General features: G+C 46.8%; 106 protein-coding genes, 4 tRNA genes, 1 pseudogene and 2 other annotated features (2 of these 113 only partly in view). Of the genes and pseudogenes, 82 read left to right on the top strand and 29 right to left on the bottom strand.

The window, feature by feature from the left end:
* A protein-coding gene (locus tag MJB10_RS23065) for an MgtC/SapB family protein (RefSeq protein WP_314799008.1) crosses the window boundary here: on the top strand, positions 1 to 474 show its 3' portion. The gene continues 213 nt to the left of window position 1, outside the view; only the last 474 of its 687 coding nucleotides appear in the window; the start codon falls outside the window, past its left edge; it ends in the stop codon at positions 472 to 474.
* 223 nt (positions 475 to 697) lie between these two features.
* Here the strand turns inward: MJB10_RS23065 and MJB10_RS26770 are convergent, their stop codons facing one another.
* Positions 698 to 865: an NADPH-dependent FMN reductase family protein gene (locus MJB10_RS26770; protein WP_397386556.1), complete on the bottom strand. Its 168-nt coding sequence runs from the start codon at positions 863 to 865 to the stop codon at positions 698 to 700.
* Positions 866 to 1,066: 201 nt separating this feature from the next.
* Between MJB10_RS26770 and MJB10_RS23055 the strand changes: the two genes are divergently transcribed.
* The 6 genes from MJB10_RS23055 to MJB10_RS23030 all read left to right on the top strand — a co-directional run bounded on the left by MJB10_RS23055 (position 1,067) and on the right by MJB10_RS23030 (position 6,818).
* Positions 1,067 to 2,068, top strand: coding sequence for a TrmB family transcriptional regulator (locus MJB10_RS23055; RefSeq protein WP_314799007.1), 1,002 nt, complete (start codon positions 1,067 to 1,069; stop codon positions 2,066 to 2,068).
* On the top strand, positions 2,065 to 2,736 hold the full coding sequence (locus tag MJB10_RS23050) for an HD domain-containing protein (protein WP_314799004.1): 672 nt from the start codon (positions 2,065 to 2,067) through the stop codon (positions 2,734 to 2,736). The genes MJB10_RS23055 and MJB10_RS23050 overlap by 4 nt, the downstream gene beginning before the upstream one ends.
* Positions 2,737 to 2,941: 205 nt before the next feature.
* Complete coding sequence (locus tag MJB10_RS23045; protein WP_314799002.1) at positions 2,942 to 4,195, top strand: DUF445 domain-containing protein; 1,254 nt, start codon at positions 2,942 to 2,944, stop codon at positions 4,193 to 4,195.
* Positions 4,196 to 4,236: 41 nt separating this feature from the next.
* On the top strand, positions 4,237 to 5,076 hold the full coding sequence (locus tag MJB10_RS23040; protein ID WP_314799000.1) for an ABC transporter ATP-binding protein: 840 nt from the start codon (positions 4,237 to 4,239) through the stop codon (positions 5,074 to 5,076).
* A complete protein-coding gene (locus tag MJB10_RS23035) occupies positions 5,009 to 5,773 on the top strand; it encodes an ABC transporter permease (protein ID WP_314798997.1) in 765 nt (254 codons plus the stop codon). Before MJB10_RS23040 ends, MJB10_RS23035 begins: the two co-directional genes overlap by 68 nt.
* Before the next feature lie 13 nt (positions 5,774 to 5,786).
* On the top strand, positions 5,787 to 6,818 hold the full coding sequence (locus MJB10_RS23030; RefSeq protein WP_314798994.1) for an ABC transporter substrate-binding protein: 1,032 nt from the start codon (positions 5,787 to 5,789) through the stop codon (positions 6,816 to 6,818).
* Between the two features lie 62 nt (positions 6,819 to 6,880).
* On the opposite strand, the gene MJB10_RS23025 is transcribed toward MJB10_RS23030, so the two are convergent.
* The gene (locus MJB10_RS23025; protein ID WP_314798991.1) at positions 6,881 to 7,327 is read right to left on the bottom strand and encodes a bactofilin family protein; all 447 of its coding nucleotides are present in this window, start codon (positions 7,325 to 7,327) and stop codon (positions 6,881 to 6,883) included.
* On the bottom strand, positions 7,324 to 8,331 hold the full coding sequence (locus tag MJB10_RS23020; protein ID WP_314798988.1) for a M23 family metallopeptidase: 1,008 nt from the start codon (positions 8,329 to 8,331) through the stop codon (positions 7,324 to 7,326). The genes MJB10_RS23025 and MJB10_RS23020 overlap by 4 nt, the downstream gene beginning before the upstream one ends.
* A 185-nt stretch (positions 8,332 to 8,516) precedes the next feature.
* Here MJB10_RS23020 and MJB10_RS23015 point away from each other — a divergent pair, with 185 nt between their 5' ends.
* Positions 8,517 to 9,704, top strand: coding sequence for a WD40/YVTN/BNR-like repeat-containing protein (locus MJB10_RS23015; protein ID WP_314798984.1), 1,188 nt, complete (start codon positions 8,517 to 8,519; stop codon positions 9,702 to 9,704).
* A 72-nt stretch (positions 9,705 to 9,776) separates the two neighbouring features.
* Here MJB10_RS23015 and MJB10_RS23010 read toward each other — a convergent pair whose 3' ends face one another.
* From MJB10_RS23010 to MJB10_RS22995, 4 genes are read right to left on the bottom strand one after another with little or no spacing between them, the layout of a single operon-like run.
* A complete protein-coding gene (locus MJB10_RS23010) occupies positions 9,777 to 10,277 on the bottom strand; it encodes a hypothetical protein (RefSeq protein ID WP_314798979.1) in 501 nt (166 codons plus the stop codon).
* 29 nt (positions 10,278 to 10,306) lie between these two features.
* Complete coding sequence (locus tag MJB10_RS23005) at positions 10,307 to 11,485, bottom strand: MGDG synthase family glycosyltransferase (RefSeq protein WP_314798976.1); 1,179 nt, start codon at positions 11,483 to 11,485, stop codon at positions 10,307 to 10,309.
* A gap of 53 nt (positions 11,486 to 11,538) precedes the next feature.
* On the bottom strand, positions 11,539 to 12,111 hold the full coding sequence (locus MJB10_RS23000) for a thymidine kinase (protein WP_314798973.1): 573 nt from the start codon (positions 12,109 to 12,111) through the stop codon (positions 11,539 to 11,541).
* A gap of 54 nt (positions 12,112 to 12,165) precedes the next feature.
* Positions 12,166 to 13,143 carry an HD domain-containing protein gene (locus MJB10_RS22995; RefSeq protein WP_314798970.1) on the bottom strand — a complete coding sequence of 326 codons (978 nt, stop codon included), beginning with the start codon at positions 13,141 to 13,143 and terminating at the stop codon, positions 12,166 to 12,168.
* A gap of 292 nt (positions 13,144 to 13,435) precedes the next feature.
* On the opposite strand from MJB10_RS22995, the gene gltB reads away from it, so the two are divergent.
* Positions 13,436 to 18,028 (top strand): glutamate synthase large subunit, encoded by a 4,593-nt coding sequence (gltB, locus tag MJB10_RS22990; RefSeq protein WP_314798967.1) that lies wholly within the window; start codon positions 13,436 to 13,438, stop codon positions 18,026 to 18,028.
* A gap of 21 nt (positions 18,029 to 18,049) precedes the next feature.
* Positions 18,050 to 19,534: a glutamate synthase subunit beta gene (locus MJB10_RS22985; protein ID WP_314798965.1), complete on the top strand. Its 1,485-nt coding sequence runs from the start codon at positions 18,050 to 18,052 to the stop codon at positions 19,532 to 19,534.
* Between the two features lie 102 nt (positions 19,535 to 19,636).
* Here MJB10_RS22985 and MJB10_RS22980 read toward each other — a convergent pair whose 3' ends face one another.
* Positions 19,637 to 19,852 carry a hypothetical protein gene (locus MJB10_RS22980; protein WP_314798962.1) on the bottom strand — a complete coding sequence of 72 codons (216 nt, stop codon included), beginning with the start codon at positions 19,850 to 19,852 and terminating at the stop codon, positions 19,637 to 19,639.
* Positions 19,853 to 20,040: 188 nt separating this feature from the next.
* Here MJB10_RS22980 and MJB10_RS22975 point away from each other — a divergent pair, with 188 nt between their 5' ends.
* Entirely contained in the window at positions 20,041 to 20,502 is a 462-nt protein-coding gene (locus MJB10_RS22975; RefSeq protein WP_314798959.1) for a hypothetical protein, read from the top strand.
* 55 nt (positions 20,503 to 20,557) lie between these two features.
* Here the strand turns inward: MJB10_RS22975 and MJB10_RS22970 are convergent, their stop codons facing one another.
* Positions 20,558 to 21,241 carry a response regulator transcription factor gene (locus MJB10_RS22970; protein ID WP_314798957.1) on the bottom strand — a complete coding sequence of 228 codons (684 nt, stop codon included), beginning with the start codon at positions 21,239 to 21,241 and terminating at the stop codon, positions 20,558 to 20,560.
* A 26-nt stretch (positions 21,242 to 21,267) separates the two neighbouring features.
* Positions 21,268 to 22,470 (bottom strand): sensor histidine kinase, encoded by a 1,203-nt coding sequence (locus MJB10_RS22965; RefSeq protein WP_314798953.1) that lies wholly within the window; start codon positions 22,468 to 22,470, stop codon positions 21,268 to 21,270.
* Positions 22,471 to 22,632: 162 nt separating this feature from the next.
* Here MJB10_RS22965 and MJB10_RS22960 point away from each other — a divergent pair, with 162 nt between their 5' ends.
* Entirely contained in the window at positions 22,633 to 23,568 is a 936-nt protein-coding gene (locus MJB10_RS22960) for an ABC transporter ATP-binding protein (protein WP_314798950.1), read from the top strand.
* Positions 23,552 to 24,496 (top strand): ABC transporter permease, encoded by a 945-nt coding sequence (locus MJB10_RS22955; protein ID WP_314798947.1) that lies wholly within the window; start codon positions 23,552 to 23,554, stop codon positions 24,494 to 24,496. The genes MJB10_RS22960 and MJB10_RS22955 overlap by 17 nt, the downstream gene beginning before the upstream one ends.
* Before the next feature lie 51 nt (positions 24,497 to 24,547).
* On the opposite strand, the gene MJB10_RS22950 is transcribed toward MJB10_RS22955, so the two are convergent.
* The 3 genes from MJB10_RS22950 to MJB10_RS22940 all read right to left on the bottom strand — a co-directional run bounded on the left by MJB10_RS22950 (position 24,548) and on the right by MJB10_RS22940 (position 26,859).
* Entirely contained in the window at positions 24,548 to 25,288 is a 741-nt protein-coding gene (locus MJB10_RS22950) for an HAD family hydrolase (protein WP_314798944.1), read from the bottom strand.
* A 94-nt stretch (positions 25,289 to 25,382) separates the two neighbouring features.
* Positions 25,383 to 25,832 carry a bactofilin family protein gene (locus tag MJB10_RS22945; protein WP_314798941.1) on the bottom strand — a complete coding sequence of 150 codons (450 nt, stop codon included), beginning with the start codon at positions 25,830 to 25,832 and terminating at the stop codon, positions 25,383 to 25,385.
* Between the two features lies 1 nt (position 25,833).
* Entirely contained in the window at positions 25,834 to 26,859 is a 1,026-nt protein-coding gene (locus MJB10_RS22940; protein WP_314798938.1) for a M23 family metallopeptidase, read from the bottom strand.
* Positions 26,860 to 27,054: 195 nt separating this feature from the next.
* Here MJB10_RS22940 and MJB10_RS22935 point away from each other — a divergent pair, with 195 nt between their 5' ends.
* Positions 27,055 to 28,146 carry a ParM/StbA family protein gene (locus MJB10_RS22935; RefSeq protein ID WP_314798935.1) on the top strand — a complete coding sequence of 364 codons (1,092 nt, stop codon included), beginning with the start codon at positions 27,055 to 27,057 and terminating at the stop codon, positions 28,144 to 28,146.
* Positions 28,147 to 28,225: 79 nt separating this feature from the next.
* On the opposite strand, the gene MJB10_RS22930 is transcribed toward MJB10_RS22935, so the two are convergent.
* Genes MJB10_RS22930 through MJB10_RS22915 form a run of 4 tightly spaced genes read right to left on the bottom strand, consistent with a single transcriptional unit; the run spans position 28,226 to position 32,734 of the window.
* A complete protein-coding gene (locus tag MJB10_RS22930; protein ID WP_314798932.1) occupies positions 28,226 to 29,620 on the bottom strand; it encodes a GerAB/ArcD/ProY family transporter in 1,395 nt (464 codons plus the stop codon).
* A gap of 44 nt (positions 29,621 to 29,664) precedes the next feature.
* Positions 29,665 to 29,895 (bottom strand): hypothetical protein, encoded by a 231-nt coding sequence (locus MJB10_RS22925; protein ID WP_314798929.1) that lies wholly within the window; start codon positions 29,893 to 29,895, stop codon positions 29,665 to 29,667.
* Positions 29,896 to 29,898: 3 nt separating this feature from the next.
* On the bottom strand, positions 29,899 to 31,071 hold the full coding sequence (locus tag MJB10_RS22920; RefSeq protein ID WP_314798927.1) for a Ger(x)C family spore germination protein: 1,173 nt from the start codon (positions 31,069 to 31,071) through the stop codon (positions 29,899 to 29,901).
* Positions 31,058 to 32,734 carry a spore germination protein gene (locus MJB10_RS22915; RefSeq protein ID WP_314798924.1) on the bottom strand — a complete coding sequence of 559 codons (1,677 nt, stop codon included), beginning with the start codon at positions 32,732 to 32,734 and terminating at the stop codon, positions 31,058 to 31,060. The genes MJB10_RS22920 and MJB10_RS22915 overlap by 14 nt, the downstream gene beginning before the upstream one ends.
* A gap of 204 nt (positions 32,735 to 32,938) precedes the next feature.
* On the opposite strand from MJB10_RS22915, the gene cls reads away from it, so the two are divergent.
* The gene (gene cls / locus MJB10_RS22910; RefSeq protein WP_314798921.1) at positions 32,939 to 34,351 is read left to right on the top strand and encodes a cardiolipin synthase; all 1,413 of its coding nucleotides are present in this window, start codon (positions 32,939 to 32,941) and stop codon (positions 34,349 to 34,351) included.
* A 23-nt stretch (positions 34,352 to 34,374) separates the two neighbouring features.
* On the opposite strand, the gene ligD is transcribed toward cls, so the two are convergent.
* Positions 34,375 to 35,259: a non-homologous end-joining DNA ligase gene (ligD, locus tag MJB10_RS22905; RefSeq protein ID WP_314798918.1), complete on the bottom strand. Its 885-nt coding sequence runs from the start codon at positions 35,257 to 35,259 to the stop codon at positions 34,375 to 34,377.
* A 262-nt stretch (positions 35,260 to 35,521) separates the two neighbouring features.
* Between ligD and MJB10_RS22900 the strand changes: the two genes are divergently transcribed.
* Positions 35,522 to 35,980: a hypothetical protein gene (locus MJB10_RS22900; protein ID WP_314798916.1), complete on the top strand. Its 459-nt coding sequence runs from the start codon at positions 35,522 to 35,524 to the stop codon at positions 35,978 to 35,980.
* Positions 35,981 to 36,164: 184 nt separating this feature from the next.
* Positions 36,165 to 36,812 (top strand): hypothetical protein, encoded by a 648-nt coding sequence (locus MJB10_RS22895; RefSeq protein ID WP_314798913.1) that lies wholly within the window; start codon positions 36,165 to 36,167, stop codon positions 36,810 to 36,812.
* Between the two features lie 75 nt (positions 36,813 to 36,887).
* Here MJB10_RS22895 and MJB10_RS22890 read toward each other — a convergent pair whose 3' ends face one another.
* Complete coding sequence (locus MJB10_RS22890) at positions 36,888 to 37,127, bottom strand: hypothetical protein (RefSeq protein ID WP_314798910.1); 240 nt, start codon at positions 37,125 to 37,127, stop codon at positions 36,888 to 36,890.
* A 177-nt stretch (positions 37,128 to 37,304) separates the two neighbouring features.
* Between MJB10_RS22890 and MJB10_RS22885 the strand changes: the two genes are divergently transcribed.
* Entirely contained in the window at positions 37,305 to 37,754 is a 450-nt protein-coding gene (locus MJB10_RS22885; protein ID WP_314798906.1) for a hypothetical protein, read from the top strand.
* A gap of 143 nt (positions 37,755 to 37,897) precedes the next feature.
* Positions 37,898 to 38,845 (top strand): ATP-dependent DNA ligase, encoded by a 948-nt coding sequence (locus tag MJB10_RS22880; RefSeq protein ID WP_314798903.1) that lies wholly within the window; start codon positions 37,898 to 37,900, stop codon positions 38,843 to 38,845.
* An 84-nt stretch (positions 38,846 to 38,929) separates the two neighbouring features.
* Here the strand turns inward: MJB10_RS22880 and ku are convergent, their stop codons facing one another.
* Positions 38,930 to 39,811 (bottom strand): non-homologous end joining protein Ku, encoded by an 882-nt coding sequence (ku, locus tag MJB10_RS22875; protein WP_314798900.1) that lies wholly within the window; start codon positions 39,809 to 39,811, stop codon positions 38,930 to 38,932.
* Positions 39,812 to 39,978: 167 nt separating this feature from the next.
* On the opposite strand from ku, the gene MJB10_RS22870 reads away from it, so the two are divergent.
* The 7 genes from MJB10_RS22870 (at position 39,979) to MJB10_RS22840 (ending at position 45,974) form a co-directional block, all read left to right on the top strand.
* Positions 39,979 to 40,164 (top strand): hypothetical protein, encoded by a 186-nt coding sequence (locus MJB10_RS22870; protein ID WP_314798898.1) that lies wholly within the window; start codon positions 39,979 to 39,981, stop codon positions 40,162 to 40,164.
* On the top strand, positions 40,161 to 40,343 hold the full coding sequence (locus MJB10_RS22865; RefSeq protein ID WP_314798896.1) for an H-type small acid-soluble spore protein: 183 nt from the start codon (positions 40,161 to 40,163) through the stop codon (positions 40,341 to 40,343). The genes MJB10_RS22870 and MJB10_RS22865 overlap by 4 nt, the downstream gene beginning before the upstream one ends.
* A 157-nt stretch (positions 40,344 to 40,500) precedes the next feature.
* Positions 40,501 to 40,992, top strand: coding sequence for a tRNA (adenosine(37)-N6)-threonylcarbamoyltransferase complex ATPase subunit type 1 TsaE (gene tsaE, locus MJB10_RS22860; protein ID WP_314798893.1), 492 nt, complete (start codon positions 40,501 to 40,503; stop codon positions 40,990 to 40,992).
* Entirely contained in the window at positions 40,989 to 41,807 is an 819-nt protein-coding gene (gene tsaB / locus MJB10_RS22855; protein ID WP_314798890.1) for a tRNA (adenosine(37)-N6)-threonylcarbamoyltransferase complex dimerization subunit type 1 TsaB, read from the top strand. The genes tsaE and tsaB overlap by 4 nt, the downstream gene beginning before the upstream one ends.
* A 2-nt stretch (positions 41,808 to 41,809) precedes the next feature.
* Positions 41,810 to 42,316 carry a ribosomal protein S18-alanine N-acetyltransferase gene (gene rimI, locus MJB10_RS22850; RefSeq protein ID WP_314798888.1) on the top strand — a complete coding sequence of 169 codons (507 nt, stop codon included), beginning with the start codon at positions 41,810 to 41,812 and terminating at the stop codon, positions 42,314 to 42,316.
* Between the two features lie 22 nt (positions 42,317 to 42,338).
* A complete protein-coding gene (tsaD, locus tag MJB10_RS22845) occupies positions 42,339 to 43,394 on the top strand; it encodes a tRNA (adenosine(37)-N6)-threonylcarbamoyltransferase complex transferase subunit TsaD (protein ID WP_314798886.1) in 1,056 nt (351 codons plus the stop codon).
* An 87-nt stretch (positions 43,395 to 43,481) separates the two neighbouring features.
* Positions 43,482 to 43,733 (top strand) — a binding site (T-box leader).
* 154 nt (positions 43,734 to 43,887) lie between these two features.
* Positions 43,888 to 44,148 (top strand) — a binding site (T-box leader).
* A gap of 254 nt (positions 44,149 to 44,402) precedes the next feature.
* Complete coding sequence (locus MJB10_RS22840; RefSeq protein ID WP_314798885.1) at positions 44,403 to 45,974, top strand: 2-isopropylmalate synthase; 1,572 nt, start codon at positions 44,403 to 44,405, stop codon at positions 45,972 to 45,974.
* Between the two features lie 462 nt (positions 45,975 to 46,436).
* Here the strand turns inward: MJB10_RS22840 and MJB10_RS22835 are convergent, their stop codons facing one another.
* Complete coding sequence (locus MJB10_RS22835) at positions 46,437 to 48,398, bottom strand: ABC-F family ATP-binding cassette domain-containing protein (protein WP_314798882.1); 1,962 nt, start codon at positions 48,396 to 48,398, stop codon at positions 46,437 to 46,439.
* A 188-nt stretch (positions 48,399 to 48,586) separates the two neighbouring features.
* Between MJB10_RS22835 and MJB10_RS22830 the strand changes: the two genes are divergently transcribed.
* The 8 genes from MJB10_RS22830 (at position 48,587) to groL (ending at position 54,898) form a co-directional block, all read left to right on the top strand.
* A complete protein-coding gene (locus MJB10_RS22830; protein ID WP_314798879.1) occupies positions 48,587 to 49,219 on the top strand; it encodes a 5-formyltetrahydrofolate cyclo-ligase in 633 nt (210 codons plus the stop codon).
* A gap of 34 nt (positions 49,220 to 49,253) precedes the next feature.
* Positions 49,254 to 49,730 carry a cyclic pyranopterin monophosphate synthase MoaC gene (gene moaC / locus MJB10_RS22825; RefSeq protein WP_314798876.1) on the top strand — a complete coding sequence of 159 codons (477 nt, stop codon included), beginning with the start codon at positions 49,254 to 49,256 and terminating at the stop codon, positions 49,728 to 49,730.
* 57 nt (positions 49,731 to 49,787) lie between these two features.
* Complete coding sequence (locus MJB10_RS22820) at positions 49,788 to 50,279, top strand: MogA/MoaB family molybdenum cofactor biosynthesis protein (protein ID WP_056608535.1); 492 nt, start codon at positions 49,788 to 49,790, stop codon at positions 50,277 to 50,279.
* 20 nt (positions 50,280 to 50,299) lie between these two features.
* Positions 50,300 to 51,295 carry a molybdopterin-binding protein gene (locus MJB10_RS22815; protein WP_314798866.1) on the top strand — a complete coding sequence of 332 codons (996 nt, stop codon included), beginning with the start codon at positions 50,300 to 50,302 and terminating at the stop codon, positions 51,293 to 51,295.
* An 88-nt stretch (positions 51,296 to 51,383) separates the two neighbouring features.
* Complete coding sequence (gene tatA, locus MJB10_RS22810; protein WP_314798861.1) at positions 51,384 to 51,902, top strand: twin-arginine translocase TatA/TatE family subunit; 519 nt, start codon at positions 51,384 to 51,386, stop codon at positions 51,900 to 51,902.
* A gap of 34 nt (positions 51,903 to 51,936) precedes the next feature.
* Positions 51,937 to 52,692 carry a twin-arginine translocase subunit TatC gene (gene tatC, locus MJB10_RS22805; RefSeq protein ID WP_314798860.1) on the top strand — a complete coding sequence of 252 codons (756 nt, stop codon included), beginning with the start codon at positions 51,937 to 51,939 and terminating at the stop codon, positions 52,690 to 52,692.
* 226 nt (positions 52,693 to 52,918) lie between these two features.
* Entirely contained in the window at positions 52,919 to 53,200 is a 282-nt protein-coding gene (groES, locus tag MJB10_RS22800; RefSeq protein WP_314798858.1) for a co-chaperone GroES, read from the top strand.
* 69 nt (positions 53,201 to 53,269) lie between these two features.
* Positions 53,270 to 54,898, top strand: a complete 1,629-nt coding sequence (gene groL, locus MJB10_RS22795; protein WP_314798854.1) for a chaperonin GroEL — start codon at positions 53,270 to 53,272, stop codon at positions 54,896 to 54,898.
* A gap of 291 nt (positions 54,899 to 55,189) precedes the next feature.
* On the opposite strand, the gene MJB10_RS22790 is transcribed toward groL, so the two are convergent.
* Positions 55,190 to 58,057 carry an S-layer homology domain-containing protein gene (locus MJB10_RS22790; RefSeq protein WP_314805831.1) on the bottom strand — a complete coding sequence of 956 codons (2,868 nt, stop codon included), beginning with the start codon at positions 58,055 to 58,057 and terminating at the stop codon, positions 55,190 to 55,192.
* A 232-nt stretch (positions 58,058 to 58,289) separates the two neighbouring features.
* On the opposite strand from MJB10_RS22790, the gene MJB10_RS22785 reads away from it, so the two are divergent.
* Entirely contained in the window at positions 58,290 to 60,410 is a 2,121-nt protein-coding gene (locus MJB10_RS22785) for a stalk domain-containing protein (protein ID WP_314798851.1), read from the top strand.
* Positions 60,411 to 60,644: 234 nt separating this feature from the next.
* On the opposite strand, the gene MJB10_RS22780 is transcribed toward MJB10_RS22785, so the two are convergent.
* Positions 60,645 to 60,971, bottom strand: a complete 327-nt coding sequence (locus MJB10_RS22780) for a hypothetical protein (RefSeq protein WP_314798848.1) — start codon at positions 60,969 to 60,971, stop codon at positions 60,645 to 60,647.
* 252 nt (positions 60,972 to 61,223) lie between these two features.
* Between MJB10_RS22780 and MJB10_RS22775 the strand changes: the two genes are divergently transcribed.
* From MJB10_RS22775 to MJB10_RS22760, 4 genes are all read left to right on the top strand, one after another.
* Positions 61,224 to 61,472 carry a hypothetical protein gene (locus MJB10_RS22775; protein WP_314798845.1) on the top strand — a complete coding sequence of 83 codons (249 nt, stop codon included), beginning with the start codon at positions 61,224 to 61,226 and terminating at the stop codon, positions 61,470 to 61,472.
* A 117-nt stretch (positions 61,473 to 61,589) separates the two neighbouring features.
* On the top strand, positions 61,590 to 62,870 hold the full coding sequence (locus MJB10_RS22770) for a hypothetical protein (protein ID WP_314798843.1): 1,281 nt from the start codon (positions 61,590 to 61,592) through the stop codon (positions 62,868 to 62,870).
* A gap of 1 nt (position 62,871) precedes the next feature.
* Complete coding sequence (locus MJB10_RS22765) at positions 62,872 to 65,847, top strand: DEAD/DEAH box helicase (RefSeq protein ID WP_314798841.1); 2,976 nt, start codon at positions 62,872 to 62,874, stop codon at positions 65,845 to 65,847.
* 109 nt (positions 65,848 to 65,956) lie between these two features.
* Positions 65,957 to 66,715: a C1 family peptidase gene (locus MJB10_RS22760; RefSeq protein WP_314798838.1), complete on the top strand. Its 759-nt coding sequence runs from the start codon at positions 65,957 to 65,959 to the stop codon at positions 66,713 to 66,715.
* 43 nt (positions 66,716 to 66,758) lie between these two features.
* Here MJB10_RS22760 and MJB10_RS22755 read toward each other — a convergent pair whose 3' ends face one another.
* Entirely contained in the window at positions 66,759 to 69,287 is a 2,529-nt protein-coding gene (locus MJB10_RS22755) for an O-antigen ligase family protein (RefSeq protein ID WP_314798835.1), read from the bottom strand.
* Positions 69,288 to 69,454: 167 nt separating this feature from the next.
* Between MJB10_RS22755 and MJB10_RS22750 the strand changes: the two genes are divergently transcribed.
* The 22 genes and pseudogenes from MJB10_RS22750 (at position 69,455) to MJB10_RS22650 (ending at position 91,444) form a co-directional block, all read left to right on the top strand.
* The gene (locus tag MJB10_RS22750) at positions 69,455 to 70,270 is read left to right on the top strand and encodes a glycosyltransferase family 2 protein (protein ID WP_314798832.1); all 816 of its coding nucleotides are present in this window, start codon (positions 69,455 to 69,457) and stop codon (positions 70,268 to 70,270) included.
* The gene (locus tag MJB10_RS22745) at positions 70,267 to 71,277 is read left to right on the top strand and encodes a glycosyltransferase (protein WP_314798830.1); all 1,011 of its coding nucleotides are present in this window, start codon (positions 70,267 to 70,269) and stop codon (positions 71,275 to 71,277) included. Before MJB10_RS22750 ends, MJB10_RS22745 begins: the two co-directional genes overlap by 4 nt.
* A gap of 100 nt (positions 71,278 to 71,377) precedes the next feature.
* Positions 71,378 to 72,409 (top strand): polysaccharide biosynthesis protein, encoded by a 1,032-nt coding sequence (locus tag MJB10_RS22740; RefSeq protein ID WP_314798827.1) that lies wholly within the window; start codon positions 71,378 to 71,380, stop codon positions 72,407 to 72,409.
* Complete coding sequence (wecB, locus tag MJB10_RS22735) at positions 72,410 to 73,531, top strand: non-hydrolyzing UDP-N-acetylglucosamine 2-epimerase (protein ID WP_314798825.1); 1,122 nt, start codon at positions 72,410 to 72,412, stop codon at positions 73,529 to 73,531.
* A 19-nt stretch (positions 73,532 to 73,550) separates the two neighbouring features.
* On the top strand, positions 73,551 to 74,033 hold the full coding sequence (locus MJB10_RS22730; protein ID WP_314798822.1) for a sugar nucleotide-binding protein: 483 nt from the start codon (positions 73,551 to 73,553) through the stop codon (positions 74,031 to 74,033).
* A gap of 26 nt (positions 74,034 to 74,059) precedes the next feature.
* Complete coding sequence (locus tag MJB10_RS22725; protein ID WP_314798819.1) at positions 74,060 to 74,404, top strand: hypothetical protein; 345 nt, start codon at positions 74,060 to 74,062, stop codon at positions 74,402 to 74,404.
* A complete protein-coding gene (locus tag MJB10_RS26765) occupies positions 74,397 to 75,182 on the top strand; it encodes an ABC transporter permease (protein ID WP_397386555.1) in 786 nt (261 codons plus the stop codon). The genes MJB10_RS22725 and MJB10_RS26765 overlap by 8 nt, the downstream gene beginning before the upstream one ends.
* A 27-nt stretch (positions 75,183 to 75,209) precedes the next feature.
* The gene (locus MJB10_RS22720) at positions 75,210 to 75,947 is read left to right on the top strand and encodes an ABC transporter ATP-binding protein (protein WP_314798817.1); all 738 of its coding nucleotides are present in this window, start codon (positions 75,210 to 75,212) and stop codon (positions 75,945 to 75,947) included.
* A 15-nt stretch (positions 75,948 to 75,962) separates the two neighbouring features.
* Entirely contained in the window at positions 75,963 to 77,045 is a 1,083-nt protein-coding gene (locus MJB10_RS22715; protein WP_314798815.1) for a glycosyltransferase, read from the top strand.
* A 266-nt stretch (positions 77,046 to 77,311) separates the two neighbouring features.
* Positions 77,312 to 79,558 (top strand): glycosyltransferase, encoded by a 2,247-nt coding sequence (locus tag MJB10_RS22710; protein ID WP_314798812.1) that lies wholly within the window; start codon positions 77,312 to 77,314, stop codon positions 79,556 to 79,558.
* 65 nt (positions 79,559 to 79,623) lie between these two features.
* Positions 79,624 to 80,793: a methyltransferase domain-containing protein gene (locus tag MJB10_RS22705; protein ID WP_314798809.1), complete on the top strand. Its 1,170-nt coding sequence runs from the start codon at positions 79,624 to 79,626 to the stop codon at positions 80,791 to 80,793.
* A 192-nt stretch (positions 80,794 to 80,985) separates the two neighbouring features.
* A pseudogene (locus MJB10_RS22700) lies at positions 80,986 to 81,447 on the top strand (glycosyltransferase family 2 protein); the annotation flags it as partial.
* Positions 81,448 to 81,453: 6 nt separating this feature from the next.
* Positions 81,454 to 82,860, top strand: a complete 1,407-nt coding sequence (locus MJB10_RS22695) for an undecaprenyl-phosphate glucose phosphotransferase (RefSeq protein ID WP_314798807.1) — start codon at positions 81,454 to 81,456, stop codon at positions 82,858 to 82,860.
* Positions 82,861 to 82,958: 98 nt separating this feature from the next.
* Positions 82,959 to 83,084: a hypothetical protein gene (locus tag MJB10_RS22690; protein WP_314798804.1), complete on the top strand. Its 126-nt coding sequence runs from the start codon at positions 82,959 to 82,961 to the stop codon at positions 83,082 to 83,084.
* A gap of 165 nt (positions 83,085 to 83,249) precedes the next feature.
* The gene (rfbC, locus tag MJB10_RS22685) at positions 83,250 to 83,795 is read left to right on the top strand and encodes a dTDP-4-dehydrorhamnose 3,5-epimerase (protein WP_314798801.1); all 546 of its coding nucleotides are present in this window, start codon (positions 83,250 to 83,252) and stop codon (positions 83,793 to 83,795) included.
* 100 nt (positions 83,796 to 83,895) lie between these two features.
* Entirely contained in the window at positions 83,896 to 84,180 is a 285-nt protein-coding gene (locus tag MJB10_RS22680; protein ID WP_314798798.1) for a hypothetical protein, read from the top strand.
* A gap of 222 nt (positions 84,181 to 84,402) precedes the next feature.
* The gene (locus MJB10_RS22675) at positions 84,403 to 85,524 is read left to right on the top strand and encodes a LolA family protein (protein WP_397386554.1); all 1,122 of its coding nucleotides are present in this window, start codon (positions 84,403 to 84,405) and stop codon (positions 85,522 to 85,524) included.
* A 158-nt stretch (positions 85,525 to 85,682) separates the two neighbouring features.
* Positions 85,683 to 87,011, top strand: a complete 1,329-nt coding sequence (locus MJB10_RS22670) for a YecA family protein (RefSeq protein WP_314798792.1) — start codon at positions 85,683 to 85,685, stop codon at positions 87,009 to 87,011.
* Positions 87,012 to 87,042: 31 nt separating this feature from the next.
* Positions 87,043 to 88,233 carry an alanine racemase gene (gene alr / locus MJB10_RS22665; RefSeq protein WP_314798789.1) on the top strand — a complete coding sequence of 397 codons (1,191 nt, stop codon included), beginning with the start codon at positions 87,043 to 87,045 and terminating at the stop codon, positions 88,231 to 88,233.
* A gap of 213 nt (positions 88,234 to 88,446) precedes the next feature.
* Positions 88,447 to 88,728, top strand: a complete 282-nt coding sequence (locus MJB10_RS22660; RefSeq protein WP_028553892.1) for a CopG family ribbon-helix-helix protein — start codon at positions 88,447 to 88,449, stop codon at positions 88,726 to 88,728.
* A gap of 3 nt (positions 88,729 to 88,731) precedes the next feature.
* Positions 88,732 to 89,082, top strand: a complete 351-nt coding sequence (locus tag MJB10_RS22655) for a type II toxin-antitoxin system PemK/MazF family toxin (RefSeq protein WP_028553893.1) — start codon at positions 88,732 to 88,734, stop codon at positions 89,080 to 89,082.
* 91 nt (positions 89,083 to 89,173) lie between these two features.
* The gene (locus MJB10_RS22650; RefSeq protein ID WP_314798774.1) at positions 89,174 to 91,444 is read left to right on the top strand and encodes a Tex family protein; all 2,271 of its coding nucleotides are present in this window, start codon (positions 89,174 to 89,176) and stop codon (positions 91,442 to 91,444) included.
* 314 nt (positions 91,445 to 91,758) lie between these two features.
* Here the strand turns inward: MJB10_RS22650 and MJB10_RS22645 are convergent, their stop codons facing one another.
* The 3 genes from MJB10_RS22645 to MJB10_RS22635 form a co-directional block, all read right to left on the bottom strand.
* Positions 91,759 to 92,385: a hypothetical protein gene (locus tag MJB10_RS22645; RefSeq protein WP_314798772.1), complete on the bottom strand. Its 627-nt coding sequence runs from the start codon at positions 92,383 to 92,385 to the stop codon at positions 91,759 to 91,761.
* 275 nt (positions 92,386 to 92,660) lie between these two features.
* Positions 92,661 to 92,825: a cortex morphogenetic protein CmpA gene (gene cmpA / locus MJB10_RS22640; RefSeq protein WP_314798769.1), complete on the bottom strand. Its 165-nt coding sequence runs from the start codon at positions 92,823 to 92,825 to the stop codon at positions 92,661 to 92,663.
* A gap of 73 nt (positions 92,826 to 92,898) precedes the next feature.
* A complete protein-coding gene (locus MJB10_RS22635; protein ID WP_314798766.1) occupies positions 92,899 to 93,252 on the bottom strand; it encodes a hydrolase/acyltransferase in 354 nt (117 codons plus the stop codon).
* Between the two features lie 139 nt (positions 93,253 to 93,391).
* Here MJB10_RS22635 and MJB10_RS22630 point away from each other — a divergent pair, with 139 nt between their 5' ends.
* From MJB10_RS22630 to MJB10_RS22595, 8 genes are all read left to right on the top strand, one after another.
* The gene (locus MJB10_RS22630; RefSeq protein ID WP_314798763.1) at positions 93,392 to 93,865 is read left to right on the top strand and encodes a SprT family protein; all 474 of its coding nucleotides are present in this window, start codon (positions 93,392 to 93,394) and stop codon (positions 93,863 to 93,865) included.
* 19 nt (positions 93,866 to 93,884) lie between these two features.
* Positions 93,885 to 93,960: transfer RNA gene (locus MJB10_RS22625), tRNA-Asn, on the top strand.
* 3 nt (positions 93,961 to 93,963) lie between these two features.
* Positions 93,964 to 94,052 (top strand) — tRNA-Ser (locus MJB10_RS22620).
* A 140-nt stretch (positions 94,053 to 94,192) separates the two neighbouring features.
* Positions 94,193 to 95,935 (top strand): methyl-accepting chemotaxis protein, encoded by a 1,743-nt coding sequence (locus MJB10_RS22615; RefSeq protein ID WP_314798760.1) that lies wholly within the window; start codon positions 94,193 to 94,195, stop codon positions 95,933 to 95,935.
* Between the two features lie 146 nt (positions 95,936 to 96,081).
* Positions 96,082 to 96,153, top strand: a tRNA-Glu gene (locus MJB10_RS22610).
* A gap of 15 nt (positions 96,154 to 96,168) precedes the next feature.
* Positions 96,169 to 96,250, top strand: a tRNA-Leu gene (locus MJB10_RS22605).
* 143 nt (positions 96,251 to 96,393) lie between these two features.
* Positions 96,394 to 97,134: a Fic family protein gene (locus MJB10_RS22600; RefSeq protein WP_314798757.1), complete on the top strand. Its 741-nt coding sequence runs from the start codon at positions 96,394 to 96,396 to the stop codon at positions 97,132 to 97,134.
* A 296-nt stretch (positions 97,135 to 97,430) separates the two neighbouring features.
* Positions 97,431 to 97,625, top strand: a complete 195-nt coding sequence (locus MJB10_RS22595) for a hypothetical protein (protein WP_314798754.1) — start codon at positions 97,431 to 97,433, stop codon at positions 97,623 to 97,625.
* Between the two features lie 98 nt (positions 97,626 to 97,723).
* On the opposite strand, the gene MJB10_RS22590 is transcribed toward MJB10_RS22595, so the two are convergent.
* Complete coding sequence (locus tag MJB10_RS22590) at positions 97,724 to 98,590, bottom strand: phytanoyl-CoA dioxygenase family protein (protein WP_314798752.1); 867 nt, start codon at positions 98,588 to 98,590, stop codon at positions 97,724 to 97,726.
* A gap of 127 nt (positions 98,591 to 98,717) precedes the next feature.
* Here MJB10_RS22590 and MJB10_RS22585 point away from each other — a divergent pair, with 127 nt between their 5' ends.
* From MJB10_RS22585 to MJB10_RS22545, 9 genes are all read left to right on the top strand, one after another.
* Entirely contained in the window at positions 98,718 to 99,572 is an 855-nt protein-coding gene (locus tag MJB10_RS22585) for an AraC family transcriptional regulator (RefSeq protein WP_314798750.1), read from the top strand.
* Between the two features lie 102 nt (positions 99,573 to 99,674).
* The gene (locus MJB10_RS22580) at positions 99,675 to 100,445 is read left to right on the top strand and encodes an NUDIX domain-containing protein (RefSeq protein ID WP_314798748.1); all 771 of its coding nucleotides are present in this window, start codon (positions 99,675 to 99,677) and stop codon (positions 100,443 to 100,445) included.
* A gap of 220 nt (positions 100,446 to 100,665) precedes the next feature.
* On the top strand, positions 100,666 to 102,951 hold the full coding sequence (locus MJB10_RS22575; protein WP_314798745.1) for a helix-turn-helix domain-containing protein: 2,286 nt from the start codon (positions 100,666 to 100,668) through the stop codon (positions 102,949 to 102,951).
* A 245-nt stretch (positions 102,952 to 103,196) separates the two neighbouring features.
* Positions 103,197 to 104,165 carry an ABC transporter permease gene (locus MJB10_RS22570; protein WP_314798743.1) on the top strand — a complete coding sequence of 323 codons (969 nt, stop codon included), beginning with the start codon at positions 103,197 to 103,199 and terminating at the stop codon, positions 104,163 to 104,165.
* Positions 104,166 to 104,177: 12 nt separating this feature from the next.
* Complete coding sequence (locus MJB10_RS22565; RefSeq protein WP_314798740.1) at positions 104,178 to 105,065, top strand: carbohydrate ABC transporter permease; 888 nt, start codon at positions 104,178 to 104,180, stop codon at positions 105,063 to 105,065.
* Positions 105,066 to 105,121: 56 nt separating this feature from the next.
* On the top strand, positions 105,122 to 106,756 hold the full coding sequence (locus tag MJB10_RS22560; protein ID WP_314798738.1) for a type 2 periplasmic-binding domain-containing protein: 1,635 nt from the start codon (positions 105,122 to 105,124) through the stop codon (positions 106,754 to 106,756).
* Between the two features lie 90 nt (positions 106,757 to 106,846).
* Complete coding sequence (locus tag MJB10_RS22555) at positions 106,847 to 108,730, top strand: heparinase II/III domain-containing protein (RefSeq protein ID WP_314798737.1); 1,884 nt, start codon at positions 106,847 to 106,849, stop codon at positions 108,728 to 108,730.
* Between the two features lie 44 nt (positions 108,731 to 108,774).
* Positions 108,775 to 109,452 carry a hypothetical protein gene (locus tag MJB10_RS22550; protein ID WP_314798735.1) on the top strand — a complete coding sequence of 226 codons (678 nt, stop codon included), beginning with the start codon at positions 108,775 to 108,777 and terminating at the stop codon, positions 109,450 to 109,452.
* A gap of 60 nt (positions 109,453 to 109,512) precedes the next feature.
* A complete protein-coding gene (locus tag MJB10_RS22545) occupies positions 109,513 to 111,564 on the top strand; it encodes a CBM96 family carbohydrate-binding protein (protein WP_314798733.1) in 2,052 nt (683 codons plus the stop codon).
* Positions 111,565 to 111,698: 134 nt separating this feature from the next.
* On the opposite strand, the gene MJB10_RS22540 is transcribed toward MJB10_RS22545, so the two are convergent.
* Positions 111,699 to 112,586: a LysR family transcriptional regulator gene (locus MJB10_RS22540; RefSeq protein ID WP_314798730.1), complete on the bottom strand. Its 888-nt coding sequence runs from the start codon at positions 112,584 to 112,586 to the stop codon at positions 111,699 to 111,701.
* A 117-nt stretch (positions 112,587 to 112,703) separates the two neighbouring features.
* On the opposite strand from MJB10_RS22540, the gene MJB10_RS22535 reads away from it, so the two are divergent.
* The 4 genes from MJB10_RS22535 to MJB10_RS22520 all read left to right on the top strand — a co-directional run.
* Entirely contained in the window at positions 112,704 to 114,026 is a 1,323-nt protein-coding gene (locus MJB10_RS22535; RefSeq protein ID WP_314798727.1) for an adenylosuccinate synthase, read from the top strand.
* On the top strand, positions 113,999 to 114,454 hold the full coding sequence (locus MJB10_RS22530; RefSeq protein WP_314798724.1) for a RidA family protein: 456 nt from the start codon (positions 113,999 to 114,001) through the stop codon (positions 114,452 to 114,454). The genes MJB10_RS22535 and MJB10_RS22530 overlap by 28 nt, the downstream gene beginning before the upstream one ends.
* A 51-nt stretch (positions 114,455 to 114,505) precedes the next feature.
* Positions 114,506 to 114,709 (top strand): S-layer homology domain-containing protein, encoded by a 204-nt coding sequence (locus MJB10_RS22525; RefSeq protein ID WP_314798722.1) that lies wholly within the window; start codon positions 114,506 to 114,508, stop codon positions 114,707 to 114,709.
* A gap of 218 nt (positions 114,710 to 114,927) precedes the next feature.
* Positions 114,928 to 115,343 carry the 5' portion of an IS110 family RNA-guided transposase gene (locus tag MJB10_RS22520; protein WP_314798719.1) on the top strand. The gene runs 700 nt beyond the window's last position, so only the first 416 of its 1,116 coding nucleotides appear in the window; the start codon lies at positions 114,928 to 114,930; the stop codon falls past the right edge of the window.

Genomic DNA, 115,343 nt, shown 5'->3' with positions numbered 1-115,343 from the left:
AGGCTGGCTGCCCAAGTGGTGAGCGGAATCGGCTTTCTCGGTGCAGGCGCCATTCTGCGTAAACACAATGATGTCATCATCGGGTTAACGACGGCAGCGATGATCTGGGGCGCAGCAGGCCTCGGGATCGCGGTCGGAGCTGGCTTCATTGTGGAAGCTTTCTTCGGTCTATTGCTCATCCTCGTCAGCGTTATTGGTTTGCCTTTTGTCATTAAGAAAATGGGACCGAGACCGCTCATCATGAAGGATTTGCGCGTTCGGCTCGTCGTGTCGCATGACGGGAATCTCACGAGCATCATTAAGGCGATCATCGCCAAAGGCTACAAAATGAAAAGCGTCCATATCAAAGAGCTGAACCAAGAGCAGCAGGAACTGAATTTCATTGTCTTCATCGATCGCAAGTATGCGTCTGAGGTCTATGACGACTTGAAGAGCATGACGTATATCGAGATCGCGGAAGTGGAGACGTTGTAGGAACCAGAGGGACTCCGAGCAAAACCTTTGGCTTCACCAAACCCAAATGTGCTCGGTAACTCTCACCGTGAAGCGGAACGTGGGTACGCTATTCGTGCGAAAATAGCTGAATTGGCTAAGTGGCGGAACGTGATTCCGCTATTTGGACCCAATCAGCTGTGAATTGCTGCAAATCAGCAAAATAGCGCACTGACGTTCCGTCAAAGCCCAAAATCGGCTGATTTCAAGCCAATAACGCACCTACGTTCCGCCTGGCAGACGAATGACCGCCGAACAGAAAACTCCCGTTTTGCGCCCAGCCAAAATTCAGATCATCCAACTCTTCGTAGAAATCTTCGAATTCGTCAGGCAAGTCGCCGTCTCCCCATGTATAGGCCTCGAGCAGAATCATGCACTGCAAATGGGTTAAGCCATGACCACTTTGAGTTCATTCAAGAGGTATTAACTTCCATCACACTAGTTGATAATGATTATCGTTTTTAACATTTAATGGTCAATTAGATCTCCACAAGTAACGAATTCACGGTGTGATCATGGTACAATAGGGATACGAACGAATGCGAGTATCACTTGAAAAAAGGGGAGCTGCGCTATGGAGAATGTTCATCAGCATTTGAAAAACCTGGGCTTCACAGATTTGGAAGCCAAATGTCTGCTCGAGCTTGCGGTCAACGGTACACAAACTGGCTATGAAATCGCCAAGGGTCTCGGCGTTTCACGCTCCAATGTGTACGCCGCGCTGCAAAAGCTCGCGGACAAAGGCGCTGTGCTCACCAGCCACGGCGAGCCGACGGTGTATCAAAGTGTGCCGATTGAGGAGATCGGCGAGCGGATGGAAGCGGAGCTGCATGCCTCGGTCCGCTACGTGAGCGAGCATTTGCCGAAGGGCGATGCGCAGCGGTTGGATTATTTTAGCTTGATTGGCGACGCCAAGGTGCTGGATCGGATTCGCACCGAGCTGCGCAAAGCGAAGGAGGAAGTGCTCTGCGACCTCGCGCCAGAAGAAGCGAAGCTGCTGAAGGAAGAGCTGAAGCAAGCGCCATCCCATGGCGTACGGGTCGTAGCTGCGCCGACAAGTGATTCGGGGCTGGCGCAAGCCTTTTCCCCTTTTCCAAAGCGGCGGGGTGAAAGTGCAAAAGAACTCTCTCAGCGTAAATTTACACTGCTCATCGACCGGAAATTAGCGATCGTCGGCACCCGTGGCGGGGGTGAGTCGACCCTTGCGATGTTGACGGAGCAGACGGCGATGGTGGAGCTGCTGTATCATCAGTTTTGCAGTGCTATCGTGTTCCATGAACTGGGGCAGGATATGGGTGCGAAGCTGGAGGATAAGTATGGGAAGTATTTTAAGAAAATGATTCAGAAGTACATAGAGCCCAAACGAGCGGAGGAAGTGAAAATCCCCGTTACGAAGCTGATTGTGGAACCCGAAGTAGCGGATGAGTTGGGAAGGTTGGAGGTTGCCGCTGATCCGAGGCTGAGCGATGAGAGCAGCGATGAGCTGACCACGGGCAGTAAGCGGAATGAGCTACTTGCCAGCGAGGGTAAGCTAGGTGAGGGCAAGTCGACAGGAAAGAGGAAAAAGAAGAAATGATAAAGCGAGACGAAGCTAATCTGGATAAAGAACAAATCCTTCACGCAGCGGAAGCGCTCGTGAAGGAGAAGCTGGAGCGCGATAGCAGCGGCCACGATTGGTGGCACATCTATCGCGTCGTGCAGACGACGAAGCGGATCGCCGCCCAAGAAGGCGCCGATGCCTTCGTCTGCGAGCTTGCGGCGCTGCTTCACGACGTTGTCGACGAGAAGCTGAACGCCGATCCAGCGGCGGCGCAGCGCGAGCTGGAAGCTTGGCTCGCCGCCAGCGGCACGCCGGCGGCGCAGATCGCACACGTGCTGGAGATCATCAGCACGATGTCGTTCAAGGGCGGCGCGCGACCGCCCATGCGCACGCTGGAAGGCCAGGTCGTGCAGGATGCCGACCGGTTGGATGCGATTGGCGCGGTGGGCATCTCGCGCGTGTTTGCTTATTCGGGCTGGAAGGGCCGCCCGATTCATGATTCTGCCGTCACCGTGCGCGAGCACATGACGGAGGCGGAGTATCGCGGGGGGAACGACACCGCGATTAATCACTTTTACGAGAAGCTGCTCAAGCTGAAGGAGCTGATGAACACGGCCTACGCGAGGCAGCTCGCGGAGGAGCGGCATCGCTTCATGGAGCTGTACCTGCAGCAGTTTTATGCGGAGTGGGAAGGCGAGCGATAGCACAGGGGATAGCGCTGCCGGGAGGCGGCGCTTTTTCTTTTTCCACTTAGTGGGGAGTGTCATGTTGTACGTAGTGCATCATTTTTGCGTCAAGATGGCTGATTAGTGCCTCTAGACGTTCAGACACACTTCTACGTTTTTTTCCAAAATGTGATAAACTAATAAGCATGAATCATTACCACACGCAGAAAGAGATGTTATGACGATGAAAAGAGAAGCAAAGTATATAGCCACGGTATCCTTAGGTGTCATGGGTGCGGGGTTCCTCGCGACGCTGCCAACAGCGGTTTCCTCACAAGTATGGGGAAGCTTCCTGCAAGGAGGGTTTGAAGCAGGCGTTGTCGGCGGCTTGGCCGACTGGTTCGCGGTGAGTGCGTTATTCCGACATCCGCTCGGTATTCCGATTCCGCACACGGCCTTGCTGCCGAACAATCGGGAGAAAATCACGAAGGCACTCGTTAACACGGTGCAAAATGAATTGCTCTCTAAGGAGACGATCCGTGCGCGCCTCGAAAAAATCCACTTCCTAGAGCGCGGCCTGGAGCTCGCGGATAAGCAACTGGACAATGCGTCCTTGCACACTGGACTCACAGCCCTTGCCAAGCATGCACTTGGAGCGATCGACATCGAGAAGCTAACCCCCCTGCTCGCAGAGGAGATACACAAAGCCATTCAAGACGTCGACACCAGCCGCCTCGTTCGAACGCTGATCGATAGCATCACCGATAACGATTATGATGGCAAAACGCTAGATTTTGTCCTCGATAAAGCGGCCGCTTGGGTCATCAAAGCCGACACTCGCGACCAATTGGGTGCGATGGCGATTAAGGCATTTGAAGGTTTGGCGTCCAATGGGTTCATGGCTTTTGCCGTGAACGCGTTCATGGGCATGGTCAACGAAGAAAAGCTCGGCGGCATCATCCAGAATTTCGTGCTGTCGTACATTGATCAGTTGCGCATGAATCACCATCCGCGTCGTCAAGCGGTCCTTACGTTCATTCGTAATGAGCTGCACAAATTGGATCGCAACCCGCAGCTTCTAGCAGAGCTGGAAAAGTTCAAAACGAAGCTTCCAGAGCTGTTCGACCTGGATGCAAAGCTGACTCATATGCTCACGAAGCTGAAAGAGAGAGGGGAAGCTTTCATTGATCAGCCTGAATTTGTCCCTGTTCATGTCGTGCCGATACTTCGCAACATGCTGCTCTCTATCCGCGAGAACCAAGACATGCTGCATCGCGGCGAAGACTGGATTCAAGAGCAAATCGCCTCCTACTTAGAACAAAATCACAGTAAAATCGGGCAACTCGTCAAAGAGAACCTGGATAAGCTGGATAATGCGAAGCTGACGGAATTGATGGAAGAGAAGGTCGGCAGTGATTTACAATGGATTCGGGTGAACGGAGCAATCTGCGGATTCATCATTGGCTTAGGCCTGGCAGGCTTGAAAATGCTATTCTAGTCGTTTGACCTGGGACACGACAACGTGGGGGATGAGAGACCTTGATCGAGATAAAAGGAGTCAGTAAAACGTTTGTTCAACGCATCGGCGGCAACTACAAGGCGCTTGATGATATTACTTTAACGATAAATAAAGGGGAGTTCGTCTCCCTGCTCGGCCCTTCCGGCTGCGGAAAATCGACAGTTCTGAACCTCGTGGCGGGCTTCGATACCCAATCCCAAGGCACCATTCAGGTGAATGGGAAAAAAGTAACAGGCGCCGGCGCCGACCGCGTCGTCGTGTTTCAGGAGCACGGCCTGTTCCCTTGGCTGACGGTGCTCGATAATGTCGCCTTCGGCCTGAAGCAGAAGGGGATCGCCAAAAAAGAGCGCCATGAGATGGCGATGGAGCAGATCAAAGCGGTGCATCTCAGCCGCTTCGCAGATCGCTATCCGCATGAGCTGTCAGGCGGGATGAAGCAGCGGGCAGCGATTGCTCGTGCTTTGGCGATGGATCCGGAGATTTTACTCATGGACGAGCCATTCGCCGCATTAGACGAGCAAACACGCCTTATTTTACATAAAGAACTGGAAGAAATCTGGATGCGTACACGCAAAACCATCCTCTTCATCACCCACAATATTCGCGAAGCGGTCATCCTGTCGGATCGAGTTCTAGTCATGTCCACACGTCCGGGCACGATCAAGAAGGAGTTTAGTGTGAAAGCAGCAAGACCCCGCGATAGCGCAGATTCCTTGCTTCATCATATGGAGGCGCTCATTATGGACGCCCTGGCGGATGAGCTGGAGAAAGTTGTGAGAGAGGAGACTGGCGATGAGTACAGCATTAAGAAGAACGATTTTTCTGGTACTGCTTGGGATAGCTTGGGAGGCGGGATATAGAATTTTCGGCTGGGGGTGGAAATTCCCATCTGTTTCGCAGACACTGCAAGCTTTCTATGACGGCATTGTGCACGGGGAGCTGCTGCAAGCAACGGGAGCGAGTATGATGCGATTGCTGCTCTCCTTCGCTTTGTCGCTCGCGATCGGCACGACGTTAGGCTTTCTCTTTGCGCGTTATCGCTTTCTGGACGATACGATCGGCTTCCTCGTCGTGTCCTTGCAGACGATTCCGAGTATCGCTTGGTTGCCTTTTGCCATTATCTGGTTCGGTCTTAACGAAACCTCGGTTATTTTCATTACAACGCTTGGCGCTACATGGACGATGGCTCTAGCAAGCCGCACGGGCATCAAAAATATCCCGCCGATTTATTTGCGCGCTGCGCAGACCATGGGCACGGGCAATGGGTTCAATTTGTTCCTTCAAGTGATGATTCCTGCTGCATTTCCGCATCTCATCAACGGAGTGCGTACCGCTTGGGCGTTCGCATGGCGTGCCCTTGTTGCGGGTGAGTTGATCGCAAAAGGCGCAGGGCTAGGCCAGCTTCTCCAAGACGGACGGAACCTCGGCGACACCTCGCTGATGCTGTGTATCGTGATTATTATCGCCGTGCTCGGCACGGTGTCAGACCATTTCTGCTTCAAAAAACTAGAAGATAAAGTGCTAGAGCGCTACGGCCTCGCTGGCTCCAAATCGTAGAGGAGTGAGGGGCATGAGGTTAGGCAAACGCATAGCTGTTCTACTACTGCTTGTCTTCGCGATGACACTACTGAGCGCCTGTGAGGAGAAGTTGACCGCATCGGGTAAGCCGCAGGTGGTCAGGGTCGGTGTTTTTAAAAATGTCACCCACGCCGCCGCATACATCGCGCTGGAGAAAGGGTATTTTGCCCGTGAATGGGGCGACGACGTGAAGATCGAGGTCACCCCATTTGACAATGGGTCTGATCTATCTATCGCGATGGCGACAGGCGACATCGACGTTGGCTTCGTAGGTCCGGGACCTGCGACCACTTTTTTCCTGAAAAGCGGTAATTTCCGCGTCGTGTCTGGCTCAAATAACGGTGGTGCCGTGCTGGTCGCAAGATCGGATGCTGGGATCAAGTCCGTGACCGATTTAAAAGATAAAACGATCGCCGTTCCCGCCAAAGGGAACACGAATGAAATCTCGCTGCGCCTGCTGCTGCAGCAAGCAGGCATCAGTCTCGGGCGTGATGCCGAGAACGCGCATCTCATCGTGCGGTCCCCCGCAGATACGCTGATTTCGTTCCGTCAGAAGGAAGTCGATGCAGCGCTCGTACCTGAGCCGTGGGGTACGCAGATCGAGAAGGCGGGAGTCGGTAAGGTCGTAGCCGATTGGAAGGACATACCGCCGAACCATGGCGACTATCCAACGGTGATTATGGTGGCGAGCGACAAGTTTATCCAGCGCCATCGAGATATCGTCAAGGGCGCGATTAAAGCGAATATGGACGGGATCGCATTCATTCAGAACAGCCCTGACCAAGCGTACGATCTCATTAACAACCAGTTGAAAAAGTACAGTGGCAAGGGGATGGACAAAAGCCTGATCAAAGCCTCACTTAGCCGTCTGAAGCTGACGACGGACGTGGACGTCAAGGTCATGGAAGAAATGGCGAAAGTATCGATAGGCGCCAGATACATCAAAGGGATTAAGCCCGAAGAGCTGAATCTAAGCTCCTTCGTCGATCTCTCTATGCTCGCCGAGGTGAAATCCGGCAAATAAATGAGAAGAGCTCGCCTCTATCCGATGGGATGGAGACGAGCTCTTTTGCATCTTAAAGCGCCCTAATTACCGCCCGAAGCGGCTTGCTGCTCGTTCTTGTGCTGCTTGTGGGCTTTGGCATCGATGACTTTGCCGTTGCCATTCTTATCCTGCATAGCATTGTTCATGGCGCTGCTGCCTTGGAAAATCCCGCCTTCCTCAATAATGACGGAACGGACATCGATATTACCGATCAGCACCCCGGAGCTGGTTACAATCAGCTTGCCTTTGGTATGAATATTGCCTTTCACTTTACCGGCCACGATCACATCGCGCGCGTGAATGTTGGATTGCACGACTGCATTTTCGCCGATCGTAATGTCGCCTGCGCATTCAATGTCACCATTCCATTGGCCTTCAATACGAAGGCTGGCTTCGGTCATAATTTTGCCCTCACATATCGTACTGGCGCCAATCAGCGTATCCGTCGTTTTCGCATCGATTCGTTTGACTTTAGAGCTTCCGATCATTTGCGTTCATCCTTTCGATCTGTAATGAGATAAGGTTTCGGGTCAATCGGAATACCGCTTTTATGTACTTCATAATGAAGATGGGAGCCCGTGCTGCGTCCAGTGGAACCAACGAGGCCGATCAGCTGACCTTTTGTTACTGATTCTCCGCGTTTCACGGTAATTTTATTCAAATGCATGTACTCGGTTTCAATGCCACGTGAATGATCAACGATAATATGATTGCCGTGTTCCTCATCATAGCCGACCGTAATGACTTTCCCTGCAGCTGTGACATATACGGGATCACCCAATTCACCATCAAGATCATAGCCTGTATGCATCGTCGGTTTGAGCGAAAAAGGATCGATGCGAATGCCGAATCCAGATGTGATGCTGTGTGAAGCGATTGGCCATAGCGTAGGGGTAATTGTCCGCACGTACTCGGTTTCCTTAATTTTTGCTTCCGATTCCGTCAAGTTGCCCAGGAGCACATTAATGTCCGTAACTAGGGAGTTCAGCCCATTCTTGGTTGAACTGACGAGCGCTGACACGTCTTCTGGTTTTACGGGTTGTTCACTTCCGCCTATGTCTCGTTTGGTGCTAGTGGAGAGTGGAGTGCTCGTTCCTTTTTTGCTTGTCCCGTTTGTGGTTTCTGGCTGACTCATGAGCTCGAGCACATGATCCAGCTTCTTAATTTCTTCCAGTTTGGCCTTGAATTCATCGGCCTGTTGAGAGAGCGCAATCAAATCAATTTGCAATTGTTCGAGCTCATCGGATTGATTTGATATTTGCTGGGTCAACTGCTGTTCTTGTCCATCGAAAGCCTGCTGCATGCTCGTTTTCGTTTGTTCAGAATGAATGTTCATGACATAAATGGTCACCAGAAAACCCATCAGGACGAGCACAAGCACACTGGGCACGATGTACAGACTGCTGTGCGGAAGCTTGAATCTTACGGTACGGCGGTTGGCACCCGGAATGATCATGAAGGTGAGTTCTTTTTTACCCCAAATGAATTTCAACCGTCCTCCTCCCCTCCCGTGAGAATGTCCCCCTTCTTGTTTACGATTGTATTCCTCGGTAAAGGGAGTCATGCCTATTTTATTTTGAAAAAATGGGGATGATGGTAAGAGAAATGGTTCAACTTTTTAGCAAATGATCACGTCTATGGGGTAGATACGGTTGAAGAATATAAGGAGGTAATACGATGTTGCGCAAAACAATGATCTTGCTAGCGATGACAAGCCTCGTGTTAGCGGGGTGTAAATCTACAGATCTAACGCGTGGGAATATAACGGTCTCTGAATCACCGCAATCTACGGCTGTGAGCTCACCAGGTCAGTCAACGACCGTACCCACAACGCCTGCAGCGAGCGCTACAAGCAGTCCAGTTGGGCGGGGAAATGACGCCGTCATGACCAATGTGACCGCATTGCGACTGGCAGATGCGAAGCAGGGATGGATTGGGGGCGCAGGCTGGATCGCCCATACCGACAATGGAGGCGCGAAATGGCAGGTGCAATACAAGGGGGCCGGTGAGATTGCGCAGATTTTTGCCTTAAATGATCGCGAAGCATGGGCGAGTGTGAAGGAAACGAGTCAGTTACTGCATACGACGGATCGTGGTGAGCATTGGGCTGCTGTAGGGAAGGTACCGAATCACGCGTTCTTTCACTCCGTCTCGGGGCAAGAGGCGTTTAGCGGAAATGCACAGACGGTGAATGGCGGGACTTCCTGGGTAGAACTTCCTATTCCTACAGGGCTCACTGGGGATGCGTATTTTCATGATAAAAAAAATGGCTGGGGGGCTAGGCAAAAGCAAAACGCTGTTGAGGTGCTCCGGACGCAGGACGGTGGACGCACTTGGCAAACCGTTATGTCGCGCAACTCTGCTGCGACTTTGACGGATGTCGTCATCCGCTCCGCAAGTGCGGATGATGCATGGATCGAGTTAGTCGGCGGATCGGGGATGAGCCAAACGTCGTATTCGTTGTTCCACACGAAGGACGGCGGCAAGACCTGGCAGACCGTACTGGTGAACAGTACGGCTGGCGGAGGCCCAGCCCCTGGCTTACCGATGGGAGAGACCGCAGGGGCGAAAAACAAGGGCTCGAAGCCGGGGCCGCTCTACGTCGTGAATCCCGACGTGGCCTTCATGGGCGGCAGCTGCCCGGCCTGCGACAAACCGAACTCCGTCGGCTGGACGACGGACGGCGGTAAAACCTGGGTGAACGGCACGGAGTCGTTCACTGGTTATGGCGAGCTGCAGCTGGGCATGGCAGACGCGAGCGGGGGCTGGCTCATTACGAATGGTAATGAGCAGCCCAGTGTGATGTACACCACCAGCAACGGTGGTGTGAACTGGACCAAGGTGCATACGTTCGATGCACCATGAAGAGGACACCGCGAGGCGCTTCGCCCGCGGTGTCCTTTGTTTGTGCGGCGGCCGGTGGGACGCCGCACGCCCTCACTTCGGCGTATCCCCGCCACTCCCGCCGCCGCCGTTCCCGTTCGTACCGTTCGTGTTCTTCCCGTTGAAGAACGTCGTGGTGAGATCCCTCAGCTTCTCCATGAACTTGCCGTAACCGTAGCCTGTAAGAAATGCGATGCTGATTCGCGCCGACATCGAGTCTGCGACTTGCAGCAGCATGATCCCGCTCTCGAATAGAATGATCGTGATGATCGCGGAGCCGAAGCAGAGAACCGGCCGCATGAGATACCAATAGATCCACTGTGTGGTCAGCTCTTGGTAATGCTCGTGAAACATGCGAAGCCCATATAGCGCGCCGCCCAGCGCACCGGCGAATCCGAAGCTTGCGTATTCATGATAGAGCGCAAAGTCGACCCCCATCACTTTCTGCTGATACGAGCCGCTTCCGAGCACCGCCATCATCCACAAGCTGCCGACGAACCAGATCACAAGGTAGCTGAAGATCGCTTGTTTACCGAACTTGTGTAGGGGATTCATAAGAAAAACACCGCCTCACCCAATGGATATTACCATTGTATGAGTGGTGTTTTTGATGATGCCTGAATATAGGAACGCTTGTCTGATTGCGCCAGGTAATCTAGAATCGCAAACGTACAGCTCTGTTCATCCTCATTATGCCCTTCCCGAATATCCGTTCTGCGCTTCGCCAGTTCGGGATAGTTCTCCAGCAGCAGCTTGAACCAATGGTCAATCATGTCGAGGGACGTGATCCGCTGTCCGTAGCCATGTTCTTGGAAGTAGGTGCAGTTGTGTTCTTCCTGCCCAGGAATCGGACTGTAAAACAGCATCGGAATGCCCTTAGCCATAGCCTCGGTACATGTCATACCGCCTGGCTTCGTGATCAGCAGATCGGAAATATCCATTAACTTGCTTATCTCGCGCGTATAGCCGATGAGATGAATGTTTGGATGCTGGAAAGCTTCCTCTTCCAATAGCTGGCGGCGCGCTTTCTCATTGGTGCCTAAACAAATCAGCAGTTGAATGTCTTTGCTCCAACTTGCCAAATAGGTCAGTAGTTCTTCTTTTTCTTCCTTTTTAAAAACGCCCCATCCGCCGCCCATCACCATCACCGTTGGCATTGCCTTTAGGCCGAATTCTTGGCGAATGAGCTCTTTGCTGTGCGCTTTACGGAAATTAGGATGAACAGGAATACCCGTGACTTCAATCCGTTTCTCAGGCACTCCGCACGTCAGCAGGCGATCCTTGACAAGAGGAGTAGAGACGAGATATTTATCTACGGCCGATTCTAGCCAAGTCCCATGCACATCGTAATCCGTAATGACCGTGAACAGCGGCACATTGAGTCCCGCACGTTTTAGCCTAGAAACAATGATACTCGGAAAAGGGTGCGTACACACGATCAAATCTGGCTTCAATTGCTTAATGATGGCTTTCGTCTGCGAGTAAAAAATACGATGCAGCACAAGGCTCGCTACGCGTCCCGGCCGTTTATCGTACTGATTGCGGTAGAGCATACCATAGAGTCTAGGTTGTGAAGTCACCGTGCGGCGGTATGCCGAGAAGACCCAAGGCGCTAGGGTAGGGTGCAAAAAAGCACCAAGCTCAATCACGCGTGTAATAATGCCAGCGGACGATTGCCTGAGCTGGGTGGACAGCGCATGCGCGGCTTGTGTATGACCTTTCCCGAAGCCCTCAGATAAGAGCAAAATCCGTTTTTTACGCAAGGAACTCACCTTTCTTTAAGACCACTCTTTTTTAAATGTGTATATCCGCTTCTCTATAGGGCGGCTTTTTTATTGGATGCATAACATTTGCGACACACTGGAACGTAGCTTTCATTCCCGCCAATTTGAATCTGCTCACCGTGGAAAATCGGCGTGCCATCTTTGCAGCGCATGTTCATGATGGCTTTTTTCGTACAATACCAGCAAACGGTTTTAATTTCCTCAATCGTATCCGCGACAGCCAGAAGTGCATTGCTGCCCTCGAACAATTGTCCCATGAAATCCGCGCGAAGCCCGTAGGCAATGACGGGAATGTCCAACTCATCGACCACTTCTATTAATTGAGCGATTTGAGCTTTATTTAAGAACTGTGCTTCATCGACCAAAATACAATGCGGCCGCTCCGCCTCAGCGAGAGCTATCATATTCAGGTGCTCATCGACGACGATGGCCCCTTTTTGCATGCCAATGCGTGAAGCGACTTTGCCAACGCCGAAGCGATCGTCCATGACGGAAGTGAGGAGAAGCACTTTTTTGCCTTGCTCCTCATAGTTATGAGCAACGCGTAAAACCTCAATGGATTTACCGCTGTTCATCGTGCCATAACGGAAATACAATTTTGCCAAGCTGGGCCAGTCCCTTCTGCCGATGTATGATGAGTTAATTTAATAAATGGATGATTATATGGTGAAAAAATAAGTAGCAGCCATACTATCCAGCTCTGCCAGCTTAACGGCTGCCTGGAAGTTCACCTCTGTGGCGGGTTTGTCGCCGATCAGCGGTTGTTTTTTGTACACCTTGCCAATCTTGACCTCAATGCTGCCTGGCACAGGCTCTTGCTTGATCTGAATCCGATGCGGCTCATACATGAGCACCTGTATCGTTTCTCTGGCAACCGCATTTTGGCTCTGGAGCAGCTCTTGAATCAATTCGTGATCCATTAGAGAAGGGATACGCTCTTTCATCCCAGGTGTGGACTCACAATGATGGGCTGTGGCTTTCGCCAGCAGTGCATCCATCGCAAGGAAATGCGGATCAAGGATAAGTCGGTGCTCTTCGACGATCGTATCGATCAACGCGAGGGCCGTAGTTTCATCGCCTTCCAAGTACGGTCCGCGCAGACGCAATCCTTTGACAAGTTCAGCGGGCGGTAACAGCTGTTTGCCTGCATAATACGTATCTCTCAGGAAGCTGTCTAGATGATCGAGGCCTAGAATGGCCGTAGGGTTCGTGAGCGGTGTTTCTTGTTTCAACAGCTCCACGATGGACCGCGGCGAAATACCATGCTCCATGAGGATATCGGCGATAACGCCCTCTCCGATTAATTGCTCCGTCTGGCGGTGATGATTGTATCCCAGTGTGCGCTCAACTGCATGGGAGAAAGGCAGATGGCCGATATCATGGAGTAATGCCGCGATGCGCAGATGAAGATCCTCTGGGCAAAAGTGGGCCATGAGTGACCAAACGCCTACCGTATGTTCAAATCGTGAATGTGTAAGTGGTGAGAACAGCGCTGAAGCGCCAAAATGATGTAAAAACTTCAAGCGGCGCACCGGCTTAGAGCGGAATAGCTCAATTTCGACCGGATGGGCTTCAAGGTGCCATTGATAAAGAGGCTCCGTGATCCTGCCGCCCCCAAAAGTATGCTGTATACTCAAACAGAGATCCTCCTAAGATGTGGAATCTGGATGTTAGTTCTTGCAGCGGTATTAGCTATCATAGCATGAAACATGGAAAGTTCGCTATCACATGCGTACGGAGTATGCCTTATATAGGAAATGATATCATATAAGGTGCCTTTACAATATGCGTTTAACCGCGATTCTATTAAAATGAAACCCTTTTCAATATAAATATTTTTAAATTGAACATTAGATAACCAAGTGTTAATATAATATAAAAAATATTGAGAATATTTCCTCTACTTAATTGGAAGAAAGGTTGCACAACATGACTATTAAAGGATTACCTCCCAAACAGGGATTGTACGATCCGAGGAATGAGCATGATGCTTGTGGGATTGGCTTTGTGGCCAACATCAAGGGTGTCAAATCACATGCCATCGTCAAGCAAGCGCTTCGTGTACTTTGCAATTTGGATCATCGCGGCGGCCAAGGCTGTGAGCAGAATACGGGGGATGGCGCAGGTATTTTGATGCAAATTCCGGATACGTATTTCCAATCTGCTTGTGAGCAAGAGAACATTAAGCTTCCAAGTTCAGGCAGCTATGGTGTAGGTATGGTGTATTTGCCTCAGGATTTGGAAGCGCGTCAAGCCTGCGAAAGCACGATTGAGCGAATTGTCAGACAAGAAGGACAACAGTTCCTTGGATGGAGAACCGTACCAACGGACAATAGTTCACTGGGAGAATCTGCGAAATCCGCAGAGCCTTATGTACGTCAGGTATTTATTGGCCAAAGCGCAGATATTTCGTCCAATTTGGATTTTGAGCGCAAGTTGTATATCATTCGCAAGCTCTCTGAAAACGCTATCAAATTATCCCATGCGGAATCGCAATTTTACTATTCTAGCTTGTCTAGCAGAACGATCGTTTATAAAGGCATGTTGACGCCTGAGCAAGTAGATAACTATTACGTGGAGCTTCAAGACGAGAAGGTCGATTCGGCGCTTGCGCTTGTTCACTCCCGTTTCAGTACGAACACCTTCCCGAGCTGGGAACGTGCGCACCCGTACCGTTATTTGATTCACAATGGTGAAATTAATACCCTCCGCGGGAATGTAAACTGGATGCACGCGCGCCAAGCGATGTGTGAGACCGATGTATTTGGCGACGATTTCAAACGCATTCTTCCTGTCATTGATACCGATGGTTCCGACTCCCAAATGTTTGACAATACACTTGAGTTCCTGATGCTCTCTGGCCGTTCGCTGCCGCATGCCGCGATGATGATGGTACCTGAGCCTTGGTCTAAGCACGAAGGCATGGATGATGAGAAGAAGGCGTTCTACGAGTATCACAGTACACTGATGGAGCCGTGGGATGGACCTGCAGCGATCGCTTTCACAGATGGCAGTCAAATTGGCGCGATTCTGGATCGCAACGGGCTTCGTCCTTCGCGTTACTATGTGACAACGGACGATTTGATCGTCCTTGCATCAGAAGTCGGCGTGCTTGATATCGAGCCTGAGCGTATTTTGTATAAAGACCGTTTAAGACCAGGACGTATGCTGCTTGTAGATACCGTAGAAGGCCGCATCGTGACCGATGAAGAGATCAAAAGCAGTATTGCGAGCGAACAGCCGTATCGGGATTGGTTGAATGAGCACCTCATTTCCTTAGAGGATCTGGAGGATGCGCCTCTCGTGCTTGGTTCTGATCATGACACGATTCTTCAGCGTCAGCAAGCGTTTGGTTACACGTTCGAGCAACTGCGCAAGACCCTTGAGCCTATGGGCAAAACAGGTGTAGATCCGATCGGTTCCATGGGTACGGATGCTCCGCTTGCGGTGCTTTCAGACCGTCCGCAGCTGCTCTATAACTATTTCAAACAACTATTCGCACAAGTAACGAACCCGCCAATTGATGCGAACTTTGAAGAAATTATTACGGCGCAAGGCACCACGATTGGGCCTGAGCGCAACTTGATTAAGCCGGAACCAGAAAGTTGCCGCCAAATCCGCTTGAAATCGCCATTCCTCTCGAATGAAGAGCTGGCGAAGCTGCGACATATTCAGCGCGATGGCTTCAAGACGGTAACGTTGCCAACATTGTTCGAAGCAGCACAAGGGACGGCAGGGTTAGAGAGCGCGATGCAAACGCTGTATGCGGCTGCCGATCAGGCTATCGTGGATGGCGCTACGCTGCTGATTCTGTCCGACCGTGGCGTAGACAGTGTCAAGGCACCGATTCCAGCGCTGCTGGCTACGTCTGGCTTGCACCATCATTTGATTCGCGAAGGCACACGTACGAAAGTCAGCTTGCTTGTGGAGTCGGGTGAACCGCGTGAAGTGCATCACTTTGCTTTATTGCTCGGTTATGGAGCAGGCGCTATCAACCCGTACTTAGCTTTGGAAACGCTAGACGATATGATTCAGCGCAAGCAGCTTGTTGGCGTCGATCATGAGAAAGCGACCTATAACTACATCAAGGCAGTAACAAAGGGTGTAGTAAAAGTATTAGCGAAAATGGGGATTTCGACCATTCAGAGTTATCGCGGAGCGCAAATTTTTGAAGCTATCGGGTTAAACCAGGAGCTTGTTGACAAGTACTTCACTTGGACGTACACGCCAGTTGGCGGTATTGGTCTTGATGTCGTTGCACAGGAAGCGGTTATTCGTCACAGCCGTGCGTTCTCCGAGCAAGAAGGACGCGATCGCGTGCTGGATACAGGCGGCGACTTGCAATGGCGCAGAGATGGTGAGGATCACCTCTACACGCCGGAAACGGTGCATGCGCTTCAGACTGCTGTTCGTACGAATAACTATGCGATGTATAAGAACTTTAGTAAGCTCATCAAACGTGAAGATGAGAAATATATGGCATTGCGCGGCTTGCTGAGCTTCAAAGCAGGGCGCACCCCAATTCCGATCGAAGAAGTCGAGCCGATCGAATCGATCTTCAAGCGCTTCAAGACGGGAGCCATGTCCTACGGCTCCATCTCCAAAGAAGCGCACGAAACCATCGCGATCGCGATGAATCGCATCGGCGGCAAGAGCAATACTGGCGAAGGCGGCGAGCATGCGGAGCGTTTCACGCCTGACGCGAACGGCGATCTTCGCCGCAGCGCGATCAAGCAGGTGGCGTCCGGCCGCTTCGGCGTCACAAGCCACTATCTCGTCAACGCGGACGAGATTCAGATCAAGATGGCGCAGGGCGCGAAGCCAGGCGAGGGCGGTCAGCTCCCAGGCACCAAGGTGTACCCTTGGGTGGCTGAGGTTCGCGGCGTAACGCCAGGCGTAGGCTTGATTTCGCCGCCGCCGCATCATGATATTTATTCGATCGAGGATCTCGCAGAGCTGATCCACGATCTCAAGAATGCCAACCCGCGCGCACGGATCTCTGTGAAGCTGGTATCCGAGGTCGGCGTAGGTACGATCGCTGCCGGCGTAGCGAAAGGGAAAGCGGACGTCGTCCTCATCTCCGGCTACGACGGAGGAACAGGCGCGTCGCCGCAGACGAGTATTCGTCACGCGGGACTGCCGTGGGAGCTCGGTCTGGCGGAGACGCATCAGACACTCGTGCTCAACAACCTGCGCAGCCGTATTGTCGTCGAGACGGACGGCAAGCTGATGACAGGGCGCGACGTTGTCGTAGCTGCCTTGCTCGGTGCCGAAGAGTTTGGCTTCGCCACGACTCCATTGATCACCATTGGCTGCGTGATGATGCGCGTCTGCCATCTGGACACGTGTCCGGTTGGGGTCGCTACACAAAATCCAGAGCTGCGCAAGAAATTTGCTGGAGATCCGCAGCATGTTGTGAACTTCATGACCTTCATCGCGAACGATGTGCGTGAAATGATGGCAGAGCTTGGCTTCCGCACGATCGAGGAAATGGTTGGACGTACCGATATTCTCGAGTCCAAACAAGCGGTTGCGCATTGGAAAGCCAAAGGCGTCGATCTTTCGCCGCTTCTGCATCAACCAGAGGTGGGCGAGGACGTTGGCCGTTTCTGCCAAATGGAGCAGGATCACGGCTTGGATCGCTCCCTGGATGTGACGAAGCTGCTCACGATTTGTGAGCCAGCGATTGAACGCAAAGCGCACGTTCACGCGTTTCTGCCAATTACGAACGTGAACCGTGTTGTCGGAACGATCGTAGGCAGTGAAGTGACACGCCGTCATGGCGTGGAAGGATTGCCGCACGATACGATCCGCCTTCATTTTGAAGGCTCCGCTGGTCAGAGCTTTGGCGCTTTCATACCGAAAGGGATGACGCTTTCCCTCGAAGGCGATGCCAATGACTATGTAGGCAAAGGATTATCCGGCGGTAAGCTGGTCATTTTCCCGTCGACGAAGTCCTCTTTTGTTCCAGAAGAGAACGTAATTATCGGGAATACAGCCTTCTATGGCGCAACGGACGGGGATGCTTACATCCGCGGGATTGCGGGCGAACGCTTCTGCGTAAGAAACAGCGGTGTGCGCGCAGTCGTTGAGGGTGTAGGTGACCATGGCTGTGAATACATGACAGGAGGCCGCGTTGTTGTTCTTGGTTCGACAGGGCGCAATTTCGCGGCAGGGATGTCTGGCGGTATTGCCTACGTCCTGGATGAGAAGGGCGATTTCCAGAACAAAGTGAACAAAGAAATGGTTTACCTAGAGCAGCTGGAAGAAACGTATGAAATGAATGAAGTGAAAACGATGATCCAGCATCATGCCACATTTACGGATAGCGGCGTTGCCCACCGAGTTATTCAGCACTGGGATGAGTACGTTTGGAAGTTCGTGAAAGTTATTCCGAAGGACTACAAACGGATGTTTGATGCCATCGAGAAGGTGAAACGCTCAGGACTTAGCCAGCAAGAAGCGATCATGGTTGCTTTCGAGGCGAATATGAGAGATGTTTCCCGCGTTGGCGGAAACTAATTCAGGAGGGATTAAACGTAGATGGGTAAACCGACCGGTTTTATAGAACATGCTCGTGAAGTGGCATCCGAAGCTTCTCCGCTGGTCCGTATCGGCCATTGGAAAGAGTTCGCGACACCGCTGACTGATGATAAATTACAAACGCAAGGTTCGCGTTGTATGGATTGCGGGATTCCTTTCTGTCACACTGGGGCGTTAATCAGCGGCATGGCCGCTGGCTGCCCAGTCAATAATCTGATTCCCGAGTGGAATGATCTTGTATATCGCGGTCAATGGCGCGAAGCACTCGATCGTCTTCACAAGACGAATAACTTCCCGGAATTCACAGGCCGTGTCTGTCCGGCGCCTTGTGAGGGTTCTTGTACCGTGGGTCTGAAGGACACACCGGTTACGATCAAAAGCATTGAGAAAGCGATCATCGACAAAGGCTTCAGCGAAGGCTGGATCAAACCAGAACCGCCGGAGACGCGTACAGGCAAGAAAGTCGCGGTTGTCGGGTCGGGTCCATCCGGACTTGCGGCAGCGGCACAGTTGAATAAAGCTGGGCATTGGGTGACCGTGTTTGAACGTGCAGATCGCGTAGGCGGCTTGCTAATGTACGGGATCCCGAACATGAAGCTTGATAAGAAGTATGTACAGCGTCGTGTAGATTTGTTGGAAGCGGAAGGCGTAGCTTTCGTCACTGGCGCTCATGTTGGCGTGAACTACCCGATTGAGAAGCTGCAAGAGGAGTTCGATGCGATCGTACTGTGCGGCGGAGCTACGAAGGGTCGCGACTTGCCGATTGAAGGACGCGAGCTAGGCGGCGTGCATCTGGCGATGGAGTTCCTGAGCAAGAACACGAAGAGCCTCCTTGACTCTGAACATGCAGACGGGGAGTTCATCTCCGCTGAAGGCAAGGATGTTATCGTCATCGGCGGCGGTGATACGGGAACGGACTGCGTAGGCACCTCCTTGCGCCATAAGTGCAAGAGCGTGACGCAGTTCGAGATCATGCCGAAGTCGCCGGAGACGCGTCCAGCGAACAACCCATGGCCGGAATGGCCGAAGGTACTGAAGGTGGACTACGGACAGCAAGAGGCGGCAGCTGTGCAAGGTGAGGATCCGCGCACATACTTGATCAACACGAAGAAATTCGTGGGCGATGAGAACGGCAACTTGAAAGAACTGCATACCGTTCTGATCGAGTGGCAAAAGAATGACAAAGGCGCATTCGTGCCTGTTGAAGTGCCAGGCAGCGAGAAGGTGTATCCTGCCCAGCTAGTGCTGATTGCGATGGGCTTCACAGGACCGGAGAACACCGTGCTGGATCAGCTAGGCGTCGTGAAAGACGAGCGCTCCAACGCGAAGGCGGAGTACGGCAAGTTCGCGACGAACGTGGAAGGCGTGTTCGCTGCTGGCGACATGCGCCGCGGCCAAAGTCTCGTCGTGTGGGCGATCAACGAAGGCCGCGCGGTTGCGCGTGAAGTGGATCGTTTCTTGATGGGATCATCGAATTTACCATAGGTTTGTATGGACTGCTTGCAGGTAGAGGTTACCTGCAGGCAGTTTTTTTCTTTTTACGGTACTACTCAGGCATCAATATCCCTTGAAGGATATCGTGTGTGATTACATGAGATTATCTTCATCAGTGCTGCCAGATTGTGTCGTCCGTGCTTCAGCTAATTGTGCATGGGCTTGATCTAATTGTTCCTGCGCATTCTGAATGGCCTGTCTTCTGTTCGTACTCACAGATTGTGCTTGATTTAAATTACTTAATGCATCAGCAACGGCATTATGGGCTTCTACTTCTGCTTCTTGTTGTGGGGATTGTTGGTCAGACATCGTTACACCTCCCAGATTATGACTTTAAGGACAAAGATAAGATTCCCAGCAGCGGTCAGAATGATACATAAATGGTTCTCCATACAGCAAGCCGTAGATAAACGTGAACATTTCCCAATTCTCATGTACAATAAGAGAAACGGGTGTCCAAGTATGGACATCAAGATGTACGGGATGGAGGAAAGCGCATGAAGAAGGAAGAATTCTTGACACCAGCGGAAATGCAGGTATTGCTAGCGGTGAATGAGGAGTTTTCAGACGAACTTGGACGCAATGAGCGGCCTGGGGAGCAGGATCTGGATGCTTTGCGTGAGGCTGTTCTGCTTCTAACGAAGCAGGTCGAGGAGCTACAGTCACAACTTCATGAGCAATTTGAATATCAGAATCGGCAGCAGGAACAGTTTCTTCGTCTATGCAGGCACCAACTTGAGAATAAACTGCATGAGCAACTCGTGAACACGATTATTGTGCATCAACAAGCAAGTCATCAAGAGATCGGCACGGAGCCTGAGAAAACGCCAGGTACCGTCACAATGCAGGCGGACACTCCCATCAAGGAAGAAGAACCGCAGCTGCCATTCTCTAGGGTAAAGAGCTACGGCAAAATCCGCAAAAGAAAAAAAGGCTTCCTGGAGAGGCTTTTCGAATAGCAAACAAGAACAAAGACCGCATCTTCCTCGCAGAAGTGCGGTCTTTGTTCTTGCCCTACAACATACCTTCCTCATGCGCTTTCTTCGACGCTTGAACCCGATCGCGCACATCCATCTTCGAGTAGATGTTAGAGATGTAGTTCTTCACCGTTCCCTCGGAGAGGAACAGTTTCTCCGCGATTTCGCGATTGTTAAGCCCATCCGCGATACAATGCAGCACCTGCAGCTCGCGCTCGCTAAGCCCATAAGCGTCGGCTCGCACAGCCTCTTCCGCTCCAGGTGCTGCTCCCTTCTCAGCCGCGCCGCCGCGCGCCTGCGCCACGAGCATTTTGGCGATGTCGTGCGGGATCAGCGTGCCGCCTTGATGAACCCATTTGACCCCTGCGGCGAGGTCCTTGGGGTGAATCGCCTTCAGCAAGTAGCCTTCGGCTCCTGCGCTGAGAGCGTCGAGCACATAGCTGATCTCCTGGAAGGTGGTCAGGATAATGACGCGAATTTGCGGCCACTTGGCCTTAATTCGGCGCGTAGCCTCAACGCCGTCCATGATCGGCATATGGATGTCCATTAGCACCACATCAGGGTGCTGATCTTCACACAGCTGGACGGCGATGTGGCCGTTCTCGGCCAACCCGACGACCTCGATGTCAGGGTCCATGCCGAGTACGATATGGAGACTTTCACGAATTAAATCCTGATCATCGACCAGGAGCAGTTTAAGCGGAGCTTGGTTAACAGACACGGCGGGTCCTCCTTAAAGCGATTGGATTAGAATGATGGTAATCTTTTGACTGGAATCGTGCAATGAACGACCGTGCCTTGCTCAGACAAGGAATGGACAGACAGCATGCCTTGCAGCGCAGAAATCCGTTCCTGCATGGCATTAATGCCGAAGCCGACTTTGAGATCAGAGGTTCCAACGCCATCATCTTCAACGCGAAGACTGACTTGATCGTCCGCATAGGTTAGCACGATTTGAATGGAAGACGCTTTGCCATGGCGCTTGGCATTCGTCAAGGACTCCTGCAGGCAGCGAATGAGCGAAAGCTTCGTCAGTTTCGGAATGTCGAATTCTTCGCTGACGGTCGTGAATTCAATGTGTGTTCCTGTGTGCAGGGCGAACTCATTGGCGAGGTGGGACAGCTGATGGGAGAGCAGCACGTCGCCCTCTTGCGGAACCATTTGGTGAATACTGCGACGTACTTCCTCTAGACCAGCTCGGGTCACGCCACGCAGCACATCGAGCTTCTCCTTCGCCTTCTCTGGTGACACTTCGATGAGATACGACACCGCATCCATCCCCATGATAACGGAAGTAAAGGTATGCCCCACCGTATCGTGCAGCTCGCGCGCCATACGATTTCGTTCTTCCACCAATGTCAGCTGTTCGATCTGATTGGCGTATTGCTCGAGGACGTTATTTTGCTCATGAATCAGATGGTATTGTCGTTGGTTCTCTTCCAGCAGTTTCTCGGTGTGCTCGTTCGAGGTGACGACCCGCTGCAAGCTAAGACCGATCGCGAAGAAGAGGACGGCATTCAAAATGAAACTAAATAATTGCCCGACCCCCATCCCGCTATGCAGGAGGAAAAAATAAGCCACAGGCATCCCCAGCATGAAGATGGGAGCGGTCCACCAGGCATTTTTTCGATCGGTGAGGAATCCGATGACCATAATTGGGCAATTAATGGTAAGTAGCGCGTCTTGCTCCATCCAAGCCAAGTAAATTTGCAAGGGAATGCCCGTGAGCAGGACTGCGATCGGATAGCACGTTGTGTTGACATAGTAAGGTCGCCAGAATAAAAAGGGAACCCCGTAAGAAAGTAAAATCGCCAATATCGTTAACAGGATGTGGGAGAAGGGTTGTTCAGCGACATGCAGGCAGCCATATAGTAAACCAAGCAGCGCAGCGCCTGTCAGAACGATAAACAAGGACCATTCAACCCCGTGCCACGGTCTTCGTTGGATCATGTTGCAGCTCCTTTGGATAACAGATCTTAGTTCCCATTGTACATAATATTGGCAAAAAGCTATAGTGAGCGCAGTCATATGATTGAAGTAATACTAGTCATGGCTTAGGAGTTAAGTTAAAATTGGATGATACTGGATAAAAATGAGAGGGGACTACGACGCATGTCAGCGTTACCAGATAAGCACGCTCCCATTGTAGAGGTTGACTCGATTTCGAAACGCATCGGTTCCAAAACGATTATTGATAAGCTCAGCTTCCAAGTCCCGCGCGGCGAAGTATTTGGTTTTCTCGGGCCGAACGGTGCAGGCAAAACGACAACCATCCGCATGATGGTTGGACTTATGTCGATTTCGGTAGGAGATATCCGTATTGGCGGATACTCCATTCGAACGCATTTTGAGCAGGCGATTCGCCATGTCGGCGCGATTGTTGAGAACCCCGAAATGTACAAATTTCTAAGTGGATATAACAATTTGGTTCATTATGCCCGAATGCTGCCAGGCATTGGCGAAGAGCGGATTCAAGAAGTGATCGATCTTGTCGGGATGAGCAATCGCATTCACGATAAGGTGAAAACGTATTCGCTTGGGATGCGCCAACGATTAGGCATCGCACAAGCACTTTTACATAAGCCTTCGGTTCTTATTCTAGACGAGCCCACGAATGGACTGGATCCAGCGGGCATCCGTGAGCTGCGGGATCATTTGCGCAAGTTGACGCGGGATGAAGGGATATCCGTCATCGTCTCGTCGCATCTGTTAGCAGAGATGGAGCTGATGTGTGACCGCGTAGCGATCATTCAGAACGGCCGTCTCGTCGACGTCCGACTCATCAAGGAATACACGCAGGAGGGCGCTAAGCAGCGGGTGCTGTTTGAAGTGGATGCGCCTGTACAAGCGCAGCAATTGGCACAACAACAAGGCCTCTCTGTTGAAATCATTGAAGACAGCCTTGTGATGAGCGTGGACAAGCAGGAAATCGCAGCATGGAACCGCCGCTTCGTTGAAGCGGGAATTGCGGTGTACGGGATTCGCAAGTCGACGAAAACGTTGGAAGATCAATTTTTAGAGGTGACGGGAAGTGAATCGATTGTTTAATCTCATTCGCAATGAGCATATGAAAATATATCGCAGACTGCGCACCCTGATTCTCGCTCTCCTCTTAGTTGTTATTACCGTTCTGACAGGGATCCTGTCCCACTCGAACGATCATGTGAACGATAACTGGAAAACGAGAGCGGCCGAAACGATCGCCCATAATAAAACGGAGCTGACGAATCCAGACATTCCCGAAAAGTTCAAAAAGCAGATGCGTGAAGACAACGCGATGCAGCAGTACATGCTGGATCATGACTATCCGCCGATGGATAACACGTTATGGGGCGGGATGCTCACAGCGGCAGGCTTGGTTGTCGTTTTGACTTTATTTACGGTTATTATTGCAGGTGATATGGTGGCCAGTGAGTTCACTTGGGGAACGATCAAGCTGCTGCTCATTCGTCCCGCCAGCCGGTCGAAAATCCTTTTGTCGAAGTATGTGACAACCCTGATGTTCTCAGCAGCGTTTCTGGTGCTCCTGTTTATTACGGCCTTGATCGTCAATGGGATTCTGTATGGGTTCGGACGTTTGGGTCTGCCGCATCTGACTGTGAACGCAGCGGGTGAGGTGAAGGAAGCCTCCATGTTGTTCCATGTACTTGCAACCTATGGTTTAAAATTAGTCGAGCTTGTGATGATCGTCACACTGGCTTTTATGATTTCAACTGTGTTCCGCAGTGCTTCACTGGCGATTGGATTGAGTATTTTCATCATGTTTGCAGGGAATGTCATTACGCTATTGTTCCTGCGCTATTCGTGGGGCAAGTACTTCCTATTCGCCAATACGGATCTCACCCAATATCTCGAAGATCAACCGCTGGCTGAAGGCATGACCATGGGCTTCTCGATCACGGTGCTCCTGTTCTACTTCCTGTTGTTCAATGTACTTTCCTGGGAAATATTCCGAAGACGCGATATTGCCGCTTAAAATAAAAAGACGATCCTGCCAGCTCCAGTGAGCGGTAGGATCGTTTTTCAATTACATGGATTTCTGTAGATATCCCTCAATAGCTTCAGGCACTTCCTGCAATGAAGGCAGCTGATAAAAGGCGCCTTTCGGCGCAATATCGATGGTCCCTTGGTTGAATATCCAATCTTCTGCAACGGGAATGTGGATGGCATGGATACCCGCATGCAAGGCTGGCAGCACATCCGTGGTGATCGAGTTCCCGATCATCCAGGTATGCTCACGTTGAAATTGCTGCTCATGCATCAGCGTGTTCATGAACGCCTTGGTCTTGTGAACGGTCACGAAGATCCGATCCTGGAAGAATAGATCAAGACCAACATCCTTGATTTTCTTCTTCTGAATCGAGACATCGCCGCCCGTGTACAGGAATAGTCGATGCCCAGCATCTTTCAATTCCTGCAAGGTTTCATTCATGAGCGGATAAGGCTCAACCGTGTAGGAATAAACCGTATGGCCGAGCTGCATGAGCCAGTCCTGTTCTTTGTGGCTGACAGGCCGGTTATAGTGCTGCGCGAACCATTGGTACGTTTCCACGAACGACTGTGGGAACCGCTCTGGCTTGAAGCCATGAATATGAATGCCAGCCAAGTCGATTTGCTGCTGCTTCTGCCGAATATCTTCCTGTTTGAGGTTGTGGCCCGCATACCAAGTCAACATCAAGTCAACGAATTGGTCGATGACAAAGTCAAAATATTTATTGCAATGCACTAATGTATCATCAAGATCGAATAGGATAGTTTGTTCTCTCATGGTTACCTGTCTCCTGCATCTGTAAGAAATGAAATGAGTGTCATTTTCCAACAGTATACCACGAGGCTGAATGTGAAGCCTAGATGTACCCTCATTACATCGCGATGGTCGTACCCTTGTAGATCGGTTCAGGCGCGGCAACAGGTTGATTCGTCTCTGGTTCTTTGTTAGGCACAGGAACGGCCACTGGACCATTCGTTTCCATTTTGCTGCTGCCTTGGAACACGCCGCCTTCTTCGATGATGAAGGAAGCTGCGCTAATATTGCCGTGAAGGGAACCCGTGGACGTGATTGTCAGCTTGCCTTTGGTGGTGATGTTGCCATGCACGCTGCCAGCTAGAACGACATCGCGAGCGGCAATGTTCGATTTGACCACACCGTGCTCGCCGATGATAACGTCACCTGCGCAATCGATATCCCCCGTAATGCCGCCTTCAATGCGGATGCTGGCTTCGGATTTGATTCGACCCTCGAAGATCGTTCCCTCCCCAATCAACGTATCGGTCGTATTCGGATTCATGAGATTTCTGCCTTTTTTGAACATGCTAGTTGTCATCCTTTCGAAGCGATTTTAGATAAGGTTTGGGATCCACGCTTTCTCCGTTTTTGAGAACCTCGTAATGAAGATGTGCACCCGTACTGCGTCCTGTGGATCCGACTAAGCCGATGGTATTGCCTTTTTCAACGGAATCGCCTTTGTTCACAAGAATTTTATTTAAATGCATGTACCAGGTGCGCAAGCCCTTGGAATGCTCAATCACAATGTTGTTGCCGTGGTATATGTCTTTGCCTGTTGAGACGACTTTGCCATCTGCCGTGGCGTAGACGGGATCGTTCTCGTGGGCGCCGAAATCAATGCCAGAATGATAGCTGGGAATCTTGGTAAAAGGGTCCGAGCGATAGCCGAAAGGGGAGGTAACCACCTTCGTGCTCGTTGGCCACAGCGTTGGTGTAATCCGCAGTTGCTGCTGCTTCGTGGCGACTTTCTCTTTCGTTGCTGTCAAATTCGTCTGAAGCTCCTGGACTTGACCGTCCAGCTCGTTAAGGGAAGCCAACGTTTGCTGGCCCAGCTTCAGAATCATTTCATCCGAAAGGGGATTAGGACTTCCCCCCATTCCGGTAGAAGCTTCATTTGCATCGGTCGGCTGTTGGTCATCCTTTCTAGCGGATGAGCTCGCTACAGCCGTGTTACTTGGCTCAGGATCGATGCCTGCGATCGATTTGAGGTCGCTTTCGAGCTTTTTAACTTCTTCGACTTTCGATTTCATCTGTTCAGCTTGTTGGGAGAGCTGAATCACTTCGTTCTGCAGCTTCTGGATGGCTGCATCTTTGGACGTTAATGTTGCGCTCCATTGTTCATTAGCGCCGCTTAGCTTGGAGGCTAAGTCATTCGCCTGTTTCAACGAGTGGGCGTGCATCATATAAATCGTTATAGAAATCAGCAACAGCATGGATAAGCACGCTGCAGCGAGATAGGCAAATAGATGGGGAATGCGAAACCTGACGACCGCTTGATTAGCATCAGGAATGATAACCAGTGTCAGTTTCTTGGGTTTCCACTTAAACTTCATAACGGCTAGTTAATCTCCTGTCGTGGTTGATTTTGGTAAAGGTCTGTACATTATTCGTCATTTTGTGATAAAAACCTGCCTTCCTGACTACTAGTCCTAGGAAAATGAGTCTAAAGTAGGAAGGAATCCTGTCGGATCAAATCGAATCTACTTACACAATTACAGAAACGCTGTAGATTTGGAGTGGAGGCACACATGATTAAGCTTGCAGGAATTGATATAGGGAACGATAGTATTAAATTGGTAATGGATGGGTCTAGAGAACCGCTCGTGATTCCGAATATTATTGCGCCTGGCTACGAAAGACATATTTTGCAAGAAGAAGATTCTCCATTGAAAGCATTGGATGTCGTCATCTACAGTCCGAGTCTTTCTCAACGGAATCAGAGATATTTCGTCGGGCAGCTTGCGCTGGAGCACGAAGATAATCTGGAGCTGGAAGACACGGACAATAAAGCGCTATCGGATCAATCTCTTGTTGTTGCTTTAACTGCACTTGCTTATCAGGGCCTTACGAATCAAGCGGCTAACCCTGGCTACGGCAACGTGGATGAAGTGGAATACACACTTGGAACTGGCTTGCCTGTGCGTTCCTTCCCCAAATACAGTCAAACCTTCGAGCACAGACTGCTCGGTGAGCACGAAGTAACGTTTCTATCTACACCGCAATTCCATAATCGCAAAATAAAAGTATCGATCCGCAAGGTTGCCGTCTCCATTGAAGGTGCGGCGGCGGTATTCCATCTGGCTACGCATGACAGCCTGCAGGTGAAAGACGAAGAAATCTACAACGGCTGTATTGGTGTATGCGAAATCGGCGCGTTGACGACAGATTTCCCTGTGATTAAGCGCATGGCGATCGATAACCATTTCAGCCATGGCGAGCAAATCGGGATGGCGATGTATCTGGATGCCATCATCCGTGATGTGGAAGATGCCTACGGCCATCTGTTCCCAAGCCGAGCGAAGCTCGCGCAACGCGTGAAGAATCGTCAATTCACGATTCAATTGCCTGGTGAAGGCCAAGTCGATATTCGGCCGATCGTGGATCAGCATTTCCGCCGCGCAGCAGTGCGCATGGTCGAGATGATCAAGAAACGCTGGCGCAAATGCCCAGACATCCAATGCTTCTATGTGATTGGCGGCGGGGCTTCCGCGCTGAAACCGTACATACAGGATGCAGCGGGTGCGATGAAACTGCGGTTTACGAACGACAGCGAATACTTGAATGTGAATGGCTACTTGAAAGTAGCAAAAAGCCGATTAAACCAGTCAGTACCTGTTTAGTGTTGAGAAGCACCTGCACAAGCGGGTGCTTTTTTTCAGTTTTATAAGCATTCCTCCAATACAAAATTAATCAAATATACTATTCATTTCCAGATTTAACTTGCTTCAGCTTTGTCAATTCCATGTACGTCGTGGCGGTGCTTAAGAGTAGACACACGCAAAAGCACATCGCACAAAGCTTGCCCATCCATGGTAATGACATGCCAAACATCAGCCCAGTGAGCACACAGACTACGCAGAGAATGAGCAGTACATTTCCCGACCATAACCATTGGGTAAACGATAAGCGGCTAGATAGCTGTCCCGTCTTATGCTGATTGTTTGCAGTTCCTGAAGTCCCTTGGCTTCCTGTAATCCCTAGCCCTCCATTGTCTGTTGGCGCAGAAGTCGCATCGGATGCATTGTTAGCTGCAGCCTTGCGTTGTTTCAATAGCCCTGCGATGACAAGAACCAGCATGAGCAGAGGTTGATAGGCAAGGACAATGACGGGAGAAGCGAAGTTAGAGAAAGCGAGCAGCTCTGTGGTGCTTTTAAATGAAAGAATTGCACTTAATGTGATCAACAACGCGATTGGTTTATTAATAACAGGATAGTTGCGATCATTAACCAGGGAGCTTATGCCGATTAAGAAAGCAAGATATATCGCGATGTGTTTACAAGTAATCGTTGGAAACCAAATCATCAGCATAATGAGATCTACGCGATCGAGAAAGTCAGTTACGTGAATCATTTGAACCAGATTATAAGTCGGATAAGAAAAATTGGCAGGCATCATTGGACCGAGAACTGCGATAATTAAGAATAAAATGAGTGTAAGCAGGAAAAATCCAAGCAACGAGCCGTGCCGAATCGCAGATCGCACATGTTTAGCATTACTAAGCAGATGAAGAAACGCACCCAGAATGAAGATATCGCCTGCGCTTCCGATCGTCAGGATGGAGCTGGCAAACCAATGCTGAATGGGCATCGTCATGGCTGGCGTAAGAAGCCGCAGTTGGATTTCGTTAGAAAGAAGTAATGGCATGATCATAACAGTACAAACAAAGAGCGGATAAAATAAGTCGTTCACACGTGCGATGACCTCAACACTCGATTTGCCAAAATACATCAGCAGGACACAGGTAAGTAAAATGAGTATTTCGAGTGGTGTTACGCGCAGCAAGAGCGTTGTATTAAACCTTGATATAGAGGAAATATCTCGAATTTTTATTTGCCAGAAGTGAAAAAGAATCAATAAATTGACAGCGGTACCCGCCCATTTCCCCAGCAGTAACTTGGTAATTTCGAATATATGGTGTCCAGGAAACAGTTTGACCAGATAGCCAAAAAAGGCGGCGATCAAAAACACATAGAAAATCGAAAGCAAGTAGGAGAACCAGGCATCCATTTGATTAATTCGAACTAATACATTCTGTAACGTGAGGATACCTCCGCTCGTGACAACGGATGAGGTCAACCAGGAGAGCTGACGCATGTTTATGACTTGCTTCGTATCGATGAAGATCACCGCCTTTCTAATTAAATGCCAAGAACACGCGCGAACCAAGGAGTCACTACTCGGATGAAAAAATAAGTTGGCATGGGTATATGTACTTGAAAATATTCACAGAAAAATATAACAAGGATCAAACAAACGGTCAGCCCATAGATGAACTTGTTGCCCGCTCTTGCCATTCGCAGCATGCTGCGATCGATGAGGCAGGTGCCTGCAACGATGAGGAGAAATAAGATCATGAAAATAGGATTCATGGGCTACATCCCTTCTGTCGTCACATTGCGATTAATGACGCCTGTGTTGGGAATGGAAGCTTTGACGACAATATGGAACTCCGCTTCTTTAAAATAATGCTCCCAATCACCTTCGAACTTTTCTTTCCACTTTTTCGGATACGAGCGCCAGACTTTAAGTCCGAGTTGTGCTGAATCCGTACCTTCCTTTTGCATCTGTTTAATCGAAGCTACTATGGCATTTTTAACTTGCTCTGCGAACTTATCTTCGATCGTACGAAGAATTTCGGCGCGGTATAGATCCTCATTCGAGTGGTCTTCTACAACAATGCCTTGTGCTTCTGCGTCTACATTGAAAGTAATTTTATCGTCATGTAGTTTTGGCGTGATCTTTGATCTTCCGCCATGGACAGCAATCGTAATCAATTTATCGTCCGAAGCTGGAAAAGTGAACTGCTGCTGTTTCACTTGATTGAGCAGCCACATCAGTCCATTCGCTTCTTGTTTCTTATAGAGCCCCACCATGCGGTCGCTTTTGAATTGTACATAGCCAGTCAGCTGCATTTCTTTCGATGGGTTCGTAGCTGCTTGTCCCTCTGCTGGTTCAATATAACTCATAATCGGATCACTTTTGAAACTTAACGTAAGACCAATTTCTTTCGTAGATGTTGGCAGGGATTGTCTGGATTTAGCCAACTCGCGAATCACTTCTGCAGGAAATCGTTCGAACCTTGGTTCTGTATTTAGAAGGTCATATCCCTTGCCTTTCGTAGCGACTAGAAAGGTAGTCATCCGATTCTCTGGCGAACGTGGGAGGGCATCGAAGATGGAGTTAATCCCTGATTTAGCTAGTTTCTCACCAATAACGATCGTTCTTCGATGGGCTAGAAAGATACGCCTCGCCGTCCGCTTTTGAAGTTTACCTACCGCATCGCGAAAAGTCATTCCTACCTCCGAATCGATGTAATAGCTCTTGCTGCCTCCCGTACCGCCGCCTCCGCCGCTGGCGCCGCCCATACTGCCTGGAAGAGGAAACATATAGGCTACGCGGTACCTGCCGTCATCTTCCAAGTCGGCCGAAGAGGTAAGAACAAAGGCAACATCGTTGGTTTCTGTACGATCCCAACAACCTGTAAGCAGCGTTGCTGTGAGTAGTAGGGTCAAAGGAAGTGAGAGACGTCGTCTAAGAAGACCCATTCGATTGCTCCTCCTGACTGGCTTTGTGTTCATGCTCAATGGTACTGCCGTTAAGGCCCCCTTCTTTCAGGATTTGATCTGGAAGTTTATTGTCCAAGGAGATCCCATCTTGAATCGCCATAAATTCGGGCCGTTTCCGATTGAGCCAGAGAGGCGCACGTACAAGGACATCTTTCATATCGCTGGAGGATAATGGGCCGACAGGTGATAAATAAGGGACCCCGAACGAGCGCAGATTCGCCATGTGCCCCATCAAGACCATGAGCGAGAATAAGATACCGAAGAATCCGAAGAGGGATCCCGCGATTAAAAAAGGGAAACGCAGCATGCGAATCGCGATCGCTCCGTTAAACCGAGGAATCGTAAACGATGCGATACCTGTAATGGAAACGACGATAACCATCGGTGCAGAGACAATCCCTGCTTGAACAGCTGCTTGTCCAACCACAAGCGCGCCAAGAATGGAGACGGCAGATCCGACGGCTTTCGGCAGTCGGATCCCTGCTTCGCGCAAGGCTTCGAACGTTATTTCCATGATGAAAGCTTCCACAACGGAAGGGAATGGAATCGCTTCGCGCGATGCGGCAACACTGAGCATCAACGTCGTTGGCAGCAAGTCTTGATGATAGGTCGTAATCGCCACATAGAGCGCCGGCGTTGTTAACGAGAGAAACATGAAGACGTAGCGGAGCAGGCGTAAGAACGAGCTAATCTGAAAGCGTTCGTAGTAGTCTTCGCTCGTTTGCATAATTTGAACGAAGACGAAAGGCGCGATCAGCACAAATGGTGTTCCATCCGTCAAAATAGCAACACGTCCTTGCAGGAGCGCAGCCGCAATGACATCAGGACGTTCCGTATATTGCATCTGTGGAAACGGTGAGTACGCGTCGTCTTGAATGAGCTCTTCGAGCATTCCCGATTCCAAAATGGCATCGATCTTGATGAGCTCAATACGCTTCACCACTTCCTCGACAAGGGACGGCATCGCCAAGTCTTCCATATAGCAGACAACTAGATTCGTATTGCTCTCTTTGCCGACGCACATCGATTTCATCTTGAGCCTCGGCGTCTTCAACTTGCGGCGGATCATGGACGTATTCGTTCGAATGCTTTCAACGAAGCCTTCTTTAGGTCCGCGCACGACTGTTTCAGTCTCAGGCTCACCGACGGAACGTTTCTCTGTTCCACGAATTCCGAGCAGTACAGCTTTCGCATTGCCTTCGACAAGCAAGGCAACGTCACCGCCTAGCACGGAAGTGAGCAGATCGCCGTAATTATCGGATATCTGCGTTTGCGAAACAGGAAGAATGAGATTCGCAATCCGGTCGATGGATGTTTCCCCGCCGCCGATGAGCATGAGCGATTTCATCGTATCATTCAACAGCTGGGTATTCGTTAGTCCGTCAACGAAAAGAAGCAGCGCAGGAATGTGCGGATCGATTTCAAATTCGCGGACAACTACATCCGAGCATTCTTGGAAGATGTCCTTCAGAAAGGCATGATTAGTATCCAGAAGAAGCGAGAGCTTCGTATGTTTCAAGTTTTCAATAAACGGGTAATCCAGCGCTTGATCCAACTCAGAAGGAGGATTGGCTCCATTGGCCGACGCAGCGGGTCGTTTATGCAATAAGCGTTTCATGAAATCATTCGGTGTTTTCGCCATCGAAGAGCTCCTCCTTCCAAGACTTCCCAGTCGAGCTGAATAAAGATAGGAATGCGTAGATTATATTCTGCGAAAGTGCAGGATTTTATTACGAAAGTTGGAAAAATTTAATTATTACTGCGCCGTATTACCTCGTGGGTATAGCACTAGAAGCATTGGCAAAAGCTATCACAGCATGAAAATGCAGGATAGGGGATGTTACTTGTGATTTGGCTCGTTATGATATTGTTGTTATTCATTTTCCAAGCGGCTACGATTCTAATTAGCGAATATAGGCGGCCTGCTAAGTCGGTTGCTTGGCTCAGTATTTTGTTTATTTTTCCAATCATCGGATTTGTTATGTATTATTTCATTGCGCGGGAATATGTGAGACGGAAGAAGGTTCATCGTGGGCAGCGTGTAGCGGGTGTGTGGCCGAAGGGGCAGGAGCAGTTAGCTGGGTCAAAAGAAAGCGATCACTGGCTTCCTGATAATCCGCGGCTGCGGGACTGGCTCCGACACGTTCCAGAAGCTCCGATAACCGAGCATAATCAGGTTGAAGTCCTGACAAATGCGGATGTTACTTACGAGGCGATGCTGCAAGAGATTGGAAGAGCAACAGATCACATTCACTTCGAATTTTATACGATTCGGGACGATGCCATCGGCAAGCGATTTCAAGAGGCGCTCATTCGCAAAGCGAAGGAAGGCGTGGCTGTTCGAGTCATTTACGATGGCATGGGGAGTCACACCCTTACCAAGTCGTACATTCGTTCATTGCAAAAAGCGGGGATTGCGGTATATCCCTTCTTAAAGCCCTTGATCGCTTTTTTTGATCAAAGAATCAACTATCGGAACCATCGTAAAATTGTCGTCGTGGATGGGTTGGTTGGTTTTGTTGGCGGGATTAATATCGGTGCTGAGTATGTCGGCGGCAATCCGAAGCTGGGCTTCTGGCGAGATACGCATGTCAGGCTGCATGGGGATGCCGTGTATGAACTGCAGAACACGTTTCTTACAGACTGGTATTTTGTAAGCGGTGAAAGCATTGAGGCGAGTCGCTACTACCCAGTACATACTGTGCAGCAAGTCTCTTCCGTTCAAGTGATTGCTAGCGGTCCAGATGCGAGATGGGATGCGATTCAGGAAATGTATTTCGCTGCATTAATCGCCGCGAAGCAGCGAATCTGGATAACGACGCCATATTTCATACCCGATCCGAGTATTATTATGGCACTTAAATCAGCCGCGATTAGCGGCATTGATGTGCGTGTGATCTTGCCCTATGTGGCGGATTCGCGCATTGTCCAATATGCTTCGAAGTCATTCCTGTATGAGTTGCTGCAAGCGGGTGTGCGTTTTTACTGGTACCAGAAAGGGTTCATTCACGCCAAAATCATCCTAGTCGATGAAATTATGGCAACGGTCGGAACGGCAAATGTGGATATGCGCAGCTTCTTCAGTAACTTCGAATTAAATGCAGTGATGTTTGATCTTAACGTCATGAAACGGCTGGAAGCGGACTTTCAGATGGACTTGAAGGATAGCACAGAGGTGATGCTGAGCGAATTTGAGAAGAGGTCTCGTGGGGAGCAAAGAAAAGAGCGGATTGCCCGCTTATTATCGCCTTTATTCTAGAGTAGTTTCATATGGAACTACTCTTATATTTTACTAAGAATTGTATCTAAATTTTGAGGCGCTACCCGATCGATTAAGTCCCCGTAAGTCCGTAAACGATTCATTATGGTTAATTGATTGAACTCCCGCGGTCGCGGCCGCAGTTCGACTTCCTTCCACAGAAGCGGCGTCGAGATTGTGGCGTCCTTCGTAGCGCGTGGCGTGTAAGGGGCAGAGAGCGTTTTCCCGTACCAATGCTGGAGGTAATCGATATAAATTTTATCCCCGCGATTCTTCTTGAATCGTTCAATCGTAAACAGCTTCGGATGTTTGTTCACCGCATAGGCTGCGATGAAATGACCGATCTTCCGCAGTTCCTCGAACGTATAACCGCTCTGAATCGGGATGTAAATTTGTACACCTGTGGCACCAGAAGTTTTAGGAACAGATTGTATGCGCAGTGAATCGAGCACTTCACCGATAATCTGCGCAGCTTCCATGATGCGCGGCTCTTCCTCCAACGTAGGGTCGATATCGATGAGCCATTCTGCAGGCAGCGTTTCCCCGATGTGATGGAAGGACGGATGAAACTCTAGGCATGTCAAATTCCCCAGCCAGATGAGCGTAGATAGGGAGTCGAGATTCACATATTGAATGCCATCGAGCGGTGCCAAGTTAACGAAACTGGGTACGGGGTCGGGGGCGTTTTTCTGATAAAAAGACTTATCATCGTACCCATGCGGATATCGGATCGTCGTTAAATGCCGATTGCGGCAGTAGCGCAGGAGATAAGGGGCGAGCTCGCATAATTTGGCCAAATAATCCGCTTTCGTAATCCCTTGTTCAGGCCACAGCGGCTTGTTCGGATTCGTTATCGTGAGCTCGTTGCCTTCAACCAGCAAGGTGCCTTTTTCTGTTTTGTAGGCCATGTGGCGCTCCTCCTTGAGCGATTGTCGTTGTTTCAATTATTGCCTTGCGGGGTGATTCTCAAACGGAGATTGAAATATACCAATATACTGTATTGTTTGTCCCTATCAATCAGTAAAATGTTGCATTTACTATGAATGTAAGATTCCTAATAAAATTGGAAGTGATTCTATGGTAATGCGCACAGACAGGCTTAGAAAGAAATGCGAATGTAAGGGATGTTCAGATCAAATCGTTTTGGCTCGAATTTGCCCTAAATGTAAGATGAAACATAGTCACGTTACGATTCCTGAATTGTTTAATTCCAAGACCGTCAATACGCCAGAATGTTTTGAAGTGAATGGTGTCAAATATTTGACAACTTCAGGGAAAGGGGTTACCCTCGAAAACAATGTAAAAGGGGCTTATACATTGATATTGGCAGATACACAGTCGCGCTCGTCGATGGATGGCTTATTTTTTACATTTTTTGCAATTGACAATACAGGTACATTAATTTCACTTATTTTTATTGTTGCAACCGCCCCGAATTTTGTGAAAGTTATTCCATGCTGTAATTCTGATAGTTCTCATAAGAAGCCAAGCAACGACCACTTTTCCACTCTTCAGAACGCTATTGAATCTTCAACGGAGAAGCTTTATGCGAAAAGGATTACCTACCATGCTGATGGTAGAATTGAAGAAGAAGACATTAGCGGCCTTTTGAAACGATCGAATGCATAGAGGAACGATTGTTTAATGACAATCGGAAAAACACCGCCTATTCATATTCATAAGCGGTGTTTCTTTTGGTAGGAGTTTTAGGTTCCAGTTTATTTTAGTGATCATACAGGTAACAGCCTGTTCCATTGCTTTATGATAGACATATAGTAGAATTAATTCAAGTTGAATGGGAGTGAGTTATTCAATGGGTGTTCTTTTTAGACGAAAACATAGCAAATGCAAAAAATGCCGCCATAAAGTCATTCCGAGAGGAATTATTGTGATGTGGAGTGGATCCATTCGTAATATTCCAAAGGGTTGGCGTTTGTGTAACGGAACCAAAGGAACTCCTGATTTACGGGATCGGTTTGTATTAGGAACTGGTACTACTTCAGAAATTGGAAAAAAAGGCGGACGAAACAGCGTTGTGTTGACTGTGGATCAGCTTGCGCGTCATTCTCATACAGGTTCTGGTACAACAACAGCAGATGGGCTTCATAGTCACTTCGGTAGGACAACAGAAATCGGCGATCATCGTCATTCGTTTACTTCAGAAAGAACAGGTTTTCAACTATTTAGAGTTGGCGGTGACGCACTAGCTACAACGCCAGGAAGTAAATTTATTAATGCTACTGAGCCGGCAGGTGGGCATTTCCATGATTTTACAACAAATTTAACCGGCGTACATTCCCATGATTTTAAATTTGATACAAACAAAGTAGGTCAATCAAGCCCTATTGACATAAGGAATCCTTTTTTCAAATTAGCGTTTATTATGAAAGTGCGCTGTCGTCATAGAATGAATCACCATAAGATTCTCAAGAAAATAAAGTTGAGAAATCCGGGAAAATAAAATTGTTAAGGGGTGTATAGGAAGAACTATACACCCGAGATAGTGTTGGTGGCTCATCTGTGTTTATATCAGTAGTTAATTAAACGATATTCCCTTAGGTATCAGGTCATCGATCGTGATAAATATTCGAATAGCTATCCTCAGTTCAGCTGCTTTACGAGTATTTCCAGTTCTCTGCAAAAGGATTGCGGCTCTTTGCAGTTGTTTTATTGCCGTTTTAACCTCTTTTCTTGCATGAAGCATGTTTCCTTCTGCCTTGCGTATTAGGCATTCAGCTTTTCTTCTTTGACATTGTACTTTGTTTTTACCGTTCATCTATTCCCACCTCTTTTTTTCTACTAGAATAGAATATGATATGCGGGTTGAGCGTAAATGGAAACGGTATAAACATATAAATCTTCTCTATATGTGTCTATTACGACGAATGTACAATCAATACAAACTATTACCTCATATAATAGCTTGAATTCTAGTTTATGAGGAGGAGAGAGTATGCCATTTTCCAAACGTTTTCAGCCTAAGCGAGTTACGTTTCGACAATTTCTCATTTCATCGATCGGCGATCAATTGTTTCTAAATGAGAGAAACAAAAAAGCATTTTTTTCCGTGATCACAAAAGTAGGCTTAACAACCGTCGTTGCAGAATCTGCTGACGGTGGGGAGTTTCCGACAAGAAGAATTAAGATATCGAATATTGTAGCAATTAGCAAAGAGATTCAACCGTTTAAGAGCAACTGTCGGGTAGCTATTCGAACCAAAACTTTGGGTGTGATTAAAGGGTTTAATCTTCGAATTTTTGCCGATTTTGTTCAACTGAGTACCATATCTCCCCCACAAGAGCAAGGGCAATCAGAAATTTTCTTCCGAACATCGATTCCGCTGCGGGAAATCATTCGTATTAAGAAATGTGGATGTGCAAGAAAAAAGAAAACCTCCAAATAATAAGTTGTACCAAAGATGATCTCTGTATTGAACAGGGGTCATCTTTTTAGAATTTTGGGCAGTACCAACCATCGTTTGTCGTGATCGCACAATGGCAAGACTAGTTAGCACGCTATAATCATGGTAAAGGAGGCTATGCCGCTATGGAGGTTAAACCTGTGGTTCCGTTCGAGCCGATTCAATTGGAAACTCTGCCGACAGGGCCGAATTGGGTTGCCCAGATCAAATGGGATGGCGTCCGCATGCTGACCTATTACGATGGGCAGGAGGTTCAATTGTGGAACCGCCGCTGCCATGCGCGATCTGAACAGTACCCCGAACTGCTGGATATCCAGTCCTATTGTTCCGCGAAATCGGTTATTTTGGACGGGGAAATCATTGCGTTTGATGGAATAAAACCGACCTTCCACGAGATCATGAAGCGTGAATCCCTTCGCAAGAAGCAAAGTATTGAGCGCGCCATCGCTCAGACGCCAGTCACTTATATGATTTTCGATATCCTCATGTGTAATGGCAAATGGCTGCTGGATCAGCCGTTATCCGCCAGGCAGCAGGTCTTGCATGAAGTCATTCGACCGAGCACGCAATTCCAGCTTACGCCTAATATGCCAGATGGCAATCAACTCTATGAGGTGATGAAGCAGCACGGTATGGAGGGAGTGGTCATGAAGGATCTGAACACTACCTATGCGCTAGGTGGAAAGGATAAGCGGTGGATCAAGAAAAAAATCTTCCATGATCTCCACGCGATCATCGGCGGTGTCACGCTTCGCGCAGGTATCGTGAATGCTATCCTGTTAGGTCTGTTTGATCGGGAGGGGCGCTTCATGTACATCGGACATGCAGGAACAGGTAAGCTCAGCCGCGCGGAGTGGCGCGATTTGACTACACGTGTCGAGCCGCTCGTGATTGCACAGAAACCATTTGTGAATGAGCCGGAGCGGAGTAAAGAAGCCATATGGATTAAACCAACATTTACGGCCAAAATCCAATACATGGAGTGGACCGCGGGCGGCACGATGCGCCATCCGAGTATACAGGCGTTCACACAGGTGGCGTTAGCTGGATGTACATTTGATCAGTTGGGGTGATGCCACCCCACCAATCCAATCTCTATCCCACATCAAAAAGCCCCATCCACATGTGGATAGGGCTCAGCAGGACTTGAACCGATGCTAGGTGACGGGCTCCTTGGCCTTACGCGCTCGAGGCTTCGCCGCGGGTTTCTTCGTTGCACTCTTTTCCATCGTTAACGATGCATCTTCGCCCAGCACGACTTTCTCCTCTGGCGCTTTGGTTGCATCCAAGCTCGCTTGCAGGGCCGCCATCAGATCAACGATACTTGTCTTCTGCACCTCAGGTGAGGACTGCACCTCTTCGCCAGCAACTTTGTGGTCGATGGCCTCCAGTAACCGAGCGCGATATTCATCCTGATACTTCTCCGGCTCAAAAGGGGTAGAGAGCTGACTGATCAGCATTTTCGCCATTTCCATCTCTCGTTCATTCACGACGACCTTATCCGGCAGGTTAGGTACTTGCGAAATTGGACGAATTTCATCGGGATAGAAAATCGTCTCCATCGCCAAACAATTCTCGATGACACGAATCGCAGCTAATGAGCTTTTGGAGCGGATCGACACCTTAGCGATCCCGATTTTACCCGTTTGACGCATCGAGTCGAGCAGCAGATTGTACGCGCCAGCGCCAGTGTCGCCAGGGCCGAGGTAGTATGTCTTTTGAAAATAAACAGGATCAATATCCGTCAAATTGACGAAGTCGAGAATTTTGATTTCTTTGTTGGTCTCGCCAGAGATCGTTTCAAGCTCATCCTTTTCAAAAAGGACGAAGCGTCCAGGCTCGTATTCATAGCCCTTCGTGATCTCTTCCCACTCTACTTCTTTCTCGCAAGTCTGGCATTTCCGCACATAGGATAGCGGTGTAATACAAGTTTTGTGAATATAGCGCATGGAGATATCCTTATCCTCCGTGGCCGAAAACATTTTAACAGGCACATGAACAAGCCCGAAGCTAATCGCGCCTTTCCACACCGTATGCATCGTTAATTTCCTCCCCAACTCACGTCATTGTACTAGTATTCTCTTGATGAACTGCCTTTATACGGCAGCGATTTACGAGAATGGTTTGCAGCTCAATGGGAAACGTTATAAGTGCAACTCTGCATTTGCATAATCCAAAAAAAAGCGAACTAAGGAGGGATTCACGGATGGCATCTCAATCGGATTTGTCGCAAGACACGAGTAATGAAGGTAAAGATGATCATTTCATGGACATTGATCGCATGATCAATGAGGGTCTTGGGGGTGGCAATGTCACCATGCACAATGGTCTAATTGACCACTCCACCACGGATACGATGGATCATCCGGAATCCGTTATGGATGCGCCATGAACGTTCACCGCGCTCAAGAAATTTTAGCTGCCGAAGAGAAGATTGACGTAGAATGTAGCGGAGTTGCCGTCTGGATCGACAGTGTGGACTCTGGCAAAGGTCTTGTTAAAATTCATGCGGAACAAAATCCCTCAGACGCTCGCGTCGTTCCCGCGCAGGAGCTTGAAGAAGTCCAATAAGCTTCCAGCTCGATGGAACCCAAGAAAGCCTTCTCCGATTTTGAATCGGGGAGGGCTTTTTTCGAAGAGAGTACTGCGAGTTATTTAGGTCGGAAGGTTGCTGTCACCTAGGGGCGAAGACTATAATAGGTACAGTACGCGCAAACGGAAGAAAGGGATGAGATCACTGACTACTACCACGTATAGGTTTCATTCTCTGCATGAGGAAGATACAGATCGACTCGGACGTCTGTTGGCTGCCTATTTGCGGCCAGGGACGGTTGTCACGTTAGACGGAGATTTAGGCGCGGGCAAAACGAGATTCTCCCAAGGCTTTGCAAAGGCGATGGGGATTTCGGAACACGTGAATTCGCCTACGTTCACCATTATCAAAGAATACGAGGGAGCCGAGCTCCCTTTCTACCATATGGATATGTATCGCATTTCGCAAGAGGAAGCCGATGAATTAGGCTTAGAGGATTATTTCTACGGAGCGGGCGTGACTTTGATTGAGTGGTCAAGCTTAATTGAAGACCTACTGCCGCCGGATAGACTGCGTATCACGATCACCCAAGAGGGAGATCTAACCCGTGTATTCCACCTGACGCCATACGGCTCGCCGTATGAGGACTGGTGCGCACGCATGAAGGAGAACGGACATTTACAATGACAGAACGTGAAATGAAACAAGGTCGATGCCTAGCCATCGACACATCAACATCAGCCATGACCGTGGCTATTTTGGAAAATGGTCACCTTCTTGGCGAGATTAGCTCCCATGCGGAGCGGAATCATTCCATTGGGTTGCTGCCGCACATTCAAGATTTATTAGCTCGGTTAGGAATGAAGCCACGTGACCTTCGTTTCGTCGCAGCCGGACAAGGGCCAGGTTCGTATACGGGGGTTCGAATCGCAGTTTCCGTAGCGAAAACATTTGCTTGGTCACTAGGATTAGACCTAATTGGTATTTCGAGTTTAGAGGCAATGGCTTTAGGTGGTTCTGTAAAGAACGACTACCTGACAGATGGGATCACATGGGTGATTCCACTTATGGACGGCCGGCGTAAACAAGCATTTACAGCGGTGTATCGCTACGAAGGGGCAACCGCGATTACAGCTGACAGAGCGCCTGATGCAAGTTGGACGGAAGTGCTGGCTGACGGGATTCGGGTCATCGGTGCATGGACAGAGCAGGTGCTTACTCTCGCTAAGAGTAACACGTCTGAAGCCCCAACTCACATCGTGTTCGTTGGTGAAACAGCGGGCTTCGCAACGGAGCTTGAGCGTTTTGCAAGTGAATTTACAGGCCAGGTTAGTGTGATTCCATACGGCATCGAAGCTGAATATATTGGACTGCTGGCTCATCCGAGATATGCTCGAGGAGAGAGGGCTGACGTTCATACCTTTGTGCCGAATTATACAAGACTGCCAGAAGCGGAAGCGAATCTACTCTCGGGTCTGCAGACGAAGAAAGGGGAGCTTTGATCATGGAGCAGCGACAACCGCAAATCACCCCAGACACGTTGGTCTTTCGTTCAATGACGATGGACGACATTCCGTATATTTGCGAAATCGAGCAGGAAGCCTTTACAACGCCTTGGACGCGGGGAGCTTTTGAGAACGAGCTGCTGAATAATCAATTCGCCCATTACATGATCATGGATATCGGTGGCGAAGTGGCTGGTTATGGCGGCATGTGGCTCATTATGGAGGAGGCTCATGTCACGAATATCGCTGTGAAGCATACGTATCGGGGGCAGAAGCTCGGCGAACGATTGCTGCGCGAATTGATGAAAACCTCCGCATTTCTAGGTGCGATCCGAATGACGCTTGAGGTGAGGACCTCGAACATTGTGGCGCAAAATTTGTACGAAAAACTAGGCTTCCGTTCCGTTGGCGTACGCAGAGGCTACTATACAGACAATCGCGAGGACGCTGTCGTCATGTGGGCAGACCTGCCCAAACGTGGTAGAAAGGATAGTCTCAGTGACTGAGGCTTTCAGATAGGTGAACAATGTGAGTAACGAAGATCAACTACAACACGAACAAGCCAGCACGGACAAGCCCGTGTATATTTTGGCGATTGAGACAAGCTGTGATGAGACTTCCGTAGCGATTGTTGAAAATGGCAAAATTATTCGCTCGAACGTCATCTCCTCCCAAATTGAAACCCACCAACGCTATGGTGGCGTTGTTCCTGAAGTGGCTTCCCGTAAGCATGTGGAGTCGATCACATGGATGCTGGAAGAAGCCGTTGCGGAAGCGGGCGTTTCGCTGCAGGAGCTGTCCGCGATAGCAGTAACCGAAGGCCCCGGATTGATCGGGGCCCTGCTCGTCGGCGTCGTCGCTGGCAAAGCACTCGCTTGCGCTCTAGACCTCCCGCTTATTGGTGTTCACCATATCGCGGGGCATATTTACGCCAACCAGCTCGTGCATGAGCTGGCGTATCCTTCGATTTCGCTCGTCGTGTCCGGTGGGCACACCGAGCTCATTTTGCTCGAAGGCCCCGGCCAGTTCCGTTTCATCGGGCGTACGCGCGATGATGCGGCCGGCGAGGCCTACGACAAAATCGCCCGGGCCATGGGCTTGCCCTACCCGGGCGGCCCGCATGTGGATCGGCTTGCACAGGAAGCCGATTCCGAGATCAAGATGCCTCGCTCCTGGCTCGAGGTAGACTCCTACGACTTCAGCTTCAGCGGATTGAAATCCGCGGTGCTGAACGTCGTCAACCAGAGCAAGATGCGCGGCGAGACCGTTCAAGTAGCGCAGATTGCCAAGGGCTTCCAAGCATCCGTCATCGACGTGCTTGTGGAGAAGGCAGGCCGCGCCGTGCAGGAGTTCGGCGCGAAACAGCTCTTGCTCGCGGGCGGCGTGGCCGCGAACAAGGGGCTGCGCAGCGCGCTCGCAGAGCGCTGCGAGCAGCTTGGCGTGCCGCTGCTGGTGCCGCCGCACAGGCTGTGCACGGATAATGCGGCGATGATTGCCGCTGCTGCTTTCCTGAAGTGGGACAAACAGGAATTCGATGCGATGGACCTGAAAGCAGAGCCGCAGCTGAAGCTAGAAGAGTGGTAAGCATCGTTGCCGCTGGAATTAAATTAAATTCTCAGACAACGGTATTGACTTTGAAAAAAGTGCATACTATAATCACAATCAATACTTTCAAACGCAACGAACGGGAATAGTAAGGCACGATCAGTTTCGCTCAGAGAGCTGTGCGCTTGGTGAAAGCACAGACGAAACGTCACCTGAACTCGCCCGGGAGCGGTAGGACTGATAAGGATGCTAAAGGATCCAGCACCCAAGTAGGTCTTGACGGTTGACCCCCGTGATCAGGTGCTGAGTGGTTTCGAGCGTAACAGCTCGGATCAATGAGAGTGGTACCGCGGAAGGTTCAAGCCTGTCGTCTCTTTTTATAAGAGATGGCAGGCTTTTTTGGTCGTTCTGGAAGCTCGGCGGTATGCGCAGACCGCACAAGCGGACGGAGCAGCGACCAGCTGCGGTATAAGTTAGCCGTCAGATTCACCTATCAAGCACATGCCAATTACAGTCAGGCAACAACACATAGAATAACGCGATGAACAAGAGTAGTAAGGGTCACTATGTCTACGGTACAGAAAGCTGCGGGTTGATGCGACGCAGACCGAGATTGCCCTGAACTCGCTTGGAAGCGGCCATCCTGATCGGTGCTGTGCACTGTTAGGGATGGACGGATAACCTCCGTGATCGGGTGATGTAGCGAGCAGCATGCTAGCTATGTCTGAGGTGGGCTCCATTATGGGGTCAACAAGAGTGGTACCGCGCTGGGTAAAGACCCATCGTCTCTTATGTGGAGATGATGGGTCTTTTTGTCGTTGGTGAAAAGGGTGCTGCAGTCACGAATCACATGTCCCTGAACCGTTGTCGCCAGCCGAAATGATGAAATCCATCACTACAGCCGCACAATCAGCGCGATCTCGCTCTGAAGTGATGAAACTCACGCTTAAATTCAGATTATCAACCGTCTCTAGATCGCTAGATGTAACAGGGCTAAACGCCCCATATAAACCGCCCGCAACGGGCCAACCTTAGGAGGAACTACCCATGGAAAATAAAACAAACCGACGCATTCGCATTTTCGATACAACCCTACGAGATGGCGAGCAGGCTCCAGGAGCGTCCCTGTATCCAGAAGAGAAGATCCGTATCGCAAGACAACTCGCAGCGATGGGCATCGATACGATTGAGCCAGGCTTCCCGATTTCGAGTCCTGGCGATTTCCAAGCGGTTCAGCAGATTTCGCGGGAACTGCAAGGCATTGAAATTTGTGGCTTCGCCCGCGCGGTCAAAGCGGATATCGACGCTGCAGTCAGAGCGACACAGGACGCCGCTTCAAGACGTATCCACATGTTCCTATCTTCCTCGGACATTCACCTTGATTTCCAGCTGCGCAAATCGCGCCAGCAGGTTGTGGAGATGGCTCGGGCCATGGTCGGCTATGCGAAGCAATTTGTCGATCGGATCGAATTCTCACCGATGGATGCTACTCGAACGGGGGACGAATTTCTTTTTGAAGTGCTCGAAGCAGTGATTGCCGAAGGCGCAACGATTCTGAACATCCCAGATACCGTGGGCTATGCGCTTCCTGAAGAGTATGGCGCGATTTTCCGCAGAGTGCGTCAAAGCGTTAGAGGCGGTGATACGGTGGAATACAGCGCACACTGTCACAATGATCTAGGGCTGGCGGTTGCCAACAGCCTTGCGGCGATTGCGGCAGGCGTCACCCATGTGGAAGTTACGGTTAACGGCGTAGGTGAGCGCGCAGGCAACTGTTCACTTGAGGAGCTCGTCATGGCGATAGAGACTCGAAAACATACGATGGGGGTGGAGACGGGAATTGTGACGAGCGAAATTTTCAACACGTCCAAAATGGTCTCCCGCATCATGGGCTTCCCCATTGCCTACAACAAGCCGATTGTCGGCCGCAATGCGTTCCAGCATGAAGCGGGCATCCATCAGGATGGACTGCTGAAAAACCGCAACACCTACGAAATTATGGACCCTGAAAAGCTCGGCATTCCGCGTTCCATGATCATACTTGGCAAGCATTCGGGACGTCACGCCCTGAAGCATCGCGTAGGTCAATTCGGTGTCGAGCTTACAAGTGAAGAACTAGATGCTTTGTATACTCGCTTTAAAGAAAAAGCAGATGAGCAGAAGATGGTGACCGACGATCAGCTGATGGAGCTGGTAGGTGCAACGGTTGATGGGCAAATGGAGCCATTCACGCTGGCTCATATGCAGGTGATCTCAAGCAGTGATCGCAATCGTGTCGCTTCTGTCGCTGTCAGAAACAATCAGACTGGTGTAGAAAATGTCTACTCCGGCACAGGAGAAGGGCCGATTGAAGCCATTGTCCACTGTCTGCAGCAAGCGATCCCGATGGACGTGGTGTTTTCGGATCTGGAGCTGCACTCGTTGTCCACAGGGGAGAAAGCGACCGGCGAGGCGGAGGTTACAATTACAGTAGGCGACCAAACCTACAAAAACACAGGGATCGACCAAGATGTGCTCGTCGCCGTAGCCAAGGCGTTCATCTCAGCTTGCAATCAAGCGATTCGGATGCAAAATAATGCGACAACAACGCCTGCTGTGGAGACATCGTCGGCTTCGTAATCCACAATCTCAACGAGTTTCGCATAAAATTGTGAGAAAACTTAGTTATATACACAGCTTGTTAACAAGGTTATACACATATCCTGTGTGCATTGTGTATAACTAAGGAAAATACCGTCGGATCAACCTTTCAAAAACAGTCGAGAAGAGGATAACTTTTCTACAAAAAAATGTGGACAATGTGGATAACCTTGTGGAAAAAGAGCGAAAAGCTTGATGGGAGGCGGTTTTCGCCTCCTTTTTTCTGTGGATAACGTTGTGAATAACGGAAATGGCGCTAGCGAACCTTCTTTGAAATTATCGGAACAATTCGTCATTCTCAAAAATGTGGATAAGGAGCAGCGTGAGACCATAAATCGGCGGTCAGATGTGGGTATCTTATTATTTTGCTCAAAGTTGTCCACATACCTTCGCGCATGAAACAAAAAAGTCCACGTCATCACGACGTGAACTCTCCAACAGCTATACCATCAAACCTTCCCACTCTTCATAGCACGTCGCGAGCAAGCTCTTCCGCTTCTCAACCTCCGCTGTGTTCTCCTGTACGAGTACATAATTGTTGTACACATCAGGATCTGCCAGCTTAGCTTCATAAGCGGCGATTTCCTCTTCCAGCCTAGCGATATCCTGCTCTAGCTGCTCCAGCTTGCGCTGACGGCTGCGCTCTTCTCGCTTCGCGGCTTTATCCGCCTCATAACTGCCGCCACTAGCGGAATCGCTTTTTGCAGCAGTAGTAGTAGCAGCGGCAACGGATCCGCTACTTTTCTTTTCAGCCTCTTTGGCCAGCCGCTTCGTTTCCATTTCGGCCAGTTCGGCTTTTTTCTCCATATAATCGTCATAGTTGCCGAGGTAGCTCGTTAACCCGTCCCTTTGCAGATCGAGCATGCTTTCGGCCATTTTGTTCAGGAAATAACGATCATGCGAGATGAAGAGGAGGGTACCCTCATAGTCCATCAAAGCGGATTCCAGCACTTCTTTACTATATAAATCCAGATGGTTGGTAGGCTCATCGAGAATGAGCACGTTCGCCTTCTGAAGCATAAGCTTCGCTAAGGATACGCGGGCTTTTTCACCGCCGCTGAGTGCAGCAACCTTCTTGAAGACGTCTTCCCCGCTAAAAAGGAAGCTGCCGAGCACCGTGCGAATACGCGCCTCCTCTAAATGAGGATAGGCGTTCCACACTTCCTCCAACACGGTGTTGGCGGGATTCAGCCCTTTTTGTTCCTGATCATAATACCCGATCGTAACGCCTGCACCCCATTTGAAAGTACCTGCGTCCTGCTTATGCTGTCCGATCAAGGTTTTGAGCAGTGTTGACTTGCCGACACCATTCGGTCCAATGAGTGCTGCCGTTTCTGATCGGCGAAGCTGGAAGGAGACACCGTCCAACAGGCGCTTTTTACCATCATAAGAAAGGGCTAATTGATCTACTTGCAGAACTTCCTTACCCGAGGTTTGTTCGATTTCAAACGTGAAAGAAGCGCGTTTCAGATCGCCCATCGGTTTGTCCAAACGGTCCATTTTCTCCAATTGCTTGCGGCGCGACTGCGCTCTCTTCGTTGTGGAAGCTCGTACGATGTTGCGCTGCACAAAATCCTCCAGCTTTGCAATCTCCTCTTGCTGTTTCTCAAATTGTTTCAATTCAATTTCGTAATTGGCTTCTTTAATTTCAACAAAACGGGAATAATTGCCCGTATAGCGTTTGGACGCATGTCGCTCAATTTCATAAATCGCCGTGACCAGCGCATCCAGGAAATAGCGGTCATGAGAGACGACCAGAATGGCGCCTGGGTAGCCGCGTAAATATCCCTCTAGCCAGGTCAAGGTGGCGATATCCAGATGGTTGGTCGGCTCATCCAGCATTAAGAGATCAGGCTCTTCCAGCAGCATTTTCGCGAGAGCCAGTCTCGTTTTCTGCCCGCCGCTAAGTGTGTTGACTAGCGTATCTGGCGAGAATTGACCGAAGCCCATCCCATGCAAAATCCCGCGGATCTTGGCCTCAATTTCATAGCCGCCATGCTCACGGAACCACTCAGAGCGCTGCGCATAGCGATTCATGGTCGTTTCATATTTTTTCTCATCGGATATCAGGGTTGGATCGGCCATTTGGGCTTCCAGCTCACGCAGCTCACGCTCGGTTTCTAATAATGAACTGAACACACTTAGCAGCTCGTTCCAAATGGATTTGTCCGTGTTGAGTCCGCTATTTTGCTTGAGATAGCCGATTTTCGTTTCTTTCGCTTTGAACACATCGCCGCTGTCATACGACATTTCGCCGGCAATAATTTGAAGCAGTGTGGACTTGCCTGCACCGTTAACGCCAACTAAGCCGATGCGCTCGCGATTTTCAATTTGAAGCGTTATATTGGAGAGTACAGAACGTACTCCGTAACTTTTGGAAATATTCGAAACTTGTAATAGCATGGTGCTGCTACCTCCTGCGTTATTCGCTATCTGATCACCTACACTCAAATCATTAGTATACACGAAGTGGGCGGGCTCTGCCTGTGAAAAATAGCCCAACCGGATGCACCGCGGGCGCGAGTATCGTTTTTTGCTTTATTTATGTTAAAATGGGGGAAACCACTCCTCGCTAGGAAGGGCTGTAGCATATGATGAACATCCGAGAGCGGAAAATAGAATTACGCAAAGAAATGGAAATACGACGTGCTTCGATCGTTTCGGAGACACGCGATGAGAAAGAACAGCTGATTCATGGGCGCATGGTGAAGCTGTGTTCAGATAAGCTATTTGAGAACGGTCAAATAAGAACGCAAACACAGCCAACAATCATGAGTTATATGCCTTTTCGCTCGGAGCCCGATGTAGCCCCCTTAATGGAATGGTGCTGGGAGCAGGGAATTCGTGTGTTGATACCGAAAGTAGTTGGAGATACCAAAACGATGAACCTGCATATCATTACCCGCTATGAGGATCTAGAAAGTGGCGCTTACGGCATTCGAGAGCCGCGTAACGATGTGCCGATCGAGCAGGATTTGTCCACGATTTCGATGATTGTAGTGCCAGGTTTGGCTTTCGATATGGATTTCGGACGTTTAGGCTACGGCGGCGGCTACTATGATCGGTTCATGCAATTATTCGCAGCGCGTGGCTTGAAGAGACCTTTTGCTGTGGCAGCGGCCTTCGATCAGCAATTGATTCCTGCCGTTCCATCCTCCTGGCATGATTTTCGCGTGGATGGGATCGTGACCGAGAGCAAGATGGTGTTCCGAACAGAAACCTAATATAGAGGTGATTGCAGTGCCCGATTCTTCGCCGTTGACGCATTTTAATGAACAGGGAAGAGCGCGCATGGTCGACATTTCGGATAAAACGGAAACGAAACGCTCGGCAACCGCACGTTCTACCTTAATTATGAAGGCTGAAACACTCGCATTAATTGTGGAAGGCAAAATGAAAAAAGGCGATGTCCTCGCTGTCGCTCAAGTGGCTGGCATTATGGCTGCGAAAAAAACGTCGGACTGGATTCCCATGTGTCATCCCATTGCATTGACAGGTGTTGATATCCAATTCGCCAACAATGGCTTGAATGAACTATACATAGAAGCAACTGTCCGTACAACAGGCCCGACAGGGGTTGAAATGGAAGCATTAACCGCTGTTTCTGCAGCGGCTTTAACCGTGTATGACATGTGCAAAGCTGTGGAGAAGGGCATGGAGATTAGCTCAACGCTGCTGATTCAGAAAACAGGCGGCAAGAATGGGGATTTCCACAGGGAAGAAACGAATGTTTAACAACCTCTTTAAGTAAGGGAGTATCTCATTCAGTAAACAAGGGAGAGGTGGCGAAGGATGCACTGGAAAGTTGCGATTTTGACAGCCAGTGACCGCGGTTACCGAGGAGAACGAGAAGACACAAGCGCTCAGGTAATCCGCGAGCTCATTGAAGAAGAGATTCAAGGCGAGATCATCGAGTATCGGGTTGTGCCGGACGAGATGGATGAAATTATGGCATCGTTAATCGAAATGACGGATTATTACCAAGCGGATCTGATTCTCACGACGGGTGGAACGGGACTTGCCCCGCGTGATGTAACTCCAGAAGCGACGCTCAATGTCATTGATCGCGTGGCGCCTGGCTTTGCCGAGGCAATGCGGATGATTTCGATGCAGAAGACGAAGAAAGCGATGCTTTCGCGCGCTGTTTCGGGGATTCGCGGACGTACGCTGATTATCAACCTGCCAGGCAGTCCGAAAGGGGTTCAAGAGAACCTGATGGCGATCATCGATCAACTTCCGCATGCGCTGGGCATTCTGACAGGCAAAGAAGGCGATCACGGTTGAGCGGGAACAAAGACACTTCCATGCTGCGTGAGGTGAAGGTGGAAGACGCGATCGGCATGATTCTGCCGCACGATCTGACGCAGATTTTGCCAGGCGAATTCAAAGGCCGATTGTTTCGCAAAGGTCACCAAGTGACCGAGGCCGACATTCCTGCCTTGCTGAGCATCGGCAAGGAGCACATCTACGTCATGGAGCTGCAGCCTGGCTACCTCCATGAGGATGAAGCGGCCTTGCGCATGGCGAAGGCCATCGCAGGTGACGGCCTCATGCTCACCGAGCCGCATGAGGGCAAAGTGAACGTGAAGTCGGAGATTCACGGTTTGGTCAAAATCGACAAAGCGTTCGTGGACAGCGTGAACGCCATCGATGAGGTCGTGTTGTCGACGATTCACACCAACACGGTCGTGCAAGCTGGCGCTTCGCTAGTAGGGACGCGGGTCATCCCGCTGATCGTGGACGAAGCGAAGGTTGTGGAGGTCGAGCGCCTCGCGGCCGCTCGGCGTGAAGAGGGCTTCACCTTGTTAGAGGTGAAGCCGTTTCGCAAGCTGCGCGTCGGTGTGATTACGACGGGCAGCGAGGTGTATAAGGGCCGAATCAAGGATAAATTCGGCCCGATTGTGAAAGAGAAGGTCGCGCAGCTCGGCTCTGAGGTGGTAGAGCAGCGCTTCGTGTCGGATGACAGCGAAGCGATTGTGGGTGAGATCCACGCGCTTGTGGCGCTGGGCGTGGATCTGGTGTTGGTCACGGGCGGCATGTCCGTGGACCCGGATGATCGCACACCGGGTGCGATCAAGGCGGCCGGCGCCCGTGTAGTCAGCTACGGCACGCCGATGCTGCCGGGCTCGATGTTGATGATCGCCTATCTGGGCGATCTGCCGATTATGGGCTTGCCGGGTTGCGTGATGCACGACCCGTACACGTCCTTTGACGTGCTCCTGCCGCGCATCTGCGCTGGCGAGGAAATCGTGCGCAGCGACATTACGGAGATGGGCTACGGCGGATTTTATCAATGCTAGAGACAGTGGATGACTTGGATGAAGTCCTGGCGGATGGGTCCAGTCATCTTCCTTTTTGTGAGAAAGATCATTATTGGAGTTGACGTTGATGTTTCAAAATATAGGATTCACCGAGCTCCTCTTGATCGCTGTCGTTGCGCTTGTGCTCTTCGGGCCTCAGAAGCTGCCCGAGATAGGCAGAGTACTCGGTCGCACGATCCGAGATTTCAAGAAAGCTGCGAACGAGTTGATGAATGAGGAGCCGAAGCCTCAAGCAGTCAAGGCGCCCTTAGCACCAGATCCTGTTACGCCAGTGGAGATGGCGATAACGAGTGCAGCGGCACAGGAAGTGTTAAAAGATGAAGTGCCCGCTGCTTCGTTAGAGGAAGTTGAGGCCATTAAGGAAGTTACGGCAGTTGAGGGGATTGAGCAACCGACCCAGCTTGAGCCTGCAGGGCAGATTGTCGTACAGAAGCCAGCGGTTTCCTTTGTTAAGAATTCTTCGCCTGTCGTGATTCATGTCGCTGGCAAGGAATTGTCAACGGAGGACGAAGAGACTGCAGCCGTGAAGGCTGTTGACTCGGGGGTCACGCAGGGAGCAGGACAGAATCGGCGTTTGCCCGATTAGCATTTGGACAAAGTAGAACAAGTAGGTGAGTGTAATGAAGAACGATGAAATGTCACTAGTTGAGCATCTTGGTGAACTGCGCAAGCGGATCATGTGGATCTTGGTTGTTTTGGTCATTGGCATGGTAGGGGGACTTATTGCTGCAAAGCCAGTCATCCGTTATCTCAAAAGTATTCCGCCAGCCCGAGATATCGGTTGGAACGTGTTCTCTCCCTGGGATGCCTTGCGGTTGTATATGAATTTCGGCTTAGCCGTTGGTATTCTGATCACATTGCCTGTGATTTTGTTTCATATCTGGGCGTTCGTGAAGCCTGGACTAAGAGAGACGGAGCAGAAAGCTTCCATCATCTATATTCCGTATGCGTTTGTACTGTTTCTGGCGGGACTTTCGTTCGGTTACTGGGTTGTATTCCCGATGGCCTTCTATTTTACTTCCTCGATTAGTAAAAGCCTTGATATTACAGAAATGTACGGCGCGGCGCAGTATTTCACGTTCATGTTTAACATTATTTTGCCGCTAGCCTGCGTATTTGAAATGCCGATCGTCGTAATGTTCCTCACGAAAATTAAACTGCTGAACCCGAAACGACTGCATAAGTTCAGAAGATATGCGTACATGCTGATGGTCGTGCTGGCTACGGTTATTACCCCGCCTGATGCGATTTCTGCGATTCTGGTCTCAGTGCCGCTGATCGTGCTTTATGAGTTCAGTGTCTTTATGTCGGGATTCATTTATCGAAAGCAGTTGGCGAGTGATGCAGCATGGGAACTGGAATTTGGGCCTAAATAACAGGTAGTCCGCCTTATTCGTGGGTGGACTATTTTTGTTGGAAGCGGGAATATTTGGTACTCTTTTGGATAGAATGAGGGGGGTGTCCTCCACAATGAAAATTGTGTAAAAGGACTTGCAAATTACTCCCAGAATGAGTATCATAAGAATTGTTGTTAGCACTAAACACATTCGAGTGCTAATAAAATTTAACTAACACCAATTTTCTAAAGGAGGCTATTTTTCCATGATCAGACCGTTAGGTGATCGAGTAATCATTGAAGCCGTTGCGAAAGAGGAGACTACAGCAAGTGGCATCGTGCTGCCAGATACAGCTAAAGAAAAACCACAAGAAGGTAAAGTTGTAGCCGTTGGCGCTGGCGCGTTGAAAGATGGCGTTCGCGTTGCGCTTGAAGTAAGCGTTGGTGACCGTATCATTTTCTCCAAATACGCTGGAACTGAAGTGAAATACGAAGGCCGCGAACTGTTGATCTTGCGCGAAAGCGACATCCTCGCTGTATTAGCCTAAGTTAGAGCAGCATATAGATCGGCAAGATTATACTTACTATTTTCGTAAAATCAGAGGAGGTTTTCTATCATGGCAAAAGAAATTAAATTTAGTGAAGATGCACGCCGCGCGATGCTTCGCGGGGTTGATGCTTTGGCGAATGCCGTTAAAGTAACCCTAGGTCCTAAAGGCCGTAACGTTGTTCTTGAGAAAAAATTTGGCAGCCCGTTGATCACAAATGACGGTGTAACAATCGCAAAAGAAATCGAGCTTGAAGATGCTTTCGAAAACATGGGTGCACAATTGGTTAAAGAAGTAGCTACTAAAACCAACGATATCGCGGGTGACGGTACTACGACGGCAACAGTTCTAGCACAAGCGATGATCCGTGAAGGTCTGAAAAACGTTACTTCCGGCGCTAACCCAATGGTTATCCGCAAAGGGATCGAGAAAGCTGTTAAAGCGGCTGTAGAAGAGCTTCAAAAGATCGCGAAGCCAATCGAAGGCAAACAATCCATCGCACAAGTTGCGGCAATCTCTGCTGCTGACGAAGAAGTAGGTCAATTGATCGCAGAAGCAATGGAAAAAGTAGGTAAAGACGGCGTTATCACAGTAGAAGAGTCCAAAGGCTTCAACACAGAGCTTGAAGTTGTTGAAGGTATGCAATTCGACCGTGGCTACACGTCCCACTACATGGTAACTGATACAGATAAAATGGAAGCTGTCCTAGAAAACCCATTCATCTTGATCACAGACAAGAAGATTTCCAACATTCAAGAAATCCTTCCTGTGCTTGAGAAAGTGGTTCAATCCGGTAAACAACTTCTGATCATTGCAGAAGATGTTGAAGGTGAAGCACAAGCAACGCTTGTTGTGAACAAACTTCGTGGAACATTCACTTGCGTAGCGGTTAAAGCTCCTGGCTTTGGCGATCGTCGTAAAGCTATGCTAGGCGATATCGCTGCTCTTACAGGTGGCCAAGTGATCACAGAAGAGCTTGGATTGGATCTGAAATCCACGACTCCTGATCAACTAGGTAGCGCTCGTCAAATCCGTGTTACAAAAGAAAACACAATTATCGTTGATGGTGCTGGTAACCCGAAAGACATCGCAGCTCGCGTTACACAAATTCGTTCCCAATTGGAAGAAACAACGTCCGATTTCGATAAAGAAAAATTGCAAGAGCGTTTGGCTAAACTTTCTGGCGGCGTAGCGGTTATCAAAGTTGGCGCAGCGACTGAAACAGAATTGAAAGAGCGTAAGCTTCGCATCGAAGATGCTTTGAACGCGACTCGTGCAGCCGTTGAAGAAGGTATCGTTTCTGGTGGTGGTACAGCCCTAGTTAACGTATACCACGCTGTAGCAAAAGTGGTTGCTTCCGGCGACGAGCAAACAGGTGTGAACATCATCCTTCGTTCCCTTGAAGAGCCAGTTCGCACAATCGCAGCTAACGCTGGTCAAGAAGGCTCCGTTATCGTTGAGCGCTTGAAAAACGAACAAGTAGGCGTAGGCTACAACGCTGCTTCCGGACAATGGGTAAACATGTTCGAAGCGGGTATCGTTGACCCTGCGAAAGTAACACGTTCCGCACTTCAAAACGCAGCTTCCGTTGCAGCTATGTTCTTAACAACTGAAGCGGTAATTGCTGATAAACCAGAACCAAACAAACCAGGTATGCCTGATATGGGCGGCATGGGTGGAATGGGCGGCATGATGTAAGAAGGGGGTAACCCTTATGCATCAATGGTTTTTTTAATAGAAAACCCCGTTTGACCAAATGATGTGAAAATTAGAGACCTTTCATGAGTTCATCAAACTTTTGAGAGGCCTCTTTTTTTATAGTTTTGGTTACGTACATAAATTCCGCTTAGTGAGTCCGAAACATTAATAAGAGGGAGGATAGGGTACAACGGTTGGACCCCAATACCATCCTTCCTCACAAAGCTAGGTATGGATTCAAACAAAAAAAGGACCGTCACAGCTTGCAGACGGTCTTTATTACTGAATCTTTTAGTTAATGAACTGCATGTACTGTAAAAACCGCTTTAACATGACAGCCGCTTGCGCGCGAGTAGCAATATCGGAAGGTGCAAATGCGTTATCCGTAAGCCCTGTTACGATTTTTGCGTCAACTACTTGAGCAACAGCACTCTTCGCCCAATCGTGAATCGCTCCACGATCCGTAAAGCTTGCCAAAGTCTGATCTTGCGTTGATGTTACATCAGCATTTTTACCTGCCGCTTTAATTGCGCGAGATATCATGATGGACATTTGTTCCCGTGTAATGCTTGCGTTCGGGGCAAAGTTGCCATTGTCCACCCCGTCTACAATACCAGCTTTTGTGGCTGCTCCTATGGCACCAGAGTACCAATCGTTTGCGTTCACATCATTGAATTTTACCGATCCGGCGACTTCATTTAAGCCAAGTGCCGTAACAAGCAAGGAAGCAAACTGGGCGCGTGTCACATTTTGTTCCGGTGAAAAATTAGTATCTGTAATGCCTTGTACGATCAGTTTGGAAGCAAGTAATTCGATATCGGCTTTCGCCCAATGTCCGTTCAAATCGTTAAATGATTTGTTCCGTTCGATAAGGGTATAGACGCTGTTGTGTGAAGATTTGATTGTTACTTCCGATTTCCCATCAGCGTTGGTAATGATAGCGGGAATAAACTTCATTAGTCCAGTTGTCGGGTCGATCACAACCGCTGTCGTTTTGGAACTGTCAACCTTGGAAGGAATGAGGATTTTACGTTCTACGTAAGTACCGCCGAAATCGTTAATATCCAACTTCGATCCCTTAGACGTTTCTGCAGTAATCGTAAACTCGATGGGATTATCGAGCAGTTGTTTTACGTCAGCGTTTGCTTTCTTAATCTCTTGAGTGACCGTTTCCGAAGCCTTTGAAATCGAGACAGTGACTTTCACGTCCTTCAGGTCGGACTTCAGTGCGCTTGTTAAATCTTTGAACAAGTTGATCGGTAAATTGTATGTCGCAGCATCAGACTTGATCGAGATAACGGCATCAAGGTTACTTCCTAGTGCTTCTGTCAAAGATGAAGCCGGAATGTCGATTTTAGCAGTGGCTTCTGTACCGCTCGCTTCGACAGTCACTGATCTTGCACCTTTGTCTTTATCCTTGAGTAAACCAAGCGCTTTTCCCATCATGTCTGCATTAATAGTAAGTCGCGTAACGGGTTTGCCGTCTGCTCCGGTTTCTTTCGTAACTGTGACACCTTTCGGATCAAGCTTTACTTCGCCATTTGTCGGAGAAGGAGTGCTAGGTGTGCTTGGAATGCCTGGAATGCTTGGAATGCTTGGAGTACTAGGCGTTTGTGTGCTCGAAGCCGATACAGAAATAGTTTGGTCAGCAATGGAATAGTCGACATAGTCGAATATGTATTGCGTTTCTCCTATTCGAGTTTGCACATTGGCATTAAATTTCGTTCCACTCCATAGCGGTAATTTAATTTCGTTCCCGCCGCTAGTAGAGGACATACTGAGCTCATACTGCTGCCCTGCTTCAAGCTTACTCGATAGTGATAGCTTCAATAGACCTCTGGAGTCGGCTTTAGCCGACACGATCTCAAGCAAAGAGTTATCCGAGCTCTTAATAAGTTTAAAATCGGCTGCCGCTAGTTTATCTGCATATAGCGTCGTCGAATTGTTGGAACTCGTTAAACCGCCGTAAGGCCACTTGTCATATGGGAATTGGACATACAAATAATTCGCGTTGCTGCCGGCAGGAGTAAACTTGACAATTCCCTCGTTCGGCTGCATATAATGCCCCTGCTCAAATCCATTGAACAAGTAGACAGGTGTCGAAGCAAAATTCGAGTAAAAATAGATTAAATTTACATAAACACCTGCAAAGCTGACATTACTAACGGGAATACTCCAAAGTGAATTCGGAGCTTCCATATTCGCTGTTCTAGTCTTCGAGTTTGTTGTGACCGTTAAAGTATAGGCTTTATTGGGCAGGTCGAAGAAATAGTAGAGCCGATCCGTATATGTTCCCGAATAATCTTTATCACTTATTTCATAACGTCCGATGGATGTTGAGCCAGAAACGACACCACCATTGTACGTAACGTTTTGAACGATATTACCAGTTAGATCCTTAACCACGAAGGTCGTTCCATCTTGAACATTACCATTCAAAGCGACTTGTCCCTGATAACGATACCCATCCGGTTGAGAAGGAGCTGTTATCGTAACGGCAGGAGACAGAGGTGATTCACGTCCTGCCACATCCGTTACAGACATTTGCATCGTATAAGTGCCTCCATAGTTATAACCTAAATGGATGCCGGTCCAATAACTAAAGTTTCCGTTTGATTCCAAATTTCGACTATTGTTTGAATGATATTTGTTGCCGTTCATGTATAAGTTAATCGTTTTGATCATCGGGTCATTGATCATTGGCCATGAAGAAAATAAATCTCCACCGTTAATAACTGCTGCAAATCCTGTAGGTGCGCTAGGAGTATTAGCATTTTCGAATACGTATACGCTCGAATAAACAGTCGTATTCATGGAAACGTATGGGGTCGTTGATTCATAAACTGTTGCTGTAACTGGCGAATAACCCGTAAGTTCACCGTTACTTGGCGTATCCAATCGATAATAGTAAACGCCATTGGTCACCGAAGTATAAGCAGCATTAGTGACGATGTTCTTTTTGCCGTACACGTTGTCATAAACGCTAACGGAAACGGACGACTTGTCCGAATAAACATACCCGTATACCTTCCCTGTAAGTGAATCGTACTGAAATCTGAACAAACTTGCAGCCGACGCTAGCAATGGGACAAGTAACGAGAGCAAAAGCATGGCTGCTAGGGTGACGGATACACGTCTAACCCCTTTCTTGGTGAACACAAAGCGCAAAACAACTCCTCCTTCTTCTGTGTACAAATTTTAAATAAAAATAGTCATGAAGCCCCAGATGTCTGTCCAACGAGACATTTTTGAATAATTTTCATGCAATCTGTTGGATAGATTCCTAGATAAGCATACTAGGATTTCCATAATTCGACAATCACTTTATGAAAATTTTACTATTTTGTAGAAAACATAGTATGATTATAGGAAAAACGACACAGGTGGCTGAATGAAAACCAAATCTCGTTACCGAAATGTTCCCCGTACTGAAGAAAGCGTCGATTGGTGTTCGAGCGCTTCGTTTATTTTGCTATGCTCATTTTTCGGCTTTGGCCTCTTTATGCATGGTTTTATGTTCGAAATGGAGTATCTGCTCTCCGGTGGATTTATTTTTGCTTTAGGCGCGTTCCTTTTGCTTTTTCGAGGTCCTATTGCCATTTCTTTCTGGCTTTTATTGGCTCTTACTGTTTGCTATGCCTCTGTCTCCATCATTGCAGTCAACCGTCAGAGTGCATTAGAGGTGACATGGAGGGTATCGCTTTCTCTGCCACTTATTTTAGCGGCATCACGAATGACGACTGATCACTTTCGGACTTTTCTGCGTTTGTTGGTATACTCGTGCTCCGCGTTCGTATGTGTCGGATTGCTTTTGAATCAGTTTCGGGAAGGGCGTTTCGAAGGATTACTCGAATATGCAAATGCATGGGGAATCTTGTTGCTTGCCGTATTGTCGCTTGCCGCCATGTTTTATGCAGCGGAGTCAAAGTATCACTACTTATTTATCAGCTTTACGTTATCCATAGGCATCGGTTTAACTGGCTCACGAATCGTGTTAGTGCTTATGATTTTTTTCGTATTTTTTCAAACGATCTTATCGGGTAAACATAAGTTTATTACATACCTCCGCTTAATGGGTGCATGCGTTGCAGGTATGTCTTGCGCATTTACTTATTCTATTTCGATCTGGGCCTTCATTGGCACGGTAATGTTAAGCTCTGCTCTCCTAGTTTATGCACATCGCGCAGGTCGGAAAACAGTCATCGCTGGCATTCCGATTTGCCTAATTGGGTTATTTGTGTTTCTTAGTTCTATTCCAGCTTCCCATCTTTCCACTCGAGTAGGACACTTAAGCAATCACGCGTCGGAGTGGACTTCGCGGCTTGGTTATTACCGGGATGCGCTGCGTCTGATTCACATATCCCCATGGTATGGAAACGGTGGTGGTAGTTGGAGTGTTCTTGAGTACAAATGGCAAACAGCAGCTTATGCTATTCGTTTTTTACACAATCATTGGCTAGAAACGTGGATCGAGACCGGTATCATCGGCCTGTTGATTTATTTGGCAATAGCAGGTTACTTTCTTGTTCGGGGTGCTGCTCTGTGGTATTACGCTGATAAAGAGGAACGCACTTGGCTTGCCGGGCTTATGACCTCACAGATTTGTTTGCTAGCTCACAGCACATTCGACTTTACATTCAGCTACCCGCTGTTATTCGGATTATGGGTTGTATTAGGGACCGGTTTAACTGTTAAATCAGTCCGAATGAATAAAAATAGCCACAGATTCTCTCGATTGATTCAAGGAGGGGGCGCGATCGGATTTACAGTCGTTGCCGTTATATGCACGATTCTTGCTTTTTCCGAAGCCTACTATCACCAGGCAGAACAGCTTGCCACGAAAGAACAGGATCCTAAGGAGATACTCTCTCTACTAAAAAGTAGTTCTCAATTGACGCCATATCCTGCCAAACAGCACGAAATGGTTGCACGGCTTCTCTTGAATCACTTCCAGAAAGAAGGGAACAAAAGTGATCTTGTGCGTGCCAAAACGGAGGTTAATCAAGCGATTGTTCTGAATCCGCAAGACATTCATACTCTTTTTTTGCAAAATCAAATTTTGTTTGCCAGTGGAGAAAAGCAGCAAGCTGCAGATAATCTACGCATCCTAGCAGGACAGTACCGTTTCCGCGCCGAGATCCGTAGCGAGTTAAAGCGCATGGATACCATAAAGCTTATCTTAAATGGCTATCCGATTTCCGTAGACCAGCCTTCAGTCCTTCGCAATGGAGAAGTGTTGGTTCCGATTCGTTCCGTTGGAGAACTTCTTGGCATAAAGACCGATTGGAACGCAGTAACCCGGACCGTTAACGGGATTAAGGGCAAAACTCATTTGTCTGTTAAAGTAGGCGACTCCGGGGCAATAGTCAACGGTACCCATGTTCCACTCGATTCACCAATCGAAATGATTGGAGGCAATGTGATGGTGCCGCTTCGCTTTTTGGGTGAAACCTTTGGAGTATCCGTATCCTGGAACGCTGTTGACTCCACAGCAAAGATTACCGTTAACTGATTCAAGGATATAGTCGGGAGGGATTCTACACAGTCGGAATTTAATTTCTTGTAAATACGCGCGGCAATCTACCGGAAGGAAGTGCAGCGCTGGGAAAATCGGCGAATATAATTAGCCATGTTACCCGAGTTGATCTGGCTTCGGATATGGATGGGGAGAAGGTTACGAATCCTCAGAAATAATAGAACATTCGTTCTATTATGAATGAAAAATAAAAGCCCTTCGGGCCTATAACTAATTTTTGGGTGTAAGGCATTCTTCGACTTGAATCATGGTATGGTCTAGATCGGTTTCGATGAGTTTGACACGTCGATCCAATTTCTTGAAGTTGACGTTCGTCTCGCAGCGAAGCGTGTGAATCATCTCAAGCAATCGATTGTCGGATTCGATATTTTCGAGATGATGTGCATCTAACTTATGCTCAATTCGATCAATTTTTGTGTCCATGGCATCGAGTCTGCTGTCGATTGCATCGAATCTACTGTCCATGGATTCTAACTTCGCCATCATTTTTTTAAGTAATTCTTCCATGTAGTTCACCTCAATTTTTCTAGTATGCATGTTTTGAGTGTTACAAGCACTTACTGCTCATTATACAGGGTTAATGCTAGACTGTGAACTGATAACTATTCCTTACTAATGTTTACTCGAAGGCATACGCCCGGAGCCTGCCCCATTCGAACTTGCTTGGACATCTACCTGCTTGGCCCATGCGCGTCAGCCTATTTATGGGAAAGATGGGCATTGGTACACTCTTAAGACTCGGGATAAACGTATACTATCTCAAACCTAAAGAGGAGTTGACCCCGCCAAATGGCTTACCAACAACAACCAGTTCAAGGAAAACAATTTCAGTGTCCGCCTGCTGACCCGATAATGACAGATCCGGAAAGAGTGGTTAGAGATTTTTATCATCCGCAAAAGGTGCAAGTGATTCATCCGATTCAAATCGTGAATCGTCACCATTGTGTACCTGTGTATGAGCATGTATACACATGTACAGAGACAGATGAGTACTGTGGAACTCATCCACACCCGCATCAAGGGATGCTGCGGAAATAAGCAGCAAACGACTTCCCCATGAGATGGTTCTCATGGGGTCGTGCTATTTTAACCCATTCAGCCAAAATTTTGTATAATAAGGAAAGGATGATGGATTCGAACGGAGGGGGGATACATATGAGCAGAAATGAGTTTGGCAATAAGTCAGCGAGAAGCAGAGCGCACTTGACACTCGTTCAGTCGATGCCGTTGTTGTTATCGTCAGATGATCATGAGACGTGGTGGAGCTATTTTGAGCGGAAATATGGTAGAACGCAGGTGACTTATGCACAAGCGATGGAGACAAGCTATGTTCGTATTTGGAGCGAGTTGAACAAGATGGCGGACACATGGGAGCGTGACAAGCAGGGGCTATATGATGTGTTTGTCGTGCTTTTTGTCATGAGGCTGGCGGATCGCTGGATGATAAATCGAGGGGACATCGATGATTATACGCAGATGGCGGCTTATTATTTCTCGCGGATCGAAACGGGGTGCCTTGAGCGGTTAACGACTGTGGTGCAATCCTTACATGGTGACTTGGCGTCAATGAAGTATGGCACGTATTTGGACGGAATTGCTAGTTATATGGCGGATAGCTTGCTGGAACGGCCTAGGGATTCGGCGATGCCATGGTTCGAGGTGTATAAGCTGCTGTGGACGACGGTTTTGAACGATCAGGAACTGCAGAAACGCGAGCGTGTGAGGTTAAGGCAGCTGGCGCAGAACGAAAGGCTGGGTACTGAGCAATGTAAAATGGCAGCCATGTTACTGGCGTGTTTGGATTTTATCGCAGGTGATGACGAAAATGCTTGGGAGAGGATCACGACTAGCCAGGCGCATGTAGAGGTAGAAGCGTGGTTTCCTTATTTGGCGGATATGGCTTCCGCTCAGGAATGGGACAGGCTGCAACGTTGGCTGCTATGGCTCCGTCCGTATATGGACTCAGCGTACCTGTCGCGTGAAATGGAGATTTATTTGGCATTGTGGAAGGAATTGCAGGGGCATGCAGACGTGGAGTCAGCATATCGGGAGACCATGGTGAGGTTGCTTCCTTCGAGTTTTTGGGAGTATGAATCATTTTTGATGGAAAAAGAGGATTATCGAACTTGGTCCGATGCCTGTGTCATGCTCGGTCTTTCGCCGCTGCATCTGGGGGTTGAGGTGCTCAAAAGAGCGGAAAAAGCCGATGCCAAACTGCTGCTCCCTGTCTACCATCATGCAATCGAGAAAAACATCAAGGCTGGAAATCGTGAAGCATATAAATCCGTGGTAAAGCTGTTAAAGAAGCTGGGTAGTCTCTATAAAAAGCTAAAGGAAACGTCCCGCTTTGAGGCTTACGTTAAGCAGCTAACCGAGCAATATGCGCGTCATTGCGCTTTGCAAGAGGAACTGAAGAAGGGAAAGCTTTTAATCTAATATGATCTATGTAGAAATGATTTATATACGAGTCGAGTGGTCGCCAAGCTCAGGACAGTTCGTATGCAGCGGTGAAACGGAAGAGGCTAACTTGGTTGAAGAAGCCGAGCTGCGAAAGCTTTTATTCGCTTGGCATGAGGGATCGGGATATGGCTTACAGTTGAAGGCAACATCTCAGAAGCAAGGACTGCTGCTTAGCCCGTATTTGGCCGTTGATTATTTGGCGGAACCTCGTCCCTTGTTGCATGGCCGACTGGTCTGGACGAATGAGGCGTTATGGTTGCAGCAGCTGGCGAAGCTGTTACGCGAGGTTATGGCGAAGCGCTGGTATAAGCCGTCGTATACCTGTTGGCGCGAAGGGAAATCAGGTTGGAAGCTCGATGTACCAGAGAATTGGCGGCAGTTGCTAGAGGTGCTCGAGGCGGGGGATATGCGGGAAGCGGAAGCTTATGATTTTGCCGAAACGTGGTTAAATCTTGCAATGCATGAGTATCTGGCTAGACCTGAAGGCGCTGAAGTTAGCAGGGGGTGGGAGGGACGGGCGGAAGCGCATGCCGACTTGCTGAAAGGGTTGAAAGATAGTGGGGCGGTGACGGCCAACGAGTGGATGTTGGAGGAAGATTGGCTGACGGCGATTGGCTGGCGCGAGGATACGACTCCCTTTCGCGTGTGCCTTCAGCTCGTGGAGCCTTACGCCGAGACGTATGTTGATGGATCCACTTCGGCAAAAGATGATGCGGCGGAATGGCGGCTTCGTTTTGTTGTGCAGGATCGGCTGGATTCGAATCGGTTCGTAGAAATGAATGCTAATGGAACCCGACTGCATGCACAGCAATTGATACCGACAGCGTGGCTGCCGATGTTGAATGATAAGGTTAGCGAGCAAATTGCGAAAATCATACGAGTATGTCCAAGACTAGAAAGTGATTATCAGCCTGGTAAATTGAGTGAGGGGCTGTCGGATGATGAGGCATGGACGTTTTTGACGACATTAAGCTTCCAACTGGTTGGTGCGGGGATCTCGTTATTTCTGCCTTCGTGGTGGGATGACGTACAGCGTCAGAAGCCGCAGTTACGGGCGAAACTGAAAAGCACTTCCCATTCCCGTTCTGGAAAACCGGTGCTCGGGATGGATCACTTGCTTGCCTATGATTGGCGAATTGCATTAGGGCGAGTCGTCCTTGCTGAGCACGAGTTTCGTGAGCTTGCGGAGCAGAAGAAGCGGCTCATCTATCTTCGGGGCAAATGGGTACAGCTGGACCCTGCGCTTGTCGATCAAATCAAGGCTGCCATGCGGCAGATGGGCAAGAAAAAGACGCTGTCGATACAAGAAGTGTTGGGTATGTATTTGCCAGAAGGCGGGGAAGTCATTGAAGAGCTGCCTGCACCTAGAGAAAAGGCAGTACCATTCCAAGTGCGTGTAGAATTAAATAGGCACATGCAGGCATTGGTGAAAGGATTGCAGAAGACCCAGTCGATTCCGCAAATCGGAACAGTCGAGGGCTTGCAGGCAGAATTGCGTCCTTATCAACGAGAAGGCGTGTCGTGGCTGCTTTTTTTGCGGCGAATGGGCCTAGGCGGCTGCTTGGCGGATGATATGGGACTGGGGAAAACGATACAGTACATCGCCTACTTGCTGCAGACTAAGGCAGAAGAGGGACGGGCGCCTTCGCTGCTGATATGTCCCACTTCTGTACTGGGTAATTGGCAAAAAGAGCTCGAACGCTTCGCTCCGTCGCTACAGGTGCACCTGCATTACGGGCCGCAACGGCTTCGTGGGGAGTTCTTGACCGAAGCGGTACGAAGGGCTGATCTCGTGATTACGTCGTACCCTTTGGCATTATCCGATGTAGATGAGCTTGCTCAAATGGAGTGGCGGTCCCTCTGCCTCGACGAAGCGCAAAATATCAAGAACGCTTATACCAAGCAGGCTGTTGCGATTCGAACTTTTACTGCACAGCATCGTATTGCATTGACGGGGACACCTATGGAAAACCGTTTGACTGAGCTATGGTCGATCATGGATTGGTTGAATCCTGGCTATTTGGGTTCACGGAGCCATTTCCAGCAGCTCTACGTTGGTCCGATTGAAAAAGGCGGCGATGGCGCCGCAGAGCTTGCGCTGCGCGTGCAGCGGTTGGTGAGACCCTTCGTGCTGAGAAGGGTTAAGAAGGACCCAGCCATCCGGCTGAGCTTGCCGGAGAAGTCTGAGGTCAAGGCCTATGTGGCCTTGACGCCGGAGCAGGGCGCGCTTTACGAGACGGTCGTGCAGCGCTTGATGGAGAAGCTCGATGATGCCACGGGCATCGAGAAGAAAGGGCTGATCCTTTCAGCGCTGACGAAGCTGAAGATGATCTGCGACCACCCCGCGCTCTTCCTGAAGGAAGCGGAGGTGGTGCACAGGCGAGCAGCCGCGCGCTCTGCGAAGCTGGCGCGGCTGCTCGAGATGTTGGACGAACTCAGGCGTGAAGATGGAGGCGGATGCCTCATCTTCACGCAGTTCGTCCGCATGGGCGCACTGCTGCAGGCGGTGCTGCAGCAGGAGCTTGGCGAGCCCGTGCAGTTCCTGCACGGGGGCCTGGGTAAGGCGGAGCGCGACGCAATGGTTGCGCGCTTCCAGGACGAGGCGCTCCCTGCGGGGGAGCGCAGCCGGATCTTCGTCCTCTCGCTGAAAGCGGGAGGGACGGGGTTAAACCTAACAGCGGCGAATCACGTGTTCCACTTCGACCGCTGGTGGAATCCGGCCGTGGAGAATCAGGCCACGGACCGGGCTTTTCGCATCGGGCAGACGCGCGATGTGCAGGTGCACAAGTTTGTTACGCTCGGCACGCTCGAGGAGCGGATCGACGCGATGATCGCTCGCAAGCAGGGACTGAGCGAGTTGATCGTCGGCTCCGGCGAGAGCTGGATCACCGAGCTGTCCACGGGCGAGCTGCGCGAGCTTTTTGCGCTGCGGCGGGAGTGGGTGGAGGAATAAGCTGATGTAAGAACCATGAAAATGACAGCCATCTCAAGAAATTTCACTATATACGTAATTTATGGAAAAATGTATAATTATGTATAAATAAGTAGAAAGAGGCGGTTGAATGTCGAATCGATGCTTTCCGTTAAAAAAAGAAAAGCGTGATCTCCGCGATTATCATTTCATGAGTACGGCTTTTAATTCACCAGAGGAATTACCGAAGAAAGTTGATTTGCGATCAGAGATGTCTCCCGTAGTGGATCAAGGTTCTCTGGGGAGCTGTACAGCAAACGCGATAGCAAGTGGACTGAGAGAGTATTTGCTCCTGAGCAGTCAGGAGAACTGGACAGAGCTCTCGCGATTATTCTTGTATTGGCATGAACGTCAATTGGAAGGACATATCAATGAGGACTCCGGTGCCTATATCCGAGATGGCATGAAAGTACTGCAGAAGATTGGTGTCTGCCCCGAAGAGGATTATCCATATATCCTATCCGAATTTCGAGACAGGCCTGTTCGGGAAGCTGAGCTGCACGCGGCCAACTACCGAATTAATGACTACCATCGTATCTCCGACTTGCATGCTCTTAAGGCAGCACTCGCTGAGGGTTTACCTGTCGTCATTGGGATGCAGCTTTATGAAAGCTTTCAATCTGCTGATGCAGCAGACACTGGTAAAATCCCTGCGCCTAAGAAATCCAAAGAACGAGTGCTTGGCGGTCATGCTATGTTGGCTGTGGGGTATGTGGATCGAGGCACGTCGGGTCATGTGATTGTTCGCAACAGTTGGGGGGCAGCTTGGGGAGATCATGGTTACTGCTATATGCCTTATAAAATGTTCCAGGATCCCGACTGTTTAATGGATATGTGGACGGGTAAATAACAAAAGGTGCCACATCGCTGTTCGGCGGTGGCACCTTTTTTGCTTATTTCGTTGGGAACGTCGCAGCGAGCAACGTGTCTAGATTTTGTTTTTCCGCTGGATCTTTAGCAATCAATTTATCCAGGAGTGCCTGATCCTTGGAGCCTTGCTTCTGCAAGCTGGCCAAGTACCACCGGATCAACACACGATTCGTTTGATCATCCAACTTATCCGTAATCTGAGGTTGAATTAGTGCGGAGGCAGCTGCAAAGTTGCCGCGCATGTAATTGATTTGGCCCACATTCAATGCCATGGTTGGAGATACGGCAAATTCACGACCTTGTGCCTGTTCTTTGGGTAGACTTTTCAGAGAATCAATACGCGAAAGCACTGTATTATACGTTGCGAGAGCCTTGTCGAGCAGTGTGTTGAAAGTAGCTGAATCGTTTTTGGACAGAGCTTGATTCGCCAGATCAACACTGAGCGAAATGCTCTTCTCATACATATCCGTGTACCAAGGGTAGTTCGGAATCTGAGCGTTAGCCCAGTCTAGCGCTTGTTGATGTTGTCCTTTTAAAAGGTACATGTTCAACTGCTGCATCGCCACGATGCGATTATGCGGTTCTTTTTTCAATAACTGATTCATAAGATCTTGCGCTTGTGTGAAGAACGGCTCACTTTTCTTTGTGTCATTCGGATTTTCTTTCTGCATCTGATTGTAAACCTGAAGCAGCAGGCCAATTCGGCTAACCTGACCCGTTAACAAATAATCGGGATGAGCAGGATGCAGAGAAATCGCTTTATCTAAAGGTGTTACGATTTGATTATAATCTTTGCTTGTTTTAATCACTTCAAGCGACTGTTTATAAGAGCTGTTTGCTGAGAGTAACTGCGCTGAAATGAAAAACATGACAAGTGAAATTAGGCCAATCGCTGCTGGGAAAAGCTTGTGGATCACAGCAGATTTTGGTTTCAATCGGAGTTCGCTTGAAGCGCTGTTGCTTAACATGCCACCTAAGGATAGGAACAGAATGGCTCCCAAGTAAACATAACTTAAATCAAAGTCAATCATACTGTGAACCAAGAGTGAAATCATGATAATGAAAAATAAGAAGTGCAGATCGCGCTTTTCTTGAGAACTCTTGATGTAGCTTCTAATGTAAAATATCGTTACCGCAATGACGAAACCGATAAATGCAATGAATCCAAGCGCGCCAGCTTCAACCAGATATTGAAGAGCGAAGTTATGAGCCTGACGGCTCGTATATGGGTTATTTTGATACTTCTCATAAAGGGAAGCCCATGCGCCACCACCAGCGCCGATGATCGGATAGTCTTTCCAAAGCTTCACAGCATCTTTATAAAACGTTCCACGCTCCAAAACGCTGTGTTGTTGGAAGTTGATATTCTCAATACGTGTTTTAACGTTGTCGGGAAGAATGTTTTTCAAGCCAGTGTCGCTGAAGATTAAGATGGCACCAACAACACCAATGACAATTGCAGCAATCGGCAGAATGAAAGTGGCATATTTTTTGGAGTCGAATCGTGTTGTTAAACGTTCTAACCAAGGTGCAGCGTAGCGTTGAATAGCTAAGGATAGTCCAGCAAAAACTACAGATGCCAATAGCAAGATCCACCAACCATGCCAAGATTCAGCTGCGTTTGGTTGTTTCTGTAAGCCGAGCCCAATATCCGTAACTTTTTGCAAAATAATAAGGGAAAAGCCGAATGCCAGTCCTAGTTGAATGAGCGCTAAAATTTGACGACTCATTTTGAAGAAGAATAGAATAATAAGGAAAACGACTGGGATGACTACGATCGCACCGCGGGATAATGTCAACCAAAAGGAAACAATTGTTGGAATGAGCAAAAATGCATTTGGTAGAATGATATACCATTTACGTGATTTGATGATGAAAAACAGAGAGCTTAAGAGTAGTGCAATTAAAAATGCTGCATATGAATTCGCGTATTGAAATACAGAAGTCAAACGAGAACCATTTGAATCGGTCAATACGGCATCACGATATAGATTTGAATTGGTTCCATCCATTAGAGCGAACCATTTGACAAGCTTACCAGCGAAGGATCCATTACCTAACCAATATAATAGGCCAAATATGACGATGAAATAACCTGAGGTCATGAATAATCGAGTAATAATCACTGCACCTGTTTTATTTTTCATCAGAATTACACCTAATATGAAAAAAGTTGCATAAAGCATCTGGATGTATATCATATTCGTTGCCAAATAATTAGAAGCTGAGTTTGATAAAGAAATGACATAAGTAATTGGCATAATAAAGACACAAATTGTAAGCAGATCTTTCGTTTCTTGTAGCTTAAACACTAAAAATGCTAGGATGGCAACAAATAAAAGGATGATAGAAGTCCATACCATTGCAGAGTAAATGCTTCTCTCAAAATCATACGTACCTCCATTAAATAAACCGCGCTGAAACGGTGCCCAAAACATAAACAAGCCTGTAAATACCGTCAATATCCAAAAAATTACAGATTTTTCCTCTGATGTTATTGATCCATTCGATTTTGCACGCGCCGCCGCATAGGCATTTTTGCTTGCATTCATTCCAATTAGTCTCCTTTTTCGCTAAAGTTCGACTTTATTTTAGCATAATTGGAAGAAAGTTTCCCAATAAATAATCGAACTAAGTAGTATTAATGTTTATATTTTTGCTATAATCGAATAAATGGAACTACCAGGTTGTATTTACTGGTATAGGGGATTGTAGACAGATGATGGTTTCTGTAATTATGTGCGTGTTTAATACGAATGAAAGCGTGCTTAAACGTTCTATTCAGTCTATTTTATTACAAACATTTTCTGATTTTGAATTGATTATTTGTGATGATGGTTCTACTGATAATACTTACGAAATTCTATTAAATATTAGCAATAGTGACACTAGGATTAAGCTTATTAAGAATGATATAAACATGAAGGCAGCTGCTGCTCGAAACCGATGTATTTCACTATGCCAAGGAAAGTATATCGCGGTTATGGACGCAGACGATTTTTCTGATTTAAACAGACTTAAGATCCAAACGAATTTTTTGGAGAGTAATAATAAATTTGATTTTGTTGGAAGTAGTGCTTATTTATATAATGAAAAAGGTATATGGGGCCGTCGAAAGTATGCTAAATTCCCTACAAATAAAGATTTTCTATTTGTTTTACCATTTATTCATGCTTCAGTCATGTTTCGTAAGAAAGCACTAATGGAAGTTGGTGGATATCGAATAGCAAAGGAAACAATTCGAACTGAAGATTACGATTTATTCATGCGTCTATATGCTAGTGGTTGTAAGGGAGCGAACATTGAAGAAAGCTTGTACTATATCCAAGAGGATCAGTCTTTATACAAACGAAGGAAATATTATCATAAATTTAATGAAGCTATAGTGAGATGTAAGGGATTTAGAGCGCTGGGCTTATTACCAGGAGGTTTTTTTTATGTCATTAAGCCGCTTATTGTCGGGGTGATCCCGAATTCGTTACTTAATCTGCTGAAAGAAATATTCTATAAGCATAAGAAGATGGTGGATAAATGATTTTCCCAAAAGTATCGATCGTTATTCCCGTTTACAATGGTTCAAATTTTATGAAAGAGGCTATTGATAGCGCGTTGACACAAACATATTCAAACATTGAGGTCATTGTTGTAAACGATGGCTCTAACGATAATGGTGCAACCGATTCAATTGCAAGTTCTTATGGAGACAAGATTCGTTATTTCTCAAAGCCTAATGGTGGAGTGTCAACAGCTTTAAATCTTGGTATAACTGAAATGACTGGCGATTACTTCTCTTGGCTAAGTCATGACGACGTTTACAAGCCTGAAAAGGTGGCAAAGCAAATGGAATTTTTACAAGGCCTCGAAGGTAACGAGAATATGAACACCATAGTTTATGGTGGATATGAATTAATTAACGATAAATCCAAAACAATTGATGTTATAGATTACTCTAAACTTTATGAAAACTCTCAGCTATCGGTCTCACTTTTCCCCGTATTTAGAGGTCTTGCCAATGGATGTACCATGCTCATTCCTAAGAGCCAGTTTGATCGTGTTGGTTTGTTTGATGTAGGTTTAAGGACGACTCAAGATTATGAATTATGGTTTAGACTGTTTCGAGGGGCCATAGTTAAGTTTTGTCCTGGTATTTATCTTAAATCACGTATTCATTCGAATCAAACTGGTAGAACTAATAGGGAACATACAAATGAATGCGAGAAACTATGGATTTCTATGTTAGATTCAGTAAGCTATGAAGAAATGTGTGAGATAGATGGCACACCATATCATTTTTATATAAGAACAGCAGAATTTCTTAAAAGACATTCTTCTTATTGGGAAGCCGAAGAACATTCAAGAAATCTTGCAGAAAGAGAAATGAATAGAAATAACGGTTCAATACCAGAAGAAATAATTCGATCCAAAGTTCCAATTTCAATGTCAACTGGTGGAATAGTATATAAAGTTTTAAGAATTACACATTACGTAAGAAACAATGGATTTTCAAAGACTACCAAAAAAATATTAAAGAAATTTAACTGAACTTAAGTCAATTCCAACACTAAAAAAGTTGGACATAATGTGAGTAATAGATTTAAGGTGAAGATAGTTGGAAATGATCTTAGAATTTAGGAGTGAGAAAATGTTCAAAGATAAAACATTACTTATTACTGGTGGTACAGGCTCTTTTGGCAATGCGGTCCTTCGACGGTTTTTAAACAGTGAGATTAAGGAAATTCGTATATTTTCTCGTGATGAGAAGAAACAGGATGATCTTCGAAATGAATACAAAAATCCAAAGATAAAATTTTATGTTGGTGATGTTCGTGAATATTCAAGTATTGCAGCAGCTATGGGAGGCGTTGACTACGTGTTTCATGCTGCTGCCTTAAAGCAAGTTCCTTCCTGCGAGTTTTTTCCGTTAGAGGCGGTCCGTACTAACGTGTTGGGGACTGAAAATGTTTTAAATGCTGCAATAGCCAACCAAGTAAAAAAAGTAATTTGCTTATCCACCGACAAAGCGGTATATCCAATTAACGCTATGGGAATGTCTAAAGCTATGATGGAAAAGCTTGCCGTTTCTAAGGCAAGAATGGGAGCAAATCATGATACGATTATTTCTGTTACGCGTTATGGTAATGTAATGGCTTCTCGTGGCTCCGTTATTCCATTGTTTATAAAACAACTTAAGACGGGCCAATCTTTGACGATAACGGACCCTAACATGACAAGATTTATGATGTCTTTAGATGATGCTATTGATCTAGTTTTATTCGCATTTGAAAATGCGAAGGGTGGGGAGCTATTTATTCAAAAAGCTCCAGCTGCAACGATTGAGGTATTGGCTGAAGCTATGCGTGAAGTATTTGATATCAATGCTGACATTACTTGTATTGGAACTCGTCATGGTGAGAAGTTATATGAGACTTTGTTAACTCGTGAAGAAAAAGTAAAATCATATGATTTAGGTAGATACTTCATGGTTTCTATGGATGATCGTGACCTGAACTACGGTAAATTTTTTGTGGATGGAGAAAAAATAATTACAGAGGGGGAAGACTACAATTCTCACAATACTGAAATGCTTGATAGAGACCAAATGGTCGAAATGTTAAAAAAACTTGATTATATACAGAGTGAGCTGAAAAATAATGCATATGGTGAGGGCTATTAAATGAAAGTTATGACTATTGTCGGAACTCGTCCGGAAATTATTAAATTAAGTTGTGTTATTGAAGAGTTAGATAAATATACTGAACACACATTGGTTCACACTGGGCAAAATTATGATTATGAACTTAATGAGATATTTTTTACAGGTATGGGAATTCGTAAACCAGATATTTTTCTCGAAGCAGTCGGGAGTACAGCAGCTGAGACGATCGGTAATGTAATCATTAAAACCGACGAATTATTTAAGGATTTAAAACCAGATGCTGTTCTACTTTACGGAGATACGAACTCCTGTTTATCCGTAATTTCTGCTAAAAGAAACAAAATACCTATCTTTCATATGGAAGCTGGTAATCGCTGCTTTGATCAAAGGGTACCAGAGGAAATTAACCGTAAAATTGTTGATCAATTAAGCGACATAAATATGACTTTAACAGAGCATGCCCGCCGATATTTACTTGATGAAGGGATCCGACCAGAAACTATCATTAAAACAGGATCAAGCATGAAAGAAGTGTTGGAGCGGCAAGCGGAGAAGATCAATGCTAGTGATGTATTGACAAGATTGAAGCTCGATAAAAGTGGATATTTTGTCGTTAGCACTCATCGTGAAGAAAATATTGATTCCCCAGCGAATGTTAGCGATTTAGTTGAATCTTTAAATGCCATTGCTGAAACCTATTCAAAAAGAATCATTGTTTCCACACATCCTAGAACGCAAAAATTGATTGAAAAAGGGAATTTTATTTTTAATAACTTAATTGAATTAATGAAACCATTAGGCTTTGCTGATTATATTAAGCTTCAGCAAAATGCTTATTGTGTAATTTCGGATAGCGGAACAATTACAGAGGAATCTTCACTTTTACATTTCCCAGCGATTACAATCAGACAGGCTCACGAACGCCCAGAGGGAATGGACGAAGGTACACTGATAATGTCGGGGTTAAAGAAAAGTAATGTTCTTGATGCTATTAACCTTGTGGTTTCTCAATATTCTGAGAAGAAGCAACCGCTGAGAACTGTCCAAGATTATGACACAGATAATGTTTCTATAAAAGTTGTAAGAATTATCCTTAGCTATACGGATTATGTTAATCGTACAGTCTGGAAAAAAGAATAGCAAAAAAAGGAAGATTACAATGAAAAAGGTTGCTGTACTAGGTGCTACAGGCATGGCCGGGCATGTTATTGCTTTATTTCTTGAAGAAAAGGGATATGATGTTTATCGCATGTCTAGAAGCATTGCAAATTCAGATAAAAATGCTCAAATTGATGCTAGTGATTTCACGAGATTAATCAGTTGGCTCGATGAGATAAAACCAGATGTGGTTGTAAATTCCATCGGTATTCTGCAGAAGGAAGCAGATGCTCGTCCAGATTTAGCGATTCAACTTAATGCATATCTTCCACGCAAATTAGAACAACAGTTCAAAGGGAGCACGACTAAATTTATTCATTTGAGTACAGATTGTGTGTTCTCAGGAGAAACTGGAGGTTATACGGAGGATTCATTTCCTGATGGGATGACGATGTATGACCGTTCTAAAGCATTAGGTGAAGAGTTGTCAATGGGAAAGATCTTACTTTCCGCATGTCCATTATTGGCCCCGACACAGATGTGAATGGTACGGGTTTATTTAACTGGTTCATGAAGCAGCATGGCGTAACGAATGGGTACTCTAAAGCCATTTGGAATGGAGTAACTACTATTGAACTTTCTAAGGCAATTGACGCTGCTATCAGGCAAGAGTTATCAGGACTTTATCATTTAACACCAAAAGGTAAAATAAATAAATTTGATTTACTGTGCTTATTTCAAAAGGAGTTTAAAAAGAAAGATTTAGAAATTGTGCTCTATGAGAACTTTGGAGTTGATAAAACTTTAATTAATACACGTACGGATTTTAATTACGTAATCCCAACATACCCAGAAATGATTAAAGAAATGGCTTCATGGGTAAATAAATATAAATGGTTATATTACTATGAATAAATTATTCGTCATGTTAACCGGTTTTTTTAAGTATAATAATTTACTATTTGAGTTAGTAGTTAGAGATATAAAGGTCCGCTATAGAAAATCAATACTAGGACTATTTTGGACATTGTTAAACCCATTGATGACAATGTTAGTAATGACAATTGTATTTTCATCACTATTTAAATCAAATATTCCTCATTTTCCAGTTTATTATCTAACAGGAAGCATCTTATTTAGTTTTCATTCTGAAGCGACTTCACAAGCGCTAACTTCAATCATAACAAATGCAAGCTTGATAAAAAAAGTATATATTCCCAAGTATTTATTTCCATTGTCTAGAGTGTTGTCAAGCATGGTGAATTTAGGATTCGCGTTTATTGCATTATTATTAGTAATGATTATTGATGGAGCACCATTTAAAGGCACAATATTTCTGTTTCTTTTACCAATTTTTTATCTGACGCTTTTTACCACGGGTTTAAGTTTAATTTTGTCCGCGATAACAGTATTTTTTCGAGACATAAACCATCTATATGGAGTATTTACCTTACTTTGGACGTACATGACACCTATTTTCTATCCAGTATCAATAATTTCAGATCAATATAGATGGATATATGAATACAATCCAATGTACTATTATATTAGTTTTTTTCGTGAGATCATTATAAATGGAAGTTTTCCTGGGATCAGTGATAATATTTTGTGCTTCACAATAGGAATAATATCATTAACGATGGGGTTATTTACTTTCTACAAGTGTCAGAATAAATTTATTCTACACGTATAACAAATGTAGCAATTTGGAGGAATCATTTTGTCAGAGAATATAGTCGAAATTAATGATGTTTCCATGTTGTTTAATCTTAGTCGTGAGAAAGTCGATAACATTAAGGAGTATTTCGTCCGGCTGATACAAGGGAAATTAACATTTGAGGAATTTTGGGCATTGAGAAACGTTTCCTTCAATATTAAAAAAGGCGAGTCTATGGGCATTCTAGGTTTGAATGGTAGTGGTAAAAGTACTCTTCTCAAAATAATTGCTGGTATACTTAAACCAACAACTGGAAAAATATCGGTCTATGGTACCGTCGCTCCCCTGATAGAACTTGGTGCTGGTTTCGATTTCGAATTAACTGCCAAAGAGAATATTTTTTTGAACGGAGCAATTTTTGGTTACAGCAGATCTCAAATGAAGGAACAATTTGAAGAAATCATTGATTTTGCTGAATTGTGGGATTTTGTTGATGTTCCGATAAAAAATTTTTCTTCTGGTATGGTTGCTAGGCTGGGTTTTTCAATTGCGACATTAAGCAAACCAGATGTTTTAATTGCAGACGAAATATTAGGGGTAGGGGATCACAAGTTTCAAATGAAGTGTGAGAGAAGAATGGAAGAGATTATAAATAATGGGGCAACTGTTATTCTTGTATCACATTCAATTGATAGTGTTAGAAAGATCTGTTCTCAAGCTGCATGGCTGAATAAGGGGCAATTAGTTAATGTGGGTTCTGCAGAATTAGTTTGTAATGAATATATGGCTAGCATGGAATGAGTTGATATTGTTCATATGAAAATACTGCATATCACAGAAACCATGGCTACAGGTGTGTTAAAATACTTACAGGAAGTAATTGAGGCTGATCACTATAGTGGAGCGCAGCATTTAATACTTTATTCATCAAAGAGAGAAAATACACCAATAGATTTAAACAAGCATTTTCCGGATTCAGTTTCACTGATTGAGATGAATATGAATTTTAATTCTAGCTACGCTTGTATACAATGTATTAAATTATTGCATGCACAAATATCCAAAATAAAACCTGATGCTATTCATTTGCATTCTTCTATCGCAGGTTTTTTAGGTAGAATAGTATCAGTATGTTTCCCAAAGGTAAAAGTATTCTACACACCTCACGGGTATAGTTTTTTAATGACAAATAAATCGAAAGTAATTAGAGCGGTATTTTGGACAGCAGAATTTATCTTATCACAAATTAATGGAAAAATTATTGCTTGCTCTAAAAGTGAATTTAGATATGCAAATAAATTAAGTCCGATTCGAAAACCTTTTTTATTAGAAAATTGTATAAAAGCTGGTCCTAGTATAAGTAAAGAAAAAATAGCGACTTCCAAGAATATCATTGGTGTTGGTCGATTGGAACATCAAAAAAATCCTAAATTATTTATCGAAATTATTGCTGAACTCAAAAAAATTGATCCAACAATAAATGCCATATGGATTGGAGATGGTTCACTAAAGTCAGATTGTGAGGAACAAAATTATGCTCTTAATGCTGAGGTTAATTTCACAGGATGGCTTTCAAATGCAAAAACCATTGAGTTTCTTGAAGATTCGATGGTTTTTCTTCAAACATCAAATTGGGAAGGACTTCCTTATTCAGTGTTAGAAGCATTTTCTATTGGTCTTCCAGTGGTTGCTAGTAACATTGAAAGCCACAGAGACTTAATAGATAGCGGATATATTTGTTTTATTTCAGCTAATAAAAAGCAATTTGTCGAAAATATATTAAATTTATTGCGTAATAGAGAGCTTTGTCGTGATGTTTTTGAAAAAAATAGAAAAAGTATAGAAAGAAATTATGCAAACTTTTCATATACAATTAACAACATTTATAACAACAAATAAATAGAAAAACAATGATTCTAGGGGATGTTGTATGAAACTTACCTTATTTATTTTCAATATTAATAGAATCAATTAGGCATCAAATATCGAAGCATTGTTATAAATTATTGGTAAAATTAAAATCTAGTAATAAGAATGCAATAAATATAATTCCATTTACCAAATAGCAAAAGTGATGTATCCTGTACCTTGGCTCTCTCTTTTGTAGGAACTCTAATTAATGATTGATCTTTCGTGAAAAATTGCAAACGAGAAGGGGAACTTAAATGAATTGTTTTAAACCGCTAGTAACAATTATTATTCCAGTTTATAACGGCTCCAATTATATTAAGGAAGCAATTGAAAGTGCTTTGGCACAAACATATGAAAATATTGAAATTATTGTTGTAAATGATGGTTCAAATGATGACGGAAAAACAGAAGAGATTGCGCTAACTTACGGGGATAGAATTAAATATTTTTCAAAAGAAAATGGCGGCACATCTACCGCATTGAATTTAGGTATTAAAAATATGAAAGGAGAATATTTCTCGTGGCTTAGTCACGATGATACTTATTATCCAGAAAAAATCGAAATGCAAATAACGGAACTATCTAAATTGTCAGAAAAAAATACAATTATGATGTCTGACTTAGATGGTATAGATGAAAATTATAAAAAAATATATAAAACAAACTACAATGAACATATAAAACAATATCCACCTAGGGAGAATTCAAGGATACATCCTATTATTTATAATCAAACACATGGATGCACGCTATTAATTCCGAAAGTTTGCTTTGATACTGTTGGTTTATTTGATGAAAAAGAGTTAGTAGCTCAAGATTTTGAGTTTTTCTACCGAGCATTTCTAGAATTTCCACATAAATTGATTTCAAAAGTATTAGTAACTGCTCGTGATTCATCCAATAGACAAGGTAGAAGAAGTAAGTCACGTGGTGATCAAGAGTACAGTAAACTTTTCATCAAAATTATCGAAAACTTAAATGATGATGAACTTAAGTCCCTTGCGCCAAGTCGCATTGAGTTCTATATGGATATGCTCAATTTCTTTAAAGATGCAGAATATAGTATTGCCTTAGAATATATTAGAAATAAAATGTTTTCGAATTTACAAATTTCTTCCTATGACTTATTAGGTAGTAGATTTAATGGGCATGATTTGCATAATTATTTACGAGAGAACGGTATTAATGCAAAACAATTGGTACTAAATAAACTTTCCGACGACGATACTACATTCCAATATAATTTTGACGCTCCAAATGGAAGTAAGGAATTGCTACAACAAAGTATATTTCTTGATGCAGATATTGTTCATATGCATTTAATCCATAATATAATTGACACTAATTATTTACCGATAATTTCAAGGCTAAAACCGACTATACTTTCTCTTCATGATCCATTTTTCCTTGGCGGTCATTGTGTGCATCATTTTGATTGTAAAAAATGGAAAACACATTGTTTTGACTGTTCATACCTTGATAAAGATTTTAAGCTTTTTAATGATATCACTGCTTTGAATTTTGCATTGAAAAAAGATGCAATTCAGAACTCTGATATTGTTGCAATTGTAGCATCAAAGTGGATGCTGAGAAAAGTAGAAGAGTCACCAGTGTGGAATGGGAAAAAAGTATATTACTTACCATTTGGTATTGATCAAAGTTTGTTTAAGCCAGGAGATAAGATTGCAGAAAGAAACAAGCTAAAAATACCTACCGAAGATACGGTCCTTATGTTTAGAAGTGACACAGTAGAATTCAAGGGTTTAGATATTATTATTAATGCTTTGGCCAGTTTAAGTAATAAAAAGAATATTACTTTGATTACTGTTGGGAAAAAAGGACTATTAAGGGATTTAACAAATATGTTTAACATTATTGAATATGATTGGATCAATAATGATGAGACAATGGTTAGTTTGTACCAAGCTTGTGATATTTTCCTTATGCCATCAAGACAAGAAAGTTTCGGTTTAATGGCTATCGAAGCTATGAGCTGTGGAAAAATGGTTCTTACAATTGAAGGTGAAGGAACTGCTTTGCCCGAAGTGATTAATGCTCCTTTCTGTGGAGTTTCAGTAAAAGAGGAAGATTATCCAAAAGAGTTGGCTAGACTAATAGAAAGCAAATTTGAAGTGCTTGATCGAGGAAACAAATGTGCAGATTATGCGAGAGTGAATTACTCGAAAGATAAATATGTAAATGAAATGATTCAAATTTATAGCGAAGTTATTGAAAGTAAAAAATATGATGATGATACAAAAATATTGTTACAGCAACTAAAAAAATATCCTAACGACAATTTCATGGTTTCAGGAAATAAAAGTGTAGTGGCAGTTCAAGAAATAATTAGAAAGAATGAACGTTTAAAAAAAGGCGTACGTGTGTGTGCTCGGGCAGCGTGGAACGTTATAACTATTTTAAATTTAAAATCAGTTGTCACTTCAACACGTTTGTATTCGAAATTGTATAAAAATGGAACGATTGATAAGTTGCGCGGATAAAAAATGATGCTTTTACGGAGTTGTGGTGATTTGATTAACCAAAAAACAAAAGGACTGTATTATGAATGAGCGCTAATGGTAACAGCAAAAACTTAGAAAATACAGGCGAACGTTTTATTCCGGGCTTATTTGATATGTTGACATCTGATGAACACTGGCAAAGGTATATATCTGTAAGTGCTTTTGTAGAAAATAAGGTAGTTCTGGATATTGCTTCAGGTGAAGGATACGGTTCTAACTATATAGCACAAACTGCAAATAAAGTGTTTGGTGTCGATATTTCAGAAGAAGCCATTGAACATGCCCAACAGAAATATAATAGAGAGAATTTGTGTTTTTCAGTTGGTTCTGTTGACAAGCTTGGATTTGAAAAAGATTTTTTTGATACAATTGTTAGTTTTGAAACAATTGAGCACGTTGGACAAGATGTCCAAGAAAAATTTCTGACAGAAGTAAAACGAGTTTTAAAACAAGATGGAGTCTTTATCGTATCATGCCCGAATAAAGCCATAGCATCTGATTTAGCTTTTGATCTTTGGGGTTATTCAAATGAATTTCATTTAAAAGAATATTATTTAGATGAATTTAAAGAATTTTTATCAAACTATTTTGAGAATGTACAATTTCTATATCAAAGAAGTGAGATTGCAATAATATTAAACGATTTTGACGCGGATTCTTTAAAAATATTAAGAATGGCGGAAAAGGATCATAGTGATGTTCAGAATATAATAGCAGTTTGCAGTCAAAACGAAATTGATGTTTCAAGTATGAATTCAATAGTATTGGATAATAGGCACAGATACCTTGATAATAATAAAAATGTATCAGGTTTGATTAAATCAAACACCAATTTACAAGGCTCATTGAATTCGACGCTTGAAGTATTTATGCAGACTGATCAAAAACTTCATGATGCGAACCTTGATTTGCTTCAAAAAGAACAACAATTAAGTATGGCACATAGCCAGCTCGAACAAAAAGATCAGCTAATTGAAAATATTAAAGATCAACTCAAACAAAAAGATTATCAACTTAGTGTCACTAGTAGCAAATTACACCAAATGGAGCGACAACTTAGTGATTCTGAAGCACATATGAAAAAATTGGAGAAACAATTTGAACAAAAAGATGTAGAAATTCAGGTTATCTTAAACTCAACTTCTTGGAAATTTACAAAACCGTTGAGAAGACTGGAATCTATTTTTCGGAAATTAAGGAAAGATTCAGAATAAAGACATTTCGTACAATATCTTTCAAAACTAGAAACAGTCGTGTTTAATAAAAAGTCACTCTTAGTATAGAGTGGCTTTTTTGAAGTGAATTATCGTATTATAATGTTAAGTATTATTTTAATAGTTAAACAGCAGTATTAGATCACGCCGCATTTATCTCAATATTAATCTAGAGCGGTTATCCACCTCGTCAGCGTCTTTTGGCTATATGCGTTTGGCTTCTCGAAGCTATTCCCAAACGTACCACGGTTCAATCAGTACCAATTGGGCTACCTAAACCCAGATGAAGCCTATCCTATTGATTCTCTTGTAGGTGCTTTTATGCTTATACGCCGCGAAGCGATCGATCAAGTCGGTATGCTGGATGAGACATTTTTTATGTATGGCGAGGATATCGATTGGTGTTATAGAATAAAAGAAGCGGGCTGGATCAACTATTATTATCCTCGTACTCAAATTGTCCATCACAAAGGGGCAAGTAGCCGCCGTAAGCCGTATAAAATCATCTTTGAGTTTCACAGAGCGATGATTTTGTTCCACAATAAGCACTACCGCAAGAGGTATTCATGGATGACGAATTTCTTGGTGTACGTAGGCGTGGGTTTAAAGTTTGTATTGTCTCTAGTTAGAAATAAATTACGTCCAGCGAGGTGATTCCGTTTGATACGACAAAGTCAAGGCTTTCTGACGCAGCTGTACGCATTGGCGGATTTCGTCTGTATTCAGCTTGTCTTCCTTTTGTCATGGTGGTTAAAATTTAAAAGCGGCTGGATACCGTATGGCTCTTCGTTGCCCTTTAAACACTACGTAATGTGGAGCGTTACATACGCTATTATTGCTATCTTTATAAGCTATTTAATTAATTTCTACACACCAAAAAGAAGGAAACGTTTCTCCTTCGAGGTTTTGAAAATCATTCAAGTGCACGTATTCAGCCTACTGATGCTGTTAAGTGTTCTTTTTATTCTCAAAGAAGTGGATGTATCCCGGTCGTATCTCTTACTTTTTCTAGTAAACAATATTCTGGTTATCAGCGCTTATCGATATTTTATCAAAACTTCACTCAAACGCGCCCGTCAAAAGGGCTATAACAAGCAATTCATTCTCATCCTCGGTGCAGGCTCGCTTGGTCGCAAGTTCTATTCCAAGCTGAAACAACATCCCGAATTAGGCTATGAGGTAGTTGGCTTCCTCGATGATTACCAAGAAAAGCATGAGCTGCCCTACCAAAGCTACAAGCCGATTATCGGTAAGATTGATGAGCTTGAGTCGATTCTAAATGATCGAATTGTAGACGAAGTCATCATCGCGCTCCCATTGGACGCCCATCAGAAATTCGGAAGCATCATTAATGTTTGCGAAAAAATAGGGGTCAAAACGCTCATCATTCCTGACTTTTATGATTTCCTACCATCTAGACCGTATTTCGACAATTTCGCGGATATGCCGTTGATTAATGTACGTGATATTCCTTTGGATGAATTTCGAAATCGCTTGTTCAAACGCACCTTCGACATCTTCTTCGCCTCTATGGCGATCTTGATCACTCTGCCCGTCATGCTAGCCGCAGCCATCGCCATCAAAATCTCGTCCGAAGGCCCCATCATCTTCAAACAAGAACGTGTGGGCCTGAATCGCAGAAACTTCATGATGTACAAGTTCCGCAGCATGAAGGTGTTGGGGGACCAAGTTGCGAACACGGAGTGGACGGTTGAAAATGATCCACGGCGGACGAAGGTGGGCACGTTCCTGCGCAAAACGAGCCTCGACGAGCTGCCGCAGTTCTTCAATGTGCTATTCGGGCACATGAGTGTGGTTGGGCCAAGGCCGGAGCGTCCTTACTTCGTGGAACAATTTAAGGAAGAAGTGCCGAAGTATATGGTGAAGCATCATATTCGGCCAGGTATTACCGGATGGGCGCAGAGTAATGGCCTGCGTGGCGACACATCGATTGAGGAACGCATTAAGCACGATATTTTCTATATTGAAAATTGGACGTTCCTTTTTGACATTAAGATTATCTGGAGAACTGTCATTAATGGCTTTATCAACAAAAATGCGTATTGATCGGAATTTGTAATAAAAATTATCACATTCCCTTGCATGATTCGCCAACATTTTCCCCATACTATTGCATATACTGAGTAGGCGGGGAGGTTTTGGATATGATCGATCATGAAGACGCTTACCATGAAGATCAGGTGTTGGTTGGCAAGGGTTTGATTGTCGGTGTGCTGTTCGGGTCCCTGATCTGGGCATGTATTATTGCGGGGATTGTGTACATGTGGTAAAAGCATGCAAACGTCGCGTACAACTATACAAGTGAGGCTGCTGAGGCTGTGAGGCTATCAGCAGTCTTTTTGCATTCAGGTATTGGTATAATCCTATAGCAAGCGAATGTCCGAAGCTTTTGACTCCCTTTTCGCATAGGATAGTCGAAAGAGGTGAATGAAATCATGAAGCTCACGTCCACAGTGATTGCGGGCCTTCTTATTATTGAACCTGAGGTGCATGAGGATCATCGGGGCTTTTTTATGGAAAGTTACCATGCCGGGAAGCTGGCGGAGTTAGGGATTACTACAACATTTGTACAGGATAATCATTCACTTTCAGAAGAAGTTGGTGTGCTGCGCGGCTTGCATTATCAATTGCATCCGCATGCACAAACAAAGCTGGTTCGTGTGATATCAGGCGCGATCTATGATGTGGCAGTTGATATTCGTCCAGATTCCCCGACTTTTGGCAAGTGGGTTGGAGTCACGCTAAGCGCCGCGAATAAGCGGCAATTGTTAGTCCCGCAGGGCTTTGCCCATGGGTTCTGTACGTTGGAGCCGCGGACCCAGGTGTTGTACAAGGTGGATGCCTATTATTCACCACAGCATGAACGAGGAATTCTGTGGAATGATCCGGCTATCGGCATAACGTGGCCGACAACCAGCCCTATTTTATCCCAAAAGGATGAAAAGCATCCGTTACTAAAGGTTGCGGAGATTCATTTTTGAAATGATATGATGGGTTATGGAAGTCGAAAGGTAGTGCTTTTTAATACGACACTGAGTTATAATGAAATAAGAATGCTTGTTGTGACAAGGAGTGAATGTCGTGGCTGAGATGACAGACCGTGAATTTTTAAGTGCAATGTTAGGAAGAATCAATGAAATAGGTGCCGATGTAACAGCGATTAAAGATCGAGTTGAAAATATGGATCGAAGATTAAGCCGTGTGGAAGATCGATTAGACTCAATGGACATCAGATTAAATGCAGTAAATACTTCGTTACAAGAAGTCAAACAAGTTCAAATTCAACAAGGCGAGCAAATTGCTGGCATTGCGGTGACCATGATGGAGCACGCGGCAAGTATTCGAACACTTAAATTAGCCAAGTAAGAGCAGGATTAGATAATTCTAATCTTGCTCTTTTTCTTAAATGGCAATCAACTGCAACTCTTTTCGAACAAGCCTAGACTCGTCTGCATAATCGAACAAGTCCCCTCATATGCATGTACCATGAGGAAAGTTAATCATGAGTGAGGGGATGATCGAATGCGCCGGGTCACATGGGTGTTAGCCGTGGTAATGTGCGTAGCATTGGTTCTCGCAGGATGCGGGATGGGGAAAAGGGATGCAGGATCTATCGTCAAGGATTTGGATCATGTGATGGGCAAGTCGAGCAGCTATCAGGCATCAGGCAGTATGATTCTGAACACAGGGCAGCAGCCGCAGGAGTATCAGGTTGAGGTGGCGTTCTCGCCTGAGCATTTCTATCGGATTTCCCTTACGAATGCAACGAAAGATGTCACTCAGATTGTATTGCGCAATGAGGAAGGCGTGTTCGTGTTGACACCGCACCTCAAGAAGAGCTTCCGCTTCCAAAGCGAATGGCCAGAGAATCAAGGCCAAGTGTATCTGTTCCAATCGTTAGCGAAAAGCATTATCGCGGACAAGGATCGTCAATTTACGACGGAGAAGGATGCCTACGTATTTGACGTTGCCGCGAACTATCAGAATGAGCAGCTGTCCCGCCAGAAAATTTGGCTGAATAAGAAAACGCTGGCACCATCACAGGTGCAAGTCTCCGATGCGAATCAAAATGTGTTGGTGCAAGTGACGTTCACGAATTTTGAATTCGATACGAAGTTCGATAAGGATTATTTCCAAATGGAGCGCAACATGACGAGCTGGAACATGCAGCAAACAATGCCGACAATGTCCGATGTAGCGGCAACGGGTGCCGATCACCCAAGCGACAAATCGGTGACGGACAAAAATCTGTCCGCAACAGGCGGGCAATCTGACCAATCCAAGACACAAGCCGATTCGAAGGCGGCTGGGGCAACGAAACCAGACGCGAGCAAATCAGCACAAACAACGGCAAAAGCGCAAAGCATTGGTATCGTCGAGCCGTATTACTTGCCGAAGGATGTTGTGAAGCAGGACATCAGTGATATGAAGCTGGGTCAAGATGCTGCGGTTCTACTCAGATACAAAGGGAAATACAACTTTAATCTGATCGAGGTAAGACCTCAAGCGAAGGCCGTAGCGTTGCAGCCAGGCGATATCGTGGATCTCGGTTTTACGATCGGTGTTCTTACCGGAGCAGATGCTAAGGACGGAGCTAGAACGCTCACATGGACCAATGACGGAGTCGAGTACCGTATGTTCTCAGGCGATATGCCGACGAATGAAATGATTCAAGTAGCCATGGCGACAGACGGTCAGTCTGGTAAGTAGTAGAATAAGGCTCTCTGTACCGTTTGGTGCAGGGGCCTTTCTATGTTTTTTCACATTTTAAGAAATAAAAACATAAGAAGTTTTAACCAACTCCCACGAAAGGGAGTTTTTTTGGTATAATGCAACTTTGGAGTGAATAGATAATTGGAGTGTTTAGGATGACAAACATGGAAGAAATAACTTGGGAACAGCAACGACAGTTTTGGGAAAATGAGACGAAGGCTTTCGAAGTGTTTTTGATCGAAGAGGGGAAGTTAAAGGAAGACACTGTCAAGAAGCATGTGTTTCGCATGGATTTTGTGATGACAGAATACTTCGTGCGTTATGAAATTAGCTATGCGGATGTAACAGGTGAAACGATTGTCGATTTCGTAGGCAGATTCTTAATCAGTCATGTACTGACAACCAAGGAATCCGATATCGGAGCCTATTTGACTTCTTTCAAAAAGTGGATTCAATTCCTTCAAACGACATCAAAAATTTCAAAAGAACAATACACTTCAATGATTGAAGTTTGCAAATATAAATCGTATTTCGACGAACGATTCGATGAATACATGCACGCAGATAATGACTACGCCCTGGAGCGTTGGCTGAACTCCAACGACATCGAATATCACATCGAACAACAGACGCCGCCTGACAAAAGGAAGCTGAAACCGCTTGTAGTTGACACGAAGCTGCAGCAGCTTTGGATGGATGGGCGGACAGCAGTCCCGCAAATTGTATCTGAATTTAAAGCGTTTCTGGAAGCTGTTCGCAAGGGAAGCAACGTGAAGCTGTCCGCTGCGCGCAAGCATTTGCCTCGGAAGTTCTGGCACGAGCTGGATGAGCAGTTGAACATGAAGCTGATCCGCAAACCGACGTTAAATCAGGATCAGGAGCCTGTGTTTCAATTCTTTTTCTATGTAGCCATCGTGTTAGGCATGACGGTTGAAGGTATTCAGCTCGAGATGAACGAAAAGCAGGTCGATAGCTATTTGGCGCTTTCTGAGCAGCAACAAGCGACCATTCTCTTGGATGCGCTATGGAATCGAGTGAACTGGGGAATTCTGCAGGAAGTCAATGAGGGCGGTCGTCCCGAAGATATTCAGGCTTGGCGAAGAGCCATTGCGAGTGTATTAGCAAGCTGGCCAGTGAAGCGTGAACACATCGTAGATCAGGAATGGAAGAAGCATAGACAATCCGGCATCCTGCTGGATACGGGTGTAGATGTGTTTTTACACGCGGTTGCAACGGTGCTGGTGCGCTTTGGATTGATCACAGCAACGTATCCGCCTGAATCCGAAATGAAATATGGGTCTATGCGGCAGCCAGCCCTGATGGCAGTTCAAGAGTCAGGTAACCGCGTTTTTCGGTATTTTGTGAATGAAGCGGCTTACGTTTTGAATAGTGCCCCTGTGGCGGTTGCAGCAGAAGCCAAAATCGGACGTAATGACCCGTGCTCCTGCGGCAGCGGCAAAAAGTACAAAAAGTGCTGTTTATAAATATGGATTTGGATAAAAGAGGTGAACGCTGGTGGATGCATTTTATCGGCCCACGTGGGTAGAAATTTCATTGGATGCGCTGCGAAGCAACATTGAACAATTTCAGAAGGTACTGCCTGCAGGGATGAAACAGATGGCAGTCGTTAAAGCGGATGCTTACGGACACGGGGCAGTAGAGGTATCCAAAGAGGTTCTCGCCGCGGGCGTTGACTATTTGGGTGTTGCTTTCTTTGATGAAGCGCTGGAACTTCGAAACGCTGGGATAACCGCACCCATTTTGGTTCTAGGTTATACGCCGCCAGAAGGGATTAATCGTGCGCGAGCACTGGATGTCACGATTGCCGTATATAGCCGAGATGTGTTAGAAGCGCTCAAAGAGCAAAGTCGTAAGCCTGAGAACGCAACTCAGAAAAAGTTGAAAATCCATATCAAGCTGGATACAGGGATGGGGCGGCTCGGTTTGCATACAGAAGCAGATGCGATCCCTTTTATTGAGGAAGCGCTGACGCTGCCGAATGTGGAAGTAGAAGGCCTGTTTACCCATTATGCAAATGCCGATGAAGTGGATAAGACGTATACACTCGAGCAATACGCTCGCTTTGAGCGAATCGTGAGCTATTTTACTGATCAAGGTGTCGCGTTTCCTTATATTCATGCGGGGAACAGCGCGGCGGCGATCGATTTGCCAGGATTAACGTATTCGATGGTGCGTTTGGGAATTTCCATGTATGGCTTATACCCCTCCAAGGATGTCGATCAATCGAAGATCGAGCTGAAGCCTGTGCTGAGTCTCAAAACAGGGATTGTCCACCTCAAAACGCTGCCAGCAGGCTCAGGCGTAAGCTACGGAACGATCTATCATACCAAAGGGGATGAGAGGATCGGAACGCTGCCGATTGGCTATGCGGATGGGTATTCGAGAATGCTTTCAGGCAAAGCAGAGGTACTGGTCCGAGGCAAAAGAGTGCCGATCGTCGGTCGCATTTGTATGGATCAATGTATGATCAATGTAACGGACGTACCTGACGTGCAGGCCTTAGATGAGGTTGTACTCATTGGTGAGCAGGAAGGAGAGCGGATTTCCGCGGAGGATGTCGCTGACCAGCTGGGGACGATCAATTATGAAATCATTTGCATGATTTCACATCGGGTTGCCCGTGTATACGTGCGAAACGGGGAACGTGTCGAGGCTCTAAACCCGCTAATGCGTCATCGCTACTAGGGGGAAATGAATTTTCATGAAATTACCATGCCAATTAGGCAGCTCATGGAGAGGATTTTCATAATCGGATATAGAATAGTATGCAATAACAATCTTATATCCTCTGGTGTAGCATAATTGATATACCCTAGGCATATATCTATTGTATAATTTGGTTTTTGAAATGCCATACTGGTAATATTGTCTTTGTATCGTTTCTGGGGGTGCGAGAGTGTGAGTAATGCGCATAATACGAAAAGGATCATGATTAGCTTGCCTGACAATCTGTTGCAGGAAGTGGACGGGATTGTTGAGAAGGAGAACTCCAACCGGAGTGAATTCATTCGTCAGGCAATGAAGCTGTATTTAATTGAACGCAAAAAGCGCAGTCTACGCGAATCCATGCAGCGTGGGTATATGGAAATGGCGAAAATAAATCTCAGCATGGCATCTGAAGCTTTTCAAGCGGAGGAAGAAGCGGACGGAACGCTTGATCGCTTAGTAAGCGGGGTGTAAGACGTGATTGTGAAACGTGGCGATGTGTTTTTCGCAGATCTTTCGCCGGTTGTAGGGTCTGAGCAGGGTGGAGTCCGTCCTGTTCTAGTGATCCAGAATGATATCGGCAACCGCTTTAGCCCCACCGTGATTGTTGCAGCGATTACAGCACAAATCCAGAAGGCAAAGCTTCCTACGCATGTGGAAATTGATGCGGAAACGCACGGTTTCGATCGTGATTCGGTCATTCTGCTTGAGCAAATCAGAACGATCGATAAGCAAAGGCTAACGGACAAAATTACGCATTTGGATGAAGAAACGATGCGAAAGGTTGACGACGCTTTGCAAATAAGTGTGGGTCTGATAGAATTTTAAATAGGGTCTGGAACGGACGAGGGCGAAGGTACCCTCGTTTTTTGGTTTGTACATACATATACATACGATACATAGAGGAGAGGTATGACTGATGGCGAACGTGGAAGAACTCAATGTGAAAGCAGGGTCAGAAGGGCAACAACCCAAAGCAAGTGAGTATGAGGAGCCTCGTGAGAAGCTGCAAATTTCGGAGGAGAAGAAGGCGGAGATTCAGGAGCGAATCCTAAAGCAAATCTCCGCTGAACTTGGGCTGCCAGCAGGCAAAGTGAAGACGACAATGGGCCTCTTGGATGAGGGCAATACGATCCCTTTTATTGCCCGTTACCGGAAGGAAATGACGGGGGAGCTGGACGAGAATCAGCTGCGGGATATCGAGGAGCGATTACAATACTTACGTAATCTCGAGGATCGGAAGATTGAAGTTGTCCGCCTGATCGATGAGCAGGGCAAGCTGACGGACGAGCTGCGCACGGCGATTGAACGAGCAGCGAAGCTGCAGGAAATCGAGGATTTGTACCGCCCTTACCGTCAGAAACGGAAGACCAGAGCGAGTGTTGCCAAGGAGCGCGGACTAGAGCCGCTGGCGATGTGGATATGGAAGCAGCCGCGTCAAGGCTCGCTGGAACTTGAAGCTGAGCGCTACGTCAACGTGGATAAGGGGGTTGGAAGCGCCGCAGAGGCAATTCAAGGCGCGATGGATATTCTAGCGGAGAATATCGCGGATGATGCGAAAATCCGGGCTTGGGTGCGCCGCTACACGCAGGATAACGGGATCTTACGGACAGAAGCGAAGGATGCCAAAGCAGAGTCCGTCTATGAGATGTACTACGCGTATCAAGAGCCTGTGAAGCGGATGCCGCCGCATCGGATTCTCGCGATTAATCGCGGGGAGCGGGAAGAGATTCTAAAGGTTGGCTTAGATGTGCAAGCTGACAAAATCCATGACTTCATGCTGCGTCAAATCGTAAGAGGCGATTCCGTGGTGCGTGACGTGCTGCGGTCGATTGTGGAAGACGCATATAAAAGATTGATCGCACCCTCGATCGAGCGCGAGGTGCGCGGCGAAATGACGGAGATGGGCGAGGAGCAGGCGATTAAGATTTTCGCGGAAAATCTGCGTAATCTGCTGCTGCAAGCGCCCGTCAAGGGCCATGTCGTCCTTGGTGTCGATCCAGCCTATCGGACAGGCTGTAAGCTGGCTGTCATCGACGACACCGGCAAAATGCTTGAAATCGCCGTCACCTACCCCACGCCACCGAACAATAAGGTGGCGGAAGCGAAGGCGAAGTTCAAGCAGTTGATCAGCAAATACAGCGTGGAGCTGATCGTGATCGGGAATGGAACGGCGTCCCGTGAAACGGAGCAGTTCGTTGCGGAGCTGATCGGTGAGATCAAGGAGCGGAAGCTCAAGTACTTGATCGTCAGCGAAGCGGGCGCGAGCGTATACTCAGCGTCGAAGCTGGCGCAGACGGAGTTTCCTGAGCTCGACGTGGCGGAGCGGAGCGCGATTTCGATCGCGCGGAGGCTGCAGGACCCGCTCGCGGAGCTTGTGAAAATCGAGCCGAAAGCAATCGGCGTCGGACAGTACCAGCATGACGTTTCGCAGAAACGTCTGGACGAGAACTTGAAGGCCGTTGTAGAATCGGCCGTTAACCATGTCGGGGTGGACTTGAACACGGCGTCCCCGTCCTTGCTGTCGTACGTGTCGGGGGTGAATGCGACACTGGCGAAAAACATCGTGAAGTATCGCGAGGAGAATGGCAAGTTCAGCTCCCGTCAGGAGCTGTCGAAGGTTCCGCGCCTCGGCGCGAAATCCTTCGAGCAGTGTGTCGGGTTCATGCGGATTCCAGGCGGCCGGAACCCGCTCGACAACACCCCGATCCATCCGGAGTCTTACGACGTGGTGGATCGGTTGTTCAAGGAGCTGCGCGTCGAGCTCGCGCAGCTGGGTTCACAGCAGCTGCTAGCGCTGCTGGGGACGGTGGAGCCAGAGGAACTGGCTCCGAAGCTGGGCGTAGGTGTCCCGACGCTGCGGGACATCCTAGACAGCCTGCAGCGGCCTGGGCGGGATCCGCGGGACGAAGTCCCCGCGCCGATCTTCCGCACCGACGTGCTGCAGTTGGAAGACCTTGTGCCGGGCATGGAATTGACCGGCACGGTACGCAACGTCATCGACTTCGGCGCCTTCGTCGATATCGGCATCAAGAACGATGGGCTGGTGCACATCTCCCAGCTCAAGAACGGCTTCGTGAAACATCCGATGGATGTCGTTTCCGTCGGGGATATCGTCCAAGTGTGGGTGCTTAACGTGGACCAGAAGAAAGGCCGCGTCGGCTTAACGATGAAAAAGCCACAACAATAGATCAGGTAAGGCAGCTGGGAGCCGTGGGCTCTCGGCTGCTTTTTTTTATCAAACTAATAGTCAGCCCCACCTCCTCCAAAAGAATTCAATAGAAGCGGTCAACCACCGTTATTTCACCAGAAACAAGCTAATCCATCAGTTTAGAGGTGGTTGACCACCCTTAATTGCTCACATTAATCACCAACCGTGGCACAAAGGTAACTTTAGAAGCGGTCAACCACCGCTATTTCACTAGAAACAAGTTAATCCATCAGTTTAAGAGTGGTTGACCACCCTTAACTGATCGCGAGCCCCGCCAATCGGCGCTCAAACGTCTAACTAGTACCATCACCTCCCGCGTTATTCACCACATAAATCCTCGCGTGCCGCCGATGGCTGGCGACCAACGAGAGGATGCCTTCTGTGGTGAGACGAATGAGCCACTCGGCAGCGATCTGGATATGTACGTTGCATTCAGCCGCGACGTCTAGGAGCCTGACTTTTCCGTTGCGGCGATGGGCGAGGCGAAGGATGGACTGCTTCCGCAGCTCCCAGAACGCGCTCTCACGTTCAGCAGGAGAAGGAGCCGCTGTCATGCGCTGTTTTGACGATGCGAAGGGTAACACATTCCCCTTGGACTTGATTGGCTCCCTAGAGTTCACTTCGCTCTTTTTAGCCACTTTGGCAAACTCCCTCGACTTCACCTCCCTTTTTTTAGACTCATGCTTTCGGTCCCTCTGAATCACCTCACTCTTTTTAACCTCATGCTGCAATTGATAGGCACTTGCTCCTTCCCGCACCATGGTTAAGTGGTTTACTCCTGAATGGTTTTGCTCTTTACTTTGCTTTTGACTTTTCTTGCCGATCATTTGCAAGTACTTTTCGCTATAATAGCTGTTCATGTTCATTCGGCGATGCTTTTCACGCATTTTACGTAGCCATGCACGGCTGCATTGCGGCATGCTGTTTCCCCCTTTTTTTAAAACAAAAAAACACACTGGATCGGCAGCAGAAACTGCCAGACCAAGTGTGCTTCACTTCGCTGGTAAAAATATTTGTTTTTTCGGGCTTTCGACTTAATGTTACAATTATTTACAGTATAGTAGGCTCATTTCAAATATGCAACTAATATTTACCAAATGTTTACTAAAGATTTACTAAAGAATTCATCAAGATTATCTCTATGTACGCGAGGCAAAAAAGCCAGCACTTGTCGACACAAGTACTAGCTTTTTGATCAAAATTTACGTTTACTCGGTCCATCTGTCGATTGGCCATCAGGCCATTCTTCCTGTGAACGGCGAGTGCGGTAAAAGTACCAGCTTTCATTCAATAATTTGATTTGTCTACGGTTTTTGTTCTGGAAGGCACGCATTAATTGATTACAAAGCCATTGAGGCATATGCCCATCCCCTTCTTTGCCATGTACTTATAGCATATGAAGGTGAAGGATAATGGGTGCAGGTCCTTCCATTTTAGAGATCAAATTCCTCTTCGTACCACTGCTCGAGCTGAGCTTGAAGTGCGCGGATTTCTGTCAGTAAGGAGATCAGGGGATATGATTTCTCTTGGATACCCGCGAACGATTTCTCCAAACGATTGATGTAATCCAAGCCATTGGTAAGCGTGTACGATGGGCCGATCAACTCCAGGTCATCACATTCAGCAATAACACGCGGCAATTGAGGCACATGGTCAGCTGTCAATTTATCTAGTTCTTTGTGCAAACGTTGGTTCAAAGCAGTTAATTGGTAGGAATAGGAGGAAGGCATTTCGACGAATTCGAGTTGTTGGTCAAGCTTGAGAATGGCATAGCGCATCTGTGGCATGGAGCTTTTCAAATCCTCTCTGTATAGGGCTTTCGATCTTCTTTTCTACTTGACAGTATAGCGGTACATACGGTACAAATTCAAGTAAGAACTTGTCATGCGCATGGTTGTAGTGACGTATCAGTAGGAGTGTCGTACTATGGAAGATCAAGAGCTGCAGCAATGGATTGAGCAGATTTCAATGGCGTCGTTCGGCAGACCCTTCGTGCATCAGGCGCGTTTTAACCGCAGATTGCGGTCGACGGGCGGTCGTTATTTTATGAAATCACATGATATCGAGATCAGTTGGAACCAGTGGGAAACGTTTGGCCGAGACGAAATCGAGAAAATTATTAAGCATGAGCTATGCCATTATCACCTGCATATCATGAAGCGAGGCTACAAGCATCGTGACCATGATTTCAAAACGCTGCTAGCCCAAGTCGGCGGTTCGAGGTACTGCCAGTCATTGCCCAAGCCACGAGCCAAGCAAGCTTATAAATATCGACTGGAATGTGTGAAGTGTCGAACAGCCTATCTTCGTAAGCGGAAAATGGACGTTAGTAAGTATGCTTGTGGTAATTGCCGGGGAAAATTGAAATTGGTTACTCTTGACTTAACATCACCTTCATAATAAAATAAAACTTGTTCATTCCCTGATAGCTCAGTTGGTAGAGCACTCGACTGTTAATCGAGTTGTCACAGGTTCGAGTCCTGTTCGGGGAGCCATATGGAGAGATACCCAAGTGGCTATAAGGGGACCCTCTGCTAAGGGGTTAGACTGCGTAAGCGGTGCGAGGGTTCGAATCCCTCTCTCTCCGTCACGTATAAGCTCAACGGCATCAAGTCGTCGGGCTTATTTTTTTGTTTTTTTTCTAAATCATATCTAACAAATTTTTAATACCCAGCAAACGTTTGTCCCCTATAGTTGATAAAAATGATTCACCATGGGGGTATTACAGTGGCAAAATTATTATCAATACGTGTACGGCTCATTTTATTAGTATTAATTCCTTCCTTGCTATACGTAGGTACGAGCGTGTATTTACTGCAGATTAATCAATCCACTACAGATACGTTGACCTCTTCCTTGTATGAGACGACAGAGAAGAGTACCTCACTGATTTTGAATGCCGACCGGGATATGTATCAAGCTTTGACGGCTTATCAGTTGTTGGTGTCAGGCACATTGAGCGGGGATGAGAAAGCCAGCCAGCTGAAAGTGATGAAAGACAATATTGACCAAACGAATACGAGGGTCGGGCAGGCTGTTACGATTTTACAGGATAAAGACTTACTTCAAAGCGCCCACAATCAGTCGAGTGTGACGATTGAACAAAGCGCAGCCCGTTTCCATACCTCGTTCGATCAATGGGTTAGAGAGGCAAATGCCGTCGTACAGGCGGGCAGCGTTGGTAAAGGCGTTGTGAATGATGCGAAGCTCACGGCTGCGTTCGAAAAAGGGCGCGAAGGCCTCAACGTTATCGGGGAAACTCTGGATAGCTATGCGCAAGAAAGTATTCAAGTTATCCATGAGGATAGTGACGTAAATGCGCGCAGCATCTATATCGGTATAGCTATAGTTGTTCTTTTTCTAGCGGCTGCAGGCAGCCTAGTCATTAAGCGAATTATGGCGACGGTACGGCGGATTTTGACCATTACGAGTCAGGTTGCAGCGGGGGATTTGCGGCATGAACCGCAGACCTCGTATGCGAAGGATGAGTTTGGGCGGATTTCGGAGTCGGTTGATGATATGGTGGCGAAAATGAAGGGATTAATCGGTGCGATCGCGTCGAACACGCAATTCGTGCAGGATGCCTCGGTGGATCTCTCGGGCAGTGCCAAAGAATCGGCAAGCGCGGCAGAGCATGTCGCTACGAATATTCAAGAGATGACACAGGATGTGGAACTACAAACACGGAGCAGTGAGGAAACGAGCCGTGCCATGGAAGAAATGGCGATCGGGATTCAACGGGTAGCTGAAAATTCAGGTGTAATGGCGGAACACTCGTCATTAACTTCGCAACATGCGGCGATTGGAAATGAGCTGCTCTCCAAGCTCCAGACGCAGATTACCAACATGTTGAACTCTGTTGAACAGTTGGCGGCGACCGTACAATCCTTGACGCGAAAATCCGACGAAATCGGGCTCATTGCTTCGAGTATCACCAATTTTGCCAATCAGACGAATCTCTTATCGTTGAATGCTTCGATTGAGGCAGCCCGAGCAGGGGAGCATGGCAAAGGCTTCAATGTCGTCGCGCATGAAATCCGCAAGCTGGCTGCACAATCTATTGAATCGGCCGATGGCATTAATCAGCTTATTCATGAGACACGTGTCGAGATCGCCAGCGTTTCCGAATCGATGCAAATGACGAAGCAGGAAGCAAGCGCTGGCTCGCACATGATGCAGGAAGTGAATCAAAGCTTTGAGACGATAATGCAATCGGTGACGCACATCGTCACACAGATTCATGAGACCTCCGCGATCACTGAGCAAATGTCGGCGAGTTCTGAAGAGATTTCGGCGACGATGGATCATGCAGCAGCAAGCTCGTCCCAGATTTTGACGAGATCCCAAACGGTCGCAGCGGCTACGGAAGAACAGCTGGCCATGATGCAGAATATTGCGGCGGCTGCTGAGCAGTTGCGCAATGTTGTGGATACGCTGAACGAGTCAGTGTCGTATTTTAAAACCAAGTAGTGCAGGCAGCTAGGAAGCCTCTATGACGTTGTCTCACTCTGGCGATGTAGGGAGGCTTCCACAAATTGCACTTGTCATCTGGACGGGAATCCTATATAATAACACTTGTCGTCCTAACGGGCTTTTAGCTTTCATGGCGATTATGTGGCCCGTTGGTCAAGTGGTTAAGACACCTCCCTTTCACGGAGGTAACAGGGGTTCGAGTCCCCTACGGGTCATTTTATTCCTCTTATGCGGTCGTGGTGGAACGGCAGACACACCATCTTGAGGGGGTGGCGCTCACAAGGCGTGAGGGTTCAAATCCCTCCGACCGCATCCCAAAGAAAAACCCTTGATAATCAAGGGTTTTTCTTTTTTTTAGCTACTTTTCTTTCTACTTCGTTGGAGTGCATGCCTTTAACGTCTAATTATAGCCAACTGTGATATAATGGTAATATGATGTAAGGAGGGGCGCTAACGTGGACTTTTCTAAAATAGATCTATTAAAAAGTGAATTAGATGTTTTACGCCCTCTGCCTCCAGCTGCGGTAAGAAATTTAGAGCAAGTGTTTCGGGTTGAATGGACGTACAACTCTAATGCGATCGAAGGTAATACATTAACACTTTTAGAAACGAAATTAGTCTTGGAAGAAGGATTAACCATAGGCGGTAAAAAGCTGCGTGAACATTTTGAGGTTGTAAACCATTCAGAAGCGATTAGTTACGTACAGGATATTGTGAATAGAAACATGGAATTGACTGAGTATATTATAAAATCAATTCATCATCTCGTCCTTAAGAACATTGATGATGAGAATGCAGGAAGATATCGGATGGTTAACGTTAGGATATCAGGCTCACAACAAACACCTCCACACTTTTCAGTGCTCTCTGAGAAAATGGAGCAGTTGATTCAATGGTACGATGATTACAAAAATAAATTACACCCCGTTGAACTAGCTGCGGAATTTCATTTTCGTTTTGTTTATATTCATCCATTTTCTGATGGAAATGGTCGAACAGCGCGACTTTTAATGAATTTAATATTAATGAAATTTGGATTTCCACCAGCAATTGTAAAAGCAGCAAACGATGCTCGTTTGAAATATTATGAGACGTTGGAAGATGCCAGTATTCGAAATGAAATAATACCATTCGTGCGATTAATTTCCAAATGTGTTGAGGATGGTTTGCAAAAATACATAGGCGCGGTAAAGTGATTTGAATGTTTAATTATAAAATTGGATAAACCTTCCCCGTTACCCGGCGAAGGTTTTTTTATTATGCTTCCTCTCCACACCAAATCCCATTGTCTTGCCAATCCCCTTTCTGCGATCGCCCAACTTTTCCGGGAAAAGAAGCGTGCTGGAAGCGGGTGAACGTTTCCCATTTGTTCTACATCCCGAACAATGCAAGCTCTTTCTACTAGCACCTGTTAAGGGAGCGGTGACGCCACTCGATGCGGTTATGGAGATGTGGGGCGAGAGTGGGAAGTGTGGAAGGAGCGGGAAGATCGTTGATTCGCCTTCGGGAAGGCGGTCGATTTGCATTTTATGCGAAGACTGTTCCGTTGGAGGTACGGATTGATGGCGTGAAGCGGGAGGTGATTGCTTTGAACCAGGGCTATATGCGGTCGATTGCAGCGATAGGTTGCAAGGGGTTGTGGTGGAGATCGTGCTGGGGAGCTGAGTTAAACTCGAAGCTGATTTAGGGGGAGGGGGATCACGGGAGGTGAATACATGAGCCTGTTTTTAGATATAAAAGACGACCTCCATTCCCCAAAAAACGGGGAACGAAGGTCGTCTTAACTTAGTCCGTATGCTCCGGATGACCTGCTAGCCAATCCTCCAGCGTGGCTACACGGGAAGGATATTTACGGCTCCTTGCGAGGAAGCCTACGCCCTGGTTCAACATGGGATCTTGATCAGTAGGCTGATAACGAAGATCAACGCTCCAGCGAACTTCATTAGACTGGTTCGGCGTAGACATATGGAGACAGCGATCATTGAAAAGAATGGCGCTTCCTGCCGTCACAGGCAAGGCAACGGTTTCTGTTTTTCCGAGTTGGCTGTCTTTCAATGCTGTATAGCCTGTACCCGAATATGTTTCCCGATGCCACTTTAACACACGCTTTCGATGAGTTCGGGGCTTAATATGAAGACATCCATTGACTTCATTCGCATCAACGAGCGGGATCCAAACCGTGATGACGGGGTTAGCGTTGGCATCCGGCCAATATGATTTATCTTGATGCCAAGGAACTGCGCCCGCCGCCACCTTTGGTACCTTAGGACGTACGTTGTAGATAGGATTTGCGAACAATTCACTGCCAATTAAGGATTCAACCGCATCCAAAATTTTGGGATTGCTCATGAGCGTGAAATAGCCTGGGATACGATCTCGCCAGCTTCTGCCGTACTTCAAGAAGTTCTCCTCCGATAATCCTCGGAAAAGCTCGGCAAGACGATATTGAAAAGGGCGCTCCTCCAGCTTGTTAGAAATTAAACCATCTGCGAACAATTCATCCGCAATCATTGAGACCTTCTGAGTCATCGCCTCGCGAGCAGAAGCTAAATCTTCCTCAGAGAGCAAGTTAGGGATGACGAGATATCCCTGCTCCTCGTAAAACTGAGTTTGTTCGGTAGTTAAACTTCCGCTTCTATTTTGTATAATCACGCTACTCACTCTCCATAATGTGATGTAATATAGAAAATAATAGCATTCTAAGCGGATGTTGTATTTGTTTGCCTGTTCGCAGATTGATCAATTCTTCCGCTAACAAAAACGGCTCATGAGGTGTATGATGACGACTCTAGAATTGCTGAATCCCTATGTAAGAGTAGGCCATTATTACCGCTTCCCCGTTACAAGAAATCAAGTGGAGGTTGGGAGGATTGGCTACTGCTACGCTTTCCATTTCGTTGCGGCAGGCAAAGGGTCTGTTTCCGTGGGAGGTAAAACATATCCTGTTAAGAAAGGTGATCTGATATATTTTCCGCCTGAAGCTGCGCACTCCTTTTATACCAATTCAGATCACCCCTTAGCTACTTATAATTTGTATTGTGATTTATGGAATTATAGGTTAGCTAGCACGCAACATTTGGTTTGGGATCTTAACGATTTCAATCGCGATCTGCTTACGGTAATAGAACCATGCTCGGAGCTATCATCTCTCCCCGTGGTTACGCCGATCCAACATGATGCAACCCTATGCCAATTATTCATATATGCCGTGACCCAGGTTGGGAAAAGTGAACCCTACTCAGAATTGATCGTTAGTCATCTTGTGAAGGCATTCCTGTTAACCCTTGTCCAAACAGCGTCTGTTTCAACTTTCATAGATTACAGAATTATCCCCATCATCGAACAAATGGATCGAGAAGCGAATGCGAGCCGTAGCTATGACGATTGGATGAATGAATGCGGTCTTCGCAAAACACAATTTCACGAACTTTTCAAACAAGCCACGGGGAGTTCACCCAAAGCATACTGGACCAAGGCTATCATGAAGCAAGTAGAAGCAGCTCTATGGGAAAGCAACCGATCTATTACCACGATTGCCGAAGATTTCGGTTATTCGTCTGTGCATCATTTCACGAAACAGTTTACGCAATTTCATGGTCTGTCGCCGACTGAGTTCCGAAGGCTGAAGAAATAGTTGGGCAAGCCGAGTTGACGACTCATCTCACTTGACACTCGTAATCAACATGTCATAATGATAGTATCAAAATGAACTCCTTTTAGAAGCAGGTGACCTCCCATGACGACGAATGATCAGGGCTCCAACTATACCCCAGGCCGATACCGGACACCGGACGGGGCGCCGAGTGATATTGTGATTTTCACGATTACGTCCACGGAGAAAAAGACAGCGAAAAAAGCCCTACCGCTCCGAGAGCTCCAGGTGCTGCTCATTCAAAGAAAGAGCTGGCCGTTCGAGGGGCAATGGGCGCTTCCAGGCGGATTTTGCAAAGAGACGGAAGATATGTACGCTTGCGCCAAGCGCGAATTGCAAGAAGAGACAGGCGTGACGAATGTGCATATGGCGTACTTTAACGTGTACAGTCAGCCAGGTCGTGACCCAAGAGGATGGATGATCTCGCATGCGTTTTTTGCTCTGGTGCAGGAGAAGTGGCTGGCTGAGCGGCGCGCCGATACGGATGCCGAGGATGTGCGCCTATTCCCGGTCGAGGAGGCGCTGCAGATGGCGCTTGCTTTTGACCATGGGGTCATCCTGAGAGATGCCCTGCAGAAGATCCGTGAGCAGATGCTGACGACGGTCATCGCCAAAGAGTTTCTACCCGAAGAGTTCACGATTAGTGAGCTGTATCAAGTGATTCAAACGGTTGTCCCCGATTTCGAGGAGCGTAATTTTATCCGCAAAATCACTTCGACGCAAAGCCGTAAAGGGTTGATCGAGGAAGTCACGGATCGGGGCGGTCAGCCGAAGGTATCCAATCGCTACTCGCAGCGAGCCGCGCAGCTATATCGATTTACGAATTTGACGCAGCAACTGTCTTTGTACAGTTAGGCGTCCATTTTTCGAGAGAAATCGTATGACGCAAATTAGCATCGCCAAGTTCAACGAGCAGGCGACAGCTCTGTCGAAACGCAACCGAGTCTAATCCCCCATGACAAGCTGTAATTTTATGATATAGTAGAAGAAGTATTTGTGAAAACGCTTAATTATTTCTATCTATACGCTCATTACATTCAGCTTTCAATCATCCCATCTTGCAAGGAGATGTGCTATGTTCAATATCCGAGCCAGGATGAGCACCATCTATTCACGAATCCTCCTGTTTAACATCTTGCTCGTGATCATTCTTTCATTAGCACCGCAGCTCATCTATATCCATTATTTCACTACCGCCTATAATCAAGAAATCAATAGACAAAGTACGCAAGATGTCAACAAACTGAAATATGCGGTAGATGAAACAATCCTAGATCGCGTCATTCGTTTGGTGAATATTTATTTCTCGGATATTCCAAGCAATGAAGTGCTCGCGTATCCGCTCACGCACGATATTAGCGGCAACGGCTACAAGATCGCTGAAGTTAGCAACTTTTTGACGGATATCCCTTACAAGCTGAACTTCCTACAATCCGTTGAAGTTTGGTATACAGCGGGAAACGTATACATTAATGATAAATATAGTTCGTATTTGGATTCGGCAGGCTCCCTTAAAAGCTTGGATGAAGCATGGATTAATGTCCTGCGTACCATGGCGACCCCGAATCAGTGGCTCCCCCCTCGTGTAACCACACCATCGAATACGTCGGTGATCACGTATCTTTCGAATATTCCGCTGATCGATAGCCTCGCGAATCGGCAGGCTGTCGTCGCCATCAATATTAAAGAAAGCGCAATACATAATCTCATTCAATCCTCTCCAATAGATGGAGAAGTGTTGTTTATTGTAGATGAAACAGGAAAAGTGCTTGTCCATAGCGACAGCCAATGGGTTGGACAAGACTTCAGCCAGAAGGATTACATTACAGCGCTCCTGCAACATTCAGAGTCCGGAACGTTCGAAGCCTCCGTTGACGGTGTTCAAAGTGTCGTTTCGTACGGCAAGTCCAATTATAACAACTGGAAATACGTGTCTGTCATTTCAATCGATACCCTGTATCATAAATCGAAGCAGCTCAAGCATTATTTGCTGATTACGACGATCGTTCTGCTCACAGTGAGCTTGCTCTTCTCGATTTATATGACCCATTGGGCGAATAAACCGCTGCGCAGCATCATTCAAACGATTCGTAATCTGGGAAGCTCAGACGGCCAAGAGAAGCAGGCAAAGAATGAATATGCGATGCTCCATCAAGTTATCGATCGAGTGTCGAATACGATCATTGATTTGAATCATCAAATGGAGACGAATAAACCGATCATTCGCGATAAGTTCATCATGCGGTTACTGCAAGGCGACCTCGATCAGACCGATCCTCAAGTAACGAATATGGAGAAGATGCTGCAGCTGCATTTTGACCGAGAAAAGACGGCCTGTATGGCGCTCAAGGTTTTTGGCACAGAGGGGATTGGCCTGAAGAACGAGATGATGATCCAATACAGTATGCTGCAACATGTTGAGGAGCTTGGGGATTACTCGCTCTGTTCGACGATGGATAATGCAGGCCATATTATTGTCTTGCTCAATTATTCCCACGCTTTGGATAAGGAGAAAATTCACAGCAGCATCAGCCAGCAGATGAAAGGGAAATTTGTGATCGGCTTCGGAAATGAATATGATCACTCCTACACCAACATCGCACTATCCTATACAGAAGCTTGCGAGTGCTTGAATTACGCTTTCATCATGCCAACGGAATCATGTATTTCTTATGAGGACCTCGCTATCGCGCAACGCAAAGATTATGGAAGCGGTTTGCAAATAATGGAGCAGTTGTCTGTCGCCGTACGCAATCGGAATCAGGAGATGGTGTTCTCGATTCTGGATATATTGCGCAAAGCGCTTGTTTCAGGCAGGTATCACATTGATTATTGCCGTAATACGGTGTTCGATGCGATTTCTATCATCCGAACAACCGCCATTTCCATGGATATCGATCTAGAACGATTCCTTGGTTATGACATTCGGGAGTATGGCCGGAAAATGGACAATGTTGCTGATTTAACGGACTGGCTCACTGGTGTAGCTGTGCAAATTATGGAGTTCCACACCACCAATGTGACCGACGATGACCCAGGTACGGCACTGGAACGTCAGATTCTCGCCTACATTGAGCAGAATATATACAACGAAATCTCTCTATCCTCCTTAAGCGAGGGCATTCATATGAACTCCAGCTATGTGAGTCGGATCTACAAATCGGTCATGGGCTCGAATTTCTCCGAGCATTTGGCTGGGATCAAAATGAAACACGCCGAAAGTCTCCTTCGAGAGACGGATTTATCGATAAAAGAGATCGCAGCGAAGCTTGGCTATACGAGCCCTCGTTATTTTGCGAATGTGTTTAAAGAGAACTTCGGATGTACCCCTAAGAGCTATCGAGACAGTCTCGATAGCTAGTCTTCACCACAAAAGCTGCGATGCACTTATGCATGGCAGCTTTTTCATACCCGCAAATCAAAAAAACAGCACTAGTAAAAAAATCTGTCATCACACAGCACAAACAAGCCATGGAGCCAGGATTCACAACATGACGTAAAAAAATCAGCACGCCAGTAAAGTTATTGGGCGTTGTCTGTATCCCTGCATAGGCCTTACGATAAGGGCAACAAATCGCTCACAAGATTTCGAACAGGAGGCATGGAATGGAAAGTAACGCACTTATCGCAGCACGGGAAATGAAAGAGCACGTGCAGCCGCAAGTCAATAAAGAACGTGCAATCAAACTATATTGGAAACAGAAATACTTTTTCTTTATGTTAATTCCCGTCATCGCCTACTACCTCATCTTCCACTACGCTCCCTTATATGGGATTGTGATTGCCTTTCAGAATTACTATCCGCTGAAGGGGGTATCAGGCAGTGAATGGGTAGGGCTGGAGCACTTTAAGGAGCTATTCACGGGGCTTTATTTTTTACCTGTATTGAAGAATACCCTTATCATCTCTACGTATAAATTGATTTTTGGATTTCCAGCGCCGATTATACTCTGCCTCATCCTAAATGAGGTTCGTCTAGTATTCTTTAAAAAGGCGGTGCAGACGATCACCTATTTACCGCATTTCATTTCTTGGGTAATTCTCGGCGGTATTGTGATCGAATTTCTGTCACCGACACGAGGCTTGATCAATGCCATCATCATGGAATTTGGTCATAAACCGATTCTCTTCGTGACGGATGAGGCGTACTTCCGGTCCATCCTCGTCCTCTCTTCCATTTGGAAGGAAGTCGGTTGGTCGACAATCATCTACCTTGCAGCTATCACAAGTGTGGATCCCGAACTGTACGATGCAGCGGATATGGACGGGGCGGGGAGGCTTCGTAAAATATGGAGCATCACGATGCCCTCGATCATGCCGGTTGTGACGATCATGTTTATTTTCGCGGTAGGCGGCATCATTAATGACGATTTTGATCAAATTTACAACTTGCTTAATGCCTCTGTTCTCTCGGTTGGTGATGTTATTTCCACTTATACGTACCAGATTGGACTTGTGAAAGGCGATTACAGCTTCGCAACAACGGTCGGTTTGTTCAAAAATATCATTGCCTTTATTCTTATTCTTCTCACTAATTATGTGGCCAAGAAAACCAACGACTATTCCTTATGGTAGGTGATCGCCGAAATGACAGATCAACGTAAGAAAAAGAAACGAACCTTTGAAGATATCTTCGTAGACACGATAGTCTATACGACGCTCATCCTGCTTAGTGTACTGACGATTATTCCCTTCATGCAGGTTGTCACGGTGTCGATGAGTCCGACAGAAGTTGTTAGCAGCTACGGCTTTCATCTCATTCCACTCAAGTTCGATTGGGATGGTTATCGTAAGATTCTGGCGTATCAGCAAATCTGGATCGGTTATCAGAATACGATCATCCGAGTCATTCTGGGCATCCTCGTCTCAATGACTTTCATGATTCTAGCAGCCTATCCCTTGTCCAAAAAGAATTTGGTGCATCGCAAGTTTTGGACGATTTTCATGGTATTCACGATGTTTTTCAGCGGCGGCTTGATTCCCACGTACCTTATTGTCAAAGGCGTCGGTCTCTATAACAGCGTATGGGCACTTGTGCTGCCTGTCGCAATCAATACCTTTACGATGCTGATCATCCGTAATTACTTCATGTCCCTGCCCGAGGAGATTCAAGAGTCCGCCCGCATCGATGGCGCAAATGAGTTTATCATTTTAACGCGTATCATATTACCGATTTCCATCCCGATCCTCGCCACTGTAGGTCTATGGACGATGGTCTACCATTGGAATGAATGGTTCAATGCCATGATTTATCTCAAGGATTCGAAGAAAGCGGTTCTGCAGCTTGTGCTGCGCAAAATTATGTTCGAAGGCTCCGAACCACAAGCTGTCGAAGCAGCGAATACGATCTACGCCAACACTGACACGATGAAAATGGCAGCGCTCATGGTATCCCTAATTCCACTGCTCGTTGTTTACCCTTTCCTGCAAAAATACTTTGTCAAAGGCGTCATGATTGGCTCATTAAAAGGTTAGCCCCAGCCCCATCCCGGGGATGGTTCATTAACATACATTTTAGGAGGGTCAAAAAAATGAAACGAAAAACATTTCGTCATGTTGGCAGCTTGGTGAGCGCAGCTTTGCTAGTAGGCAGTTTGGCTGCATGCAGCAGTACAGAGAGCGGTAAGACAAGTACCTCAGCACCAGGAACTACGGGTACAAAGGCAACAGCCGCCGCCAAAAATGACACTCCGGTCACCATCGAGTGGGCAGGCTATAACATTAATGATGTAGCTCCTGATGCAAACTCAGAGATCATTCAGGAAGTGTCCAAACGCTTTAATGCGAAATTCAATGTTTGGACGGCGGATTCACAGAAATACAGCGAAGTGTTCAACGTACGCATGGCATCGGGAGAAATTCCGGATATTTTGAGGCTGAAAGGGTTTGAATTATCCAAACTCGTGGACAGCGGGGTCGCAGCAGAAATTCCTGTGGAGACGATTAAGCAGAAAGCACCTAATTACTACAAACTAATTATGGACAATGACACCTCAGGGTCTGCCTTCCGCTCGAGCATGTACAAAGGTAAAAACTATGGGTTGTCCGCCTTCCAATTGGACGGCACTTATCCGACTAGCCTCGTATGGCGCACGGATTGGCTGAAGAATGTCGGCATCACCAAGATACCTGAGACGCTGGCTGAGTTTGAGGATGCCATTTACAAATTTACTAACAATGATCCTGATAAAAATGGCAAAAAAGACACCTACGGCCTCTCTAGTACAGCTATGCAAACGGTGCTTGGCGCCTTCGGACCGATTCCGACGGATGTCATTAAAGGCACGACGCCTTACTCCAACCTTTGGTATACCGTGAAGGATAACAAAGTGACGATGGATGCGATTCAACCAGAAATGAAAGAGGGCCTGAAGCTGCTAGCTAAATGGTACAAAGACGGCGTCATCGATCCGGAATTCGTAACTGGTGAGAATAAGGGCGGTTATTGGGCGACTTCCCATGCATTCATTAACAATCGCATTGGTGTAACGGGTAACGTGATGTACTACCACTGGACACCGCCGCTTACGGAGGGAGATAAGGGTGGAGCGGTTTATCAAGAGTTCATCAAAGTGAAACCAGATGCCAAATACGATGAAACCTGGTCACTCGGTAAAGCGATTAAAGGTCCAGACGGCAAAGCCTATGGCGCAAACATTTGGGGCTATAATAACGAAACATTGGTGATTACAAAGAATGCAGCGAAAGATCCAAGGAAGTTGGATACCATTTTGAAAATGCTGGATACACTGGTCACCGACAAAGACTATTACATGTTGGCTAACTATGGTGTGAAAGACAAGGATTACGTCATTAACGCAGATGGCTCTGTCGCTTCCAAACTCAAAAATCCAACGGAAACAGCACAGCGCGGTGTAAGTACATTTGGCATGTACACGAACAATCCAGATGTGGTAAAACAGATATTTAAAGCGAAATATGCCGTTGCAGATAAAGTAAAAGGGACAGGAACGCCTCCATCTTACTTGCCAAGTGTTGAGGCTTCAGGTAAGTTCACGGCTGATTTGCAGAAGCTGACCACGGAAAATTATATCAAGATCATTACAGGCGAGCAATCCATTGATTCCTTTGATGAGTATGTCAAAAAGGCTAGAGCAGCCGGTGCAAATGAGATTGAGAAGCAGTATACCGAAGTTATTAAGTAATGAAGTAAGCATGGAATCCAAGACTGTCGCATTCGTAGCCAAACTGCAAATGAGGCAGTCTTTTCTTTACACAAGGAGGAACTTTGCGACATGAAGCTGACAGATTTCATCACCATTTCCGATGTGGAAAATCATATTATAGGCAAAAGCATGGAGGGGCGCATTTTCCCTGCACGAGATGATCGCGAAGCTTGGGCGAGAGTACCCGAGGCCTTACAGCAAGCATGGGTTACGCAAGCCGAGTCGTATCTCAACTACGAATGGCCTGTTTTGCGTGCTACCGCATTCATGGCCTATTTTGAAGAGGGAAGTCGTAAGCCGTACGATTCGGTTGAAACAGAAAGACGAAATGCACTTTGCACACTTCTGATCGCAGAGTGCATGGAAGCCAAGGGCCGCTTCCTTCGGGAGATCACCAATGTCATTTGGCTTTTCTGCGAGCAGACGACGTGGTGCGCTCCAGCTCATCATTATTTATCTCTTCGACCCGTAGATGTTCTTTCTAACTCAGAGGAACATTTATTTGACCTGACTGCAGGTGAAACCGCAGCGTTGCTCGCTTGGACATCTCACATGCTGAAGTCGCCGCTAGATCAGGTTTCTCCCCTCATTAGAGCACGCATTCAGGTAGAGTTGGAGCGGCGAATAATAGCTCCTTATTTGAAGCGGAATGATTTCTGGTGGATGGGCTTTGGCGAGAGAGAAGTTAACAACTGGAATCCATGGTGCAATGCGAATATGTTGACCGTCTTGCTGCTGCAGGAGATGGAGCCAGAACGGAAACTTATGATCTTCGACAAGGTGCTGCGCAGCTTGGATCGGTACTTAGAAGTGCAACTTGAGGATGGCGGCTGTGACGAAGGCTCGACCTACTGGGCTAGAGCGGCCGGGATGCTGTTGGTCAATCTAGAGCTATTGTACCGAGCATCGGACGGTGATCTGCAGGTCTACGATCAACCCTTGATTAGAAAGCTAGGGCAATTCGTCTACAAGATGAACATTGACGGTCATTACTTTGTAAACTTTGCAGATGGCTCCGCGATCGCTTCACAGGATTACAGCATGATCCACTTGTATGGCTCGCGTATTCAGGATGATCAACTACGCGCATTGGGGCAGATTGGCTTCCGCACCTATCAAGTTCCTGCATCCAGAGGGAAGGGTATTTCCTTCTTCCAAGAAATGATCAGCTTGCATAGCTTCGCAAGTATTCAGGCAGAGGCTGCGTTAGCGCCTCCTCTGGTTCAAGACGTGTGGCTTCCAAATCTGCAAGTAATGGCGGCTAGAGAATCGGAAGGCTCGTCACAAGGCCTATTTGTGGCAATCAAGGGCGGTCACAATGACGAAAGCCATAATCATAATGACATCGGTCATTTTGTGGTTTATGTGCATGGAAAACCGTTCTTAATTGACATCGGGGTGGAGACGTATACCCAAAAGACATTTAGTCCTCAGCGATATGAGATATGGACGATGCAGTCTGGCTATCATAGTGTTCCGGTTATCAATGGTTTTGAGCAAAAGGAAGGCCGTACCTTCCGCGCGAAGGACGTAACCTATGAGAAAAACAAGGGAATTGTTCGTTTTGGTGTAGAACTGGCGAGTGCTTATCCCACTGAAGCGGGAGTGAGGAGTTGGCATCGCAGCTTAACCCTGCATAGAGGACAGCACCCTGCTATTGAGCTGAGGGAATCGTGTCTGCTCAACAGTCCTACCGATCAAGTACTGCTTCACCTCATGTCGAACCAATTACCCCAGATGCAAGTTCAGGGCAGCATCCATTTGCAGGATAGCGATAAGAATCAGCTGCTGCTTCATTATGACAATGAGCAATGGGAAGCAGCTTTTGAACAAATCTCGCTAACTGACGAAAGCTTGACACGTGTGTGGGGGGACAATCTGTATCGTATCCAATTTAAGCTACTACATACCGTTCAACAAGGAGAATGGGTCTTCCGATTTGCTGAGCAATAGATGGATGGTTAAATAACCAAAAGTGTTCATGGAGGAGGGGAAGTATGAAGCAATTCGCGATCCTATTATTTCTGTCTATCTTTGTGTGCACAGGTTGCTCTAAGTGGCAAAATGATGTATCAGCAAGTCCCGAATACGCAACTGTTGCTTATATTAATGATTCCGCAATTGATGAGCGTGAGTTTCAACTTTTTTTACATGACGTGAAGGCTCAGACTGCTGGTTACTTTAAGAAAACTTATCATGTGGATGACTCCCCCTCCTTCTGGACAACGAGCTTTCAGGGAGAGGTACCGATCGAGAAAGCGAAGAAATTGGCGCTAGACCGATTGAAAGAAATCAAGGTTCAACAGCTTTTAGCCCAGCAATACGGCCTTATTGATGTTGATGATCTTAGCTATTCAACCTTTCTCGTGAATTGGTCAAAGGAAAATCAGCGCAGGGAGAAGGCAATTAAGAATAACCAAGTCATCTATGGTCCTAAGCAGTATGACGAACACGGCTATTACACCTATCAATTTTCTAATTTAGTTTTGAAAGTGAAAGCAGCTTTTAAAGAACAAACAGCACTGAAGGGAGGTGAAACAGACCTTAGTGGGTTAACGGATGATCAAAAGCAACGCGAGCTAGACGCCAGTTACGCAGAGAAAGTGAAGCAAATGGTTGCAGCTGCACAAGTGAAGCTTGTGGACCACATTTACCAAGAAATGATGCTGCAATAAGCCGTCTACTTTTTGGCACACAGGTAAGCACTTATATTCCAATGTAGAGGAGAATGATTGATGAGAAGTTCAAAGGCATTTCGGTTATGCCTATCGGTTAGCTTAGTTTTCACCCTCCTATTGACGGTCGTAGTATCCCTGCCTGCATTAACGACCACAACTTATGCGAACAATACAACCTACTATGTCGATTCGGCCGGAGGCAGTGATAGTAACAACGGTTTGAGCACTGGTTCACCATGGCAAACGTTAACCAAAGTCAATAGCACGACCTTTTTACCTGGGGATAAAATCCTTTTCAAATCTGGCTCTGTCTGGACGGGACAGTTGCACCCGCTAGGGTCTGGAGCTTCGGGATTCCCCATCATCATCGATAAATACGGCACAGGCAATAAACCGATTATTAATGGGAATGGATTAACCGGAGGTACGGTGTATTTTTACAATCAACAGTATTGGGAACTTAATAATCTGGAAATAACGAACACTTCCGCATCGGCAGGTGACCGTTACGGGGTAAAGGTTGAAGCGCATGATGTGGGAACCTACAACCATTTCTATATTCGCAATATGTATATCCACGATGTTACTGGAACGAATAGCGATGCTTTGAAAGTTACCGGAGGAATTTATGTCCTTGTATCTGGAACCGCTGTAAGAACCAAATGGAATGATGTTCTTATTGATGGTAATACCATTGAGCGTACGGACCGCACGGGAATTAGCAATGGTAGCTCATGGGGGAACAATGACGGGGCAGGAAACTTCGAGCCTTACACGAATCTCGTCATCAGTAACAACACGTTGAATGATATCGGCGGAGACGGGATTGTTATGCGAGCTTCCATTAATGGTTTGGTTCAATATAACGTTGTGAACACAGCTCATGCAAGGGATACCCATTATAATGTGGCAATCTGGGCGATCAATAGCACGAATCCTGTCATGCAATATAATGAAGCCTATAATACGAAAACAACGAATGATGGACAGGGTTTTGACTGTGACTTTAACTTGACGGGCTGTACGGTTCAGTACAATTATAGTCATGACAATGAGGGCGGATTCCTGCTTGTTATGGGGAATGGGACGATTCGTAATGACAATATGATCGTTCGCTATAATATTTCGCAGAATGACCGCGCGCGTATTTTCCAATTCAATAGCGGCTACACGCCGTTGAATAGCCAAATTTATAATAATACGTTCTACATCGGCTCCGGTTTGAGCACAAGCATTACAACAGGGTTAGCTGGTAGTAATCCGATTTATTTCAAAAATAACATCGTATATAACGCAGGTAGCGGAGGCTATTCCGTGAAAGCGAATGATGTGTATGATTACAACGTTTTCTATGGTAACCACCCAGCCAGTGAGCCAAGTGATACGCATAAATTAACATCGGATCCCCTTCTCGTGGGGGCAGGAAGTGGGGGCACTGGATTAAGTACGGTTAACGGCTACAAGCTTGCAACAGGTTCACCTGCCCTATCTTCAGGGGTTGTCATCAGCAGCAACGGGGGTAAAGATTACTGGGGTAACACAGTCTCATCCTCAACAGCTCCGAATCGTGGTGCTTATAATGGAGTGGGTATCGTGGTATCGAGCCCGAATACCTGGGTAGCTGTAGATGACGCAAATGTGAGAGACGGCACATACGCCACAACGAATCAAGCTGGAACAACGGCTGTTACTGTGGATACGAAGAACGATTTAACCAGTTATAAACGCGATGGCTATTTTAAATTTGATTTCACTAGTTATAGCGGGTCCGTGACTGCGGCAACGATTACCCTTAAGCCAATCGTAGCTGCCATGAGTGGTATTCAAAATGAGGTCGCACTTGTTACCGACAACTCTTGGACGGAAGGCGCCATCACATGGGATACGAAGCCTTCCTCCAGTACCGTGCTCGGTACATATACGATCGTTGCAGGCACGCCGATTACAATTCCTGTAACTTCTCAAGTACAAGCAGCCATGTCCACTGGGAAAAAGCTCTCCATCCGCGTATACAGTACGTCACCAGTGAATTCAAATGGGAATGTTTCTTTTGCATCAAGCGAGAGTATCACCAGCGCAGATCGGCCACAATTAACGATTACACCGTAAGCATCAAAAGGGCTGAGTGCTCGGACGTTGATAGCGACAAACCTTGTCGTGACGTCTAGGCATTTGGCTCGTTTTTTTCTACGACTGACGATTCGAAGACCGTACGCTGTCTTTATAATCATAAACAGCTGTTGCTATACCTCCTGCTGCATCATCCGGTACAAATGCATCGCCGCCGCCGACAACGGCGTGCTCCTCAGCTTGATCATCCCGACGTTCCGAGCGGGGATCGGCTGTTCGAGCTGGATCTCGAACAACTGCGCGGCGGCGAGCTCGGCCGCAATGAATTCCCTGGCCACGCAGGTGATGCCGAAGCCGCCACGGGTGAACTCCAAGAGCAGATCAACGCTCCCCAGCTCAATTTCGGGCTTAATCACGTGCCCATGCTCTTTCGTGAATCGATCGATGTAGGCGCGTGAGCTACTGCCTTTCTCCAGCAGCATGATAGGCAACGCCAGCAAATGCTCGAAGCTAAGTTGCTCCTCCGTGAGATGCTTATACCTTTCGCCAGCGACAAAGCAGTCTTGCAGCGAACCGATCGCGGAGACGTCGACATGGCTATCGGAGATCGGCAAATTGACGATTCCGATGTCGATTTTGCCTTCTTTAAGGAGCGCGATCGTATCTGCGGTCGTGCGGTTGAAAACCTGAACCTTAATTTTCGGGAAAGAGGCATGGTACGTTTTTAGGTGCGGCAGCAGCACGTGTTTGCATAAGGTATCGCCCGCGCCAATGCGTACCTCGCCATCGGTCAGCTGGTGCATTTCGCCGATTTTTCGTTCGCCATTTTGTATAAAATGATAAGCCTGCTCGATGTAGGTGTACAGCGTTTCCCCTTCGGTTGTCAGAGTGACCCCTCTGGACGTACGAAAAAACAGCGGCCCGCCAAGCTTCGCTTCCAACTGCTTGATCGCATGCGTAACAGCTGGCTGTGTGATGTAAAGCTCTTCAGCGGCTTTGGACAGACTGCCCGATTTGGCCGTAAAATAAAACACCTGATACAGATCCATGCTATGTATCATCGCAAACCTCCATTAGCTGTGCTTATATCGTGCATTAGTAATATTCATTATTTTTATTTCAGTATACCTCGTATACTTGGTTTTAGGAACAGAAGCCAAGCGCGGAAGGGTGTAGACATGACAGTAACAGCGATTGTTGGAGCCAATTGGGGCGATGAAGGGAAAGGGAAGTTTACCGATCTATTGGCCGCGAAGTCGGGCTATGTGGTCAGGTATCAAGGAGGCAGCAATGCGGGGCATACGATTATTAATCAATACGGTAAATTTGCGCTGCATCTGCTGCCATCGGGTGTCTGCCATGCGGGTGTGACGAATGTGATCGGTCCAGGTGTCGCACTGAACATCCGTGCGCTGCAACAAGAATTGGCGCAATTCACCGAACGCGGCATGCCAGCACCGAAGCTGCGGATTTCGGATCGTGCTCAGGTTCTGCTGCCTTACCACATCTTATTGGATGAGCTAGAAGAGGAACGGCTTGGCGCGCGAAAGTTCGGGTCGACGAAGCAAGGGATTGCGCCATTTTACGCGGATAAATATGCAAAGTTGGGCATTCAAGTAGCAGACCTATGGGACGAGGCGCAGCTCCGAGAGAAACTGACGGCTTCAACAACCCCGAAGAATGTGCTTCTTCATCATCTGTACCAAAAGCCTGCTATCGATGTGGAAGAGATTGTTGCGTTATTGAGAGGCCAAGCCGATTTCATTCGGCCGTATGTGTGTGACACGACAGATCTACTTCATGAGGCACTTGCAAAAAAAGAATCTATTCTAGTAGAAGGTCAATTAGGCGCGTTGCGCGACCCCGATCACGGGATCTACCCGTACACGACCTCATCATCGACACTTGCTGGATTTGCGGCAGTTGGCGCAGGGTTAACGCCACACTGTATCCAGACTGTTGTAGCGGTAACGAAAGCCTACTCGAGTTGTGCTGGGGAAGGCGCTTTTGTGACGGAGCTGTTCGAGGAAGAGGCGGAGGAGCTGCGCAAACGTGGAGGCGATGCGGGTGAGTACGGTGTCACGACAGGCAGACCGCGCAGAGTTGGGTGGTTCGATGCGGTCGCAACGCGCTATGGCTGTAAGGTGCAAGGAGCAACAGAGGTGGCTTTAACGAATCTCGATGTGTTGGGGTATTTGACGGAAATCGAGGTCTGTTATGCTTATGAGATCGACGGCGTCGAGACGACGAGTTTCCCGAATCCGTCCCAATTAGTACGTGCAATCCCTCTGTATGAAAAATGGCAAGGCTGGGGCTGCGATATTTCGCAGGCGCGCTCCTTCGCGGAACTTCCGCAACAAGCACAAGCATACGTACGACGCATTGAACAATTAATCGGCGTGGACATTCGCTGGATTTCGGTCGGTCCTCATCGGGATCAGACGATTGATATGCAAGAAGGAGGCATACGAGGATGGAACAGACCATTGCTAATCGATTAAAAGAGTTGGGGATCCAGCTCCCCCAAGCCAGCGAACCCGCAGCCCGATACGCCAATTGCGTAGAGGTGAATGGGCTGCTCTTTGTATCTGGCAAAGGACCCTCGGGTAAGCCGAAGGGAAAAATAGGGCAAACGTATTCGACCGCGGAAGGCTACGAATTTGCAAGATTGGCAGGCATCGAAATTCTCGCCGTACTGGCAGAAGCATTAGGCTCTCTCGACCGTGTCAAACGCGTGGTGAAGCTGCAAGGCTTCGTGAATGCTGTCCCTGAATTCGAAGAGCATCACAAAGTGCTGAATGGCTGCTCTGATCTGATGCTAGACGTGTTTGGTGAGAAGGGCATTCACGCGAGGTCTGTCTTTGGCGCCGTCTCGGTCCGAGAGCAGCTGCCGATCATCATTGATTCGATTTTTCAAATAGAGGAATAACGCTACTGAAAGGCAGCTTGAACCATGCGCTTCTTATATTGCGAAGGCAGCATGCCGACCTATTTTTTGAATGTACGGGTAAAATGTGCAACCGCGAGCACGGATGTGCTGACTTGGACATCCAGCAATACGTCTGCAAGCGCTCAGAAACTGGGCATCATCGATGGCATGTCGGATGGAAGCTTCGCTCCGCAGGGCAACGCAACGCGTGCGCAAGCGGCCACGATTATTTACAAATTGTTTAGTCAATCGTAGTAATAAACTGCCTCCAAGGTCATAATGACTTGGGGCAGTTTTTTAATTACATATAAGAATTTATAAGTTTAGGGGTTGGGTAAATGAAGCTTACCCTCATTTATTCTGGAGTTAGTTATGATGAACGTGTGACAGCTCCGTATTTTGTTTCATTCGTAGGTTGAAAATGGAAGTAGGACAACCATTTCAGAGCTACAAAACAAAAAGGAGCTGTTAGTATGAAGTTTGGCCAAAAATACATTGGTTTAGATGTGTCTAAAGAAAAAATTGCAGTTGCAGTTGCCGACGAAGGGCGCGATGCACCACGGTATGTCGGAGCGATCTCTCATGATCCTGGTGCAATTCGCAAATTAATTAAGCAGCTTGGCGACCCCAAAGACCTGGCTTTTTGCTATGAAGCTGGACCCACTGGTTACGAACTTTACCGCTGGATTGTTTCAATGGGTGCTCAATGTGAAGTTATCGCTCCGTCTCTTTTACCAAAACGTCCTGGAGATCAGGTGAAGACGGATCGTCGTGATGCCCTTCAACTAGCTCAGTTGTATCGATCTGGTGAACTAACATCGATTTATGTCCCCGATCGTGATGATGAAGCCCTTCGAGATTTGGTACGCGCACGGGAGGATGCCCGCGA

Origin of the sequence: Paenibacillus sp. MBLB1832, from assembly GCF_032271945.1 — a bacterium.
Classification (GTDB): domain Bacteria; phylum Bacillota; class Bacilli; order Paenibacillales; family NBRC-103111; genus Paenibacillus_E; species Paenibacillus_E roseopurpureus.
The sequence above is the reverse complement of the archived record's forward strand: the minus strand, read 5'-3'. Positions and strand labels throughout refer to the sequence as shown.

Excerpts from the sequence above, each read along its gene's own strand:
- MJB10_RS26770 (WP_397386556.1), bottom strand. The coding sequence starts at position 865 with ATGATTCTGCTCGAGGCCTATACATGGGGAGACGGCGACTTGCCTGAC.
- MJB10_RS23055 (WP_314799007.1), top strand. The coding sequence starts at position 1,067 with ATGGAGAATGTTCATCAGCATTTGAAAAACCTGGGCTTCACAGATTTG.
- MJB10_RS23050 (WP_314799004.1), top strand. The coding sequence starts at position 2,065 with ATGATAAAGCGAGACGAAGCTAATCTGGATAAAGAACAAATCCTTCAC.
- MJB10_RS23045 (WP_314799002.1), top strand. The coding sequence starts at position 2,942 with ATGAAAAGAGAAGCAAAGTATATAGCCACGGTATCCTTAGGTGTCATG.
- MJB10_RS23035 (WP_314798997.1), top strand. The coding sequence starts at position 5,009 with ATGAGTACAGCATTAAGAAGAACGATTTTTCTGGTACTGCTTGGGATA.
- MJB10_RS23030 (WP_314798994.1), top strand. The coding sequence starts at position 5,787 with ATGAGGTTAGGCAAACGCATAGCTGTTCTACTACTGCTTGTCTTCGCG.
- MJB10_RS23025 (WP_314798991.1), bottom strand. The coding sequence starts at position 7,327 with ATGATCGGAAGCTCTAAAGTCAAACGAATCGATGCGAAAACGACGGAT.
- MJB10_RS23015 (WP_314798984.1), top strand. The coding sequence starts at position 8,517 with ATGTTGCGCAAAACAATGATCTTGCTAGCGATGACAAGCCTCGTGTTA.
- MJB10_RS23010 (WP_314798979.1), bottom strand. The coding sequence starts at position 10,277 with ATGAATCCCCTACACAAGTTCGGTAAACAAGCGATCTTCAGCTACCTT.
- gltB (WP_314798967.1), top strand. The coding sequence starts at position 13,436 with ATGACTATTAAAGGATTACCTCCCAAACAGGGATTGTACGATCCGAGG.
- MJB10_RS22985 (WP_314798965.1), top strand. The coding sequence starts at position 18,050 with ATGGGTAAACCGACCGGTTTTATAGAACATGCTCGTGAAGTGGCATCC.
- MJB10_RS22980 (WP_314798962.1), bottom strand. The coding sequence starts at position 19,852 with ATGTCTGACCAACAATCCCCACAACAAGAAGCAGAAGTAGAAGCCCAT.
- MJB10_RS22975 (WP_314798959.1), top strand. The coding sequence starts at position 20,041 with ATGAAGAAGGAAGAATTCTTGACACCAGCGGAAATGCAGGTATTGCTA.
- MJB10_RS22965 (WP_314798953.1), bottom strand. The coding sequence starts at position 22,470 with ATGATCCAACGAAGACCGTGGCACGGGGTTGAATGGTCCTTGTTTATC.
- MJB10_RS22960 (WP_314798950.1), top strand. The coding sequence starts at position 22,633 with ATGTCAGCGTTACCAGATAAGCACGCTCCCATTGTAGAGGTTGACTCG.
- MJB10_RS22950 (WP_314798944.1), bottom strand. The coding sequence starts at position 25,288 with ATGAGAGAACAAACTATCCTATTCGATCTTGATGATACATTAGTGCAT.
- MJB10_RS22945 (WP_314798941.1), bottom strand. The coding sequence starts at position 25,832 with ATGTTCAAAAAAGGCAGAAATCTCATGAATCCGAATACGACCGATACG.
- MJB10_RS22940 (WP_314798938.1), bottom strand. The coding sequence starts at position 26,859 with ATGAAGTTTAAGTGGAAACCCAAGAAACTGACACTGGTTATCATTCCT.
- MJB10_RS22935 (WP_314798935.1), top strand. The coding sequence starts at position 27,055 with ATGATTAAGCTTGCAGGAATTGATATAGGGAACGATAGTATTAAATTG.
- MJB10_RS22930 (WP_314798932.1), bottom strand. The coding sequence starts at position 29,620 with ATGCGTCAGCTCTCCTGGTTGACCTCATCCGTTGTCACGAGCGGAGGT.
- MJB10_RS22925 (WP_314798929.1), bottom strand. The coding sequence starts at position 29,895 with ATGAATCCTATTTTCATGATCTTATTTCTCCTCATCGTTGCAGGCACC.
- MJB10_RS22920 (WP_314798927.1), bottom strand. The coding sequence starts at position 31,071 with ATGGGTCTTCTTAGACGACGTCTCTCACTTCCTTTGACCCTACTACTC.
- MJB10_RS22915 (WP_314798924.1), bottom strand. The coding sequence starts at position 32,734 with ATGGCGAAAACACCGAATGATTTCATGAAACGCTTATTGCATAAACGA.
- ligD (WP_314798918.1), bottom strand. The coding sequence starts at position 35,259 with ATGGCCTACAAAACAGAAAAAGGCACCTTGCTGGTTGAAGGCAACGAG.
- MJB10_RS22900 (WP_314798916.1), top strand. The coding sequence starts at position 35,522 with ATGAAACATAGTCACGTTACGATTCCTGAATTGTTTAATTCCAAGACC.
- MJB10_RS22895 (WP_314798913.1), top strand. The coding sequence starts at position 36,165 with ATGGGTGTTCTTTTTAGACGAAAACATAGCAAATGCAAAAAATGCCGC.
- MJB10_RS22890 (WP_314798910.1), bottom strand. The coding sequence starts at position 37,127 with ATGAACGGTAAAAACAAAGTACAATGTCAAAGAAGAAAAGCTGAATGC.
- MJB10_RS22885 (WP_314798906.1), top strand. The coding sequence starts at position 37,305 with ATGCCATTTTCCAAACGTTTTCAGCCTAAGCGAGTTACGTTTCGACAA.
- MJB10_RS22880 (WP_314798903.1), top strand. The coding sequence starts at position 37,898 with ATGGAGGTTAAACCTGTGGTTCCGTTCGAGCCGATTCAATTGGAAACT.
- ku (WP_314798900.1), bottom strand. The coding sequence starts at position 39,811 with ATGCATACGGTGTGGAAAGGCGCGATTAGCTTCGGGCTTGTTCATGTG.
- MJB10_RS22870 (WP_314798898.1), top strand. The coding sequence starts at position 39,979 with ATGGCATCTCAATCGGATTTGTCGCAAGACACGAGTAATGAAGGTAAA.
- MJB10_RS22865 (WP_314798896.1), top strand. The coding sequence starts at position 40,161 with ATGAACGTTCACCGCGCTCAAGAAATTTTAGCTGCCGAAGAGAAGATT.
- tsaE (WP_314798893.1), top strand. The coding sequence starts at position 40,501 with ATGAGATCACTGACTACTACCACGTATAGGTTTCATTCTCTGCATGAG.
- tsaB (WP_314798890.1), top strand. The coding sequence starts at position 40,989 with ATGACAGAACGTGAAATGAAACAAGGTCGATGCCTAGCCATCGACACA.
- rimI (WP_314798888.1), top strand. The coding sequence starts at position 41,810 with ATGGAGCAGCGACAACCGCAAATCACCCCAGACACGTTGGTCTTTCGT.
- MJB10_RS22840 (WP_314798885.1), top strand. The coding sequence starts at position 44,403 with ATGGAAAATAAAACAAACCGACGCATTCGCATTTTCGATACAACCCTA.
- MJB10_RS22835 (WP_314798882.1), bottom strand. The coding sequence starts at position 48,398 with ATGCTATTACAAGTTTCGAATATTTCCAAAAGTTACGGAGTACGTTCT.
- MJB10_RS22830 (WP_314798879.1), top strand. The coding sequence starts at position 48,587 with ATGATGAACATCCGAGAGCGGAAAATAGAATTACGCAAAGAAATGGAA.
- MJB10_RS22820 (WP_056608535.1), top strand. The coding sequence starts at position 49,788 with ATGCACTGGAAAGTTGCGATTTTGACAGCCAGTGACCGCGGTTACCGA.
- MJB10_RS22815 (WP_314798866.1), top strand. The coding sequence starts at position 50,300 with ATGCTGCGTGAGGTGAAGGTGGAAGACGCGATCGGCATGATTCTGCCG.
- tatA (WP_314798861.1), top strand. The coding sequence starts at position 51,384 with ATGTTTCAAAATATAGGATTCACCGAGCTCCTCTTGATCGCTGTCGTT.
- tatC (WP_314798860.1), top strand. The coding sequence starts at position 51,937 with ATGAAGAACGATGAAATGTCACTAGTTGAGCATCTTGGTGAACTGCGC.
- groES (WP_314798858.1), top strand. The coding sequence starts at position 52,919 with ATGATCAGACCGTTAGGTGATCGAGTAATCATTGAAGCCGTTGCGAAA.
- groL (WP_314798854.1), top strand. The coding sequence starts at position 53,270 with ATGGCAAAAGAAATTAAATTTAGTGAAGATGCACGCCGCGCGATGCTT.
- MJB10_RS22785 (WP_314798851.1), top strand. The coding sequence starts at position 58,290 with ATGAAAACCAAATCTCGTTACCGAAATGTTCCCCGTACTGAAGAAAGC.
- MJB10_RS22780 (WP_314798848.1), bottom strand. The coding sequence starts at position 60,971 with ATGCATACTAGAAAAATTGAGGTGAACTACATGGAAGAATTACTTAAA.
- MJB10_RS22775 (WP_314798845.1), top strand. The coding sequence starts at position 61,224 with ATGGCTTACCAACAACAACCAGTTCAAGGAAAACAATTTCAGTGTCCG.
- MJB10_RS22770 (WP_314798843.1), top strand. The coding sequence starts at position 61,590 with ATGAGCAGAAATGAGTTTGGCAATAAGTCAGCGAGAAGCAGAGCGCAC.
- MJB10_RS22765 (WP_314798841.1), top strand. The coding sequence starts at position 62,872 with ATGATCTATGTAGAAATGATTTATATACGAGTCGAGTGGTCGCCAAGC.
- MJB10_RS22760 (WP_314798838.1), top strand. The coding sequence starts at position 65,957 with ATGTCGAATCGATGCTTTCCGTTAAAAAAAGAAAAGCGTGATCTCCGC.
- MJB10_RS22755 (WP_314798835.1), bottom strand. The coding sequence starts at position 69,287 with ATGAATGCAAGCAAAAATGCCTATGCGGCGGCGCGTGCAAAATCGAAT.
- MJB10_RS22750 (WP_314798832.1), top strand. The coding sequence starts at position 69,455 with ATGATGGTTTCTGTAATTATGTGCGTGTTTAATACGAATGAAAGCGTG.
- MJB10_RS22745 (WP_314798830.1), top strand. The coding sequence starts at position 70,267 with ATGATTTTCCCAAAAGTATCGATCGTTATTCCCGTTTACAATGGTTCA.
- MJB10_RS22740 (WP_314798827.1), top strand. The coding sequence starts at position 71,378 with ATGTTCAAAGATAAAACATTACTTATTACTGGTGGTACAGGCTCTTTT.
- wecB (WP_314798825.1), top strand. The coding sequence starts at position 72,410 with ATGAAAGTTATGACTATTGTCGGAACTCGTCCGGAAATTATTAAATTA.
- MJB10_RS22730 (WP_314798822.1), top strand. The coding sequence starts at position 73,551 with ATGAAAAAGGTTGCTGTACTAGGTGCTACAGGCATGGCCGGGCATGTT.
- MJB10_RS22725 (WP_314798819.1), top strand. The coding sequence starts at position 74,060 with ATGAAGCAGCATGGCGTAACGAATGGGTACTCTAAAGCCATTTGGAAT.
- MJB10_RS26765 (WP_397386555.1), top strand. The coding sequence starts at position 74,397 with ATGAATAAATTATTCGTCATGTTAACCGGTTTTTTTAAGTATAATAAT.
- MJB10_RS22715 (WP_314798815.1), top strand. The coding sequence starts at position 75,963 with ATGAAAATACTGCATATCACAGAAACCATGGCTACAGGTGTGTTAAAA.
- MJB10_RS22710 (WP_314798812.1), top strand. The coding sequence starts at position 77,312 with ATGAATTGTTTTAAACCGCTAGTAACAATTATTATTCCAGTTTATAAC.
- MJB10_RS22705 (WP_314798809.1), top strand. The coding sequence starts at position 79,624 with ATGAGCGCTAATGGTAACAGCAAAAACTTAGAAAATACAGGCGAACGT.
- MJB10_RS22690 (WP_314798804.1), top strand. The coding sequence starts at position 82,959 with ATGATCGATCATGAAGACGCTTACCATGAAGATCAGGTGTTGGTTGGC.
- rfbC (WP_314798801.1), top strand. The coding sequence starts at position 83,250 with ATGAAGCTCACGTCCACAGTGATTGCGGGCCTTCTTATTATTGAACCT.
- MJB10_RS22675 (WP_397386554.1), top strand. The coding sequence starts at position 84,403 with ATGGGGAAAAGGGATGCAGGATCTATCGTCAAGGATTTGGATCATGTG.
- MJB10_RS22670 (WP_314798792.1), top strand. The coding sequence starts at position 85,683 with ATGACAAACATGGAAGAAATAACTTGGGAACAGCAACGACAGTTTTGG.
- MJB10_RS22650 (WP_314798774.1), top strand. The coding sequence starts at position 89,174 with ATGGCGAACGTGGAAGAACTCAATGTGAAAGCAGGGTCAGAAGGGCAA.
- MJB10_RS22645 (WP_314798772.1), bottom strand. The coding sequence starts at position 92,385 with ATGCCGCAATGCAGCCGTGCATGGCTACGTAAAATGCGTGAAAAGCAT.
- cmpA (WP_314798769.1), bottom strand. The coding sequence starts at position 92,825 with ATGCCTCAATGGCTTTGTAATCAATTAATGCGTGCCTTCCAGAACAAA.
- MJB10_RS22635 (WP_314798766.1), bottom strand. The coding sequence starts at position 93,252 with ATGCCACAGATGCGCTATGCCATTCTCAAGCTTGACCAACAACTCGAA.
- MJB10_RS22630 (WP_314798763.1), top strand. The coding sequence starts at position 93,392 with ATGGAAGATCAAGAGCTGCAGCAATGGATTGAGCAGATTTCAATGGCG.
- MJB10_RS22585 (WP_314798750.1), top strand. The coding sequence starts at position 98,718 with ATGACGACTCTAGAATTGCTGAATCCCTATGTAAGAGTAGGCCATTAT.
- MJB10_RS22580 (WP_314798748.1), top strand. The coding sequence starts at position 99,675 with ATGACGACGAATGATCAGGGCTCCAACTATACCCCAGGCCGATACCGG.
- MJB10_RS22575 (WP_314798745.1), top strand. The coding sequence starts at position 100,666 with ATGTTCAATATCCGAGCCAGGATGAGCACCATCTATTCACGAATCCTC.
- MJB10_RS22570 (WP_314798743.1), top strand. The coding sequence starts at position 103,197 with ATGGAAAGTAACGCACTTATCGCAGCACGGGAAATGAAAGAGCACGTG.
- MJB10_RS22565 (WP_314798740.1), top strand. The coding sequence starts at position 104,178 with ATGACAGATCAACGTAAGAAAAAGAAACGAACCTTTGAAGATATCTTC.
- MJB10_RS22560 (WP_314798738.1), top strand. The coding sequence starts at position 105,122 with ATGAAACGAAAAACATTTCGTCATGTTGGCAGCTTGGTGAGCGCAGCT.
- MJB10_RS22555 (WP_314798737.1), top strand. The coding sequence starts at position 106,847 with ATGAAGCTGACAGATTTCATCACCATTTCCGATGTGGAAAATCATATT.
- MJB10_RS22550 (WP_314798735.1), top strand. The coding sequence starts at position 108,775 with ATGAAGCAATTCGCGATCCTATTATTTCTGTCTATCTTTGTGTGCACA.
- MJB10_RS22545 (WP_314798733.1), top strand. The coding sequence starts at position 109,513 with ATGAGAAGTTCAAAGGCATTTCGGTTATGCCTATCGGTTAGCTTAGTT.
- MJB10_RS22540 (WP_314798730.1), bottom strand. The coding sequence starts at position 112,586 with ATGATACATAGCATGGATCTGTATCAGGTGTTTTATTTTACGGCCAAA.
- MJB10_RS22535 (WP_314798727.1), top strand. The coding sequence starts at position 112,704 with ATGACAGTAACAGCGATTGTTGGAGCCAATTGGGGCGATGAAGGGAAA.
- MJB10_RS22530 (WP_314798724.1), top strand. The coding sequence starts at position 113,999 with ATGGAACAGACCATTGCTAATCGATTAAAAGAGTTGGGGATCCAGCTC.
- MJB10_RS22525 (WP_314798722.1), top strand. The coding sequence starts at position 114,506 with ATGCCGACCTATTTTTTGAATGTACGGGTAAAATGTGCAACCGCGAGC.